The sequence below is a fragment of the Novosphingobium sp. YAF33 genome, from assembly GCF_052113265.1.
Classification (GTDB): Bacteria; Pseudomonadota; Alphaproteobacteria; order Sphingomonadales; family Sphingomonadaceae; genus Novosphingobium.
Genome location: NZ_JBFRCW010000001.1, coordinates 1 through 115,343, shown reverse-complemented (window position 1 = coordinate 115,343; position 115,343 = coordinate 1). Strand labels below are relative to the sequence as shown.

Annotated in this window: 95 protein-coding genes and 5 tRNA genes (1 of these 100 running past the window's edge); 65 read left to right on the top strand and 35 right to left on the bottom strand. The window is 66.0% G+C overall.

All coding sequences use genetic code 11. The annotated features are described in order from the left end of the window. On the top strand, nucleotides 1–953 hold the 3' portion of the coding sequence (locus tag AB4Z00_RS00500) for a prolyl oligopeptidase family serine peptidase (protein WP_442044371.1). 1,198 nt of this gene lie to the left of the window's left edge; 953 of the gene's 2,151 nt are visible here — the last part of the coding sequence; its start codon lies off the left edge, out of view; it ends in the stop codon at nucleotides 951–953. On the opposite strand, the gene AB4Z00_RS00495 is transcribed toward AB4Z00_RS00500, so the two are convergent. The 5 genes from AB4Z00_RS00495 to AB4Z00_RS00475 all read right to left on the bottom strand — a co-directional run bounded on the left by AB4Z00_RS00495 (nucleotide 940) and on the right by AB4Z00_RS00475 (nucleotide 5,343). Beyond that, a complete protein-coding gene (locus AB4Z00_RS00495; RefSeq protein WP_442044369.1) occupies nucleotides 940–1,998 on the bottom strand; it encodes an NAD(P)H-dependent flavin oxidoreductase in 1,059 nt (352 codons plus the stop codon). The genes AB4Z00_RS00500 and AB4Z00_RS00495 overlap by 14 nt on opposite strands. 23 nt (nucleotides 1,999–2,021) lie before the next feature. After that, entirely contained in the window at nucleotides 2,022–2,507 is a 486-nt protein-coding gene (gene bfr, locus AB4Z00_RS00490; protein WP_132262021.1) for a bacterioferritin, read from the bottom strand. 114 nt (nucleotides 2,508–2,621) lie between these two features. After that, complete coding sequence (locus tag AB4Z00_RS00485; RefSeq protein ID WP_442044366.1) at nucleotides 2,622–2,879, bottom strand: (2Fe-2S)-binding protein; 258 nt, start codon at nucleotides 2,877–2,879, stop codon at nucleotides 2,622–2,624. A 7-nt stretch (nucleotides 2,880–2,886) separates the two neighbouring features. Beyond that, entirely contained in the window at nucleotides 2,887–4,104 is a 1,218-nt protein-coding gene (locus tag AB4Z00_RS00480) for a DUF418 domain-containing protein (RefSeq protein WP_442044364.1), read from the bottom strand. Nucleotides 4,105–4,263: 159 nt separating this feature from the next. Beyond that, on the bottom strand, nucleotides 4,264–5,343 hold the full coding sequence (locus tag AB4Z00_RS00475; protein WP_442045058.1) for an SPOR domain-containing protein: 1,080 nt from the start codon (nucleotides 5,341–5,343) through the stop codon (nucleotides 4,264–4,266). A gap of 323 nt (nucleotides 5,344–5,666) precedes the next feature. Between AB4Z00_RS00475 and AB4Z00_RS00470 the strand changes: the two genes are divergently transcribed. Genes AB4Z00_RS00470 through AB4Z00_RS00460 form a run of 3 tightly spaced genes read left to right on the top strand, consistent with a single transcriptional unit; the run spans nucleotide 5,667 to nucleotide 8,167 of the window. Then, nucleotides 5,667–6,392: a ParA family protein gene (locus tag AB4Z00_RS00470; protein WP_132262023.1), complete on the top strand. Its 726-nt coding sequence runs from the start codon at nucleotides 5,667–5,669 to the stop codon at nucleotides 6,390–6,392. A gap of 2 nt (nucleotides 6,393–6,394) precedes the next feature. Continuing rightward, on the top strand, nucleotides 6,395–6,901 hold the full coding sequence (locus AB4Z00_RS00465; protein WP_314463510.1) for a hypothetical protein: 507 nt from the start codon (nucleotides 6,395–6,397) through the stop codon (nucleotides 6,899–6,901). A gap of 15 nt (nucleotides 6,902–6,916) precedes the next feature. Further along, nucleotides 6,917–8,167 (top strand): SPOR domain-containing protein, encoded by a 1,251-nt coding sequence (locus tag AB4Z00_RS00460; RefSeq protein ID WP_442044361.1) that lies wholly within the window; start codon nucleotides 6,917–6,919, stop codon nucleotides 8,165–8,167. Nucleotides 8,168–8,422: 255 nt separating this feature from the next. Here the strand turns inward: AB4Z00_RS00460 and AB4Z00_RS00455 are convergent, their stop codons facing one another. Both AB4Z00_RS00455 and AB4Z00_RS00450 read right to left on the bottom strand, forming a co-directional pair. Continuing rightward, a complete protein-coding gene (locus AB4Z00_RS00455; RefSeq protein ID WP_442044359.1) occupies nucleotides 8,423–9,664 on the bottom strand; it encodes a dihydroorotase in 1,242 nt (413 codons plus the stop codon). After that, nucleotides 9,661–10,656 carry an aspartate carbamoyltransferase catalytic subunit gene (locus AB4Z00_RS00450; RefSeq protein ID WP_442044357.1) on the bottom strand — a complete coding sequence of 332 codons (996 nt, stop codon included), beginning with the start codon at nucleotides 10,654–10,656 and terminating at the stop codon, nucleotides 9,661–9,663. The genes AB4Z00_RS00455 and AB4Z00_RS00450 overlap by 4 nt, the downstream gene beginning before the upstream one ends. A gap of 179 nt (nucleotides 10,657–10,835) precedes the next feature. Between AB4Z00_RS00450 and sppA the strand changes: the two genes are divergently transcribed. From sppA to AB4Z00_RS00420, 6 genes are all read left to right on the top strand, one after another. After that, a complete protein-coding gene (gene sppA / locus AB4Z00_RS00445; RefSeq protein ID WP_442044355.1) occupies nucleotides 10,836–12,719 on the top strand; it encodes a signal peptide peptidase SppA in 1,884 nt (627 codons plus the stop codon). A gap of 455 nt (nucleotides 12,720–13,174) precedes the next feature. Then, a tRNA-Leu gene (locus tag AB4Z00_RS00440) sits at nucleotides 13,175–13,258 on the top strand. A gap of 77 nt (nucleotides 13,259–13,335) precedes the next feature. After that, the gene (tig, locus tag AB4Z00_RS00435; RefSeq protein WP_442044353.1) at nucleotides 13,336–14,913 is read left to right on the top strand and encodes a trigger factor; all 1,578 of its coding nucleotides are present in this window, start codon (nucleotides 13,336–13,338) and stop codon (nucleotides 14,911–14,913) included. Nucleotides 14,914–15,086: 173 nt separating this feature from the next. Beyond that, nucleotides 15,087–15,755: an ATP-dependent Clp endopeptidase proteolytic subunit ClpP gene (gene clpP / locus AB4Z00_RS00430; protein WP_442044351.1), complete on the top strand. Its 669-nt coding sequence runs from the start codon at nucleotides 15,087–15,089 to the stop codon at nucleotides 15,753–15,755. A 151-nt stretch (nucleotides 15,756–15,906) separates the two neighbouring features. Next, nucleotides 15,907–17,169: an ATP-dependent Clp protease ATP-binding subunit ClpX gene (gene clpX / locus AB4Z00_RS00425; RefSeq protein ID WP_132262033.1), complete on the top strand. Its 1,263-nt coding sequence runs from the start codon at nucleotides 15,907–15,909 to the stop codon at nucleotides 17,167–17,169. Nucleotides 17,170–17,268: 99 nt separating this feature from the next. Continuing rightward, nucleotides 17,269–17,535 (top strand): hypothetical protein, encoded by a 267-nt coding sequence (locus AB4Z00_RS00420; protein ID WP_442044349.1) that lies wholly within the window; start codon nucleotides 17,269–17,271, stop codon nucleotides 17,533–17,535. Between the two features lie 38 nt (nucleotides 17,536–17,573). Here the strand turns inward: AB4Z00_RS00420 and AB4Z00_RS00415 are convergent, their stop codons facing one another. After that, entirely contained in the window at nucleotides 17,574–18,161 is a 588-nt protein-coding gene (locus AB4Z00_RS00415) for a nuclear transport factor 2 family protein (RefSeq protein WP_442044347.1), read from the bottom strand. Between the two features lie 181 nt (nucleotides 18,162–18,342). On the opposite strand from AB4Z00_RS00415, the gene AB4Z00_RS00410 reads away from it, so the two are divergent. Next, a complete protein-coding gene (locus AB4Z00_RS00410; RefSeq protein ID WP_442044345.1) occupies nucleotides 18,343–19,200 on the top strand; it encodes a VOC family protein in 858 nt (285 codons plus the stop codon). Here AB4Z00_RS00410 and AB4Z00_RS00405 read toward each other — a convergent pair. After that, nucleotides 19,197–20,063 carry a cation diffusion facilitator family transporter gene (locus AB4Z00_RS00405; protein ID WP_243841095.1) on the bottom strand — a complete coding sequence of 289 codons (867 nt, stop codon included), beginning with the start codon at nucleotides 20,061–20,063 and terminating at the stop codon, nucleotides 19,197–19,199. The two genes, AB4Z00_RS00410 and AB4Z00_RS00405, sit on opposite strands and share 4 nt — an antisense overlap. A 21-nt stretch (nucleotides 20,064–20,084) precedes the next feature. Here AB4Z00_RS00405 and AB4Z00_RS00400 point away from each other — a divergent pair, with 21 nt between their 5' ends. The 3 genes from AB4Z00_RS00400 to AB4Z00_RS00390 all read left to right on the top strand — a co-directional run bounded on the left by AB4Z00_RS00400 (nucleotide 20,085) and on the right by AB4Z00_RS00390 (nucleotide 23,645). After that, nucleotides 20,085–20,219 (top strand): hypothetical protein, encoded by a 135-nt coding sequence (locus AB4Z00_RS00400; RefSeq protein ID WP_442044342.1) that lies wholly within the window; start codon nucleotides 20,085–20,087, stop codon nucleotides 20,217–20,219. A 315-nt stretch (nucleotides 20,220–20,534) separates the two neighbouring features. Then, nucleotides 20,535–23,114: a TonB-dependent receptor gene (locus AB4Z00_RS00395; RefSeq protein WP_442044340.1), complete on the top strand. Its 2,580-nt coding sequence runs from the start codon at nucleotides 20,535–20,537 to the stop codon at nucleotides 23,112–23,114. A 120-nt stretch (nucleotides 23,115–23,234) separates the two neighbouring features. Next, nucleotides 23,235–23,645 carry a DUF1801 domain-containing protein gene (locus AB4Z00_RS00390; RefSeq protein WP_442044338.1) on the top strand — a complete coding sequence of 137 codons (411 nt, stop codon included), beginning with the start codon at nucleotides 23,235–23,237 and terminating at the stop codon, nucleotides 23,643–23,645. A gap of 12 nt (nucleotides 23,646–23,657) precedes the next feature. On the opposite strand, the gene mtgA is transcribed toward AB4Z00_RS00390, so the two are convergent. Both mtgA and AB4Z00_RS00380 read right to left on the bottom strand, forming a co-directional pair. Further along, nucleotides 23,658–24,323, bottom strand: coding sequence for a monofunctional biosynthetic peptidoglycan transglycosylase (mtgA, locus tag AB4Z00_RS00385; protein WP_134095177.1), 666 nt, complete (start codon nucleotides 24,321–24,323; stop codon nucleotides 23,658–23,660). 133 nt (nucleotides 24,324–24,456) lie between these two features. Then, a complete protein-coding gene (locus AB4Z00_RS00380) occupies nucleotides 24,457–24,837 on the bottom strand; it encodes a winged helix-turn-helix transcriptional regulator (protein WP_134095008.1) in 381 nt (126 codons plus the stop codon). A 101-nt stretch (nucleotides 24,838–24,938) separates the two neighbouring features. Here AB4Z00_RS00380 and AB4Z00_RS00375 point away from each other — a divergent pair, with 101 nt between their 5' ends. Further along, a complete protein-coding gene (locus AB4Z00_RS00375; protein ID WP_442044335.1) occupies nucleotides 24,939–25,688 on the top strand; it encodes an SDR family oxidoreductase in 750 nt (249 codons plus the stop codon). Nucleotides 25,689–25,801: 113 nt separating this feature from the next. Next, entirely contained in the window at nucleotides 25,802–26,845 is a 1,044-nt protein-coding gene (locus AB4Z00_RS00370) for a patatin-like phospholipase family protein (RefSeq protein ID WP_442044333.1), read from the top strand. Between the two features lie 25 nt (nucleotides 26,846–26,870). Here the strand turns inward: AB4Z00_RS00370 and hutU are convergent, their stop codons facing one another. From hutU to hutI, 4 genes are all read right to left on the bottom strand, one after another. Continuing rightward, the gene (gene hutU / locus AB4Z00_RS00365; protein WP_442044331.1) at nucleotides 26,871–28,535 is read right to left on the bottom strand and encodes a urocanate hydratase; all 1,665 of its coding nucleotides are present in this window, start codon (nucleotides 28,533–28,535) and stop codon (nucleotides 26,871–26,873) included. Nucleotides 28,536–28,549: 14 nt separating this feature from the next. Next, on the bottom strand, nucleotides 28,550–29,356 hold the full coding sequence (gene hutG, locus AB4Z00_RS00360; protein WP_442044329.1) for an N-formylglutamate deformylase: 807 nt from the start codon (nucleotides 29,354–29,356) through the stop codon (nucleotides 28,550–28,552). 145 nt (nucleotides 29,357–29,501) lie between these two features. Further along, complete coding sequence (hutH, locus tag AB4Z00_RS00355) at nucleotides 29,502–31,100, bottom strand: histidine ammonia-lyase (protein ID WP_442044327.1); 1,599 nt, start codon at nucleotides 31,098–31,100, stop codon at nucleotides 29,502–29,504. Continuing rightward, nucleotides 31,097–32,311 (bottom strand): imidazolonepropionase, encoded by a 1,215-nt coding sequence (hutI, locus tag AB4Z00_RS00350; RefSeq protein ID WP_442044325.1) that lies wholly within the window; start codon nucleotides 32,309–32,311, stop codon nucleotides 31,097–31,099. Before hutI ends, hutH begins: the two co-directional genes overlap by 4 nt. A gap of 86 nt (nucleotides 32,312–32,397) precedes the next feature. On the opposite strand from hutI, the gene AB4Z00_RS00345 reads away from it, so the two are divergent. Both AB4Z00_RS00345 and hutC read left to right on the top strand, forming a co-directional pair. Further along, nucleotides 32,398–33,780, top strand: coding sequence for a formimidoylglutamate deiminase (locus AB4Z00_RS00345; protein ID WP_442044323.1), 1,383 nt, complete (start codon nucleotides 32,398–32,400; stop codon nucleotides 33,778–33,780). Next, nucleotides 33,777–34,505: a histidine utilization repressor gene (gene hutC / locus AB4Z00_RS00340; RefSeq protein ID WP_132262063.1), complete on the top strand. Its 729-nt coding sequence runs from the start codon at nucleotides 33,777–33,779 to the stop codon at nucleotides 34,503–34,505. Before AB4Z00_RS00345 ends, hutC begins: the two co-directional genes overlap by 4 nt. A gap of 34 nt (nucleotides 34,506–34,539) precedes the next feature. Here hutC and AB4Z00_RS00335 read toward each other — a convergent pair whose 3' ends face one another. The 3 genes from AB4Z00_RS00335 to AB4Z00_RS00325 form a co-directional block, all read right to left on the bottom strand. Next, a complete protein-coding gene (locus AB4Z00_RS00335) occupies nucleotides 34,540–35,403 on the bottom strand; it encodes an aldose 1-epimerase (RefSeq protein WP_442044320.1) in 864 nt (287 codons plus the stop codon). Between the two features lie 171 nt (nucleotides 35,404–35,574). Beyond that, nucleotides 35,575–36,687: a ThuA domain-containing protein gene (locus tag AB4Z00_RS00330; protein ID WP_442044318.1), complete on the bottom strand. Its 1,113-nt coding sequence runs from the start codon at nucleotides 36,685–36,687 to the stop codon at nucleotides 35,575–35,577. A gap of 204 nt (nucleotides 36,688–36,891) precedes the next feature. Further along, complete coding sequence (locus AB4Z00_RS00325; RefSeq protein WP_132262068.1) at nucleotides 36,892–37,788, bottom strand: LysR family transcriptional regulator; 897 nt, start codon at nucleotides 37,786–37,788, stop codon at nucleotides 36,892–36,894. A 249-nt stretch (nucleotides 37,789–38,037) separates the two neighbouring features. On the opposite strand from AB4Z00_RS00325, the gene AB4Z00_RS00320 reads away from it, so the two are divergent. The 19 genes from AB4Z00_RS00320 to AB4Z00_RS00230 all read left to right on the top strand — a co-directional run bounded on the left by AB4Z00_RS00320 (nucleotide 38,038) and on the right by AB4Z00_RS00230 (nucleotide 65,202). Beyond that, entirely contained in the window at nucleotides 38,038–39,519 is a 1,482-nt protein-coding gene (locus AB4Z00_RS00320) for an efflux transporter outer membrane subunit (RefSeq protein ID WP_442044316.1), read from the top strand. Nucleotide 39,520: 1 nt separating this feature from the next. Then, a complete protein-coding gene (locus tag AB4Z00_RS00315) occupies nucleotides 39,521–40,852 on the top strand; it encodes an efflux RND transporter periplasmic adaptor subunit (protein ID WP_132262072.1) in 1,332 nt (443 codons plus the stop codon). Between the two features lie 11 nt (nucleotides 40,853–40,863). Next, entirely contained in the window at nucleotides 40,864–41,625 is a 762-nt protein-coding gene (locus tag AB4Z00_RS00310) for an ABC transporter ATP-binding protein (RefSeq protein ID WP_442044313.1), read from the top strand. Beyond that, entirely contained in the window at nucleotides 41,625–42,833 is a 1,209-nt protein-coding gene (locus tag AB4Z00_RS00305) for an ABC transporter permease (RefSeq protein WP_132262076.1), read from the top strand. Before AB4Z00_RS00310 ends, AB4Z00_RS00305 begins: the two co-directional genes overlap by 1 nt. 12 nt (nucleotides 42,834–42,845) lie before the next feature. Continuing rightward, nucleotides 42,846–43,610 carry an enoyl-ACP reductase FabI gene (gene fabI, locus AB4Z00_RS00300; RefSeq protein WP_132262078.1) on the top strand — a complete coding sequence of 255 codons (765 nt, stop codon included), beginning with the start codon at nucleotides 42,846–42,848 and terminating at the stop codon, nucleotides 43,608–43,610. A 282-nt stretch (nucleotides 43,611–43,892) separates the two neighbouring features. Continuing rightward, nucleotides 43,893–44,156: a GlsB/YeaQ/YmgE family stress response membrane protein gene (locus AB4Z00_RS00295; protein ID WP_132262080.1), complete on the top strand. Its 264-nt coding sequence runs from the start codon at nucleotides 43,893–43,895 to the stop codon at nucleotides 44,154–44,156. A gap of 86 nt (nucleotides 44,157–44,242) precedes the next feature. Continuing rightward, nucleotides 44,243–45,250 carry a L,D-transpeptidase family protein gene (locus AB4Z00_RS00290; RefSeq protein WP_442044310.1) on the top strand — a complete coding sequence of 336 codons (1,008 nt, stop codon included), beginning with the start codon at nucleotides 44,243–44,245 and terminating at the stop codon, nucleotides 45,248–45,250. Between the two features lie 149 nt (nucleotides 45,251–45,399). Beyond that, nucleotides 45,400–46,446, top strand: a complete 1,047-nt coding sequence (locus AB4Z00_RS00285; protein ID WP_442044308.1) for a 2-hydroxyacid dehydrogenase — start codon at nucleotides 45,400–45,402, stop codon at nucleotides 46,444–46,446. 8 nt (nucleotides 46,447–46,454) lie between these two features. After that, nucleotides 46,455–47,957 (top strand): L-lactate permease, encoded by a 1,503-nt coding sequence (locus tag AB4Z00_RS00280; RefSeq protein ID WP_132262085.1) that lies wholly within the window; start codon nucleotides 46,455–46,457, stop codon nucleotides 47,955–47,957. A gap of 736 nt (nucleotides 47,958–48,693) precedes the next feature. Continuing rightward, nucleotides 48,694–50,910, top strand: a complete 2,217-nt coding sequence (katG, locus tag AB4Z00_RS00275; RefSeq protein ID WP_442044306.1) for a catalase/peroxidase HPI — start codon at nucleotides 48,694–48,696, stop codon at nucleotides 50,908–50,910. A gap of 211 nt (nucleotides 50,911–51,121) precedes the next feature. Then, complete coding sequence (gene ahcY, locus AB4Z00_RS00270; RefSeq protein ID WP_207912788.1) at nucleotides 51,122–52,540, top strand: adenosylhomocysteinase; 1,419 nt, start codon at nucleotides 51,122–51,124, stop codon at nucleotides 52,538–52,540. A 209-nt stretch (nucleotides 52,541–52,749) separates the two neighbouring features. Then, nucleotides 52,750–55,104, top strand: a complete 2,355-nt coding sequence (locus AB4Z00_RS00265; RefSeq protein WP_132262090.1) for a sensor histidine kinase — start codon at nucleotides 52,750–52,752, stop codon at nucleotides 55,102–55,104. Next, entirely contained in the window at nucleotides 55,101–55,592 is a 492-nt protein-coding gene (tsaE, locus tag AB4Z00_RS00260; protein ID WP_132262091.1) for a tRNA (adenosine(37)-N6)-threonylcarbamoyltransferase complex ATPase subunit type 1 TsaE, read from the top strand. Before AB4Z00_RS00265 ends, tsaE begins: the two co-directional genes overlap by 4 nt. A gap of 98 nt (nucleotides 55,593–55,690) precedes the next feature. Beyond that, entirely contained in the window at nucleotides 55,691–56,689 is a 999-nt protein-coding gene (locus AB4Z00_RS00255; protein ID WP_442044302.1) for an aminoglycoside phosphotransferase family protein, read from the top strand. After that, the gene (locus tag AB4Z00_RS00250; RefSeq protein ID WP_442044300.1) at nucleotides 56,686–57,411 is read left to right on the top strand and encodes a nucleotidyltransferase family protein; all 726 of its coding nucleotides are present in this window, start codon (nucleotides 56,686–56,688) and stop codon (nucleotides 57,409–57,411) included. Before AB4Z00_RS00255 ends, AB4Z00_RS00250 begins: the two co-directional genes overlap by 4 nt. Next, nucleotides 57,404–60,439 (top strand): PD-(D/E)XK nuclease family protein, encoded by a 3,036-nt coding sequence (locus tag AB4Z00_RS00245; protein ID WP_442044298.1) that lies wholly within the window; start codon nucleotides 57,404–57,406, stop codon nucleotides 60,437–60,439. The genes AB4Z00_RS00250 and AB4Z00_RS00245 overlap by 8 nt, the downstream gene beginning before the upstream one ends. Beyond that, nucleotides 60,436–63,990, top strand: a complete 3,555-nt coding sequence (addA, locus tag AB4Z00_RS00240; protein ID WP_442044296.1) for a double-strand break repair helicase AddA — start codon at nucleotides 60,436–60,438, stop codon at nucleotides 63,988–63,990. Before AB4Z00_RS00245 ends, addA begins: the two co-directional genes overlap by 4 nt. An 81-nt stretch (nucleotides 63,991–64,071) precedes the next feature. Further along, on the top strand, nucleotides 64,072–64,392 hold the full coding sequence (trxA, locus tag AB4Z00_RS00235) for a thioredoxin (protein ID WP_021235408.1): 321 nt from the start codon (nucleotides 64,072–64,074) through the stop codon (nucleotides 64,390–64,392). Between the two features lie 207 nt (nucleotides 64,393–64,599). Next, the gene (locus AB4Z00_RS00230) at nucleotides 64,600–65,202 is read left to right on the top strand and encodes a hypothetical protein (RefSeq protein WP_442044294.1); all 603 of its coding nucleotides are present in this window, start codon (nucleotides 64,600–64,602) and stop codon (nucleotides 65,200–65,202) included. 13 nt (nucleotides 65,203–65,215) lie between these two features. Here AB4Z00_RS00230 and AB4Z00_RS00225 read toward each other — a convergent pair whose 3' ends face one another. From AB4Z00_RS00225 to argJ, 3 genes are read right to left on the bottom strand one after another with little or no spacing between them, the layout of a single operon-like run. Beyond that, nucleotides 65,216–66,028 carry an inositol monophosphatase family protein gene (locus AB4Z00_RS00225; RefSeq protein ID WP_442044292.1) on the bottom strand — a complete coding sequence of 271 codons (813 nt, stop codon included), beginning with the start codon at nucleotides 66,026–66,028 and terminating at the stop codon, nucleotides 65,216–65,218. Between the two features lie 23 nt (nucleotides 66,029–66,051). After that, a complete protein-coding gene (locus tag AB4Z00_RS00220) occupies nucleotides 66,052–66,690 on the bottom strand; it encodes a glutathione S-transferase family protein (RefSeq protein WP_442044290.1) in 639 nt (212 codons plus the stop codon). Between the two features lie 2 nt (nucleotides 66,691–66,692). Beyond that, nucleotides 66,693–67,919, bottom strand: coding sequence for a bifunctional glutamate N-acetyltransferase/amino-acid acetyltransferase ArgJ (gene argJ, locus AB4Z00_RS00215; protein ID WP_442044288.1), 1,227 nt, complete (start codon nucleotides 67,917–67,919; stop codon nucleotides 66,693–66,695). Nucleotides 67,920–68,069: 150 nt separating this feature from the next. Here argJ and AB4Z00_RS00210 point away from each other — a divergent pair, with 150 nt between their 5' ends. After that, the gene (locus AB4Z00_RS00210; RefSeq protein WP_132262108.1) at nucleotides 68,070–68,348 is read left to right on the top strand and encodes a hypothetical protein; all 279 of its coding nucleotides are present in this window, start codon (nucleotides 68,070–68,072) and stop codon (nucleotides 68,346–68,348) included. A gap of 103 nt (nucleotides 68,349–68,451) precedes the next feature. After that, nucleotides 68,452–71,190, top strand: a complete 2,739-nt coding sequence (gene secA / locus AB4Z00_RS00205) for a preprotein translocase subunit SecA (RefSeq protein ID WP_442044286.1) — start codon at nucleotides 68,452–68,454, stop codon at nucleotides 71,188–71,190. 319 nt (nucleotides 71,191–71,509) lie between these two features. Here secA and AB4Z00_RS00200 read toward each other — a convergent pair whose 3' ends face one another. After that, nucleotides 71,510–72,871: an EAL domain-containing protein gene (locus AB4Z00_RS00200; RefSeq protein WP_442044284.1), complete on the bottom strand. Its 1,362-nt coding sequence runs from the start codon at nucleotides 72,869–72,871 to the stop codon at nucleotides 71,510–71,512. 133 nt (nucleotides 72,872–73,004) lie between these two features. On the opposite strand from AB4Z00_RS00200, the gene AB4Z00_RS00195 reads away from it, so the two are divergent. The 3 genes from AB4Z00_RS00195 to AB4Z00_RS00185 all read left to right on the top strand — a co-directional run bounded on the left by AB4Z00_RS00195 (nucleotide 73,005) and on the right by AB4Z00_RS00185 (nucleotide 75,479). Beyond that, entirely contained in the window at nucleotides 73,005–73,784 is a 780-nt protein-coding gene (locus AB4Z00_RS00195; protein ID WP_134094980.1) for an NAD kinase, read from the top strand. A gap of 120 nt (nucleotides 73,785–73,904) precedes the next feature. Beyond that, nucleotides 73,905–73,979, top strand: a tRNA-Asn gene (locus tag AB4Z00_RS00190). 207 nt (nucleotides 73,980–74,186) lie between these two features. After that, on the top strand, nucleotides 74,187–75,479 hold the full coding sequence (locus AB4Z00_RS00185; RefSeq protein ID WP_243654035.1) for a sensor histidine kinase: 1,293 nt from the start codon (nucleotides 74,187–74,189) through the stop codon (nucleotides 75,477–75,479). A 104-nt stretch (nucleotides 75,480–75,583) separates the two neighbouring features. Here AB4Z00_RS00185 and mfd read toward each other — a convergent pair whose 3' ends face one another. The 3 genes from mfd to AB4Z00_RS00170 form a co-directional block, all read right to left on the bottom strand. Beyond that, nucleotides 75,584–79,069, bottom strand: coding sequence for a transcription-repair coupling factor (mfd, locus tag AB4Z00_RS00180; RefSeq protein WP_442044281.1), 3,486 nt, complete (start codon nucleotides 79,067–79,069; stop codon nucleotides 75,584–75,586). 103 nt (nucleotides 79,070–79,172) lie between these two features. Continuing rightward, nucleotides 79,173–79,454, bottom strand: coding sequence for an FAD assembly factor SdhE (locus AB4Z00_RS00175; protein WP_132262116.1), 282 nt, complete (start codon nucleotides 79,452–79,454; stop codon nucleotides 79,173–79,175). Nucleotides 79,455–79,589: 135 nt separating this feature from the next. Further along, the gene (locus AB4Z00_RS00170) at nucleotides 79,590–80,012 is read right to left on the bottom strand and encodes a host attachment protein (protein WP_132262118.1); all 423 of its coding nucleotides are present in this window, start codon (nucleotides 80,010–80,012) and stop codon (nucleotides 79,590–79,592) included. 109 nt (nucleotides 80,013–80,121) lie between these two features. On the opposite strand from AB4Z00_RS00170, the gene recG reads away from it, so the two are divergent. Next, nucleotides 80,122–82,179 (top strand): ATP-dependent DNA helicase RecG, encoded by a 2,058-nt coding sequence (gene recG / locus AB4Z00_RS00165; RefSeq protein ID WP_442044278.1) that lies wholly within the window; start codon nucleotides 80,122–80,124, stop codon nucleotides 82,177–82,179. Nucleotides 82,180–82,245: 66 nt separating this feature from the next. Here the strand turns inward: recG and AB4Z00_RS00160 are convergent, their stop codons facing one another. After that, entirely contained in the window at nucleotides 82,246–82,836 is a 591-nt protein-coding gene (locus tag AB4Z00_RS00160; RefSeq protein ID WP_442044276.1) for a hypothetical protein, read from the bottom strand. A gap of 354 nt (nucleotides 82,837–83,190) precedes the next feature. Between AB4Z00_RS00160 and AB4Z00_RS00155 the strand changes: the two genes are divergently transcribed. The 6 genes from AB4Z00_RS00155 (at nucleotide 83,191) to AB4Z00_RS00130 (ending at nucleotide 91,787) form a co-directional block, all read left to right on the top strand. Beyond that, nucleotides 83,191–83,267: transfer RNA gene (locus tag AB4Z00_RS00155), tRNA-Pro, on the top strand. 272 nt (nucleotides 83,268–83,539) lie between these two features. Then, a complete protein-coding gene (locus tag AB4Z00_RS00150) occupies nucleotides 83,540–85,729 on the top strand; it encodes a TonB-dependent receptor (RefSeq protein ID WP_442044274.1) in 2,190 nt (729 codons plus the stop codon). Nucleotides 85,730–85,841: 112 nt separating this feature from the next. Further along, nucleotides 85,842–87,041: a TetR family transcriptional regulator gene (locus AB4Z00_RS00145; RefSeq protein WP_442044272.1), complete on the top strand. Its 1,200-nt coding sequence runs from the start codon at nucleotides 85,842–85,844 to the stop codon at nucleotides 87,039–87,041. 101 nt (nucleotides 87,042–87,142) lie between these two features. Further along, on the top strand, nucleotides 87,143–89,431 hold the full coding sequence (locus tag AB4Z00_RS00140; protein ID WP_442044270.1) for a TonB-dependent receptor: 2,289 nt from the start codon (nucleotides 87,143–87,145) through the stop codon (nucleotides 89,429–89,431). Between the two features lie 82 nt (nucleotides 89,432–89,513). Continuing rightward, complete coding sequence (locus AB4Z00_RS00135; protein WP_442044268.1) at nucleotides 89,514–90,308, top strand: hypothetical protein; 795 nt, start codon at nucleotides 89,514–89,516, stop codon at nucleotides 90,306–90,308. A gap of 591 nt (nucleotides 90,309–90,899) precedes the next feature. Then, entirely contained in the window at nucleotides 90,900–91,787 is an 888-nt protein-coding gene (locus AB4Z00_RS00130; protein WP_442044266.1) for an OmpA family protein, read from the top strand. Nucleotides 91,788–91,931: 144 nt separating this feature from the next. On the opposite strand, the gene AB4Z00_RS00125 is transcribed toward AB4Z00_RS00130, so the two are convergent. Beyond that, nucleotides 91,932–94,064 (bottom strand): TonB-dependent siderophore receptor, encoded by a 2,133-nt coding sequence (locus AB4Z00_RS00125; protein ID WP_442044264.1) that lies wholly within the window; start codon nucleotides 94,062–94,064, stop codon nucleotides 91,932–91,934. A gap of 199 nt (nucleotides 94,065–94,263) precedes the next feature. Between AB4Z00_RS00125 and thyA the strand changes: the two genes are divergently transcribed. The 7 genes from thyA (at nucleotide 94,264) to AB4Z00_RS00090 (ending at nucleotide 100,370) form a co-directional block, all read left to right on the top strand. Then, entirely contained in the window at nucleotides 94,264–95,268 is a 1,005-nt protein-coding gene (gene thyA / locus AB4Z00_RS00120; RefSeq protein ID WP_442044262.1) for a thymidylate synthase, read from the top strand. A gap of 154 nt (nucleotides 95,269–95,422) precedes the next feature. Beyond that, entirely contained in the window at nucleotides 95,423–96,721 is a 1,299-nt protein-coding gene (locus AB4Z00_RS00115) for a thiamine pyrophosphate-dependent enzyme (RefSeq protein WP_132262135.1), read from the top strand. A gap of 5 nt (nucleotides 96,722–96,726) precedes the next feature. Further along, nucleotides 96,727–97,779: an alpha-ketoacid dehydrogenase subunit beta gene (locus tag AB4Z00_RS00110; RefSeq protein WP_134094932.1), complete on the top strand. Its 1,053-nt coding sequence runs from the start codon at nucleotides 96,727–96,729 to the stop codon at nucleotides 97,777–97,779. Between the two features lie 4 nt (nucleotides 97,780–97,783). Beyond that, nucleotides 97,784–99,127: a dihydrolipoamide acetyltransferase family protein gene (locus tag AB4Z00_RS00105; RefSeq protein WP_442044259.1), complete on the top strand. Its 1,344-nt coding sequence runs from the start codon at nucleotides 97,784–97,786 to the stop codon at nucleotides 99,125–99,127. Nucleotides 99,128–99,150: 23 nt separating this feature from the next. After that, entirely contained in the window at nucleotides 99,151–99,735 is a 585-nt protein-coding gene (locus tag AB4Z00_RS00100; protein ID WP_442044257.1) for a YdeI/OmpD-associated family protein, read from the top strand. 393 nt (nucleotides 99,736–100,128) lie between these two features. Further along, nucleotides 100,129–100,205 (top strand) — tRNA-Asp (locus AB4Z00_RS00095). 88 nt (nucleotides 100,206–100,293) lie between these two features. Further along, a tRNA-Asp gene (locus AB4Z00_RS00090) sits at nucleotides 100,294–100,370 on the top strand. Nucleotides 100,371–100,489: 119 nt separating this feature from the next. Here the strand turns inward: AB4Z00_RS00090 and AB4Z00_RS00085 are convergent. The 4 genes from AB4Z00_RS00085 to AB4Z00_RS00070 form a co-directional block, all read right to left on the bottom strand. Next, on the bottom strand, nucleotides 100,490–100,705 hold the full coding sequence (locus AB4Z00_RS00085) for a DUF2842 domain-containing protein (protein ID WP_132262141.1): 216 nt from the start codon (nucleotides 100,703–100,705) through the stop codon (nucleotides 100,490–100,492). 1 nt (nucleotide 100,706) lies between these two features. Then, entirely contained in the window at nucleotides 100,707–101,309 is a 603-nt protein-coding gene (locus AB4Z00_RS00080) for a 5-formyltetrahydrofolate cyclo-ligase (protein WP_243654036.1), read from the bottom strand. A 316-nt stretch (nucleotides 101,310–101,625) separates the two neighbouring features. Continuing rightward, complete coding sequence (locus tag AB4Z00_RS00075; protein ID WP_132262145.1) at nucleotides 101,626–101,982, bottom strand: cell division protein ZapA; 357 nt, start codon at nucleotides 101,980–101,982, stop codon at nucleotides 101,626–101,628. A 4-nt stretch (nucleotides 101,983–101,986) separates the two neighbouring features. Continuing rightward, nucleotides 101,987–102,202, bottom strand: a complete 216-nt coding sequence (locus tag AB4Z00_RS00070; protein WP_132262146.1) for a hypothetical protein — start codon at nucleotides 102,200–102,202, stop codon at nucleotides 101,987–101,989. 236 nt (nucleotides 102,203–102,438) lie between these two features. Between AB4Z00_RS00070 and tkt the strand changes: the two genes are divergently transcribed. From tkt to AB4Z00_RS00040, 6 genes are all read left to right on the top strand, one after another. Then, complete coding sequence (gene tkt, locus AB4Z00_RS00065) at nucleotides 102,439–104,427, top strand: transketolase (protein WP_442044253.1); 1,989 nt, start codon at nucleotides 102,439–102,441, stop codon at nucleotides 104,425–104,427. A 16-nt stretch (nucleotides 104,428–104,443) separates the two neighbouring features. Then, nucleotides 104,444–105,451 (top strand): type I glyceraldehyde-3-phosphate dehydrogenase, encoded by a 1,008-nt coding sequence (gene gap / locus AB4Z00_RS00060; RefSeq protein ID WP_132262150.1) that lies wholly within the window; start codon nucleotides 104,444–104,446, stop codon nucleotides 105,449–105,451. A gap of 75 nt (nucleotides 105,452–105,526) precedes the next feature. Next, nucleotides 105,527–105,961, top strand: a complete 435-nt coding sequence (locus AB4Z00_RS00055; protein WP_442045057.1) for an MOSC domain-containing protein — start codon at nucleotides 105,527–105,529, stop codon at nucleotides 105,959–105,961. Continuing rightward, on the top strand, nucleotides 105,958–107,157 hold the full coding sequence (locus AB4Z00_RS00050) for a phosphoglycerate kinase (protein WP_442044251.1): 1,200 nt from the start codon (nucleotides 105,958–105,960) through the stop codon (nucleotides 107,155–107,157). The genes AB4Z00_RS00055 and AB4Z00_RS00050 overlap by 4 nt, the downstream gene beginning before the upstream one ends. Nucleotides 107,158–107,305: 148 nt before the next feature. Next, complete coding sequence (locus AB4Z00_RS00045; RefSeq protein ID WP_431568435.1) at nucleotides 107,306–108,397, top strand: acyltransferase family protein; 1,092 nt, start codon at nucleotides 107,306–107,308, stop codon at nucleotides 108,395–108,397. 79 nt (nucleotides 108,398–108,476) lie between these two features. Then, nucleotides 108,477–109,388, top strand: a complete 912-nt coding sequence (locus tag AB4Z00_RS00040) for a fructose bisphosphate aldolase (protein WP_442044248.1) — start codon at nucleotides 108,477–108,479, stop codon at nucleotides 109,386–109,388. A gap of 99 nt (nucleotides 109,389–109,487) precedes the next feature. On the opposite strand, the gene AB4Z00_RS00035 is transcribed toward AB4Z00_RS00040, so the two are convergent. Continuing rightward, nucleotides 109,488–109,892, bottom strand: coding sequence for a hypothetical protein (locus AB4Z00_RS00035; protein ID WP_207912790.1), 405 nt, complete (start codon nucleotides 109,890–109,892; stop codon nucleotides 109,488–109,490). A 325-nt stretch (nucleotides 109,893–110,217) separates the two neighbouring features. Between AB4Z00_RS00035 and thiE the strand changes: the two genes are divergently transcribed. Then, nucleotides 110,218–110,853, top strand: coding sequence for a thiamine phosphate synthase (gene thiE, locus AB4Z00_RS00030; RefSeq protein WP_134092680.1), 636 nt, complete (start codon nucleotides 110,218–110,220; stop codon nucleotides 110,851–110,853). Between the two features lie 142 nt (nucleotides 110,854–110,995). Further along, a complete protein-coding gene (locus AB4Z00_RS00025; RefSeq protein WP_442044245.1) occupies nucleotides 110,996–111,838 on the top strand; it encodes an arylamine N-acetyltransferase family protein in 843 nt (280 codons plus the stop codon). A gap of 74 nt (nucleotides 111,839–111,912) precedes the next feature. Here the strand turns inward: AB4Z00_RS00025 and moaB are convergent, their stop codons facing one another. From moaB to AB4Z00_RS00010, 3 genes are all read right to left on the bottom strand, one after another. Further along, nucleotides 111,913–112,440: a molybdenum cofactor biosynthesis protein B gene (gene moaB / locus AB4Z00_RS00020; protein ID WP_134092682.1), complete on the bottom strand. Its 528-nt coding sequence runs from the start codon at nucleotides 112,438–112,440 to the stop codon at nucleotides 111,913–111,915. Continuing rightward, entirely contained in the window at nucleotides 112,430–114,238 is a 1,809-nt protein-coding gene (locus tag AB4Z00_RS00015; protein ID WP_132262162.1) for a lytic transglycosylase domain-containing protein, read from the bottom strand. Before AB4Z00_RS00015 ends, moaB begins: the two co-directional genes overlap by 11 nt. A gap of 64 nt (nucleotides 114,239–114,302) precedes the next feature. Further along, nucleotides 114,303–115,103 (bottom strand): uracil-DNA glycosylase family protein, encoded by an 801-nt coding sequence (locus tag AB4Z00_RS00010; RefSeq protein ID WP_442044242.1) that lies wholly within the window; start codon nucleotides 115,101–115,103, stop codon nucleotides 114,303–114,305. A gap of 92 nt (nucleotides 115,104–115,195) precedes the next feature. On the opposite strand from AB4Z00_RS00010, the gene AB4Z00_RS00005 reads away from it, so the two are divergent. Continuing rightward, nucleotides 115,196–115,343, top strand: a 148-nt coding sequence (locus AB4Z00_RS00005; RefSeq protein ID WP_442045056.1) for an FAD-dependent oxidoreductase, incomplete at its 3' end; no start/stop codon positions are given.

The window sequence follows — 115,343 nt, the reverse complement described above, 5'->3', positions numbered from 1 at the left end:
TCTCCGCCAATGGCCGCGTGGCCTATACCTCCGGCACAACCCAGCGCCCGGCCGACCTTTGGGTCAGCAATGGCGGGACCGGCCGCAAGCTGACCGACCTCAACGGCACCTGGATGGACGCCAAGGCCCTGGCGCCCGTGCGCAAGCTGGCGGTGACCGCGCCGGACGGCCGCGCGATCGACGCCTGGCTGGTGACACCGCCGGGCCTGTCGGCGGGGCAGAAGGCGCCGCTGATCCTGGAAATCCATGGCGGCCCCAACACCGCTTATGCGCCGGGCTTCTCCACCGACTACCAGCTCTACGCCGCGCACGGCTACGCGGTGCTCTATACGAATCCGCGCGGCAGCACGTCCTACGGCGAGGCCTTCGCCAACCTGATCGACCGGGCCTATCCCGGAACCGATTATGACGACCTCATGGCCTCGGTCGACGCGGCGATTGCCGACGGGGTGGCCGATCCGAATAACCTCTTCGTCACCGGCGGATCGGGCGGCGGCGTGCTGACGGCCTGGATCGTCGGCAAGACGGATCGGTTCAAGGCGGCGGTGACGCAGAAGCCGGTCATCAACTGGATCAGCGAGGCACTGACGATGGACGCCACGCCGTTCACCTCGCGCTACTGGTTCGACAAGAAGCCCTGGGAAGACCCCATGGAGTACTGGCGCCGCTCGCCGCTGAGCCTGGTGGGTAACGTCAAGACGCCGACGATGGTGGTGGTGGGCTCGGAAGATTTCCGGACCCCGGTGAGCGAGGCGGAGCAGTATTACGCCGCCTTGCAGATCCGCGGGGTGCCGACCGCGCTCGTCAAGGTGCCGGGCGCCAGCCATGGCGGCATTGCCGCGCGGCCTTCGCAATCGGCCGCCAAGGCTTCGGCGATCCTGGCCTGGTTCGACAAGTATCGGACCGACGGGCAGTCGGCCGCGCCGGAAGCCGGCGCGCCTAAGGGCGAGTAGCGGAAAGTTCGGCGGCGAGCTGGGCGACCAGCTCCGCTGCCGGCATCGAGCGGGATAGCGGCGCGCCCTGTCCCGCCCATTGCGCGCCGAACAGGGGCTCTCCCTGGGCCTTGGCGGCAGCGTTGAGCGCTTTACCGGTGTGATAGGTGCGCGGATAGGCAGGGACGGGCGGCAGGTCCGCGCGCTCCCCGAGTTCCGTGAAGCGGTTGGCAAGGCACCGGGCCGGGCGGCCGGAGATCGCCCGCGTCATCACCGTATGCCGGGCCGCGTCGGAAGCAAGCAGGGCGCGATAACCGGCATCGGCGTTGCTCTCCGGACAGCCGACGAAGGCCGTGCCGAGCTGCGCGGCCACCGCGCCGAGATCGAGCGCGGCACGTATGCCCGCTCCGTCCATGATGCCGCCAGCCGCGACCACGGGCAGCTTGCCCCAAGCGGCCAGCAGGCGGACCAGTGCGAAAGTGCCGAGCCGATCGTCGGGCGCGGCGGGGTCGAACATGCCGCGATGGCCACCGGCCTCCCAGCCTTGCGCCACGAGCACGTCGATGCCCGCGCTGCGCGACAGTTCGGCTTCCGCCAGGCTGGTGGCGCTGCCGACGAGCAGGCAGCCAGCCTGCTTGAGCGCCTGGATCGTTGCGGCGTCCGGCAGGCCGAAATGGAAGCTGACCACGGCGGGCTTCGCTTCCAGCACGACTTCGAGCATCGCGGCATTACCGGCGAAGCTCTCGTAGATGGTCTCCAGTCCCGCGGGCGGCGCTGCGCCAAAGGCGGCAAAGCTGGGCGCGAGCGCCTCCAGCCATGCCGCTTCCACCGCCGGTTCGGCGGCGGGCGTTTCGTGAACGAAGAGATTGAGATTGAAAGGCCGCTGCGTGCGGCTGCGCAAGTCCGCGATCTGGCGGCGGGCCTCGTCGGGGCCGATGGCGCCTAGGGCGAGCGAGCCGAGTGCCCCGGCGTTGCAGACGTCGGCGGCGAGAGCGGGCGTGGAAGTGCCCGCCATCGGCGCCTGTATCAGGGGAAGGGAGAGACCGAGGCGCGCGAGAAAATCCATGTCTGCTCGCGCGCCGTCCGGGCTTACTCTTCTTCGCCCGCCGGCTTGCTCTGCAGCTGGCAGTAGTTCTGGATGCCCATGCGGGCGATCATGTCGAACTGCTTTTCGAGGAAGTCGACGTGCTCTTCCTCGCTTTCGAGGATGCGGGCGAAGATTTCGCGGCTGACGAAGTCACGCACGGTCTCGCAGTGGGCGATGGCGTCCTTGAGCAGCGGAATCGCGTCGTATTCCAAGGCGAGGTCGGCCTTGAGCACTTCCTCGACGCTTTCGCCGATGCGCAGCTTGCCCAGCGCCTGGAAGTTCGGGAGACCTTCGAGATAGAGGATACGATCGGCCAGCACGTCGGCGTGCTTCATTTCGTCGATCGATTCGTGGCGTTCGTATTCCGCGAGCTTCTTGATGCCCCAGTTGTCCAGCATGCGGTAATGCAGCCAGTACTGGTTGATCGCGGTCAGCTCGTTGAAGAGCGCCTTGTTGAGAAAATCGATGACCTGCTGGTCGCCCTTCATGGGAGATGCTCCTGAATCTGTTCGGGCGGGTTTATGGCCCTTTCAGACCTGTAAGGCAAGCAGGCACGCGAAAACACCCGGCCGAGGCCAGGTGTAACCCGCCTTGTTGCAGGGTCAGGCTGCCGCGCTCAGGGGCGCGTCGGCGCTTGCCGTTTCCTCGGCGATAATGTCTTCGGCTTCGTCCAGGCACTGTCCGCACTGCGGCGCATGTCCGAGAGCACCGTAAAGCGCGGTGGCATCGCCGCGGCAGCAGCGGGCTACGGTGCGCAGGTCGGTCTCACGAATGGCATTGCAGATGCAAACGTACATGGTGCGAATCCTCTTGAGGACCATCATATGCAACTGCAAATGGATCGCAATAGCGTTCTTCAACTTCCTATCAAGCCATTGCCTTACGGCGATTTTTAAGGCGTTTTTGCTCTACCAGGGATCGCCAGAGCAGTTCCAGAGGCCCTCTGCGATAGCGACTCAGCCAGGGTTCGCTCCACGCCAGCATCATCATCCAGCCGATCAGAACCAGCGCCCACTGGTCCGCTGGGCCGAGCTTTCCGAACAGGCCCAGGCCCCATCCGTAGAACAGCGCACACATGAGCAGGCTGGTGCCGATGTAATTGGTGAAGGCCACTTGCCCGGCCGCGATGATCCGCAGGCCCACGCGGGTTTCGAGCAGGCGCGGCGTCGCCCATACGATCGCCGCGGCGTAACCAAGGGCCGTCAGCAGGTGGGCGGGCCAGAGTCCCTCGCCCAGCAGCATGGCCATCGCGATCGGCGGAAAATGGCGCGGCCAGGCCCAGGCGAGCACCAGCACGGTAAGCGCCAGGCCCGCCGCCGTCGCGCCGATCCGAAGCCGCCGCATCCACGCCTCCGGCCAATCGCCGCTGAAGAAACCGCTGCGCATCAAAACGACGCCGACCAGCATCAGCGGCAGGACTTCGCTCCAGGCGTGGGCCGTCATGGTGAAAAGCCAGAACGGGTCGCCGCGCAGCTTGCCGAGTGCGATGTCCAGGAAACCGCCGTGGTAAAGCTGCGCCTGGGCGAAGTCGTTGGCATTGTAGAGGTCCAGGCGCGCCAGCACCTCGCGGTGCTGGCCGGCCGTAGCCGTGCCGATTCGCAAGGCTTCTTCCGCGCGCACCAGCGGAAGCATGGACCATAAGTCGATCACGGTGGCCGTGACGATCACGCCCGCCGCCAGGCCCAGCAACAAAGGGCAGGGCAAGCGGCGCACGAACAGCACGGCTATGCCGCAGCAGCCGTAGACGAACAGGATGTCTCCCCACCACAGCAGCCAGTAATGCAATGTGCCGAACACCATGAGCCAGGCCAGACGGCGGACCTGCAGCACGTCACCCTCGCGCCCGGCTGCGTCCATGCGCTCACACTGGAGGGCGATGCCCGCGCCGAACAGCATGGCGAAGAGCGCGCGCATCTTGCCCTCGAAAAACAGGAAGCCGACGGCCCATGCGGCTTCGTCGGCCATGCTGGCGTGGCCGGGAAAATCGGGCGTCAGCGCGCCGAGGCTGGGTCCGGCGAAACCGGATATGTTGATGGTGAGGATCCCCATGACGGCAATGCCGCGCACCAGGTCGAGCGAGGCCAATCGTCCGCCTGTCCCGGACGGCGGCCGTGGCATCGACGCGCGTGCACCTGCCCGGGCACTCCGGCCCGCGATGGCTTTCAGCATTCCTGGTCTCCCTGAGAGGAAGACTAGGCGATCAGCCGTGGCGCGTCCACGACGACCTGCAGGGCAGGGGTATGACTACGAGGTGACGATGCATTCGTGACCGGAGGCTTTGAGCGCGCCGCAGGCGCGGTCGGCCTGCGCCTTGCTGGCGAAGCCGGCGGCATAGAGCTTGGTGAGCTTTCCGGCCGGTACGAGCTGGCGCTTGCTTCCCGCCATTTCCGGGCGCTTCGACAAGGAGGCCCAGAGCTTCTCCGCATTCCCGGGAACGCCGAAAGCGCCGAGCTGGAGGCGCCAGATGCCGCCGCTCGCCGCTGCCGGAGCAGGGCGCGGCGCGGCTTTCGGTTCGACAGGTTTCGGCGCAGGCGGGAGAGCGGGGCGGGCGACCGGCTGGGCGGCCGCGACTTTTGGCGGCGCCTTCGCGGCAGGCAAGGGCGCGCGGTCGGCCGGGCGGGCGATGGCGGGCAGGGTATAGTCGGCACCGGCGCGGGCAGGGCTGTCCGGGGCGTTGGCGATTCTCGTCGGCGTGGGGGCGCGCGGACCCGTTCCCAGCTCGGCCCCTGCGGTTTCGCGGGTGCGGGTCGCATCGGCCTGCGCTGTAAGCTGGGCGGCGAGCCCTACGCTTTTCTGACGGTCTGCCAGCGGAATATGCTCGTCCATCTGGGCAAGGGCATTGGCGGCCTGGGGCAGCCCCGCGCGCTGGGCCATGCTCACCAGGGCATAGGCCCTGACCCAGTCCTTCTCGACGATGTCGCCGTTGAAGTGCGCGACCCCCAGGATATATTCGGCCCGCGCGTCTCCGCGTGCGGCGGAACTGCGCAGATAGGGCATGGCTTTCTGGCGCTCTCCACGCTGGAACAGCATGAGGCCATAAGTGTCGGAAGCCTGGACATGGCCTTGCGCGGCGGCCTTGCCGTAAAGTTCTTCCGCCTTGCCGAGGTCTTCGGGAACGCCGCGCCCCATCTTGTAGGCCTGCGCCAGGTTGAACTGGGCGTCGGCATCGCCCTTGTCGGCCAGCGGGCGCCATTGCTGGACGGCGGCGGCGTAGTTTCCGGCGGACCAGGCCTCGACTCCTGCCTTCACGCTCCCGGCCTTTACGTCAGCCAAGGCAGGAGCAGCGGCAAGACTCGCAAGCGCGGCGACCAGCCCGAGGTGCAGGGAGAGACATGAAAGGGTGCTTCGATTTTTCCGCACGTCTGCTGGCCTCGATTTCCTGACTAAGGTCCGGACATGGTAAGCGAAGGCACTCACCGGATCATCCGGATATCCCGAAAGATGCCCATGGAAGGGCGAAATTCGCGTTAACTCCGATGGTAAACGAAAAATCCCGGACCTGGCGGAGGCGACCATGCGGCAAGTGCCTGAAACGGCGGCGGGGTTAACTCTAAATTAGGAACGATCTGCGATCCAGCCCTCTGTGAGAAACTGAATTTTCCGAGCCGCCGATCTTTCGGCGCGGGGTTCCTCAGGGGGTAACGGCTTTGCGCGTACTGGCATTGGCATCGCAGAAGGGTGGTTCGGGCAAGACCACGCTTTCCGGGCACCTCGCCGTGCAGGCGCAGCGCGCCGGCGCCGGGCCGGTAGTCCTGATCGACATCGATCCGCAAGGTTCGCTCGCCGATTGGTGGAACGAGCGCGAGGCCGACTATCCTGCTTTCGCCCAGACCACCGTGGCCCGCCTCTCCAGCGACCTTCAGGTCCTGCGCCAGCAAGGCTTCAAGCTGGCCGTGATCGATACGCCGCCCGCCATCACCATGGCGATCCAGAGCGTCATCTCGGTCTCGGAACTGATCGTGGTGCCGACGCGCCCCAGCCCGCACGACTTGCGCGCGGTGGGGGCCACCGTCGACCTTTGCGAACGCTCGGGCAAGCCGCTGATCTTCGTGGTCAACGCCGCCACCCCGAAAGCGCGCATTACGGCCGAGGCCGCCGTCGCGCTTTCCCAGCACGGGACCGTCGCTCCCGTCACGCTGCACCAGCGCACCGATTTCGCGGCGTCGATGATCGACGGCCGCACCGTCATGGAAGTCGATCCCAACGGCCGTTCCGCGCAGGAAGTGACCGCGCTGTGGAACTACGTTTCGGACCGTCTCGAACGCAATTTCCGCCGCACCGTCTTCTCCGCTCCGCAGTTGACCGGCCAGCCGATCATGCCCGGCGCGGCACGACCGATCGGTGGCTTCGGCCGCCGCGTGGCAGGATCCTGATCGTGACCGGCTTGAGCGAACACGGCTTTGCCTCGCTGACGGCCGGGCTGCTGGCCCGCAAGGGGCGCGCCCGCCCGGCGATGCGGCGCCAGGATGCCGTCAACCTCGGCGCCACGAGCCTTTCCGTCGCCGGTGCGCGGATGGAAGACCTTGGCTGGAACGACTGGGGCCAGAACGATGAGGTCCAGACCGATGGGGGCCAAAACGATGTGGTCGAGCTGGTCGGACCGAGTGCCGAACTGCCCGCTTCGGCGCCCGCGCCCGACGTGCTGCGCCAGATCGACGAGCTTGCCCAGCGCCTCGGCCGCATGACCGTCCAGAGCCGCTCGGCCGCCGTCGAGGGTCGCCGTGCCGCCTTCACCCTGCGCCTCGATGCAGATCGTCACTTCCGGCTGAAGATGGCCGGCGTGCTGCTGAACCGCAGCGCGCAAGTGCTGGTTACCGAGGCGCTCGACAAATTCCTTTCCGAAATGCCGGAAATCGCCATGCCCGTCGGCGGGCGCAGCTGAGCCAGGGCCCGATCGATGCAACCCCTCAACTTCCGTGCCCGCAGCGCCGCTCTCGCGATCTGCACCGCGATGGCCGCGACGCTCCTGGTGAGCTGCGCAGGACAAGCGCCTTTCGCCCGCGCCGGTGCTTCGGCCGCCCCGGGTGAGCCGGGGGACAAGGACCTTGCCCGCGCGGAGCAGCGTGTCACCCGCTCGCCGCGCGATGCTTCGGCCCGCGCTGCGCTGGCCCAGACCTACCTCTCTGCCGGACGCTTCGATTCGGCCGCCACCACTTTCGAGGATGCCATTGCGCTGGGCGACCAGAGCCCGCGCACCGGCCTTGGCGCCGTGCTGGCCTATGTCGGCGCGGGTCGCGGGGCTGAGGCCATGGCCGTGCTCCAGCGCTTCCAGAACAAGCTGCCGGCCAGCGACTACGGTCTTGCCGTCGCTCTTGCCGGTCGTCCCGCCACTGGCGTGGATATCCTGACCGGCGTCGTTCGCGGCGGTGACAATACGCCCAAGGCGCGCCAGAACCTGGCCTATGCCTATGCCCTTGACGGCCGGTGGCGCGAGGCCCGCCTGATCGCCTCGCAGGACGTTCCGGCCGACCAGCTCGACGCCCGTCTTGGTGAATGGGCGCGTGCAGCCCGCCCGGACCAGTCGCAGGCGCGGATCGCCGGCCTGATCGGTGCTCCGCTGCGCGCCGATCCGGGGCAGCCTGCGATGCTTGCGCTCAACGCTCCTGCCGCTGCGCCGCGGATGGCCATGGCCGAAGCGTCCGCAGCGGCTTCGCCCGAAGCGGAACTTCCGCCCGTTCAAACCGGCGAAACTTTCTGGGGTGCGAACCAGCCCGAAGAGATCCAGCCGGTTTCTCCGCCTGCGCCCATGCCGGCTGCCCGAGTCGCCGCGCCTGTGCGTGTGGCCACCGCGCGTCCGGTTCGTCCGGTGGCGGCGGCCAAGCCGCAGGTCGCTCCGGCCAAGGCCTTGATTTCGGCTACGCATCTCGTCCAGCTCGGCTCGTTCCGAACCATGGACGGCGCCAAGCGGGCCTGGGGAATTTTTCAGTCGCGCAACCCGGCCCTTCGGGGGCATGATTTGCGGATTACCGAGGCGAAAGTGAACGGCCAGACTTACTACCGCGTCGCGGCGGGCGGTTTCGACCAGCGTGCGGCCCAGTCCGTCTGCGCCAGCGTCCGGCAGGGCGGCAATCCTTGCCTTGCCTATGCGCAGCAACGGCCGCTACCCGGCGGCGTCGGTGCGAATCAGATGCGCCGCGCCGAGCTTTAGAGTTTCCGCGGGGGCTTTGCCTCTCGCACTTGAGTTCCATGTGAACCTAAACGGCTCCTGTCTTTGGACAGGGGCCGTCTTTTTTGGTTTCAGGGAAGTTAAAAAAGTGAAAGCGGCGGCCGGTCAGGCACTCTTCGCGATGACACCAGAACGCCTGCCGGGGCCACAAAGGGGCGGCAGACGGACAAAATCCACGAGAAATGGAGGGTCGGCGAAGGGGGCAGGGGTCATCTGCCCCTGCCATCACGCGCGTGCTTACCTGGCCTTTACGGCGACCCCGCCCTTGAACAGCGCCAGCACGCGGCCCTGGACGGGCTGCTTGTCGAACGGCGTGTTGCCGGCGGCAGCGGCCATCTTGTCCGAATCGACGATCCACGGCCGGTCGGCGTCGATCACGGCAATGTCCGCCTCGGCGCCCACTTCGAGCTTGCCCGCATTGACGCCGAGCAGCTTCGCCGGGTTGGTCGCGATCAGTTCGAAGGCGCGGGAGAGCGAGATCACGCCGTCGCGCACGAGGTTCATCGTCAGCGGCAGCAAGGTCTCGGCGCCGGCCATGCCCGGCGCGGAATCCGCGAAGGGCAGGCGCTTGTCCTCGGGGCCGCGCGGATCGTGACCCGAGGCGACGACGTCGATCGTGCCGTCCCCGATCGCCGCGATCACGGCCTTGCGGTCGTCTTCCGAGCGCAGCGGAGGCGAAAGATGCGCGAAAGTGCGGAAGCCCGCCAGCGCGAGGTCGGAGAGCATGAAGTAGGCAGGCGTGACACCGGCCGTGACCTTGAGCCCTCGGTCCTTGGCGCGGCGCACGAGGTCCAGTCCTCTTGCGGTCGTCACCTTACGGAAGTGGATGGCCGCGCCGGCCAGTTCGGCCAGGGCGATATCGCGCGAGATGGCGAGGGCTTCGGCTTCGGCAGGCGCGGACGGCAGGCCCAGGCGGGTGGCCATTTCGCCGGAAGTGGCGACGGCCTTGCCGGTGATTCCCGCATCTTCCGGATGGGCCAGCACGACCATGCCGAGCATCCCGGTATATTGGAGCAGGCGTAGCATGGTGCCCGAATCGGCGATCCACTGGCGCCCGGTGGTCACGGCCTTGGCGCCCGCGTCGCGCATGAGCGCGATCTCGGCGAGTGCCTTGCCTTCGAGGTTCTGGGTCGCCGCGGCGAGCGGATGGACCCAGAGGTCCGGCTTGCCCGATTGCGCCGCGAAGCGCACGCGCGCCGGCACGTCGAGCGGCGGGTTCTGGTCGGGCATGAGCGCCGCGCGGGTGATGCCGCCGAAGTGGAAGGCGGGCTTGTCGATGGCGAAGACGCCGATGTCGACGAGGCCGGGGGCGATCAGCCGGCCGCGGGCGTCGTGAACTTCGTCGCCCGGCTGGGGCGTGACGTCAGCGCCGACGGCGGTGATGAAGCCGCCTTCGCTGCGCAGGGCGCCCGGGGCGATGGTGCCATCGGGCAGTACCAGCTGGCCGCCGGTCACGGTGAGGGGGGTATTGTTGCTCATGCCCGGGCCTCCCCAGCCCATCCGGGCATTCCGCGCCCTCGTCGGGTCAGGACATCGAGGCAGGCCATGCGCATGGCCACGCCCATTTCGACCTGGGTGGTGATCTGCGAGCGGCCGACGAGATCGGCGACATTGCTGTCGATCTCGATGCCGCGGTTCATCGGGCCGGGATGCATGACGAGGGCATTGCCTTCCGCCTTGGCAAGACGGTCGAGCGAGAGGCCGTAGAGATGGCGATATTCGCGCGGCGAGGGGATGAACTGGCCTTCCATGCGTTCGAGCTGGAGGCGCAGCATCATCACCACGTCGGCGCCTTTCAGCGCGGCATCGAAATCGTGGAAGACCTTCACGCTCATGYGCTCGATATCGRCGGGCAGCAGGGCCGGCGGTGCGCAGACGCGGACTTCGGCACCCAGCGAATTGAGCGCCAGGATGTTGGAGCGGGCGACGCGGCTGTGCAGGATGTCGCCGCAGATCGTCACGCGCAGGCCGTTGAAGGCGCGCTTGGCCTGGCGGATCGTGAGCGCGTCGAGCAGGGCCTGCGTCGGGTGCTCGTGCTGACCGTCACCGGCATTGAGCACCGGGCAGTCGACGAGGTTCGAGATCAAGTGCACGGCGCCCGAGCTGGCGTGGCGAATGACGATGGCGTCCGCGCGCATGGCGTTGAGCGTCATCGCCGTGTCGATCAGGGTTTCGCCCTTCTTCACGCTCGAATTCGCCACCGCCATGTTGACGACGTCGGCGCCGAGGCGCTTGCCCGCGATCTCGAAGCTCAGCAGCGTGCGCGTCGAATTCTCGAAGAAGGCGTTGATGATCGTCAGGCCGGAGAGCAGGTCGCGCCGCTTCTGCGTGCCGCGGTTGAGGTCGACCCATTGCTGGGCCTCGTCGAGCAGGAACATGATCTCGTGCGGGGCCAGGCCGCCGATGCCCACGAGGCTGCGGTGCGGGAAGGCTGCGGAGCCTTCCGGATATGTGAATTCTGGAGCTGTCATCGAAGACAAGGCCTTAGGCTCGGCTCGGAGTCGGCTCAAGGTGTTTTTAGCGCCAAGGCGGATCTTATGGGCACCCACCCTTTCGCATGGGCAGGAGACCGGATTGGCCGATGGTGCCCTCGCTATGGCCGCGCCCGGATAAGGGCGTTATGGCAGGGGATCGAAAGGCTGGTGAATTCATGACGTTCGCGCGCAAGATCTGGAAGCTGCTGGTGGGCGTGAAAGATGCCCTGGCCTTGATTTTCCTGCTGTTGTTCTTCGCGCTGCTCTATGCCGCGCTTTCATCGCGCCCTTCGCCGGGCAAGATCGTGGACGGGGCCTTGCTGCTCGAACTCGATGGCAACATTGTCGAGGAGAAGAGCAACGTCGATCCGCTCAGCCTGCTGATGAGCACGGAATCCACCTCGAGCGAGTTCCAGGCCCGCGATCTCGAACGCGCCCTGCGTCTGGCCGCCAGGGATTCGCGGATCAAGGCCGTGGTGCTGGACATGTCGCGCTTCCTGGGCGGCGGCATGGTGCATATCGAGGAAATCGGCAAGGCGCTCGACGAAGTGCGCAAGGCGGGCAAGCCGGTGCTGACGTTCGCGAACGCCTACGCCGATGACGGCGTGCAGCTGGCTTCCCACGCCAGCGAGGTCTGGGTCGATCCGATGGGCGGCGCCTTCGTGGCGGGGCCGGGCGGCAACCAGGTCTATTTCAAGGGATTGCTCGACCGCTTCAAGGTCAATGCCCACGTCTATCGCGCCGGCACCTACAAGAGCTTCGTCGAACCCTATCTCCGCAACGACATGTCGCCAGCCGCACGCGAGGCCTATCAGGACATCTACGGCGCGCTGTGGAGCGGCTACAAGGCCGACATCCAGCGGGCCCGACCCAAGGCCCGGCTCGACCAGATGACCGGCGATCCGATGGCCTGGTCGCAGGCGTCGGGCGGCGACTTCGCGCAGGGCGCCAAGGCCGCCGGCCTGGTGGACCGCATCGGCGACATCACCGAATTCCGCAATCGCGTGGCCGAGGTCGCCGGGAAGGACGAGAACGGCGACCTGCCGTTCAAGGCGAATCGCCTGGCCGCATGGCTTGCCGCCAATCCCGAGAAGGGTGAGGGCGCGAAGATCGGCGTCATCACCGTGGCCGGGGAGATCGTCGACGGCGATGCCGGTCCCGGACAGGCGGGGGGCGATCGGATTGCCGACCTGCTGGACGACAATATCGACGAAGGCTTCAAGGCCCTGGTCGTCCGCGTCGATTCGCCGGGCGGTTCGGCCATGGCGGCCGAACGCATCCGCCGCGCCATAGACCGCTACAAGGCGCGCAAGATCCCCATCGTCGTATCGATGGGCAACATGGCGGCAAGCGGCGGCTACTGGGTATCCACCCCCGGCCAGCAGGTCTTCGCGCAGCCCGAGACGATCACCGGTTCGATCGGCGTCTTTGCGGTTGTCCCCAGTTTCGAGAAGACACTGGCCGACTACGGCGTCACCAGCGACGGGGTGAAGACCACGGCGCTTTCCGGCCAGCCTGACATTCTCGGCGGCTTCACGCCTGAAGTGGAAGGCATGCTCCAGGCCTCTGTCGAGAATACCTACCGCAAGTTCGTGGGCATTTCAGCCGCGGCGCGAAAGATGACGCCCGAGAAGCTCGATTCGATCGCTCAGGGCCGGGTCTGGCCAGGGCAGGAAGCGCTGCGCATCGGTCTGGTGGACAAGATCGGCAATCTCGACGCGGCGCTGGCAGAAGCGGCCCGTCTCGGCGGCGTCGGGAATGGCAAGTATCAGGCGGTCTACCTGAAGGACGAGACGGATTCGTTCTCGAAATTCCTGGGCGGGCTGACCTCGGATTCCGAAGGACAATCCGCCGCCGCCCTCGATTTCGCCAGCTTTACGGCGCTGCGCCGCCAGCAGCAGTTCGCTCGCGTGACGGAGCAGGTCAGCGCGATGTTCACGGCGCGCGGAACCCAGGCCTATTGCATGGAATGCCCGATCGTTCCGGGCCGGACCAGGCCGAACGACTTGCGCGAACTCTCGGCTCTGGAAGGCCTGGCGCACTGGCTGGGCAAGGACTGAGCAGCAAAAAAGGCGCCGCGTTCCTTCCCGGGGATGGAGCGCGGCGCCTGAATTTCCTGAATGAAATCAGTCAGGTGGTGGAAGTTCGACCGGGCCTCTCTCAGGGCGGTCGAAATCGGGTCCGGTCTCGGGAATTTCCGTGGGGGCCGTGGGTTCGTTCGGGTCGCTCGGGGGTACCGGAGTCTCGGGGGGAGTGTCGCCGGGATTGTCGGCAGGCTGGGTTGCCATGTTCGCCTCTCTCTTGCTGATGCTGTTGCAACCCGTGGCGGAGAGGCTTGGTTGCATGGCCGGTGCAGGCCGACTGGCGCTTGGGTTCTTCGCATGCGATGCCGTCGGGGCGGGCCGGAACGCCGCAGCGGATCCGCGACCGACTTGCTCCGGTGCGACTCGCGGCGCTTGCCCTTTTCCGCGTGTCCTTATAAGGGCACGTCCCTTGAGTTTCAGGCTTGATCTTTGCGGGCGTGGCGGAATGGTAGACGCGCTGGTTTTAGGTACCAGTATCGAAAGATGTGGGGGTTCGAGTCCCTTCGCCCGCACCATTACGCCGCCCTGGGGGAGATGAGTCGCGAGAATTGGCCCCGTAAGGCCCGTTGAATTGCACAGGAAGGCATTTGAAATGCAGATCGTCGAAACCACCAACGAAGGCCTGAAGCGCGCCTACACGGTGACCATTCCCGCCAAGACCATCACGGCCCGCGTCGAAGGCGAAATCAAGAAGATCGCGCCGCAGGTGAAGATGCCCGGCTTCCGCGCCGGCAAGGTTCCCGCCAATCTCGTCAAGAAGATGCACGGCGAAGCGATCCACCAGGACGCGCTGAACGCCACCATCCGCGAAGCCATGGACAAGCTGGTCGCCGACCACGCCCTGCGCCCCGCGATGAACCCCGACGTCGCTCTCGGCGAAGGTTACGAGCAGGGCAAGGACGCCGAGCTGACCGTCAGCCTGGAAGTGCTGCCGACGATCGCTGCGCCCTCGCTGGACGGCCTCAAGCTTGAGAAGCTGGTCGTGCCCGTCGCAGAAGACGCCGTGACCGAAGCGGTCGAGCGCATTGCCTCGCAGCAGCAGCGTTTCGAGACCAAGGACGGTGCGGCCGAAGACGGCGACCAGGTTATCATCGACTTCACCGGCAAGCTCGACGGCGTCGAGTTCGAAGGCGGCAAGGCCGAGAAGGCTCCGCTGGTGATCGGTGCCGGTCGCTTCATCCCCGGTTTCGAAGAGCAGCTCGGCGGCATCAAGGCCGGTGAAGAGCGTACCATCACCGTGACCTTCCCCGAGGACTACCAGGCCGCGAACCTCGCCGGCAAGGAAACCACCTTCGACATCGTCGCGCACGAAGTGAAGGCGCCTGCCGAATCGAAGATCGACGACGATTTCGCCAAGGAACTGGGCCTCGAGAGCCTCGAACAGCTCCAGGGCCTGCTCAAGGGCCAGCTCGAGCAGGAAACTGCTGGCCTGACCCGCACCGCGATGAAGCGCCAGCTGCTCGACCAGCTTGCCGCCGGTCATGACTTCGACGTGCCGCCGACCATGGTGGAAGCCGAATTCTCGCAGATCTGGCAGCAGCTCACACACGAAGCCAGCCACGAGGAAGACCCCGCGGCCGCTCTCGCCGAGATCGAAGCCGAGAAGGACGACTACCGCAAGATCGCCGAGCGCCGCGTGCGTCTGGGCCTGCTCCTGTCGGAAATCGGCCAGGCCAACAGCGTCGAAGTGACCGCCCAGGAAATGCAGATGCTGGTCTCGCAGGCCGCTCAGCAGTACCGTCCGGAAGATCGCCAGCGCTTCTTCGAATATGTCCAGCAGGACCCGATGATGGCCGCCCAGCTGCGCGCCCCGCTGTACGAAGACAAGGTCGTCGACTTCCTGATCGAGAAGGCTGACGTCACCGAGCGTGAAGTGACCCGCGACGAACTGCAGGCCGCTATCGAAGCCGACACCGACGGCGACAAGCCGGCGGAAGCCAAGAAGGCTCCGGCCAAGAAGGCCCCGGCCAAGAAGGCTGCCGCCAAGAAGGAAGACGCTGCGGAAGACGCCGCTGCCGACGCCGACGAAGCCGCTGCCGAGGAAAAGCCGAAGAAGGCTCCAGCCAAGAAGGCTGCCGTCAAGAAGACCGAGGAAGCCGCTGAAGGCGAGGCGGAAGCCAAGCCTGCCAAGAAGGCTCCCGCCAAGAAGGCAGCTGCCAAGAAGGACTGATCCTTCTTTCAGGCTGATGCGCGAAGCGGCCCGGTGCAGAGATTGCGCCGGGCCGTTTTCTTATCGAGGATGGAGAATGTTATCCCACATCCCATCCGCGTTAGATCGTTAAAGCCCTTGAACATCGGCGAAGGGCACGCGACATAGGCGGTCCAAACCAGAAGAGGACTCCCATGCTCGACCTGTTTGGCGCCGCGGGCGCCCAAGGAAAGTTCACTACCGATCCCGTGACCGGCGCGCTGGTGCCGATGGTCGTCGAGCAGACCAGCCGCGGTGAGCGCAGCTTCGACATCTACTCGCGCCTCCTGCGCGAGCGCATCGTATTCATCACCGGCCAGGTCGAAGACCACATGGCCTCGCTGATCGTTGCGCAGCTTTTGTTCCTCGAGTCGGAAAATCCCTCGAAGGACATCTCGATGTACATCAACTCGCCGGGCGGCGTGGTGACGGCCGGCATGGCCATCCACGACACCATGCAGTACATCAAGCCGCGCGTCTCCACGGTCTGCATCGGCCAGGCCGCCTCGATGGGCAGCTTCCTGCTCGCCGCCGGTGAGCCGGGCATGCGCATCGCGCTGCCGAACGCCCRCATCATGGTGCACCAGCCTTCGGGCGGCGCGCAGGGCATGGCGTCCGACATCGAGATCCAGGCGCGCGAGATCCTGCGGATGCGCAAGCGCCTCAACGATCTCTACGTGAAGTACACCGGCAAGTCGCTCGACGAGATCGAGAAGGCGATGGACCGCGACACCTTCCTCGAAGCCGAGGAAGCGCTGGCGTTCGGCCTCGTCGACAAGGTCTTCGAAACGCGGCCCGACGGCGACAAGCCGACCGAAGCCTGAGCATGACCGCAAGGTCGGGGCTCCAACGGAGTCCCGACCTTCAGTCCTTTGCAACGGTTGCGGGGATACCCATATCGGTCTCAGGATTGCAAAACCGGCCCCGTCCAAGGTAGACTCGACGAGTCGCCTCGAATGGGCCTAAAGACGGAAAATGACGAAATTGAGCGGATCTGACGCGAAAAGCACCCTCTACTGCAGCTTCTGCGGCAAGTCGCAGCACGAAGTGCGCAAGCTGATCGCGGGACCCACGGTCTTCATCTGCGACGAATGCGTCGAGCTTTGCAACGACATCATTCGCGAAGAGACCAAGGCCGGGATCGCGGGCAAAAAGGACGGCGGCGTGCCGTCTCCCCGCGAAATCTGCGAGACGCTGAACGACTACGTGATCGGGCAGGAACGCGCGAAGCGTGTTCTGTCAGTGGCGGTGCACAACCACTACAAGCGGCTGAAGCACAGCGGCAAGCAGGGCGACGTGGAACTGTCCAAGTCGAACATCCTGCTCGTGGGTCCCACGGGTTCGGGCAAGACGCTGCTCGCGCAGACGCTCGCCAAGACCTTCGACGTGCCGTTCACCATGGCCGACGCCACCACGCTGACCGAAGCCGGTTACGTGGGCGAGGACGTGGAGAACATCATCCTCAAGCTGCTCCAGGCTTCCGACTACAATGTCGAGAAGGCGCAGCACGGCATCGTCTACATCGACGAAATCGACAAGATCAGCCGCAAGGCCGAGAACCCGTCGATCACGCGCGATGTTTCGGGCGAGGGCGTGCAGCAGGCGCTGCTGAAGCTGATGGAAGGCACGACTGCTTCGGTTCCGCCGCAGGGCGGCCGCAAGCACCCGCAGCAGGAATTCCTGCAGGTGGACACGACCAACATCCTGTTCATCTGCGGCGGTGCCTTTGCAGGTCTTGAGAAGATCATTGCCGACCGCCTTCAGAAGCGCTCCATCGGTTTTGGCGCGCATGTCGCCGATCCGGACAAGCGCCGCGTGGGCGAACTGCTCCAGAAGGCGGAGCCGGAAGATCTGCTCAAGTTCGGCCTGATCCCCGAGTTCGTCGGCCGTCTGCCGGTGATCGCGACCCTGAACGACCTCGACATCGAGGCGCTGGTCAAGATCCTGAAGGAGCCGCGCAACGCGCTGATCAAGCAGTATGCGAAGCTGTTCGACCTCGAAGACGTGGAACTGACGTTCACCGACGAGGCGCTCGAAGCGATTGCCCAGAAGGCCATCGACCGCAAGACCGGCGCACGCGGCCTGCGCTCGATCGTGGAAGGGCTGCTGCTCGACACCATGTTCGACCTGCCGACCGAAGGCGATATCGCCGAAGTCGTCGTCGACAAGGACGTGGTCGAAGGCCGCAAGGAGCCGGTTCGCGTGCTCAAGGGCGACAAGGCCGAGGCCGCAGCCTGATCCCTGCGAAGCAGGTGCCGACGAAAAAGGCCCGTCCGGTTCTTCCGGGCGGGCCTTTTCGTTGCCCGGAACGTGCCGGTCAGGTCTGACCATGCTCCGGTGTGGGGCGATGACGCGATACCTGTTCGTCTGCAGCCGCAACAAGTTGCAAGGGAACTCGCCGATTGGGCCGATGTGATCGTGGTCATGGAAAAGGTTCATCGGCGTAAAGTGCAGCAGGCCTTCCGGCGCCACCTCAACCGGCAGCGCATGATCAGCCTCGACATTCCCGACGACTATGCCTTCATGGATCCCGACCTGGCCCTCTTGCTGGAAACCAGGATGGCGCGCCATCTTTCTCACCTGCCGATGCATCACGACGAGTGAGGCTCGGAAGGACCGGGGCCGAAAGCCGGACCTAAGGCTCAGTCCTCGCCCACGGGACGCGGCGGCCCCATCGTACCGCGGGCGCCCGGACCCATCCGTCCGCGCCGACCTTGCGGAACCGGATCGCCCTTCTTGATCGTGCGCAAGGCAACGCCGTCGCGGGTAATTGTCGTCGATTGGGCATCCGTGGCCTTGAGTAGCCAGCCCTTGTCGCTCTGCACCCAGGTGTCGCGTGAGAGCGACGTGGTGCCGAACGTATGCATTTCTCCGTCGCGCCCCTGGCGCTTGTCGCTGGCGACTTGCTGCTGGACGACCTCAACGGTCTTGCCGTTGACGGTCACCGACTGGATGGTCGTCTTCGAGGTGCGATCCGGATCGACGGGGATTTTCGCGAGCCCTGCGATCAGTTCGTCCACGCTCATCTTGTTCTCGCCCAGGTCCGTGCGCACGAAATCGCTGGCGAGCAGGGGCTTGATGCGGTCTGCCTCGCGGCTGTCCATCGCGGCGCGAAGCTGCTCGTAGCGAGCCTCGATATCGCTCCTGGTGTCGGCCTGGGCCAGTCCCGGGACGAAAGCCCAGCCGAGGGTCAGGGAGAGCAGGAGGCGGGTAGAGGGTTTGCGGGTCATGTCGATCGTGTCCCCATGTCGCGGGTGGAGCAGTGGCTGGTGCAAAGTCCTAGCGGCAGGCTGCGATGCCGCAATCACGATATTGTACCCGATTGTCGCGCTCATACTTGGCAGTTCGGCGCGCCTTGCCCACGCTGCGGCCCGACGGGCAGTCGGATCGACGCCGGGCAGGGGAGAGCACATGGGCGGACCTATCGCCGTTTCGCGGATCATCCACACGATCCACGCCACCACCGATATTCATCGCAGCCGCGCGCTCTATCAGGATGCGCTGGGCGGGCTGGTTTTCGCCGAGAACTTCTTCCCCGCCGAAGATCGCGAAGCGGCGCTGCTCTATGTGACCGATCATATGGTCGAGCCGATGGCCGCCCGCCATCCGGAGGACCTGACGAAGCCTTTTGCACGCCAGGCCGCGCGGATCGGCCCGGGCTTTCATTCGTTCGAGATCAAGGTGGCGGACGGCAAGGCGGCCAGCGCGGCCTTCCGCGAGGCGGGCTGCACGGTCGCCAGCGACTATGGGGTGTTCTTCTTCGTCCGGCCCGAATCGACCGGCGGCGTCCTGCTGGAAGTCTGCGAGCTGCCGATGCCCAACGATCCGTGGGAGCGGGGCAACTGGGACCCCAGGCTCGGAGCCGGGCACCCCTGCCGGGTCACGGGCCTCGATCATATCGCCTGCGTCACGCGCGACATGGCTGGGGCTTTGCGGTTTTTCACCGAAGTGGTGGACGGCGAAGTCCTCAGCGACGAGCGCATTGTATCGCCGCAAAGGGCGCGCCGCGTGCTCTTGCGGCTGGGCGATACCCAAGTGGCGTTCCTGGAACCTGAAGAACCCAATGCCGGGGTCTTCGGGGCTTTTCTCGCGAAGGCGCAGAACGGCATTTATGCGCTCGTCTGGAAGGTGGACGATCTTGCGCAGGCCCAGGCGCACTTCGCCGGGAAGCTGAAATTCCGCGTGGGCCAGGCCCATTGCGTGCCCGCAGGCCTGGCAATCGAGCCGGACGACTTCCTGGGCGCCCGGCACGAGTTCACCGAGGCCTAGACGACGGTTTCGCTCTCCAGGGCGCAGGGCGATTCGGCATCCGTTTCGATCTGCACGGTCGGGTGGCCGATGCCGAAGCGGTGCTCGAGGTCGTGGGCCAGGGTGTGAAGGAAGGCGTCGCCGCGTTCGGCGCCGGGCATGACGAGATGGGCGGTGAGCGCCGTTTCGGTGGTGCTCATCGGCCAGATGTGAAGGTCGTGCACGCGGGTGACGCCTGGCAGCGCCGCCAAGAACTGGCGGACGGCGGCGATGTCGATGCTCTCGGGCACGCCCATCATGCCCATGCGCAGCGATTCGCGCAGCAGGCCCCAGCTGGACCAGGCGATGACGGCGGTGATCACCAGCGAGGCGATCGGATCGACCACTTGCCAGCCCGTGAACATGATGACGATGCCCGCGATCACCACCCCGGCCGAGACTGCCGCGTCCGCCATGAGATGCACGAAGGCGGCGCGCAGGTTGAGGTCGGACTTGCTCCCCTTGGCGAAGAGCAGCGCCGACAGCGCGTTCACCGCGATGCCGAGGGCCGCGACGACGATCATGGTGGTTCCGGCCACCGGCGCCGGTTCCGTGAAGCGCCGGATCGTCTCCACCAGGATCGCCCCGATCGCCACCCATAGCAAAGCGGCATTGGCGATGGCGGCGAGGATCGAGGAACTCTTGAGGCCGTAAGTGAAGCGCTCCGAGGGCGGACGCGCCGCGAGCACGCTGGCAGCCCAGGCGAGGAGCAGCGACAGCACGTCGGAAAGGTTGTGTCCGGCATCCGCCAGAAGCGCCATCGAGCCACTGAAGAAGCCCGCCGCGCCCTCGGCAATGACGAAGGCGACGTTCAGTCCTACCGCAACTGCGAATGCCTTGCCCACGTCGCCAGGAGCGGGCGGACCATGGTGATGATGCCCGTGACCGTGTGCATGTCCGTGACCATGCGAATGGCCATGACCATGCCCCTTAACGGTCTGATCGTGATGATGCTGATGTGCGACGCCCATGACAATTTCATCGCATGCGCCGGACCTTAACAGCAAGCTATGACGTATCATCACATGCCGAAACGCAATTGGGGCGCCGAACATGGATGCCGCGCCGCGTGACATTTATGCCGCACCAAAGATTGTCATATTGGCGCATAAAACCCGGAATTCTCAGGAAAAATAGGCGATCTCTGCAATCGAACGCAATTTGAGTCAGAAAATTGCGCAACAAAGATCGGAAATGAATCCCGTGCGTCAGAAGATTGTCATATTGCGCTGCTCTTAGCAGCCGCAGCAAATTTTGCGGCAGGGCAACTCTTCCGCATTTGGCGAAAACACTCTGAAGGTTTCCAGGGGGCTAAGATGAAGTTTCAATCCATTCTCTCCACCGCGACCAGCTCGCTCGCCGTCGGCGCAGCGTTCCTCGCCGTTCCCGCTTTCGCACAGTCGACCGGTTCGGCCGATTTCGACGACGCGATCGTCGTAACCGGCGCGCGTTCGAACGACATCGTCGGTATCCGTACGCCGGATTCGCCCAAGGCGAAGGTTGTGATCAACAAGGAGTTCATCGAGAACCAGCGCGCTGGTCAGACGGTGAACGAAATCATCAACCTCGTTCCGGGCGTGAGCTTCACCAACAACGATCCCTGGGGTTCCAGCGGCGGCTCGTTCTCTATCCGCGGCTTCGATTCGAGCCGTATCTCGCAGACCTTCGACGGTATTCCGCTGAACGACTCGGGCAACTACGCCATCTACTCGAACCAGCAGGTCGACGCCGAGCTGATCGAGACCGTCAACGTCAACCTGGGTTCGACCGACGTCGATAGCCCGACTGCATCGGCAGTCGGTGGCACCGTCAACATCAACACCAAGGTTCCCGACGACAAGTTCGGCGTGATGACCAGCCTGTCCTACGGCGACGTGGTGGCAGACGGTTCGGGCGGATCCGATCGTTCGTATCAGCGCATGTTCGGCAAGATCGAAACCGGCGAGTTCACCTCGTTCGGCACCAAGGCATGGGTTTCGGGTTCGTATGCCCGTAACGGCGCTGCATTTGCCAACTACGGCAAGGTCGAAAAGCAGCAGTACAACGCCAAGATCTACCAGCCGATTGGTGGTGACGACTTCATCTCGCTCGCAGGTCACTACAACGAAAACCGTAATAACTTCGGTGGTTCGCCCTTCCGGGCGAGCGCGTTCACCGGCGACAAGACGGATCGCTTCTACGACATCGCCGGCGGCGCGCCTTGCACCGTGGCAGCGGCTCGTCCGGGCGTAGTGGACACCCCCAACGGTTGTGGCGCTGACTTCGAACGTCGCTACAACCCGTCGAACACCGGCAACGTTCGTCTCGCGTCGCTGTTCCATCTGACCGAGAAGCTGACCCTCTCGGTCGATGCCGCGTATCAGTACACCAAGGCTAACGGCGGCGGCACGACCACCAATCCTGGCGGCGGCGCCACCACCGGCGCCTATGAGCGTGCATACACCAGCGGCGGCTTCACCGGCACCGGCAACTATGGCGGTACGTTCTACTTCGGACGCGACCTGAACGGCGACGGCGATATCCTTGATCGCGTCACTCTGCTCCAGCCGAGCCAGACCAAGACGAACCGTTACGTGGCGATCACCAACCTCGCCTACGAGATCAACGAGAACAATCGCGTCCGACTGTCCTACTCGTTCGATCGCGCGCATCACCGTCAGACCGGTGCTGCCGGCCTGGTCAAAGCTAACGGCGAACCGTTCGACGTGTTTGCGGTCAATGATCCGCTCACCGACACGGCCGGCAACGTGCTTCAAAAGCGCGACCGTGACTCCTACGCCACGCTGCACAAGATCGCCGGCGAATATCGCGGCACGTTCTTCGAGGACAAGCTGACCGTCCTCCTCGGCCTGGCCGCGCCGTTCTACAAGCGCGACCTGACCCAGAACTGCTTCACCACCAGCTCCGGCGGGTTCGTGGACTGCGTTCCGGACAGCCAACAGGCTGCCTACATCGCTGCCAAGCCGTATTCGTTCAACGCCACGACTGGCAAGGCAACCGGTTCGGCCGTGCCGCAGTCGCGCAAGCTCGACTACGACAAGCTGCTTCCTAACGTTGGCCTGACCTTCAACATCACGCCTGAAGTCAGCATCAGCGGCAGCTACTCGAAGAACATCTCGGTTCCCAGCACTGACACGCTGTACAACGCCTTCTACTTCCCGGCGGACAGCGACGCGGCTTACCGCGTGCCGGAAACCGCTGACAGCTTCGATGCTTCGCTGCGCTACTCGACCCCGATGGTTCAGGCAGTGTTGACCGGTTGGTACACCAAGTACAAGAACCGCCTCGTCACCGCCTATGACATCGACGGCAACGCTACCGACACCAACCTCGGCCCCGTCAAGAAGTACGGTATCGATGCCAGCGTCTCGGTTCGTCCGGTCCAGCAGCTGTCGCTCTATGCCTTCGGTTCGTGGATCAAGTCGGAAATCGAGCAGGACGCCGTCACCGGCAGCTGCACCGGCGTGATCGCAACCGCTGGCCTGTGCTACACCACGGGCGGCGTGAGCTACCTGCGCACCGGTGGAAAGCGTGAGCGCGCAACCCCTGAATGGCTGTTCGGCGGCCGCGCCCAAGTCGACATCGACGACTTCAGCGTCGGCGCCCAGGCCAAGTACACGGGTTCGCGCTACCTGAACGACATCAACGGTACGGTTGCAGACCTGACCGGTGCGAAGTTCAAGAGCTTCACCACGGTGGACCTCAACGTGCGCTACAAGCTGGAAAAGCTTGGTCTCGAAAAGAGCGAGATCCAGCTGAACGTTTCCAACCTGTTCGACGACTACTATGTCGGCTCGTTCTCGGGCGGTCTGGACACGCTCCCGACTTCCAGCTCGGCCTTCGTCAACTTCGGTGCACCGCGCGCAATCAGCGCAACGTTCATCATGGGCTTCTGATAGAAGCTTCACGCGAAAGCGGACGAGAATTGAGGGGGGAAGCGCAAGCTTCCCCCCTTTTTCTTTGTGTGCCTTGGGCGGGAAGCTTATTCTTTCCTACGAGAAGTCATGGAGTACCCCGTGCGCGAAGACCAGGCGACCGCGTCACACTCGCAGCAGATCGATGCCCGCATCGCGGAGCTGGGCGATTGGCGGGGGGCTCTGTTGGCTCGGCTGCGTGAGGTTGTCCTGGCGGCCGATGCCGGTGTTGCCGAGGACTGGAAATGGCGGGGGGTGCCGGTCTGGTATTGCGGCGGCATGATCTGCACCGGGGAAACCTACAAGGCAGCGGTGAAGATGACGTTCGCCAAGGGCGCCGCGCTCGACGATCCGGCGGGGCTCTTCAATGCCAGCCTCGACGGCAACCAGCGCCGGGCCATCGATTTCCATGAAGGCGACACGGTAGACGAGCCTGCGCTGACGGCGCTTGTCCGCAGCGCCATAGCGCTCAATCTGGCGAAGAAGCCTGTGCGGTCGAAGACACCCCGCTAGGGGCGAGGTGCCTCAGTCGTAGACGCAGGCATCGAGGCCCTGGGTCTTCACCGTGCCGATGCGGGCGGCGATGGTGTTGCCATAGCGCCGGGTGAAGCCGGAGGGGCTCTTCACGCTGCGGGTCTTGGGGCTGGGCAGGGCGGCCGCCATGCGGCCGGCCTCCGTGGTCGTGAGGTTCGAGGCGGACTTGCCCCAGTAGCGCTGTGCCCCGGCTTCCACGCCGTAAGTGCCGATGCCCGTTTCCGCGACGTTGAGATAGATCTCCATGATCCGCCGCTTGTCCCACAGGTTCTCGATCAGGAACGTGAACCAGACTTCCAGACCCTTGCGCAGATAGCGCGTCCAGCCATCGCCCTGCCAGAGGAAGACGTTCTTGGCAGTCTGCTGGCTGATCGTCGATCCGCCGCGCAGGCGGCCGCCGGCGGCATTGCGCTCGAAGGCCTTTTCGATGGCGTTGGTATCGAAGCCGTTGTGCGTGCAGAACTTGCCATCCTCGGCGGCGATGGCGCCGGCGACCATGTTGCGGTCGATCCGGCTGAGCGGCTGCCAGTCCTTGGTGATGCCGTTGCCGTCCACCAGCATCGTCACCGTCACGGGCGGCGGAACGAAGCGGTAGAGCACGGTCAGCCCCACGCTGATCGCAACGAACCAGAACACGATCTTGGCAAGGATGCGCAGCAAAGGAAGGGAGCCCCATATGACCGGCGCGCGGGAATGCCGCCGTCCGGGGCCATGCCTAGCGATATCGCGCGCGGCGGAAAAGGTGCCTGCGTTCGGGTTCCCCCGTCGAGATGCGGATCGTGATCGGGAATCAGTCTCGCGCGTCGAAATCGGCGCGGGCGTCGGCCACCGTTTGCAGATTGGCTTCGGCCCAGAGCCAGACGCTGCAGAACGCCTCTCCCAGGCCATGACCCAGCGGGGTCAGCCGGTAATCGACGTGAGGAGGGATGACGGGATGAACCGTGCGATGGACGAAACCGTCCCGCTCCATCTGCCGCAGTGTCTGCGTGAGCATCTTCTGGCTGATGCCCGGCACGGCGCGGGCAAGGGCGCTGAAGCGGGTTTCGCCGTTTTCTTCCAGCGCTTCCAGCACCAGGAGCGTCCACTTGTCTGCCACGCGGCCGATCAGCTCATTGACGAGCGCATCGACGCCCGGCACGGTCGAATAGCTGGTGATCGGCGGATTTTCCATTTCTTACCTTTGGGTGGCTACAGCACTTTCAGGTGCCTACTTTCCAAAAGAGAGTATAGATCTACATTCCGCTTCGCAATCTTTCTCACAGGAGCGTTCCCATGAAGACCAGCGGCAACATTATCCTTCTGACAGGCGGCGGCACCGGCATCGGGCGCGAACTGGCGCAGCGGTGGCACGATGCCGGCAATCAGGTGATTGTCACCGGGCGGACGCTCGCCAGCCTGGAAGAGACCGCGAAGGGGCGGCCGGGCATTCATCCCGTGGCGCTCGACGTTACCGATGCGGGCGCGATCGCGGCTTTCGCGAAGGACATTCTCGCGCGGTTTCCGGCACTCAACGTGCTTGTCAACAATGCCGGGGTCATGCCGCTGGAAGACATTTCCGTGCCCCGCGACCTTGCGCGCGCGGAAGCTTGCGTGGTGACCAACCTGCTTGGCCCGATCCGCATGACCGATGCCCTGGTGGCGCATTTGCGCGAGCAGGAGGGCGCGGCGATCATCAATGTCAGCTCCGGTCTCGCTTTCGTTCCGCTGGTCGGCGCGGCGGTCTACTCGGCCACCAAGGCGGCGATCCATTCGTGGACCGATTCGCTGCGCTTTGCCCTGAAGGGTTCGGTCGAGGTGATCGAGCTGGCGCCGCCGGCCGTGCAGACCGAATTGACGCCAGGCCAGTCGACTCGCGAAGGCTACATGCCGCTGGACGCGTTCATCGACGAGGTCATGGGGCTCATCGGGCAGCAGCCGACGCCGGAACTGATTGGCGTCGAGCGCCTCGGTTTCCTGCGCAATGCCGAAGCCGAAGGGCGCTATGCGCAGACCTTCGCCGCGCTGAACGCGGCGCCGCACTGATCGTCGCTCCGCCCGGGGCCCTGGAGGTCTCGGGCGGAGCACCGCCGCTGGTCAGGGCGCGGCGCGACTGCTATGGCTTTTGATGTTGCATTGCAGCATGAGTGAGCAGTGACATGGCCCGCAAGGACAATTCACCCCACAGGCTGGACCTCGCGCTTCAGGGCGGAGGCGCGCATGGCGCCTTCACCTGGGGCGTGCTGGACGGTTTGCTGCAGGACCCCCGAATCTCGATAGGCGCGCTCAGCGGTGCCAGCGCGGGGGCCATGAATGCGGCGGTCCTCGTCTCGGGCCTGGTGGCGGGCGGCCGGGAAGAGGCGCGGGAACGCCTGCGCTCGTTCTGGAAGGCGTTGAACCGTTCGGGGCGCGAGGCCGGGCCCTTGATCCCGATGATCGAGGCGTTCCCGGAAGCCACGCGCGCGATGAGTTCATGGTGGAGCACCGTGTTCGGTGATCTCGGCATGGCGCATGCGTCGCCGGAAATGGGCCGGGACATGCAGGAGATCCTGCGCAAGGTCATCGAGGATCACGTCGATTTCGCAGCCATCGCCAGCGAGGATGCGCCGCCGGTGTTCATCTCGGCCACCAATGCGCAGAGCGGCGCGGTGCGCATCTTCCGCAAGCATGACCTGACGGCCGACGCCTTGCTCGCCTCGGCCTGTCTGCCGCTTTATTTTCCGCCGGTCACGATCGACGGGAAGGACTATTGGGACGGCGGCTACAGCGCCAATCCCCCGCTCGTGCCCCTGGTGCTGGAAAGTCCGAACGACGATCTGCTGCTCATCACGGTCAATCCGCAGTTGCGGAGCGAAACGCCGCGCAATGCTGCCGGTATTGCGGACCGGATCACCGAGATCGGCTTCAACCAGTCGATGCGCAAGGAAATGCAGGGTCTGTTCCTGCTGCAATCGTCGATCGGGCGGCACCGCGAAACGGAAGGACTGATCGCCCGGGTCGACCGGCTGCGTTTCCACGAGATCCACGACGAGGCTGCGCTTTCCGCCATGCCTGCGCAAAGCAAACTCCTGCCGGTGCGACAGATCCTGCTGACCTTGCGCGACGTGGGAGAGGCGGCGGCGAAGCGCTGGTGCGAGGTTTCGATCGAGAGCCTTGGCCAGGAGAGCACTGTCGACCTGGCGAGCCGGTTCGGACCGGGTTAGGGCTCGAGGTCTCTCGATCGGATCGTCAGAGAATACCCGGCAGGTCCAACCCCTTCTCCCGCGCACAATCCAGCGCGATCTCATAGCCGGCATCGGCATGGCGCATCACGCCCGTCGCCGGGTCGTTCCACAGCACGCGCTCCAGACGCCGCGCTGCCGCTTCGGTGCCATCGGCGACGATCACCATGCCCGAATGCTGCGAATAGCCCATGCCGACGCCGCCGCCATGGTGGAGCGAAACCCAGGTCGCGCCGCTGGCGGTGTTGAGCAGGGCATTGAGCAGCGGCCAGTCCGAAACCGCGTCCGAACCGTCGCGCATGGCCTCGGTCTCGCGGTTGGGAGAGGCGACCGAGCCGCTATCGAGATGGTCGCGGCCGATCACGACCGGGGCCTTCAGCTCGCCCTTCGCGACCATCTCGTTGAAGGCGAGGCCAAGCCGGTGGCGGTCACCCAGGCCGACCCAGCAGATGCGTGCGGGCAGGCCCTGGAACTGGATCTTCTCGCGCGCCATGTCGAGCCAGTTGTGCAGGTGCGCGTGGTCGGGCAGCAGTTCCTTCACCTTCGCGTCGGTCTTGTAGATATCCTCGGGATCGCCCGACAGCGCGGCCCAACGGAACGGTCCGATGCCGCGGCAGAACAGCGGGCGGATATAGGCGGGCACGAAGCCGGGGAAGTCGAACGCGTTCTCCACGCCCTCGTTCTTCGCCATCTGGCGGATGTTGTTGCCGTAGTCGGTGGTGGGCACGCCCGCCGCTTGGAAGTCCAGCATGGCCTGCACGTGGACCGCCATCGATGCCTTGGCCGCCTTGGCGACCGCTTCCGGCTCCCGCTCGCGCTTCTCGATCCATTCGGCRACGGTCCAGCCGGCGGGGAGGTAGCCGTTGATGGGATCGTGGGCGGAAGTCTGGTCGGTCAGCAAGTCGGGCCGGATACCGCGCGCGAACATCTCCGGCAGCAGTTCCGCCGCGTTGCCGAGCAGGCCGACCGAGACCGGCTTCTTCTCGGCATTGGCTTTCTCGATGATGGCCATGGCTTCTTCGATGGAGCTGGCGGCAACGTCGAGGTAGCCGGTGCGCAGGCGCATTTCGATGCGGCTGGGCTGGCACTCGATGGCAAGGCACGATGCGCCCGCCATCACTGCCGCCAGCGGCTGCGCGCCGCCCATGCCGCCAAGGCCCGCTGTCAACAGCCACTTGCCCGAAAGGTCGCCATTGTAGTGCTGGCGGCCCATCTCCACGAACGTCTCGTAAGTGCCCTGAACGATGCCTTGCGTGCCGATGTAGATCCAGGAACCGGCGGTCATCTGGCCGTACATGGCAAGGCCGCGCTTATCGAGTTCGTTGAAATGCTCCCAGTTCGCCCATTCCGGCACGAGGTTGGAATTGGCGATCAGCACGCGCGGCGCATCGGCATGGGTGCGGAACACGCCGACCGGCTTGCCGGACTGGACGAGCAGCGTCTCGTCTTCATTCAGGCGGCGCAGGGTCTCGACGATCTTGTCGTAGCTTTCCCAATCGCGCGCAGCGCGGCCGATGCCGCCGTAGACAACCAGTTCCTCCGGCCGCTCCGCCACGTCGGGATGGAGGTTGTTCATCAGCATGCGCAGCGGGGCTTCGGTGAGCCACGATTTCGCGGAAAGTTCGGTGCCGGTCGCAGGCTTGATGACGCGGCTGTTGTCGAGGCGGGTCATTGTGTTTCCTCAGGTCAGGATTGCGCGAAGGCGATTGCGGCCTTCAGCACGTCTTGCAGGATCGGGGTGAGGGCGGCGGCGCGCGCGGCCGAGAAGGGGCGGGGCCAGTTGGCTTCGTCCGGCGCTTCGGGCTCATCCATGTAGCCGCGAATGGCGAGTTCCATCTGGATCGCGTGAACGCCGTTTTCCGGGTGGCCGTAGTGGCGCGTGGTCCAGCCGCCACGGAAACGGCCGTCCAGAACGAAGCTCAGCCCGCTCGCGGCGCAGACTTCGATGACAGCAGCGGAAAGCGCCGGATCGCACGTCTGGCTGAGGTTGGTGCCGACGTTGAACTGCGGCAATTCCCCGTCGAACAGGCGCGGCACATGGCTGCGGATCGAGTGGGCGTCGTAGACCACGACTTTGCCGTGAATGGCGCGCAGCCGATCGATCTCGGCGGCGAGGGCGGCGTGGTAAGGATCGAACCAGAGCGCGCGGCGGCGGGCGATCTCGGCCGCATCCGGCGCGTCGCCTTGGTAGAGCGGTTCGCCGTCGAAAGTCGTCGTCGGGCAGAGTTCCGTCGTCGCCTGCCCCGGATAGAGCGAGGCGCCCGAAGGATCGCGGTTGAGATCGATCACGCTGCGCGAGACGCGCCCGGCAATCGTCGTTGCGCCCATGTCGCGCGCGAAGGCGTAGAGTTCGTCCACCCACCAGTCCGTATCGCGCCGGGCGAGCCATTCGGAGCGGAACGCGGGCGCGACATCGGCCAGGGCAGTGCCGACATGGGGGAAGGCGACGATGAGCGGTGCTTCGCCGCGATGGAGAGTGAAGCTTGGGCTCATGTGCGTTGCTCCAGGTATCGGCCGTTACCCATCACTTCGTCATTGCGAGCGTAGCGAAGCAATCCAGGTCGGTTCTGCGCCGCTCTGGATTGCCACGTCGGCTTCGCCGCCTCGCAATGACGAAAGTGAGAGAGAGTGGCCGCCCTCATGCGATGCCCGGAAGCAGGTCCGCAGCCGTATCGGCCAGCGCGCCGGAGCGGACCAGCAGGTTGGCCGCTTCCATGTCGGGGTGGAAATGGCGGTCGTCGTCCAGTGCGGGAACTTGGGCCCGCAGAACGGCGCGCGCGGCATCGAGCCAGGTGGTGGAGGCCAGCGGCGCGTGGAATTCGATCCCCTGCGCGGCGGCAAGCAGTTCGATGCCGATGACGGCAGTCGCGTTCTCGACCATCGACAGCAGGCGGCGCGCGCCGTGAGCGGCCATCGAAACGTGGTCTTCCTGATTGGCGGAGGTCGGGATCGAGTCCACCGAGGCGGGATAGGCCTTCTGCTTGTTCTCGGAAACCAGCGCAGCAGCGGTCACTTGCGGGATCATGAAGCCCGAATTGAGGCCGGGACGCGGCGTCAGGAAAGCGGGCAGGCCGGAAAGCGCCGGGTCCACCAGCATGGCGATGCGGCGCTCGGAGATCGAGCCGATCTCGCAGACGGCGAGCGCGATCATGTCAGCGGCGAAGGCCACCGGCTCGGCGTGGAAGTTGCCGCCGGACAGCGCCTCGTCGGCCCCGTCCCCATCGGCATCGACGAAGATCAGGGGATTGTCGGAAACGCCGTTCGCCTCGATCTCCAGCGTCGTCGCGGCCTGGCGCAGCACGTCGAGCGCGGCGCCCATCACTTGCGGCTGGCAGCGCAGGCAATAAGGGTCCTGCACGCGGGCGTCGTTCTCGACGTGGCTGGCGCGGATCGCGGAACCGGCCATCAGCCCGCGCAGGGCGTCGGCCACCTCGATCTGGCCGCGATGGCGGCGCAGGGCGTGGATGCGGTGGTCGAACGGTGTGTCGGAGCCCTTGGCAGCTTCGGTCGAGAGCGCGCCGGTCACCAGGGCGGAGCGGAACAGCAGTTCCGCCTCGAACAGTCCGGCAAGCGCATTGGCGGTGGAGAACTGGGTGCCGTTGAGGAGGGCGAGGCCTTCCTTCGGGCCGAGTTCGAGCGCCGAGAGTCCCGCGCGTGCCAGCGCATCGGCGGCAGGCATGCGCTGGCCGTCCAGGATGATTTCGCCCACGCCGATCATCGTTGCAGCCATGTGCGAAAGCGGTGCCAGGTCGCCGCTGGCGCCGACCGAGCCTTGCGAGGGGACCACCGGCGTCAGGCCCTTGTTCAGCATCGCTTCGAGCAGGGCCACGGTTTCAGGGCGGACGCCGGAAGCGCCTTGCGCAAGGCTGGTGAGTTTGAGCGCCATCATCAGCCGGATGACCGGCACCGGCGAAGGCTCTCCCGTGCCCGCTGCGTGGCTGAGCACGATGTTGCGCTGGAGCGTGGCGAGATCCTCGTCGCCAATGCGCACGCTGGCGAGCTTACCGAAACCGGTGTTGATGCCGTAGATCGGCTCGCCCCTGGCCAGGATGCGCGCGACGGCAGCGGCACTTTCGGCCACGCGCGGGGCGCAGGCCGGGTCGAGCTTCACATCCGCGCCGCGGTAGATCGCGCGCCACTGGGCCAGGGTTACCTCGCCGGGTGTAAGCGTGTCGCTCACGGTGCCAGGAGTGAGCGTGTCGCTCACGGGTGTCGGCGTGAGCAGGTTGTCGGTCATTGTCCACTCCAGATGCGTGCATGGAGCGGGTTGAACCCCATGCGGTAAACGAGGTCGGCCGGGCGCTCGATGTTCCAGATCGCAAGGTCGCAAGCCTTGCCCTGTTCAAGCGTGCCGAGCCGATGAGAGAGGCCGAGCGCCTGTGCCGCGTTGCGCGTCACGCCCGCCAGGCATTCGGGCACGGTGAGGCGGAACAGCGTGGCGCCCATGTTCATCGTCAGCAGCAGCGAGGTCAGCGGCGATGTGCCGGGGTTGCAGTCCGTGGCGAGCGCGATGGGCACGCGGGCCAGGCGCAGCGCTTCGATCGGGGGCAGCACCGTCTCGCGGCAGAAATAGTAGGCGCCGGGCAGCAGGGTGGCGACCGTGCCGGAAACGGCCATCGCGGCGATGCCAGCTTCGTCGAGATGTTCGAGGTGATCTGCCGAAAGCGCCCCGTGGCGTGCGGCCAGGGCGGCGCCGTGAAGGTTGGAAAGCTGCTCGGCATGGAGCTTGACCGGCAGGCCCAGCGCCGTGGCGGCGCGGAACAGGCGCTCGGTCTGGTCGGGCGAAAAGCCGATCCCCTCGCAGAAGGCGTCCACCGCATCGGCAAGGCCGGCCTGCGCGGCGGCGGGGAGCATGACGGTGCAGAGATGATCGATATAGGCGTCGGCATCGCCTGCGAATTCCGGGGGAAGCGCATGGGCGCCGAGGAAGGAAGTGACGATCCGCACCGGCCGAACCTCGCCGAGGCGGCGGGCGGCGCGCAGCATCTTGAGTTCGCTGGCAAGGTCGAGGCCATAGCCCGACTTCACTTCGAGTGTCGTGACGCCCTCGGCCAGCAGGGCGTCGAGACGGGGAAGGGCGGCAGCGACCAGTTCGTCCTCGCCGGCGGCGCGGGTGGCTTTCATGGTGGAGACGATCCCGCCGCCGGCGCGCGCGATCTCCTCGTAGGAAGCGCCTTCCAGCCGCAGTTCGAACTCACGCGAGCGATCGCCGCCGAAAATGAGGTGGGTGTGGCAGTCGATCAGCCCCGGCGTGATCCAGCGGCCTTCGCAATCGATCACTTCGGCGGCATCGAATGCGGGAGCATCGGCCTCGGGACCGGCGTACAAGATCACGCCGTCCTGCGCCGCGATCACGCCCTGCTCGACAATGCCCAGCGGCTCCTGGGCCGACCCGGCACTGGCCATCGTGGCCAAACGGGCGTGTTTCCAGAGCCTGTCGCAGCGCATGACGAGTCGATCCTTGTTGCTTTTCCCGGTTATTGCATCGGTCGTTTTTAATGTATAGACAAAATAGCGAAGGAGCCCCGAAAGCGATGTCCGCCATTTCGCCCGAAGCCATGTCCTCCGCGATATTTGCCGACCTTGCCTTGCTGGAGCAGGGCTGGGCCAGCGACGTGCGATTCATACTCCGGGACGGGCGGATCGCCGCCATCGAGCGCGATACGGCGGTGCGCGCGGGCGACGAGCGCCATGGCTGCGTGCTCCCGGCGCTGGGCAACCTGCATAGCCATGCCTTCCAGCGCGGCATGGCCGGCCTGGCCGAGCGCCGCGGGGCGACCGACGACAGCTTCTGGACCTGGCGGGACGTGATGTACCGCTTCCTCGATCGCATGGACCCGGACGACCTCCAGGCCGTGGCCGCGATGGCCTACGTGGAGATGCTGGAGAGCGGCTTCGCGCGGGTGGGCGAGTTTCACTACCTCCACCATGCCCCGGACGGCCGGGCTTACGACGATCCGGCGGAAATGAGCGCCGCCATTGCCCGCGCTTCGGCGGAAACCGGCATCGGGTTGACCTTGCTGCCGGTTTTCTACGCCCATTCCGGCTTTGGCGGGCAGGCTCCGAGCGAAGGACAGCGGCGTTTCCTCCACGACCTCGACGGCTTCGCGCGCCTGCTGGAACGCGCCCGATCGGCGGTCAAGGGACTGGATGAGCCGGTGGTCGGCCTTGCCCCGCACAGCCTGCGCGCGGTGTCGCCGCAGCAGCTTGGCGCGCTCGAAAGCATGGCAGGCGGCCTCCCTATCCACATCCACATTGCCGAGCAGGTCCGCGAAGTGGAGGACTGCCTTGCCTGGAGCGGGAGCCGTCCGGTCGCCTGGCTTCTGGACAATGCCGCGGTGGACCATCGCTGGTGCCTCGTCCACGCCACGCACATGACCCCGGAGGAAACGCGGCGGATGGCCCGCACCGGCGCCGTGGCGGGGCTCTGCCCGGTGACCGAGGCCAATCTGGGTGACGGCCTCTTTCCGGCGCGGGACTTCCTTGCCGCTGGCGGCTGCTGGGGCGCCGGTAGCGACTCGAACGTGATGATCGATGCGACCGAGGAACTGCGCCTTTTCGAATATGGCCAGCGGCTGCATCATCGCGGGCGCAATATCCTCTCCAGCCCCGCCATGCCCTCCACGGGCGAGGCGCTCTGGGGCCAGGCACTCCGCGGCGCAGCGCGGGCGCTGGGGGTAAAGGGCGGGCTTTCCATCGGCTTGCCGTTCGATGCCCTGTCGCTGGACCTCGACCATCCCTCGCTCACGGCGCGCGGCGCGGATCGGCTGCTCGACGGGTTGGTCTTCGCGGCCGGGCGCGGGGCCGTGGATTGCGTATGGCGCTTCGGCGCGCAGGTGGTAAGCGGTGGCCGGCACCGCGCGCGACGAGAGGTCGTCCGGCGTTACAGGGACAGGTTGGGCAGGCTGATCGGGTGAATAGACCGCTCCACGAACGCATCCGTCAGGATTTCGAGACGCGGATTCTCGCGGGCGCGCTGGCGCCCGGCGAACGGCTGCCGACCGAGCAGGCGCTTATGGCGCATTACGACTGCGCGCGCATGACGGTGAACAAGGCGCTTTCGGCGCTGGCCACGGCTGGCCTGGTGGACCGCCGCAAGAAGGCCGGCACTTTCGTCGCCCGCCCGCGCGTGCATTCCATGGCCATGGATATTCCCGACCTCGGCGCGCAAGTGGCCGAGCGCGGCCAGGCCTATCGCTTCGATCTGGCGCTGCGGCGCGAAATGCACGCGGCAACGGGCCGGGCGCAGGCCCCGATGGAATGGAAGGTCGATGGTTCCGTGCCGCTGCTGGAACTGGAGGGCATTCACTTCGCGGACGGCGCGCCTTTTGCGCTGGAGCATCGCTTCGTGAACCTGACCGCCGTGCCGGAGATCCTCGACGCCGATTTCACGGGTTCCTCGCCCGGAACCTGGCTCCTGGAGCATGTGCCCTGGACCGAGGCCGACGCCCGCATCACCGCGACGGGTGCCGGTGCGACGGAGGCGCGCCTGCTGGCGGTCGAACCCGGCGCGCCGTGTCTTTGCGTGGAGCGCAAGACGTGGCGCGGCTCAGAGCCGATCACTTATGTGCGGCAGCTCTTCGTCGCCGGGGCTTACGAACTGACCGCGCATTTCGGACCCGGCGCGCGCCGCGACACCTGACGCGGCACTCTGACCTTGCCGTGGCCCGACAGGCTTATGCGGCAGGGGGCAGGGTTCGGGCGGAAAGGGTCATGCTGACGGTGGCGGTGTGGCCGGGTTCGAGCCAGGCCAGTGTTTCCGGGGCGCGGTTGATGGCGTCAGTGGCGTGGCTGACGGGCTCCACGCAGAAGTAGTCCTGACCCTCCGGCGTGAAGACGACCGTCGTCGTCAATTCCTCGGAAGGCGCGATCGTCAGGCCGAGGCCGCGTGCCGGCCAGTCGATTTCGAGCATGCCCTCGCGGCCGGTATAGGCGGTGTCGACGGCGCGGGTGTCCACGGGTTCGCCCTGCCACCAGTCGATCGCTTCCTCATGCTCGTCAAGCGAACTCGGCAGGCAGTCAGGCGTGTTGTACCATTCTCCGCGATGCAGTCCGCGATAGACGGTTTCGGCGTCCCGGGGGAAATAGGGGTGGAAGCCCAGCCCCGCCGGCATCGGCGCATCGCCCAGGTTGGTGATGCTGAGCCTGTTGGTCAGCCCTTGCGCACCGAGTTCGAAGGTTTGCCGCGCGCGGTAGGGCCAGGGCCATTCGCCGCCGGGGTAAGTGTGCTCGAGCAAGGCGTGGTTGTCGTCTTGTTCGATTACCGACCAGGCCGTGAGCCAACCGAAGCCGTGTAGCGGATGGGGGTGGTCGGACCCCGGGAAGTTCGGCGCAATCGTGCCTTTGCGCGCGCCGGTGTTGAAGCGGCCTTTGGCGATGCGGTTGGAGAAGGGGACCAGCGGAAAGCTCCCGACATCGAAGATCGTGCTGCCGCAGGCGGGGCGCATCAGGGGTTCGCCATGCCAGTCCAGCCGCAGCACGGCGCCGCCGCGTTCCGGTGCCAGTTCGAGTCGATAGCCTTGCGCTTCGAGGATGATCATCGCTTCCGGTCCACTCCCATGGGACGCGCCTACCTTGTGTTTCGGGCCTGAACGTCCAGGTCTGAACTTAGAGGCCCGATCTGCCTGCAAGATCGCGCGGCGGGTTTTCGGCGGGGTGGAGGTAGCGCTAACAAAGGGGACGTGGCAAGACCCTGCCATGATCGGCAGCGATCATTCTCCCGCTACGCACGCCTTCCGCTGCGAAACCCAGGCCAGGGCGTTCTTCACCATCGTGCGGTATTCCGGGGTGCTGTACGTTTCCGGCCGGTGCCCGATCGCTGAGTAGAACATCCGGCCTTTGCCCAGGCACTTGCTCCAGGCGATCGGGTGGTCGCCCATGCGCAGGTCCTGCCCGCCCACGCCCTTGGGAGCGTAAGTGTTTTCGTCCAGAGTGGCCAGGACCTTGGCGCCGGCTTTGCGCGGATTGGTGGTGAACGAGTACCACTCGTCGTTCATCGTCCATTGCGCGGGAAGCCCCTTTGCGAGCGGCGAGGAAGGCGTTTCCAGCCGGACTTTCGCGTCCTGGAACTGGGGCGACATCGGATGGCCGGCGAAACGCGCGCCGATCAGGGTATCGGCGTACCAGTCCCAGAAATAGGCCGGATCCCCCGCTGAGCCATGGACGGCCAGGAAACCGCCGCCATTTTCGAGATAGGCCTGCAGGGCTTTGCGCTGGGTGAGGGTGAGCACGTCGCCGCTGACGTTGTTCCAGATCACCGCGTCGAAATTGCGCAGGGTCTCGGCGCGGATGGCCCCGCCCTTTTCGGTGGAAGTCACGCTCCAGCCGTTCTCCCGCGCGAGGTCAACGAAGAGGGCATGCGCGGCTTCCACGCCGGGGGTGTCCTTGAAGCCGTTGATCTTTTCGAAGATCAGCAGGCGCGGTGCCCTGGCTGCGGATTTGCCTTCGGCGGATTTGCCTTCGGCGGATTTGCCGTCTGCGGATTTCCTGGCGGCGGGAATCTCCAGACGGTCGTCGTCGTAGCGCGCGCAGCGGGCCCTGCGATCGGCGTCGGTGACCGCCAGCTTGCGCAATTCGCTGTCGGCGCGGTCCACCGCATCGGCGGGCATGCCGAAGAACCCGGCGGCCTTGCGCAAAGTGAGAATGGCGGCGAAGCTGGGCGTCTGTGTGCCCATGAACCGCGGCGGGGCACGGCCCAGCGCGGCACCCATGTCACGCGAGACGATGGCTTTGGCCTCCGGGCTGAGCAGCAGGTCTATCAGCGGGGAATCCGCGGAGAACGGAGCATCGCGAAGCGGACAATCGAGCACGGCGGTGCCGGCCATCGCGGCTGGGGCAGCTTGGGCCGGCCCTGCCAATATCGAGACTGTAAATATCGACGCAGCAAAAAAGGAAGCGGCCAGCGCAGCGCAGGCTTTCAGGGTCCGTCTCATCATGGTTTCCAGCTCTCCCGGTCTGGTCCGTCCTGCCTAAAGCAGGGCCATGATTTGGCAAGTGCCACGAAGAGACCGATAGATCCGTTTCCGCCGCTATTCTCCGCGGTAGCGCAAGGCGTCCACCACCAGCCGGAACGCCGCCGAAGGCTGGCGGCGGCTGGGGTAATAGAGGTGGTAACCGGAGAAGGGCTGGCACCATTCGTCCAGCAGCGGCACGAGGTGCCCGGATTCGATGTGCGGCCTGGCGTAAGTGTCCATCATCATGGCGATCCCCGCTCCGTCGAGCGCAGCGCGCAGGATCATCGCCATGCTGTCGAAGGTCAGCTGGCCGTCGACGCGAACGGTCAATTCGCGCCCGTCCTTCTCGAACTCCCAGGCATAGAGATTGCCGCGCGAGCGGAAGCGCAAGTTGATGCACTGATGGCCGGCGAGGTCGTGCGGCGTTTCGGGGATGCCGTGCCGTGCGACATAGTCCGGGGAGGCGACCGGAACCAGCCGCGCATGCGGGCCGATGCGGACGGCGATCATGTCGCGCGCGATGGATTCGCCCAGCCGTACACCGGCATCGAAGCGCTCGGCGACGATGTCCACGAAGCCTGCGTCGATATTCAGTTCCACGTTGATGTCGGGATAAAGCGGCAGGAATCCCCGTAGCGCCGGCCAGATCACCGAATTGGCCGCGTGTTCCGAGGCTGTCAGGCGGACGGTGCCGGCCGGCTTGTCGCGCAGCTCGCTCACGGTGGCCAGCCCCATCGCGATCTCGTCCATGGCGGGGCGCAGGGTGCCGAGCAGCCGCTCGCCCGCTTCGGTGGGGGATACCGCGCGGGTCGTGCGCGACAGCAGGCGCACGCCCAGTCGCGATTCCAGGCGGCGGATCGTATGGCTCAAGGCCGATTGCGAGGAACCGAGCTTGGCGGCGGCGCGCGTGAAGCTGCCTTCGTCGGCGACGGCGATGAAAGCGGTGAGATCGGCGAGGTGTTCGCGTTGCATTGATGAGCGCTTATCATGACTGTCATGCGCTTGGCGACGGATAACGCACGGGCGCCGGGGATGGCGACAGCCGATGAAATTCCGTCGGAAAGCCGCGTCCCGTCGGAACGACGGTCGGGCTGCGGCGCCAGTGGCGATAGTCGGGAACCGCGGGCGATGACAAGACTTTGTAATTGCCGAAGCTTCTTCTTGACCTTTGTTCCCGAAACAGATCATCTTCGCCCTGGTCGAGGGATCACCTGGAGCCCGATGATTTTGCGAGCTGGATTCGATCGTTTCCTAATCGTCCCGCTCGCGGCAAGCCTGCTTGCCTCTTGCGCGGTCGGTCCCGATTACAAGGTCCATGGCGCGCCGGAACTTGGCGTGCCGGAACAGTGGTCCGTGACGGCGCCCCCGCAGGCCGAAGACCTGACGCGCTGGTGGCGCAACTTCGACGATCCCATCCTGACGCAACTGGTGGAGCAGGCGGCCGCCGCCAATCTCGATCTCGAACAGGCTTTGGCGCGCCTGCGCCAGGCGCGGGAATCGCTGGTGGTGAGCCGGGCCGCGCTGTTTCCATCAGCGAGCGGATCGGCCGGTGTCAGCCGGACCGAGGCGCTGCGCGGCGGCGGCACCGTCATCACCCTGCCGGACGGCACGGTCACGCAGACCGGCGGTGGGGGCAGTTCCAGCTTCTCGCTCGGGCTGGATGCCAGCTATCAGCTCGACCTGTTCGGCGGCAATCGCCGGGCGGTGGAAGCCAGCAAGGCCCAGTTCGAAGCCTCCGGGTTCGACTATGCCACCACTCTGCTGACGGTGGAGAGCGAAGTGGCGCGCAACTATGTGCTGGCGCGTGCCTATCAGGCCCAGCTTGCCAATTCGCGGGCCAGCCTTGCCATTCAGGACGACAATCTGCAGATCGCCGGCTGGCGCGTCATGGCCGGACTGGTGTCCTCGCTCGATCAGGAACAGGCCCGCGCCAGCCGCGCGCAGACCGCGGCGGGCATTCCGCAGATCGAGCAGCAGTATAACGCCGCCGTCTCGCGCATTTCGGTGCTGACCGGGCAGGCGCCGGGGGCGGTGAAGCCGCTGCTGCAGACCGTCCAGCCGATCCCCAAGGGCCCCGGCCAGGTCGGCGCCGGCATTCCCGCCAACGTCCTGCGCCAGCGGCCCGACGTTCGCTCGGCGGAGCGCCAGCTTGCCGCCACCACGGCCCAGATCGGCGTCGCCAAGGCGCAGCTGCTGCCCCAGCTCAACATCAGCGGCAGTCTCGACACCAATGCGTCGAGTTTCAGCAACTTGTTTGACACGATCACCGGCGGCCTGTTCGGCGGCATCAGCCAGGCGATCTTCAACGCCGGCCGGTTAAACGCACAAGTCCGCTCCAGCCGGGCGGCGGCCGACGGTGCCTTTGCCGCCTACCGTTCTTCGGTGCTGACGGCGCTGGAGGATATCGAGAACGCCGTGGTCGCCCTGAGATCGGCCGAGGAGCGGGAGCGGCAATTCGCCATCGCGCTCGATGCCTCGACCAATTCCGCCCTGCTGGCCCGTGCGCAGTATCGCAGCGGACTGACCGACTTTACCACGCTCAACACGCAGGAAAGCGCGCTGATCTCCGCCCGCAACGGGTTGGTGCAGGCGCATTCCGACCGGGCGACCGCCCTGATCGCGCTTTACGATGCGCTCGGCGGCGGCTGGGATCCGACATCCGACTACACCGTGCTGGCAACCGAGCCCCGGGGAACCAACTGAGATGGCCGACGAAAAACTCGATGAATTCCTGGGTGCGGAAAAGAAGCCGGTATGGCGCCGCAAATGGGTGTTCTGGACTGGCCTGGTGGTGCTCGTCCTGTTCTCGCTCCTGCTGGTGCGCTGCTTCGGGACGACCGAGAAACAGAACTACGCCACCACCAAGGCCGAGAAGGGCCGTCTCGTCACCAGCGTCTCTGCCACCGGCAAGCTGGCGCCGACCACGCAAGTGACGGTGGGCTCGCAGCTTTCCGGCCTCGTCGTGAAAGTGCTGGTGGACGTCAATGACCGGGTGAAGGCCGGGCAAGTGCTGGCCGAGATCGACCCCGAGCAGATCGAGGACCAGATTCGCCAGGGCCAGGCCCAGTTGAACGCCAATCGCGCGCAAGTGGACCAGGCCAAGGCGACGCTGGCTGAATCGCAGGCCCAGCTGGCGCGGCTCGAGGAAGTCTCGCGCCTGTCCGGCGGGAAGGTGCCGTCGAAGACCGAGCTTCAGGCCGGACGCGCCGACATGCAGCGCGCTGCCGCAGCGGTGAAGACGGCGCAGGCCAATGTCGTGGCGGCCGAGGCCTCGCTGGCGCAGAACCAGACGCAGCGGGCGCGGGCGCGGATCATCTCGCCGGTATCGGGCGTGGTGCTGGCACGGCAGGTCGATCCCGGCCAGACCGTGGCCTCCTCGTTCAACACGCCGACCCTGTTCGTGATCGCCGAGGACCTCAGCGAGATGAAGCTGGAAGTGGCGATCGACGAGGCCGACGTCGGCACCGTGGCCGAGGGGCAGAGCGCCAATTTCACCGTGGACGCCTTCCCCGGCCAGACGTTCCCGGCGAAGATCACCCGGGTGGAAATCGCTTCCAACCTCACGGCATCTTCGGCCAGTTCCTCCAGCTCTTCCAGCAGTTCCACCACCAGCACGAGCGGCCAGGTGGTGTCCTATGCGGCCGATCTTTCCGTGGCCAACCCGGATTTCAAGCTGCGCCCGGGCATGACCGCCACGGCCGATATCGTCACTTCGGACAAAAAGGACGTCATGCTGATCCCGAACGCGGCTCTGTCCTATAGCCCGCAGGCGACGGGCAATGCCAAGAAGAAGGGCGGCGGCGTGACCGACGCGATCGGGTTCCGCCCGCCCCGCCGCGGCCAGCGCGCGGCCAAGAGCGCCACGCTCGACCGGGGGACGCGCCAGACGATCTACGTGCTGACGGCCGAGGGCAAGCCGCAGGCGATCGAGATCGTCACCGGCAGCACCAATGGCCAGCAGACCGAAGTGGTTTCGGGCGATCTCAAGCCGGGCATGCCGGTCATCACCGGCGAGCTTGCCGGGACCGGGAGCTGAGGGCAGGGCACATGGCCGGCAGCGCTCCCGTCGCCACCCCGATCATCTCGCTGCGCGGGATCACCAAGGTGTTCGGCACCGGGGCCACCGCGTTCCGGGCATTAAAGGGCGTCGACCTCGACATCGCGGCGGGAGACTTCGTGGCCGTCATGGGGCCGTCCGGTTCGGGCAAGTCGACGATGATGAACATTCTCGGCTGTCTCGACGTATCGACCACCGGCGAATTCCTCTTCCATGGCCATCACGTCGAGAGCCTCGACCGGGACCAGCGCGCCCTGCTGCGGCGCCGCTATCTCGGTTTCGTGTTCCAGGGCTTCAACCTCCTGGCGCGCACTTCCGCACTGGAAAACGTCGAACTGCCGCTGCTCTACCGGGGCGATGTCAAGCAGGACCGCCGCAAGGAGGCCATGGCCGCGCTCGACAAAGTGGGGCTTGCCGACTGGGCAGGGCATACGCCGGGCGAGCTTTCCGGCGGGCAGCAGCAGCGCGTGGCGATCGCGCGCGCCATCGTCACCAATCCCGAGGTCCTGCTGGCCGATGAGCCGACCGGCAACCTCGACAGCCAGCGCTCGGTAGAGATCATGGAGTTCCTTTCGGTGCTCAACCGCGATTCCGGGATCACCGTGCTGATGGTCACCCATGAGCCGGACATGGCCGAATATGCGCGGCGGATCGTCCACTTCAAGGACGGCCTGATCGACCGGATCGAGCAGGGGAACGGAGCGCCGGCGGCCGGGCCATCGGCCGCAACACCCGATGGCGTGCCGGGCTGATGCTGGGCACGATCTTCCTTCTCGCGCTGCGTTCGATCCGGCGGCACATGTTGCGCTCGCTGCTGACCATGCTGGGCATCGTCATCGGCGTGGGTGCGGTGGTTTCGATGGTGACCCTGGGCAAGGCGACGACGGCGGCGGTGACGCAGCAGATCGCCGCGCTGGGCACGAACATCCTCCAGGTGCGTCCCGGCCAGGGCTTCGGCCGCGGCGGCGGCGGTCCTTCCCCGCGCGATTTCGACCCTTCGGATATCGTGGCCATCCGCCAGCAGGTGGGCGGGGTCATGGCCGTGGCGCCGCAGGCTTCCTCCAGCGGAACCGCCATCTACGAAGGCGCGAACTGGTCCACCACGATCAACGGGACGACCTCGGACTATTTCAAGATCCAGCCCTGGCCCTTGCAGGAGGGCCGCCTGTTCAACGAGGACGAGGAAACCGCCGGCAAGTCGGTGTGCATCATCGGCTCGACAGTGAGCACCAACCTGTTTCGGAATGCCGACCCGATCGGCAAGCGCTTCCGCATCGGCAACGTGTCCTGCGACGTGATCGGGCTGCTGACCACCAAGGGACAGGCCGGCTTCGGCGGCGACCAGGACGACATCGTCATCATGCCGATCAAGACGGTGCAGCGCCGTTTCCTGGGCACGACGTCCATCCGCACGATCCTCGTCGGCGTCGATGACAACTATTCCACCGAGCAGGTCCAGCAGACCCTCACCAGGCTGCTGCGCGAGCGCCGCCACCTGACCGAAGGCAAGGACGACGATTTCAATATCTTCGACACCAAGCAGATTTCCGACACGCTGACCCAGACGACGACGATGCTCACCCAGATCGTTGCCGCCGTCGCTGCCATCAGCCTGGTCGTGGGCGGGATCGGCATCATGAACATCATGCTGGTCTCGGTGACCGAGCGCACGCGCGAAATCGGCATTCGCCTCGCGATCGGCGCGGTGGCCAACGAGGTGCTGCTGCAGTTCCTCGTGGAGGCGGTGGTACTCTCATGCCTCGGCGGGGTCATCGGTCTGCTGCTGGCGCAGCTCGTGGTGGGCGTGGCCACGCCCCTGATGGGCCTGCCCTGGATATTCGATCCGGTCGTCAACCTGGGCGCCTTCGCGGTTTCGGCGGTGATCGGCGTGGTCTTCGGCTATTTCCCGGCGCAGCGCGCGGCCAGCCTCAACCCGATCGACGCACTTCGTCACGAATAAGGAGAGCGGCGCATGGCCGGATTGCCTTTACGCGGACTGATCGTGGGCATGGCGAACGACCAGTCTCTGGCCTGGGGCTGCGCCGAGGCGCTGCGCGCGGACGGTGCGGAGCTGGCCGTGACTTTCCAGGGCGACAAGGCGCGGTCCCATGTCGAGCCGCTGGCACAGGCCCTTGGCGCGCCCATCTTCCTGCCGCTCGACGTGACCGCGCCGGAGCAGATGGAGGCGCTGTTCACCGAGATCGCCGCCCGCTGGGGACGGCTGGACTTCCTGCTCCACTCGGTGGCCTTCGCGCCCAAGCAGGACCTGCACGGCCGGGTCGTGGACAGCTCAGTGGAGGGCTTCACCAAGGCCATGGACGTGTCCTGCCACTCGCTGATCCGGCTTGCGCGCTTTGCCGAACCGCTCATGGCCGAAGGAGGCTCGATCCTGACGATGAGCTTCTACGGTTCGGAGAAAGTCGTGCCCGGCTACGGCCTGATGGGGCCGGTAAAGGCGGCGCTGGAGGCCAGCGTGCGCTACCTGGCCGACGAACTGGGGCCGACGGGCATTCGCGTCAATGCGCTGTCGACCGGGCCTGTTCGCACCCGCGCCGCGTCCGGCCTGTCGCATCTGGACGAACTGATCCGGCTGGCGGCGGAAAAGGCGCCGCTCCACCAGTTGGTGACGATCGAGCAGATCGGTCACATGGCGGCCTTTCTGCTCGGCCCGAAGGCCCGTTTCGTGACGGGCCAGACGATCTACGTCGACAGCGGCTACAACAGCGTAAGCGGTTAGGCGGCCTTTCGAGGATGCCGCCGTGAAACTGAAGCGATGAAATTCGTGCGTCGTGAAATCTCGCCCAGGTTCCGAATGCGCCGCGATCGCGGCGCATTCGGTAGAAACGCCTATGTATCTGTTGACGTTTTGAACAGACGGGCGCAGCTTCCTGTCTGACGGGTTCAAGGTTCGGATAAGTCGCCGATTTCATTCTCTTGGGCCCGGTATTTAAGATCTTCGCAGTCATTTCTACAGAGCAGTCGTCCCCGCGCGTCGCGAGGAATTGGTCGGGAGAACGTCATGGGCTGGATTATCGCATTGATCGTTGGCGGCATCGCCGGCTGGCTTGCCAGCCTGGTCATGAACCGCGATGCCTCGATGGGCATCTTCTGGAATATCGTTGTGGGCTGCGTGGGCTCGGTGATCGGCAACCTCATCGCCAACCAGTTCGGCATTGGCGGATCGGTGAAGGAATTCTCGATCGTGGGCCTCCTGGTCGCTTTCCTGGGGGCAGTGGTCCTTCTGGCAATAGTGAACCTGGTCCAGCGCGGCCGCGTGCGCTGATCGAATGCCGACCTGCTCCGGGCCGCGGCGCGGAGCAGGTCGGCACCGGTCCGGGCGGCGCGAACTCATCTGCTACAGGGATTTCGATGCGACTATTGAAGGTGCCGGTGCTTTGCGCATCGGCGGTCTGTTGGATGGCCCTGGCGGCGGCACCTGCCCATGCGCAGGGCGCCAAGGCGACGTCCCCGCCTGAATTCGCGCGGCGCATGGAGCACCTCAAGCCCGGTGAATGGGTCTGGGCGCCGGACGTTTCGCCAACCGGGCCGATCATGGTCTATGTGGACCTCTCAAGGCAGATCGGCATCGTCTACCGCAACGGCGTGCGGATCGCCGCGACCACGGTCTCCAGCGGCAAGGCGGGCCATGCCACGCCCACCGGCGTGTTCACGATCCTCCAGAAGGACGCGAAGCACCGGTCCAGCACTTACAACAACGCACCGATGCCCTATCAGCAGCGCCTGACCTGGGACGGTGTGGCGCTCCATGCCGGGGGACTTCCGGGCTATCCCGAAAGCCATGGCTGCGTGCACATGCCCTATGGCTTCGCGAAGGAGCTTTTCGCCATCACCAAGCTGGGCGTGACGGTCGTGGTGGAAGGCGATGCCGAGAAGCACGTCCGCACCAGCGACAACAGCCTGCTCGTCCCCTTCGACGACAAGGGCCGGCCGGTCGACCGCACCCCGCTGTCCGGCGGGGAGCAATATCGCTGGCGCCCGCAACTCGCGCCCAGCGGGCCGCTGTCGATCATCGTCTCCAAACTGGACCAGCGGGTGGTCGTGCTGCGCAACGGCATCGAGATCGGCCGCAGCGTGGCCGAAGTGAACGATGACGATCCGGGCTCCCACGTCATCACGATGATCCTGCGGGACGGCAAGCCGCGCTGGGTCTATGTCGGCCTGCCCGGACACGGCGACGACGAAGGGCGCGAAGTGGACGAGGCGATCGTCAATCGCCTGCGCCTGCCGCGGCCCTTCTACGAGAAGGTCAAGGCGCAGCTCGCGCCCGGCACGACGATCCTGGTCACCAATTCGCGCGTGGCCGAAGGACCGCCCGAGCACCTGACGGTGATTGACGCGGTCATGCCCAAACCCTGAACCTTACTGGTCTCGCTCCAAGCCTCGGGATGGGGTGTGCATGCACCGGGCTGACCGGAGCGGCGCGGTCTGCCGAACCCGGCTCTTCCGGTTGTGCGGACCGATTGCAGTGGTAATATGAAAATTGTCCTGATGACAGGAGGACTTCCTTGAAAGTTGCGGTCTTCAGCACGCGTCCCTACGATCGCGAATTCCTTGACAAGGCCAATGACGAGGCCGGTGCCGGTCACACGTTGTTCTATCTGGAGCCGCGCCTGAATTCGCACACCGCCCATCTGGCGCGGGGCCATGACTGTATCTGCGCTTTCGTGAACGATCAGCTTGGGCGCGAGGAACTGAAAATCCTGGTCGCCGGCGGAACGCGCATGATCGCGCTGCGCAGTGCCGGGTTCAACAATGTCGATCTCGACGCCGCTCGCGAACTGGGCCTGCGCATAGGCCGCGTTCCCGCCTATTCACCCGACGCCATCGCCGAGCACGCCGCGGCGCTGATCCTTTCGCTCAACCGCAAGATCCACAAGGCCTATGCCCGCGTGCGCGAGGGCAACTTCGCCCTCGAAGGCCTGCTCGGTTTCGATCTCAGGGGCAAAGTGGCCGGCGTGATCGGCACCGGCAAGATCGGCATCAACCTGGCCCGCATCCTCAAGGGCTTCGGCTGCGAGGTGCTGGCCAGCGATCCTTTCGAAACCCCGGAACTCCCAGCCATCGGCGGCCGCTATGTCCCGCTGGACGAACTGCTGGCCCGCTGCGACGTGATCAGCCTCCATTGCCCGCTGACGCCGGACACCCATCACCTGATCGGCCGGGAGGCGATCGGCCGGATGAAGCGCGGGGTCATGCTCATCAACACCAGCCGCGGCGCAGTGATGGATGCCCGCGCGGTGATCGCCGGGCTGAAGAGCGGGCAGGTCGGCTATGTCGGGCTGGACGTCTACGAGGAAGAGGAGGACCTGTTCTTCGAGAACCTGTCCGACCAGGTGATCCGCGACGACGTGTTCGTGCGGCTGATGACGTTTCCCAACGTGCTCATCACCGGCCATCAGGGCTTCTTCACGCGCGAGGCGATGACCGCCATCGCCGGCACCACGATCGACAATATCAGCACGTTCGAGCGCAGCGGCGCGCCGCGCCATCCCGTGCCGCCCGAGCCGGACCTCGTGCCGCAGGAGCCGCTGGCCGCCGGGCAGGGGGACTAGCCCCGCCGATGGCCGCGCTGGCGCTCGTTCCGATCCTGGCGCTCGTGTTCCTGATGACGGGGCTGCGCTGGTCGGCGGCGGCAGCCGGTACGGCCTCGGCCGTGATCGCGGCGATCGTCTCGGTCGCGGCCTTCCAGTTCGGAGACACGCCCGCCGATCTGGCCGGGCCCGTGCTGGAGGCCGGCTTCACGGCAGCGACGATCCTGTGGATCGTGTTTCCCGCGCTCTCCATCCACGAATACCAGATGCGGACCGGCGCCACCGGGGTGATCGGGGAGTGGCTGTCGTCGATATCGTCCGATCCGGCGGCCACGGCGCTGCTGGTGGGCTATTTCTTCGCGATGTTCCTGGAAGGCGCCTCGGGCTTCGGCACGCCGGTGGCCATCGTCGCGCCGATGCTCGTCGCGCTGGGCGTGGCGCCGGAGCGGGCGTTGCTGGTCGCCCTGATCGGCCATGTCGTGGGCGTTTCCTTCGGGGCGGTGGGCGCGCCGATGGTGCCGCTGGTGGAGGCCGGGCCGGTCGACGAGCGGCGGCTATCGCTGGCCATCCTGCTGCTCCATGCCTGCATCGGCTGGAGCTTGGCGCTCATCGTCGTGAGGCTCGGCAGTGTGACGCTGCGGCACGGCGGCGCCGCTTCGTGGCAGGTGGCGGCAATGGCGGCGGCCTGCTTCTTCCCGGCGGCCGCCTTGATCGCGGGGCTGGCGGGACCGGAACTGCCGACGCTGGGCGGTGCGCTGCTGGGCGGGGCCCTGTTCATCGTCTGGCTGCGCCGCGGAGCGCCGCCGACAGCGCGGGCGCAAGGGCCGGAGACGAAAGCCCTGCTGCGTGCCGGATTGCCCTATCTTCTGCTGGTCGCGCTCATCCTTGCCAGCCGCCTGATCGATCCGCTGCGCACGGCCCTGCGGTCCTATCATGTCGAGTGGACCTACCGGCAGGGCTTCGGCGACCAGATGCTGCCGTTCTACCACCCCGGCACGATGCTCTTGCTGGCCTTCCTGCTGACGGCGCTGATCAACGGCTTTCGCCCGCGTCTCGTCGCCGGGTCGATGCTCGCCGCGCTCCGCCGCCTGCCGCAAGTGGCGATTGCGCTCGTCTCCGTGCTGACCCTGGCGCGTTTCATGGTTCACGGCGGGCTGATCGATGCGCTGGCCGTTGGCGCGACCGGCCTGTTCGGTCAGGCCTGGCCGCTCGCCGTGCCCCTGGTGGGGGCGCTGGGGTCGTTCGTGACAGGATCGGGAACGGCCTCCAACATCATCTTCGCGAACTTCCAGGTGGCCGCGGCCGATGCCGTGACCCTGCCGCACTGGCTCGCGCTAGCGGGGCAGAGCCTCGGTTCGGCTATCGGCAACATCATGGCGCCGCACAACATCGTGGCGGGCACGGCGACGGTCGGATTGGTCGGGCACGAGGGGAGGGCACTCGCCCGCACGGCGCCGATCTGCCTTGCCTATGCGCTGGCGGGCGGGGTGATCGTGCTGATCGTGCGCTGGGCCTTGGGCCTGCTCACCTAGAATTGTTCGGGGAATTTCAGTCATGTTGCAGTGATATCTTGGTATGCTGCAGTCATGTCATTTTCTGATGTCTTGGTTAATTCAGTAATTCTTCACCGATATCGCCTGAGGCGATGTTGAGTATTATGTCTTGCGGGTGTAATAATCCCGGCTGATAGCGAGCGCGACATGATCACGAACCTCTCTTCCTCCGGCATTGCCACGCGGGCTTCCCGCCGCAGCAGGGCGGCAGGCCGGGGTTGGGAGCAGCGACGTGATCGTCCCAGAGATGCGGGAGGGCCGCGGCCTTCCCCCCAGGCGTGCAACGGCGGGCCCTGACCTGCCTTTGCCACTTCCGCCTCCTGTCCACATGTCCACCGAGAGCGACAGGAGGCGGAAAAACGCCCGGCCCGGCATCTCGTTCGATCGGTGCCGCGAACTTCGCGGGTCACGATCTTTCGAACGGACTCTCATCACTTTCCCCCCGATCGATGATCGGAATTTTGCGTGAGCCGGCAGGCGTGCGGCGCTTGATCGCGGCTGCATATCTGGCAAGCTGCAGGCGATGCCGAAGGGCGCCGGGAGAGTGGCCTTGCCGGGTTTCAGGCCCGGTTGGAGACGACAAGGGTATTCAGGATCGGTCTGGAGCGGGCGCGCCCGTGGCCAGTCGATAGCGCGCCGGATGATGCGACGCGGACAGTTCCAAACCGTTCGATGACAGGACGGAATCGACAGACCCGACCGGAAGGAGAATGACATGGACGCGAAGACCAGCGGCTGCCCGATGCACGGCGAGCCGGTAAGATCGCTGCTTGGCCGCACCAACCGTGACTGGTGGCCCAACCAGCTTTCCCTCGACATCCTCAGCACCAGCGGCGCCAGCGCCAATCCGCTCGGCGACGACTTCGACTATGCCGCCGCCTTCAAGTCGCTCGACTATGCGGCGCTCAAGGCAGACCTCACCGCGCTGATGACCGACAGCCAGCCCTGGTGGCCGGCGGATTACGGGCACTACGGACCCTTCTTCATCCGCATGGCCTGGCACAGCGCGGGCACTTATCGCACCGGCGACGGGCGCGGCGGCGCCTCTTCCGGCAACCAGCGCTTCGCCCCGCTCAATTCCTGGCCGGACAACGCCAATCTCGACAAGGCGCGGCGTTTGCTCTGGCCAATCAAGCAGAAGTACGGGGCCAAGCTGTCCTGGGCGGACCTGCTGATCCTCACCGGCAATGTCGCCATCGAATCGATGGGCGGCCCGACTTTCGGCTTCGGCGGCGGGCGAGAGGACATCTTCGAGCCTGAAAAGGACGTCTACTGGGGCACCGAGGAAGAATGGGTGGGCCAGGGCGCCGAGACCCGCATCCAGCCCGAAAAGGAGATGGCGCTCGAAAACCCGTTGGCCGCGATCCAGATGGGCCTCATCTACGTCAATCCCGAAGGTCCCGGCGGCGATCCCGACCCGGTCGGCTCGGCTCGCGACATCCGGGAGACGTTCGCGCGCATGGGCATGAACGATGAGGAGACCGCGGCGCTCACGGCGGGCGGCCATACTTTCGGCAAATGCCATGGCGCCGGCGATGCGGCGAAAGTGGGCGCCGAACCGGAAGGCGCGGACATCGCGCAGCAGGGTCTCGGCTGGCAGAGCGGACACGAAAGCGGCTTCGGCGATCACACGATCACGTCGGGTCTCGAAGGCTCGTGGACGCCTACGCCGATCCAGTGGGACATGAGCTTCCTGCACATGCTGCTGGACTACGAATACGAACTCGTGCGCAGCCCTGCCGGCGCGCAGCAATGGCAGCCTGTCGCCCAGAAGCCCGAGGACATGGCGCCCGGCGCACATAGCCCCGAACGCCGCGTGCCGACGATGATGACCACGGCCGACATGGCCTTCAAGGTCGACCCCGAATATCGCAGGATCCTGGAAGGCTTCCGTGCCGACCCGAACCACTTCGCGGATGCTTTTGCGCGCGCCTGGTTCAAGCTCTGCCACCGCGACATGGGCCCCAAGGCGCGTTACCTCGGGCCGGAAGTTCCGGCGGAAGACCTGCTCTGGCAGGATCCGATCCCGGCCGCCGACCATGCTGCGATCGGAACGGCGGACGTGGCCGCGCTCAAGCAGAAGATCCTCGCTTCGGGCCTGACCGTGGGCGAACTGGTCTCCACCGCCTGGGCTTCGGCGTCGACATATCGCGGGTCGGACCACCGCGGCGGCGCCAATGGCGGCCGTATCCGCCTTGCCCCGCAGAAGGACTGGGAGGTCAACGAACCCGAGAAGCTCGCGAAAGTCCTCAAGGTCTACGAAGGCATCAAGGCTGAATTCGACGGTTCGGCCGGAGGCAGGAAAGTCAGCGTGGCCGACCTCGTCGTGCTGGGCGGCAACGCCGCGATCGAGAAGGCCGCGGCCGATGCGGGAACGCCCGTGGACGTGCCGTTCCTGCCCGGTCGCACCGATGCCACGCAGGAGCAGACCGATGTGGAAGGCTTCGCGGTGCTGGAACCCCGCGTCGACGGCTTCCGCAATTACCTGCAGGTGGCCTTCACCGTTCCGACCGAGGAACTGCTGATCGACCGGGCGCAGCTCCTTGGCCTCAGCGCGCCGGAAATGACGGTTCTGGTCGGCGGCCTGCGGGTGCTGGGCGCCAACCACGGCGGCTCGAAGGACGGGGTCTTCACCGATCGCGAAGGTCAGCTCACCAACGACTTCTTCGTCGGCCTGCTGGATATGGGCACGGCGTGGAAGCAGGTGGACGACCAGGCCGACGAGACGTTCGTCGGTACTGACCGCGCCAGCAACACGCAGAAGTGGACGGCAACGCGGACGGACCTGGTGTTCGGCTCCAACTCCCAGCTCCGCGCGCTCAGCGAAGTCTATGCCTGCGCCGATGCAGGACCGAAGTTCCTCAAGGACTTCGTCTCGGCCTGGACCAAGGTGATGAACGCGGATCGGTTCGATCTGGCCGGAAAGGCGTAAGATAGCGGAGCCCTCGCGAAGGCGGGGGCTCCCCTGCCTTCTGCGAGCGAATTTGCCCCCTCGGGCGGATTTGGCGAACAGGCGGGAAGCCATATAAAGATATCTTTATATTTGCGTCGCGAAAGCTGACGGGGTAGGGACGATGCATTCGAGGCGCCGGGCTTTGCCGTTCGGCGTCTCCACGCAACGTCCAACGTACCAGGAGCTTCCCGTGGCCACTGCCCAGATCGCCCACGACTACGCCATTACCGATATCTCGCTTGCCGATTTCGGCCGCACCGAGATCAACATCGCCGAAACCGAAATGCCGGGCCTGATGGCGCTGCGCGAGGAATTCGGCGCTTCGCAGCCGCTCAAGGGCGCGCGCATCACCGGCTCGCTGCACATGACGATCCAGACCGCCGTGCTGATCGAGACGCTGGTCGCGCTCGGTGCCGACGTGCGCTGGGCCACCTGCAACATCTTCTCGACCCAGGACCACGCTGCCGCCGCCATCGCTGCTGCCGGTATCCCGGTCTACGCGATCAAGGGTGAATCGCTGGCCGATTACTGGGACTACGTCGGCAAGATCTTCGACTGGTCGACCGAAGAGAACCCTGACCTCACTGCCAACCTCATCCTCGACGATGGCGGCGATGCCACCATGTTCGCGCTCTGGGGCGCCCGCGTCGAAGCCGGTGAGCCGCTGTTCGAGCCCACCAACGCCGAAGAAATCGAATTCGTCCGCGCGCTGAACGCCTTCCTCAAGGCGAAGCCGGGCTACCTGACCGCCTCGGTCAAGGCCATCAAGGGCGTTTCGGAAGAAACCACCACCGGCGTTCACCGCCTTTACCACCTCGCCAAGGACGGCAAGCTGCCGTTCCCCGCGATCAACGTGAACGATTCGGTCACCAAGTCGAAGTTCGACAACCTCTATGGCTGCAAGGAATCGCTGGTCGACGCGATCCGCCGCGCCACCGACGTGATGCTGGCCGGCAAAGTCGCTTGCGTCGCCGGCTTCGGCGACGTCGGCAAGGGTTCGGCTGCCTCGCTCCGCAACGGCGGCGCCCGCGTGATGGTCACCGAAATCGACCCGATCTGCGCCCTTCAGGCCGCCATGGAAGGCTATGAAGTCGTCACCATGGAAGACGCCGTGAAGCGCTGCGACATCTTCGTGACCGCCACCGGCAACGAAGCCGTCATCACCGGCGAGCACATGGAAGCGATGCGCGACAAGGCGATCGTCTGCAACATCGGCCACTTCGACAGCGAGATCCAGATCTCGGCGCTCGACAACTATGACTGGAAGGAAGTCAAGCCGGGCACCGACCTGGTCACTTTCCCGGACGGCAAGCAGATCATCGTGCTCGCCAAGGGCCGCCTGGTGAACCTGGGCTGCGCCACCGGCCACCCCAGCTTCGTCATGTCGTCGAGCTTCACCAACCAGACGCTCGCGCAGATCGAACTCTTCGTCAAAAACGACGAATACAAGAACGAAGTCTATGTGCTGCCCAAGCACCTCGACGAGAAGGTCGCCGCGCTGCACCTCGAAAAGCTGGGCGTGAAGCTCACCAAGCTTTCGAAGAAGCAGGCCGACTACATCGGCGTGCCGGAAGCCGGTCCGTTCAAGCCGGACCACTACCGTTATTGAGTAATGCTAGTCGGGAATGCCCATAGAGGCATTCCCGATGCGGCACCGGCCCACGCCCCCACCCGACCTCCCATCAAGGATACACTAGTGGGAGGTCGGGTGGGGGCGTGGGCCGGTGCCGCAAGCTCGTCACGGATGTGACGAGCGCTCTAAACAGAAACGTTCTCCCCATTGTGTTTAGGGCTTCCCCGCATCATAGCCGTTGGTGAATGGACCAGGATCGCCTCGTACCCCTCCTGATCGGTCTCCTGCTCGCTGCCTGGATGCTGGCGGCGGCCTGGGCCGTGCTTACGGCGCGCAGCCGACAGAAGCGGGCTGAAAACCAGCTTCGCTCCGCGCGGCGGCTTGGCCGCATGGTCGAGGAATCGCCCGCATCTCCGCTGCTCGTCCGCTCCGACGGGCGAATCGAAGCCAGTCCGCGCCTGGCGCAGTGGCTGGGGCTGGACGAAGTGCCGCAGTTCCTGTCCGAACTCGACACGGGCGAGCGGGGCTTGCCGGCAGAGAAGCTGGAAGAGCTGACCGAGGCCGTACGCCGCACCCAGAAGACCGCGACGCCCTTTCGCATGGTGCTGACCCCGCGCGGGTCCACCCGGTCGCTGGCGCTGCGGGGGCATCTGGCCGACCCGCAAGTCTCGCCCGGCGGCGCCGCGCTGGTCTGGGTCTTCGACTTTTCCGACAGCGAGACCGAACTTACCCGCCTGCGCGACGAAGCTTCGCGGGCGAGGGGGGATTTCACCGCGCTGGTCTCGTTGATCGAGGCGGCGCCGATGCCGATGTGGTTCCGCCGTCCGGACGGCGAACTGCAACTGGTCAATTCGGCCTATGTCGCCGCGGTCGGCGGCGACAGCGCGCAAGGCGTCGTGGCCAGCGGGACCGAACTGGTCGAGAACGTCGACGGTCTCACTCCGGCGCAAGTCGCGCGCGTCGCGGCCGACAAGGGCTCGCCGATCCAGCGCATCGTCTCGACCACGATCAACGGCCAGCGCCGCGCGATGCGCGTCAGCGACCTGCCTCTGGGCGAGGACGGGGTCGCGGGATACGCGGTCGATATCGAGGACCTTGAGGAAATGTCGCGCTCGTTCCGCGCTTTCCGCGAGGCGCAGCGCGGGTTGCTCGATCAGCTTTCGGCAGGCGTGGCCCAGTTCGACGCCAAGAAACGCCTGACGTTCGCCAACCAGCCGTTCCAGCGCCTGTTCAAGCTCTCGGCGCAGGCCATGCAGGATCTTCCTGCCTTCGAGCGCCTGCTCGATGCCGCGCGCGATGCCGGGCGCGTGCCCGAAGCGCGCGATTTCCCCGCATGGCGCCGTGAGAAGGCGGCCTGGTTCGCTTCGGGCGAAGCGAGCGAGGAAGCCTGGACCCTGGCGGACGGCACGCATCTGCGCATCGTCGCCCAGCCGGTGCCGGACGGCGGGCTGATGCTGATCGCCGAGGACCGCACCGAGCAGCTGCGCTTGTCGGCCGTGCGCGATACCCTGCTGCGCACCCGCACGGCCACGTTCGACAGTCTGTTCGAATCGATTGCGGTCTTCGCGCCGGACGGGCGCATGCAGATATGGAACCGCCGCTTCGCCGCCGACTGGGGGCTCGACAGCGACTTTCTCGACACCCATCCGCATATGCAGGACCTGCTCAAGAAGATCGCGCCGCGCCTCAAGCGGCCGGCCGAAGCGGAGACGGTGGGCAGCGTCATGCGCACCGCCACGCTGGACCGGGCGCAGAAGGGCGGCCGCATCGCGCTGGCCGACGGGCGCATGCTGGAGTTCGCGGGCGTGCCGCTGCCAGATGGCAACGGGCTGCTGGCCGTGCTCGACATTACCGATTCGCAGAAGGCCGAGGCCGCGCTGCGCGAGAGCAATGCGGCGCTGATCGAGGCGGATACGATCAAGACGCGGTTCCTTGCCAAGATGAGCTACGAACTGCGCACGCCGCTCACCTCGATCGGCGGATTCGCCGAACTGCTGGAGGCGGGCGTCGGCGGCGAGCTTTCGGACAGCGGGCGCGAATATATCGAGGCGATCCTCACTTCCGTGGAAGCGCTGGGCGATCATATCGACAGCCTGCTGGACCTTTCGCAGGGCGAAGCGGGGCTGCTGCCACTGAAGAAGGAAGAGATCGACCCGATGCCCTTCATCCGCTCCGTGGTGGAGGAGCGCGCGTCGCGGCTCCAGAAGGCGGGGCTGGTGCTGGATCTTCAGGCGAGCGGCCTGCTGCGGCCGATTTCCGGCGATCGCAAGCGGCTTGCGCGGGCCGTCGGCCATCTCGTCGACAATGCCATTGCCGCCTCCCGGCAGGGCCAGCGCATCCTGGTGCAGCTCGGCCGCCGCAAGTCGGGTGACGGGGAATGGCTCCAGATCCTGGTCCAGGACCAGGGGGCGGGGATGGACAGCCGCAGCGTGGCCCTGGCGCTTGACGGCATGAAGGCCAGCGCCGATGGCAAGTCGGTGGAGCGCAGCCAGGGCCTCGGCCTGCCGCTCGCGCGCCAACTGGTCGAGGCGCATGGCGGCGCGCTGCGCCTAGCTTCGGAGCCCGGCCAAGGTACCAGCGCGCTGGTGGAGCTTCCGTGAAGATTGCATTGCCCGACCTTGCCGCGATGGAACGCTTCGGCCGCGCCATTGCCGATCGGCTGCGCCCCGATGACGTCGTCGCCCTCACCGGTGGTCTCGGCGCTGGCAAGACAACGCTCGCCCGCGCCATCATCGCCGCCCTCGGGCACGAAGGCGAAGTGCCGTCGCCGAGCTTCGCCATCATCGAGGTCTACGATCCGCCGCAGGGCGACGTGTCTCCTGCAGGCCAGCCCGATTCCGGCCGTCCGGGCGTGCGACTGCCGCTGGTCCATGCCGATTTCTACCGGCTCCAGGATCCGTCCGAGGCCGATGAGATCGGGTTGGACGACTATCGGCAGGGCGCCGTGCTGCTCGCCGAGTGGCCCGATCACGCGGGCGGTTTCGCCCATGAGCCGGCCTGTCTCTCGATCACGCTGGAAGTTGCGGGCGACGGGCGGACCGCCATTGTCGAGCCGGGGCCCGATTGGCGGGATCGCCTTGGGTTCTGATTTTATCGGAACAGCGATCACCGTTGTTTGTTTGTCGCATTTTCCGAGTCGTCAGGTGTTTCCACCCGACTTGAAAATGCTCTAGGGCGAATCCCGAAATGAGCACGAACCCAGCGAACCTTCCCGAGGACCTCGAACCCTTCCTGGCCGACGCCGGATGGGCAGGCGCCGCCGTCGAACCGCTTGCCGGGGACGCTTCGTTCCGGCGCTATTTCCGCGTTACCCGCGCGGATGGCGAAACGGCGATGCTGATGGATGCGCCGCCGCCCAACGAGGATCCCACGCCGTTCCTGCGCGCCGCGCGCTGGCTCGATGCCAATGGGCTGCGTGCGCCGCGCATCATGGCGGACTGGGCGGAACGCGGGCTCGTGCTGATCGAGGACTTCGGCCACGCACGGATGCGCGACTATCTCGACCAGTGGCAGGACGACGAAGTGGCCGTCTACCGCGGCGCCGTGGACGTGCTGGCGCAGCTCCGCCAGCTGCCGCCGGGGCCTTTCCTCGACTATTCGATGAGCGAGTATCAGCGCGAGGTGCGCCTGTTCATCGACTGGTACTGCACGGCGCAGAACCTCTACGTCGATTCCGCGGGCTTCACCGCCGCCTGGGAAGCGGTGATGGGCGAACTGCTGCCTCGCCAGCGCCCGGGCGTGACCGTGCTGCGCGATTACCATGCCGAAAACATCATGCTGCTCGGCGCGCTGGAAAAGCAGGGCCTGCTCGATTTCCAGGACGCGCTGATCGGCCATCCCGCCTACGATCTGGTCTCGCTGCTGCAGGACGCGCGCCGCGATGTCTCGCCCGAACTGGAGGCCGAGATGTTCGACCATTACATCCAGGCCACCGATGCCGATCCCGAGACGTTCCTGGCGGACTATGCCCGCCTCGGCGCGCAGCGGAACACCAAGATCATCGGCATTTTCGTGCGTCTCTGGCGGCGTGACGGCAAGTCGCGTTATCTGGAACTGATCCCCCGCGTCTGGGCGATGCTCGAACGCGACCTGGCGCATCCGGCACTGGAGCCGGTCGCGCGCTGGTTCGATGCCAATATCCCCGCCCATTTGCGCGACGCCAATGGCGGGAGCTACGCGGCATGAACGAAGTGAAGCTGGCCAGYGATACGGCCATGGTACTCTCCGCCGGCCTCGGCAAGCGGATGCGGCCGCTGACCGCTACCCAGCCCAAGCCGCTGGTGCGCGTCGCCGGCAAGTCGCTGATCGACCATGCGCTCGACAAACTCGATGCGGCCGGGGTCGAGAAGGCGGTGGTCAATGTCCATTACCTTGCCGACGCGCTGGAAGGCCACTTCAAGGCGCGCCACAAGGGGCCGCAGGTCACCGTGTCGGACGAGCGCGAACGCCTGCTGGAAACAGGCGGCGGCATGGTCAAGGCTGCGCCGCTGCTGCCCGAGACGTTCTTCTGCCTCAACAGCGACAATATCTGGCTGGACGGACCGGAAGACGTGTTCCACGAGCTTTCGCGGGCCTGGAACCCGGAAATCATGGATGCACTGCTCTTGCTGGTCTCGCATCCGCGCGCGGTGAATTATCGGGGCGAGGGCGACTTTCACCTCGATCCCGCAGGGCGCATCGCCCGCCGCAAGCAGGGCCGCATCGCGCCCTTCATCTATTCGGGCATCCAGATCGTGTCGAAGCGTCTCCTGCGCGATGCGCCGGAAGGACCGTTCTCGACCAACGTGTTGTGGAACCGCGCCATCGAGGAAGGGCGCCTCTACGGCATTTCCCATACCGGCCTCTGGTTCGAAGTGGGCGAGCCGACCGCGATCAAGCCCACCGAGGAATGGCTGACCCGTGCCTGACAGGGCGGGGCCCGACAAGAGAGGGCCGCGCGTATTCTCGATTGCCGCTCACCGCGGCTTCGCAGACGCCCTGGTGGCGGGATTGGTGCCGCGTTACGCCGAAGGTGAACTGGGCCTGGCGCGGCTGACGCTGCTGCTGCCAAGCCGCCGCACGGTCCGCACGGTGACCGAGGCTTTCGTGCGCTTTTCCGGCACGACCGACAAGCCGGGCCTGCTGCTGCCGCGCATGGTGGTGGTAGGCGATCTCGATCTGGACGAGACGCTGGGGCCCTTGCTCGATCCGCTGGGTGCCTCGGACATCCCGCCCGCGGCCGATCCGACCCGGCGCTGGCTCCGCATCGCTCACTTCCTGCGCGAGGTAGAGGGCGCCGAGGCCGGAAAGGGCGCCGCCCTGCTGCGCCGCGCCTGGGAACTGGGGCGCACGATGGACCGCCTGCTGGTGGAAGGCATCGCCCCGATCGACCTGATGAGCGAGCGGGTGATCGGCATCGTCGGCGATCTGGCCGGCCACTGGACCGACAATACGCGCACGTTCCTGAAAGTGCAGCAGCACTGGATCGCGGAACTGGCCGAGCGCGGCGAGATCGACGCGCCGGAGCGCCGCAACCTCCTGTTCGAGCACGCCGCCCGCGAATGGCAGGCCTCGCCGCCGGCCTATCCCATCGTTGCGGCCGGTGTGACCAGTGCCTCGCCTTCGCTGGCAAGATTGCTGCGCGTGGTCAGCGAATTGCCCGGCGGCAGCGTGGTCCTGCCCGATTTTGATCTTTCCCTGCCGCCGGAAGTCTGGGACGAACTCGGCACGGCGGGGCGTCCCGACAGTCCGGACGATCCGCCGTTCGGCCGGGGCGATGCCGTCACCCATCCGCAATATCACCTCAAGCTGCTGCTCAATCGCATGGGCATTTCGCGCGAGGAAGTAGCGCATTGGCACCGTTCGGGGCTGGGCGCCTCGCCGGCCGAGCGCAGCACCGTGATTTCCAACTTGTTCCTGCCCCCCCGCGCATCGGCGGCCTGGGTCGCGCTTGGTCCCGAAAAGCGACGGCTGGCCGGGGTGCGGCTGATGGAAAGCACTCATCCCGAGCAGGAAGCCCAGGCCATCGCGGTGCTGGTGCGCCAGGCGCTGGAAGTCCCGGAACGCCGCGTGGCGCTGATTACGCCCGACCGCGGGCTTGCGGGGCGGGTCGTCGCCCATCTCACCCGCTGGGGCATCGAGGCGGACGACACCGCAGGACGCCCGCTCGCGCAGACCGCCTCTGGCCGCCTGCTGCTGCTGCTGGCCGAAGTGATGGCGGAGCAGGCCGCGCCCGTGCCGCTGATCGCCTTGCTGGTCCATCCGCTGGCAGGGGGCGGCGAAGGCCGTGCCCGCTGGCTCGAGAATGCCCGCCGACTGGACCTGGCACTGCGCGGGCCGCGCCCCGGGGCCGGTCTTGCCGCCCTGGCCGAACTGGCGGTGCAGGAAAAGCTGGAAGGCTGGTGGGGCGAGGTCGAGGCGATGCTCGCGCCGCTCTTCGCGCTGAGCGAAGGCGATCCGCTGGACTTCATGCTGGGAAGGCTTGCCGACGCGGCCGAGGCGATGTGCGGCGAAGCGATCTGGGGCGGTCCCGACGGCCGGGCACTGAGCGCCCTGGTCGAGGAACTGCGCGCGGCGGCCGGTTCTGCGGGAACGCTGTTCGATCCGCGCGAACTTCACGCCATGCTGCGCGATGCGATGGACCGCGTCTCGGTGCGCCCGCCCTGGGGCGGCCATCCGCGCGTGGCGATCTACGGCCTGCTGGAAGCGCGGATGAGCCGCGCCGACCTGGTCATTTGCGGCGGGCTGGTGGAAGGCGTCTGGCCTGCTTCCCCCTCGCAGGATGCCCTGTTGCCGCCTGCCGTGCTGCGCGCGCTCGGCGTGCCGGGGGCCGATTTCCGCATCGGCCTTGCCGCGCACGATCTGGCCGCCGCGCTGGGAGCGCCGGACGTGGTGCTGAGCTGGGCCCTGCGCGATGCCGGGGGGCCGGTGATCCCCTCGCGCTTCGTGCTGCGGGTCAAGGCGCTGCTCGGCGAGCAGGGCGAGCGTCATATCGAAGCCGAGGCGCTGCGCCTGGCACGCATGCTGGACGATGCCGCACCGGTGCCGCCGCACCCACGGCCGCAGCCCATGCCGGCGCCCGAGCAGCGCCGCGTGGACCTGGCGGTCACCGGGCTGGACCGCCTGCGGGGCGATCCCTACGAGTTTTACGCCAATGCGATCCTGCGCCTCCGCAAGCTCGACGCACTCGATGCCGAGCCGAGCGCGGCGTGGAAGGGCGAAGTGGCGCACAAGATCCTGGAGGACTGGCACAAGGCGGGCGAGCCGGTCGACGGGCTGCACACGATTGCCCAGTCCGTGCTGACCGAGAAGAACGCCCATCCGCTGATGCGCGCGCTGTGGTGGCCGCGTCTCTCGGCCGCGCTCGACACCTTTCGCGACCTCGTGCTGCGGCACAAGACCGAGGGGCGGCGCGTGGTGGCGAGCGAGGCCTGGGGCGACATGCGCCACCGCGACATCCGTATCCACGGCCGCGCCGACCGCATCGACCGCCAGGCCGACGGGACGCTGGCCGTGGTCGACTACAAGACGGGCTCGCCGCCCACTCCGCGGCGAGTGGAGGAAGGTTTCGCGCTCCAGCTTGGCCTGATCGCGCTGATCGCCGAAGCCGGCGGCTTCAAGGACATGCAGGGCCGCGAGATCGAAGGCGAGGCGGGGGGCTTCGAATACTGGTCGATGGCCAAGGCCAAGAACCAGTTCGGCTACGCCGCCACCCCGCTCAAGGTCGGCAAGCGCCGCTCCGGGATCGAACCGGACGATTTCCTGCCGGAAACCGAGCGCTACCTGAACGATGCACTGGACCGCTGGATCCTCGGCAACGAGCCTTTCACCGCGCGTCTCAACCCCGAACTCGGGTCCTATGCCGATTACGACCAGCTGATGCGTCTCGATGAATGGATCACCTCGCTCGGCAGCCGTGAACGCGTGCAGGGCAGTGCCACGGAGGAGGGGGCATGAGCGGTCCTGCCGCCGTCCATCCGCTGCACGGCAACCAGATGCTGGCGGTCAATCCGCGCGATACCGTCTGGCTCTCGGCCTCGGCGGGCACGGGCAAGACGCAAGTGCTGTCTTCCCGCGTGCTGCGCCTCCTGCTGCAGGAGGGGGTGGAGCCGTCCCAGGTATTGTGCCTTACGTTCACCAAGGCCGGCGCCACCGAAATGGCCGCGCGCATCAACGGCACCCTGGCCGAATGGGTGCGGCTGGAAGATACCCAGCTGTTCCAGCGGCTCGACGCGATCGGCGCGCCGACCGATCCGGACACGCGCGCCCGTGCGCGCACGCTGTTCACCGCGGTGCTCGACAGTCCGGGCGGGGGGCTTCGGATCGACACCATCCACGCCTTCTCGCAGTGGCTGCTGGCGACGTTCCCGCTGGAGGCGGAGCTGGTGCCGGGCGCCCGGCCGATGGAGGACCGCGAGCGCGCCCTGCTGGCACGGCAGGTCCTGGCCGATCTGCTGGTCGCGGCGGAGAACGATCCTTTCGACGGTGCGCCGCTGCTGGAAGCCATCGCCCAGCTCTCGCTGCGGCACGGGCCGGATTCGGTCGTCGAGTTCCTGCTGCGCTGCGCCGGTGCGCGCGAGGCCTGGTTCGGCCCGGGATCGTGGCAGGCGGGCGACATCCGCAGCCATGTCCTGCGCCTGCTCGGCCTGCCCGCCGACGCCGGGGACGACCTGCTCGCGGAAATGTGTGCGGACGACGGCTTCGATGTCCGCTCGCTGCGCCGGTGCTGCGAAGTCCTGGCCGATTGGAACACCGCCACCGCGCACAAGGCAACCGACGTGCTGGTGCCCTGGCTCACCCAGTCTCCGGCGCGCCGGGCGGAGGGTATCGACGATGTCCACGCCGCGCTGTTCACCAAGGACGATTCGGTTCGCAGCCTCAACCACTTGTCCAAGCGCGAACCCGACTACGAGGGTTATGCCTTGCGCGTCGGTGAGGGCCTTGCCCGCATTCGCGAGGTCAAGGCGCTGCTCGGCCTGGCCGAGCGGCTCGTGCCGGCATTGCGGCTCGGCCGGGCTTTCGCGCTTGCCTGGGACGAGGCCAAGCAGCGCGAGGGCCTGATCGACTTCGACGACCAGATCCGGCGCGCCGCCGATCTTCTGCGCGGTCAGGCTTCGGCGGACTGGATCCGCTACAAGCTGGATCGCCGTTTCGATCACATCCTGGTCGATGAGGCGCAGGACACCAATGCCGCGCAGTGGGACATCGTCTTCGCCATGGCGGAGGAGTTCTGGGCCGGGCTGGGCCAGCACGAGCGTCAACATGCCGTGGAACACGGGGAACGTCACGGGCAGCCCCCCTTGCTCCGCACCCTGTTCGTCGTGGGCGATTACAAGCAGGCGATCTTCCGGTTCCAGGGCACCAGCCCCGAGAACTTCCGCCGCGCGGCCGACCGCGTGCGGGGCAAGATGCGCGAGGCGGCTGAAAATGCCGATATGCTGCGCAGCAACCTGTCCGCGCGGCCGCTGGTGGAACTCGGGCTGGACCGCAGCTTCCGCACGGCGCAGCGCGTGCTCGACTTCGTGGACGAGGCCATTGCCGGCATCGGCCATGCCAGCTTCGGCCTCGATCGTCCGGCCGAGCCCCATGTCGGGCAGGAGCGTCCGGGCTATGTCGCCTTGTGGCAGCCTGTCTCGGAGCAGGTCGGCGAAGACGACGACGCGCCGCTGGCAGATGACGAGGGCGCGGAGGAGCACGACGGGCAGCAGCCCAACTGGCTCTCCCGCCCGGACCGGCAGATGGCGGAACGCATCGCGCAGCAGGTCCGCGAATGGCTCGATCCCTCGGGGCCGGGCTTCACGCTGAACAAGGGCAAGCCGCGCCGTGCGGGTGCGGGCGACGTGATGGTGCTGGTGCGCCAGCGCAAGGAACTTGCGGGCCTGATCGTTGCGCGGCTTCACGCGGCCGGCGTGCCGGTGGCCGGCGTCGACCGTCTGCGCCTGGGTGCGCCGCTGGCCGTGAAGGACCTGATTGCGGCACTGCGTTTCGCGGTGCAGCCGCTCGATGATCTCAACCTCGCCGCGCTGCTGGTATCCCCGCTTGTCGGTTGGAGCCAGGAGCAATTGCTGCGCCACGCCTATCGCGACCGGCACAGGCATCTCTGGGAACACTTGCGCGCCGGTTCCGGTCCCGAGATCGCGGCGGTGCTGCAGCAACTCGGCGATCTGCTGGCCCTGGCCGACTTCGCGCCGCCGCAGGCCATGTTGCACTGGCTGCTCGTCGGGCCGTGGCAGGGGCGGCGCAAGCTGGTCGCCCGGCTCGGCAGCGAGGCCAACGATCCCATCGACGAACTCGTCAATGCCGCCCAGGCCTACGTCGCCACCGATACGCCCAGCCTTGCCGGGTTCCTGGCCTGGTTCGATGCCGGCGACGGAGAACTGAAGCGCGAGGCCGATGCCGCCTCGGGCCTGGTGCGCGTGATGACCGTCCACGGCTCGAAGGGCCTGCAGGCGCCCATCGTCATCCTGGCCGACGCGACCGGCAACCCCGAAGCTGCGCGCGAACGCGGTTTCGACCTGGCCGATCCGCGCGACGAGCGGCGCAAGGTGCCGCTGCCGCCCTTGTCCAAGGATGAGAAGGTCGGCCGTATCGCCGCCCGGATCGCGGAGAATCGCGAGGGCGACGAGCAGGAGCATTGGCGCCTGCTCTACGTCGCCATGACCCGCGCCGAGGAGGCGTTGTTCATCGGCGGCGCGCTGGGGCGGCGCGACAAGGACGGCCCGGCCGACAAGAGCTGGTACGCCCGGCTGCGCGCCCTGTTCCCGGCCGAGGCGGACGTCGAGGACGCGATCTGGGGCACGCGGTGCGAGAACGGGCAGCCGCCGGAGCCGCTCCCGGCGGCAGTTCGCGCGGTCGAACTGCCCTTGCGCGAACCCCTGCCGCGCTGGCTGGAGCGCGCGCCACCTGCGGAGCCGCGCCCGCCCCGTCCGCTGGCACCGTCTTCGCTGGGCGAGGACGACGCACCCGATCCGCCGTTCCCGCCGGGGGCCGGGCGCGATGCCTTGCGGCGTGGCACTCTGGTGCACAAGCTGCTCGAACGCCTGCCGCAAGTCGCTGCCGACTTGCGCGAGAAAGCGGGCTGGCAATGGCTCGCGCGCAACGCTGCCGATTTGGCCGAAGACGCCCGCGAGGCCATGTTGGCCAGCGCCATGGCGGTGCTTGGCAATGCCGAGTGGGCCGAGATATTCGGCCCGGCCAGTCTTGCGGAAGTTCCGGTGGCCGCCGTGGTCGGCGGGCAGGTGGTGGCGGGCACGATCGATCGCCTGGTGGTCGAGCCAGACCGCGTCCGGCTGGTCGACTACAAGACCGCGCGCCGCCCGCCCGAGAGTCTGGAACAAGTGCCGCGCGGGGTGCTGCGCCAGATGGGCGCCTATGCCGCCGCGCTGGAAGTGGCCTTCCCGGGAAAGCGCGTGGAAGTGGCCTTGCTCTACACCGCCGTGCCGCGCCTGATCGCGGTTCCGGCGGACGTTCTGGCCGCTCACAAGCCGGACTTTTCCCCGCCGCAGTAAACCTATGGCCGTGCAAGCGTTGCCTCATGGCAATTCGTCCCTAGATTGCGTTCAACCGAGATACCCGAGGAGTTTCAATTCATGGCGACCATCGCTGTTACCGACGCCAGCTTCGAACAAGACGTTCTCAAGTCCGACAAGCCCGTGCTCGTCGATTTCTGGGCGGACTGGTGCGGCCCGTGCAAGATGATCGGCCCCGCTCTGGAAGAGATCAGCGAAGAGCTTTCCGAGCAGGTGACCATCGCCAAGATGGACATCATGGCCAACACCGGCATCCCTGCCGAGATCGGCGTGAAGTCGATCCCGCTGATGGTGCTGTTCAAGGACGGCAAGCCCGTCGCCCAGAAGCTCGGCGCCGCTCCCAAGAGCGCGCTGAAGGGCTGGATCGAAGGCGAACTCTAAGCGTTCGCTGCGGCTTCGGCCGGTTCCAAGACGGATAGAAAAACCCCTTTCGCCGCGAGGCGGGAGGGGTTTTTCTTTGGGCGGGACACGTCGATGGCGCGCCAGTCCCAAGCTATTGTGTTCTAGAGATTATCGGCCATGATCGGCATCTTCACGCGTGTCGGAAACCGGCCGGACCTGTCCCGGTGGCGACACTGGAGATGCCGAATGGGCCAGCGAACGAAATGGGCGATATTCGCCTTTGCCCTGAGCGCGGTGTCTTGGGCGGACCTGGCGCAAGGCGGTGACGATCCGGGCGATATCGTCGTGGAAGGCGCCCGCGAGAAGACGGTCTTGGCGGGCGGGGAATGGGCGGTCTCGCTGACCCGCACGTATCGCTTCGGCAAAAGTCTCGATAAGGATACGTCCTTCGGCGCGGGCAAGGATCGGGAATGGCACTTCTGTCTTGCCGATACCCAGGTGGAATCGTTCGTTCGGCTGCTGGTGGGGCAGGGCCGTTCGCAAGCTGCGGGGACCACGATCTGTCGGCCCTTGCAGATGCGTCTTGGCGGGGGCCGCTTGCGGGCGCGGCAAACATGTCAGGGCGGATCGGTGCCCATCAAGGACGCGATCACTGGCCGTGTGAGCACGCAGCAGACACGGCTGACCATGTATGTCACGGGTGAATATGGCGCTTCCGAACTGACATTGGACTTCGAGAATCAGCGAGAACTTCTCGCCGGCCCGTCGCCTGGAGCGGCGCCGGACCTCATGCGCTGGTCGGTCCGCGGCGCGCGCATCGGCGATTGCTCGCCGGACCGGAAGCGGTAACGGCGAGTGTCCCTCAGTCTTCCAGTGCGGACAAGCGGTTGGCGAGCGCTTCGAACAGGCCGGGGGAGGCGGCGCCGATCACACCTTTGCGGTTGAACTGGTCGACGCGGTAGAGGGTGCCGTCGGGGCGGGCGCATTTGCCGCCGGCTTCGTTGAGGAAGAGGGCGCCTGCCGCGTGGTCCCAGGGCAGGGTGCGTTCGAACACCGCCACGTCGTTCTGGCCGAGAGCGAGGCGGGGGTATTGTTCGGCGGCGCAGCGGGGGATGTCGACCATGCGGTAATGCGGGGCGACTTCGGTGCGCAGGCGCTCGCGGCGCGCTTCCTCGGTGAAGATCAGCGAGATCGCGGCCACGGGCGGCTGCTCTCCGGTGGCGCGGGCGGTGAGGCGTTCCTCGTTGACCCAGGCGCCGCCGTTCAGCGATGCGCGGCAGAAGCGCCCGGTGAGGCAATCGAGAATCCAGCCGCCCAGCGTCTCGCCCCGGTCGGCCAGTGCGATCAGCATGCCGAAGGGCGGCTTGCCGGAGGCGAAGTTGTTGGTGCCGTCGAGCGGATCGACGATCCAGCAGAGCCGGTCCTTCAGCTTCAGCAGCTCGTTCTCGTCTGCGAAAGTGGCTTCCTCGCCCACTACCGAGGCGTCGGGGAGCAGGGCGGTGAGGCGCTCGGTGAGGATCGCCTCGCTCTCCTGGTCGGCCACGGTGACGACGTCGTTCACCGCCTTGCTGACGATCTGCGCGGCCGTAAGCGACTGGTAATGCGGCAGGATAATGTCGCGCGAAACCTCACGCATGATCGTTTCGACGGCGGCGTTGAGCGTGGGCGTGATCATGCGGGAGGCTTTCGAAGAGAGGATCAGGTGAGCGGGATCATGACCTGCTGGGCATAGCCCGTGCGCGCGCGGATGCGGGCGTACCATTCGGTCAGGGCCGGAAACTCGGGCCGGTCCAGCCCGAACTGGTCGAGCGGCAGGCTGAACCAGGTATAAGCGTAGACGCCCATGGGAATGTCGCCCAGGCCGAACTGTCCGCCGGAGAGCCAGGGCTTTTCGCTCAGGGCACGCTCCAGCACGGCAAGGTGGGCGATGCAGGCCTGCACGTCGCGCGCGATGGCGGGCATGTCCCACTGTTCGCGCGGGGTGCGGGCCATGGCCAGGAAGGGCACGCGCTGGGCGTCGGCATACGTGATCTGCCAATCCATCCAGCGGTCGGCCAGTGCCCGGTCGATGGGATCGCGCGGGAACCAGCGCTCGCCGCCATATTCGGCCGCCATGTAGCGCAGGATCGCGTTCGATTCCCAGAGCGAGAGCTTGCCGTCCTCGATCATCGGCACCAGCCGGTTCGGGTTCTTGGCGAGGTACTCCTCGGTATAGCCGAACTGGCCGCCGATATCGTGGCGCACGTAGTTCAGGCCCAGTTCCTCGGCGAACCAGGCGACTTTCTTGACGTTGTGGGAGTTGAGGCGACCCCAGATCGTGAACTGCGGAGCGGCCATCGTCAGCTCCTGTAGTCGGCGTTGATCGAGATGTAGCCGTGCGTCAGGTCGCAGGTCCACACGGTGGCGGCGCCTTCGCCAAGGCCGAGATCGACCTCGATGGTGACGTCCTGCCCCTTGAGGTGGGCGGCGACGGGAGCCTCGTCGTAGTCGGCCAGCGGCAGGCCCTCGCGCGCGGCCCAGGTGCCGCCGAAGCCGATCGAGAGCTTGTCGCGATCAGCCGGTTCGCCTGCCTTGCCCACGGCCATGACGACGCGGCCCCAGTTGGCGTCTTCACCGGCGATGGCGGTCTTCACCAGCGGCGAGTTGGCGATGGCCATGCCGACCTTCCGCGCGCTTTCGTCCGAGACGGCGCCGGAGACGGCCACTTCGATGAACTTCTGCGCGCCTTCGCCGTCGCGCACGACAAGGTGCGCAAGCTGGCGGCAGACGTCATGGATCGCGGCGGCAAAGGCATGGGCGCCGGGCGAGGCGATGGTCGAGAGCGGCGCATTCCCGGCCTTGCCGGTGGCGAAGGCGAGCACGGTGTCGCTGGTGGACGTATCCGAATCGACGGTGATGCACGAGAACGTGCGGAAGTTCGCGGCGGAGAGGCATTCCTGAAGGAAGGCGGGCTCCACGGCGGCGTCGGTGAAGACATAGCCCAGCATCGTCGCCATGTCCGGCGCGATCATGCCCGAACCCTTGATGACGGCGGCGAGCGCGACTTTGGTCTCGCCGATCATCGCAGTGGCCGTCGCGCCCTTGGCGAACGTGTCGGTGGTGGAGATCGTGTTGGCCACCTCTTCCCACGAGCAAGGCCCGGCGGTGAGGGCCTTCTCCACGCCTTCGCGCGCCTTGTCCTTGGGCAGGGGCACGCCGATCACGCCGGTGGAGGAGACGAAGACCTGTTCGCGCGGGCAGCCGATATGGGCGGCGACCTGGTCCATGATCTGCTCCACCGCCTCGCGTCCGCGATAGCCGGTGAAGGCATTGGAATTGCCGGCATTGACGACGAGCGCGCGGGCCTGGCCCTGTTTCACGTTGTCACGGCCGAGTTCCACTTCGCTGGAGCAGCAGAGGTTCTTCGTGAACACCCCGGCGACGGCCGTGCCTTCGTCCAGTTCCACATAAGTCAGGTCGCATCGGCCCCAGTCCTTGTACCCGGCGCGCACGACGTGCGGCGTGACGCCGGCGATCGGCGGCATGGCGGGGAAGGGCGAGGCGAGCGGGGAAGTGGGATAGGCCATGGCGGGTGGGTAGCGCGTGGGTGTGACAGGTCAAGAGTCGCTGCATCAGGGAAGTAACGGAGAAGTCCTGCGGCGATCTTCCGTGCGTAATTTGGGGCGCGGCGCTCTCTTGTGTGGACACGGGGACAAGCGCCCCCTATCTGGTCCGCCATGGCAAATCGCCTGCTCTTGACCCTGCTGGCCCTGTTAACGGGTTTTGCCGCGCAGATCGGCCCTGCCGAGGCGCGCGCTTCGCAGGTGGCGAGCCTGCAGGTCGTGCTGACCGAAGCCGCCGTCGCCGCCAAGGCGCCGCGTGCCCCGGTGGCCCTTGCCCAGCTTCCCGAACCCGGATTGCGCAATACCCGCCGTCATGCGCCGCCGCTGGTGGCCGCGCCGGTTTCGCGCATGATTCCTGCGGTTCTCACCGGGATAGACCGCGCGCGCGAATAAGCGCGCTGCCCATTCGCTCTTTTGCGAAACCTTTCCCGTGCCTGCGCGCTACGCAGGCGCGCTCATCCGACATACGCATTCACGAAAAACAGGGATCTCCGCCATGTTCGGCGCCATCGCCAAGTCCATTTTCGGCTCGTCCAACGAGCGTTACGTCAAGTCGCTCGACAAGATCGTCGCCCAGATCAATGCCTTCGAACCCGCTTTCGAGGCCATGAGCGACGAGGAACTGGCCGGCCAGACCGCCAAGTTCCGCGAAATGCTGGCCAGCGGCAGCACGCTCGACCAGATCATGCCCGAAGCTTTCGCCACCGTGCGCGAAGCTTCGAAGCGCGTGTTCGGCATGCGCCATTTCGACGTGCAGATGATCGGCGGCATGGTGCTCCATCGCGGCGAAATCGCGGAAATGCGCACCGGTGAGGGCAAGACCCTGGTGGCCACCACCGCCACCTACCTCAACGCGCTTGAGGGCAAGGGCGTCCACATCGTCACCGTCAACGACTACCTGGCCCGCCGCGACGCCGAGCAGATGGGCAAGCTGCACAATTTCCTCGGCCTCACCATCGGCGTGATCGTGCCGAACCTCAACGAGTACGAACGCCGCGAAGCCTATGGCGCCGACATCACTTACGGCACCAACAACGAATTCGGCTTCGACTACTTGCGCGACAACATGAAGCACGAGCGCAGCCAGATGGTGCAGCGCCCCTTCAACTTCGCGATCGTCGACGAAGTGGACTCCATCCTCATCGACGAGGCGCGCACCCCGCTCATCATCTCGGGTCCGACCGACGACAAGTCGGAACTCTACATGCAGGTCGACGCGGTCGTTAAGCAGTTCGTCCCCGAAGACTACGAGATGGACGAGAAGACCAAGAACATCAATCTGACCGAGGACGGCGTCGAGAAGGCAGAGCGCATGCTCGAAGCCGCCGGCCTGCTGGTGGGATCGAACCTCTACGACGTCGAGAATACCCAGGTGGTCCACCACCTCGACCAGAGCCTCAAGGGCGTGGTCATGTTCAAGCGCGACATCGACTACATCGTCAAGGACGGCAAGGTCGTCATCATCGACGAGTTCACCGGCCGCATGATGGACGGCCGCCGCTGGTCGAACGGCCTGCACCAGGCGGTGGAAGCCAAGGAAGGCGTCCGCATCGAGCCCGAGAACCAGACGCTCGCCTCGATCACCTTCCAGAACTACTTCCGCATGTATCCCAAGCTCTCGGGCATGACCGGCACGGCCGCCACCGAAGCCCCGGAATTCTACGACATCTACAAGATGAACGTCGTCACCATCCCGACCAACGTGCCAGTGCAGCGCGTCGACGAGGAAGACGAGTTCTACAAGAACACGCACGACAAGTTCGGCGCCATCGCCAAGCTGATCCGCGAGCGCTACGAAACCGGCCAGCCAGTGCTCGTCGGCACTGTGTCGATCGAGAAGTCGGAACTGCTGTCGGACTTCCTCAACAAGGAAGGCGTCAAGCACTCGGTGCTGAACGCGCGTTTCCACGAGATGGAAGCGCATATCGTCGCACAGGCGGGTTCGCTGGGCGCCGTGACGATCGCCACCAACATGGCGGGTCGCGGCACCGACATTCAGCTCGGCGGCAACGTCGAGTTCCGCGTCGAGGACGAACTGCGCGACATGCCCGAGGGGCCGGAGCGCAACGAGGCCATCGCCCGCATCAAGCTGGAAGTGGCCGAGCAGAAGCGCCTGGTGCTCGAAGCCGGCGGCCTTTGCGTGATCGGCACCGAGCGCCACGAAAGCCGCCGCATCGACAACCAGCTGCGCGGCCGTTCGGGCCGTCAGGGCGATCCGGGCCTTTCGAAGTTCTACCTCTGCCTGGAGGACGACCTCCTGCGCATCTTCGGCCCGGACACGCTCTTCGCCAAGATGATGAACAGCAACCTGGCCGATGGCGAGGCGATCGGTTCGAAGTGGCTGTCCAAGGCCATCGAGACTGCGCAGAAGAAGGTCGAGGCGCGCAACTACGAAGTCCGCAAGCAGGTCGTCGAATACGATGACGTGATGAACGACCAGCGCAAGGTCATCTACGAGCAGCGCGCCGACATCATGGATTCGGAAACGGTCGACGAAGTCGTGGTCGACATGCGCAACGACACCGTCAACGCCATCGTCGCCGACACCTGCCCGGCCGGCTCCTATCCCGAGCACTGGAACCTGCCGGAACTCAAGGCGCGGGCGCTGGACATCCTGGCGGTGGACGTGCCGATCGAGGATTGGATCGAGGAAAACGGCATCGATCCCGAAGTGGTCGAAGAGCGCATCGCCGCCATGGCCAACGAGCACATGGCCGCCAAGATGTCGCAGGACGATCCCGCGATCTGGCGCCAGGTCGAGAAGTCGATCCTGCTCGACCGGCTCGATCACTACTGGAAGGAGCACCTTTCCACCCTCGACGCGCTGCGCCAGGTGGTGTTCCTGCGCGCCTATGCGCAGAAGACCCCGATCAACGAGTACAAGACCGAGGCCTTCAGCCTGTTCGAACGCCTGCTCGACCAGATCCGCGAAGACGTGACGCGCATTCTCTCGGTGAGCGAACTGCGCATTCCGGAACCTGCCGGGCTGCCGGAACTTCCGGACTTCCTGACCGGCCACATCGATCCGCTGACCGGCCTCGACAATTCGAACGATGGCGATGGCTCGGCCTTCATGCCGGAACTGTTCGGCTCACTGGCAGGCAGCCCGCAGGCCAATGTCGGTGCGGGGGCCGCGGGAGAAAACCCCTATGCGGACCTGCCGATCAGCCGCAACGCCCCATGCCCCTGCGGTTCGGGCCAGAAGTACAAGCACTGCCACGGCGCCTTGGCGTAACGGGTAGAGTTAAAGAAAACCGTCGTCCCGGACTTGATCCGGGACCGCGGGCAAAGCCACGCGCGCTTTCAGAAAGGCTGAAAGCGCGCGTCTTGCTTTATTGCTGGCTGGAGTGCGCCGATCCGCGCGCGCCAGACGTCACATCCAACCCGTTGGCATCGCGCGCCCACCCTCCCTCGTCATTGCGAGCGTAGCGAAGCAACCCAGGGCGGCTCTGCGCGGCTCTGGATTGCTTCGCTACGCTCGCAATGACGAAAGGAGGGGAAGGCGGCTAACGAACGAGAGGGGACGGAATGCCGAACTCGCCCCCGCGCCCCCGTCAGTCCTTCGGCTTCTCGCCGCCAACCCGCGCCAGCTTGGCGAACATCGCCACCGACATCGGCTGGGCGCGCAGGAAACCCTGGTAATAGGCGCAGCCCTCGCGCGCGGCGACGACGCGCTGTTCTTCTTCCTCGATGCCCTCGGCAATGACTTCCAGGTCCAGCGCCCGCGCCATGGCGACGATCGCGCGCAGCACCGCCACGTCGCGGCGGTCGGTGGCGACGCCCTCGATCATCGTGCGGTCCAGCTTGAGATAGTGGATCGGCAGGACCTTGAGATAGCGGAAGTTGCAGAACCCCGCGCCGAAGTCGTCCAGGGCGATGCGAATGCCCTGCGAGGAGAATTCCGCCATCATCTGCGCGGTCTGGGTAATGTCGCTGATGAGCGATTGCTCGGTGATCTCCAGCGTCAGTCGGCGCGGCGGAAAACCGCTCTCGCGCACGAGGTCCAGCATCTGGCGCACATATGTGCCGAAGGCGAGGTCGGCCGGGGTGACGTTGATCGAAAGGCGCAAGTCGCCCGGCCACTGCCCCGCCGCCGCCATCGCCTTGGCGGCGATGTGGCGCGAGAGCGGGCCGATGTGGTCGGCGCGCTCGGCAATCGCGAAGAGGGCGCCCGCGCCGATGCGGCCGAGGACGGGGTGATTCCAGCGGGCGAGGGCCTCGGCGCCGGTGAGCGATTCGTCCACCAGGCTGAACTGCGGCTGGAACAGGATCTCGATCTCGTCACCGTCGATGGCGCCCAGGAGGTCCGCTTCGAGCTGCGCGGCCGAGCGGCCCGGCACGGTGACTTCGCCGTCCGCCCAGCCCAGCCGCGTGGCAGACTGGTCCTGCAGGGCTGTCAGCGCATGGCCGAGCCGGTCCAGCATCGAATCGACGCTTTCCCCGGTGAGGGCGCGAATCAGGGCGATGCGCGGCGAAAGGCGCAGCACGCCGGTGGGCAGCGCGATCGGGCGGGCAATCGCGTCGGCCAGCTGGTCCGCCACGAGGTGCCAGCGCTCGCGGCTGCAGGCCTCGTTGGCGACGAGCACGAAGGAGCCGCCGCCGGCGCGGGCCACCAGCCAGGGACCGTCGAGTTCCTCGCCCGCGAAATGGGCAATGCGGCCGGCAACTTCCTCAAGGGCGCCGTCGCCCGCTTCGGCGCCGTAGGCCATGTTGATCGTGTCGAGCCGCCGCAGCGCCACCAGCATGGCATGGACATGGGCATGCTGCGGCGCGCTTTCGGCGTCGCTGCGCCACCCGGCGATGCGTTCGCGCACGGCTTCGAGGCCGGGAATCCCGGTCAGTCTGTCTTCAAGCCGGCGGGCATGGCCTCGCGGCAGCCCCTTGCGTCGTTCGCCCATCGCGAGTGCTATAGCCAAAGGCCTTGCCAAACGATGCAAAATTCGAAAGGTCCGCGGCATGAAAAGGGCTTCAAAATGAGACGGGCGCTGATGCATTCTTCGGAACGGGCCTCCCTTTCGGTGCGAGCGCCGCTTTACGCCGGGGATTTCAATGGCTGACGTACCCACGCTGGGACTGATCGTGTCGGACAGCGCCAAGGCCCAATATGGCGCGGCGGAGCTTCGTCGCGCGCACGCCTGGGTCGATCCGGCGGAGGCCGAGGTGCTGGTGGTGGTGGGCGGCGACGGCTTCCTGCTGCATGTCCTGCACGAAATGCTCGACCGCGATGTGATAAAGCCCGTCTACGGCATGAACCTCGGGACGGTGGGCTTCCTGATGAACGGCCCGCACGACGGGGTGCCGATCGCCGATCGCATTGCCGAGGCGCATGCCGTGCCGGTGCGGCCGCTGCAGATGCATGCCACCAGCCACGATGGCCGCAGCTTCGTCTATTACGCGATCAACGAGGTCTCGCTGCTGCGCGAGACGCGCCAGACGGCGAAGCTGGAAGTGACGATCAACGGCAAAGTGCGGATGGAGGAACTTGTCGGCGACGGCGTGCTCGTGGCCACGCCGGTCGGGTCCACGGCTTACAACCTGTCGGCCAATGGGCCGATCCTGCCGCTGGGTTCGCGGATGCTGGCGTTGACCCCGCTCAGCCCCTTCCGCCCCCGCCGCTGGAAAGGCGCGATCCTTCCCGAGAGCGCCGAAGTCGAATTCCGTATCCGCGAGCCCGGCAAGCGGCCCGTCGCCGCCGTGGCCGACCAGAAGGAAGTGCGCGACGTGAAGACCGTGCGCATCGTTGCCAATGCGGAGAAGGAGCTGACCCTGCTGTTCGACCCGGGCTTCACGCTGGAAGAACGCATCTTCGCGGAGCAGTTCCAGGTCTGACCGCGGGTATCGGCCTGTGGAAAAGTTTTCTCGACATTTTCATTACAGAGTGCTTGCCAACCCCGAATACCCCTTTTATAGGCGCACTCCTGCCCGGCGGTGGTAACACTGACAGGCTGCTCCCCGATAGCTCAGCGGTAGAGCATTCGACTGTTAATCGAATGGCCGTAGGTTCGAATCCTACTCGGGGAGCCACTTCTTTCTTCCCTCCGGACCGGAGGAAGAAAGCAAGTCGCTCTGCACCTTACATGCATTTGAGCAAGCGTTTGCGGCAAGGCCGCAAGTGTCAAAACGTTTCCCAACTCCACTTCGCATTGACGAACGGCGCATCCGGTGAGAGCGCTGGTTATGGGCGCCCCCGCTAGATCGCGAATGACAATCGGGCATCCTGCGAGAGGAAACGTGGTCCGAATCAGCATCCCGCGCCTGGCGGTCCTAGCTGCCGTCGTCTTTCTGGGGCTTGGCATCGTCCAGCTGATCGGCAGCCTGCTGTTCTACCAGGCGATCGACCGGCAGACCCTGCGCGCCGACCATGCGCGGCGAATTGCGGAACTCATCGTCGTCAGCGACCGCATTCATTCGCTCGAACCGAATCTGGCGGCGCCGATCATGACGACCGGACATCTCAAGGCGGAGTTCTCGCCCGAACCGGCGGTTCGCGCGATGATGGATTCGGATACGCTGCACAAGATCGCCGGGCAGGTGATCGAATGGGAGCCCTCACTCGCCTCGCGTCCGCTCAATCTCGCCACGGCCGATGCCAGCGGCGGCAAGAGCGACCTGATCGGGTCGATCCGCCTCGACGACGGCAAGTGGCTGAATTTCCGCTCGCGCGACATCACTTCGATGTGGCCCATAGCGCTGCGGGCCAGCGCGCTGATGTTCTGCACGGCGCTGGCCTGCATCGCCATCGGCCTGATCGCACTCAGGCTCCTGACCAATCCGCTGCGCCGCCTGACGCAGGCCGCCGACGCCATCGGCCACGGCCAGCGGGTGGAGATCCGCGAGAGCGGGCCGGAGGACCTTCGCAATCTCGCCCATTCGATGAATGTCATGCAGGAGCGGATCGCCCGCCTGCTCGAAGACCAGGCGCGGTCGTTCGAAGCGATCAGCCACGACTTGCGCACGCCGCTCTCACGCCAGCAGATCGCCACCGATCTCATCGACGATCCCGAGATCTCCGAGATCATGCAGGCCAGCATCGACGAGATGGAAGGCCTTCTGGCCTCGCTCCAAGGATACCTGAGGGCGCAGCACATGTCCGCCGAGGCCGAACCGGTCGATCTGGGCGAACTGGTGCGGGCGGTGATCGCGCCTTATGAAGATCGTGCGCGACTGTCCGGCGCGGACAAAGTCGTGGTCGAGAGCTTCCCCCAGCCGCTGGCCCTGGCGACAGGCGCGCTGGTCGAGAACGCGATCCACTTCGGGGGCCGGGCGGAGGTGGCGATCCGCCGCGAAGGCGCGGACTGGCTCATCGAAGTGGAGGACACCGGCCCCGGCATTCCGCCCGGTCATTTCCAGGACGTGCTGACGCCGTTCTTCCGGCTCGACGAGGCGCGTACCCGCGATACGCCGGGCTTCGGCCTGGGCATCCCCACCGCGCACCGGCTGATGATGCGTTTCGGGGGAGACCTGTCCTTCGCTACGTCGCCCTGCGGCGGCCTGATCGCGCGGATCAGGGTGCCGTTGATGTAGTTCGGCGCGTCAGCGGCCTCGGCTTGTCCGGGGGATCCGCGCGCATCCGTCATCCCGAACTGGTTTCAGGATGACGGGCGTGGAGGCGCGGCGTCCTTTTCGGTTCAGCCCTTGCGGGCGACCGAGGCCAGGCCCTTGGTCAGTTGCAGCAGGCCGTTGAGGCGGCTTTTCGGATCGCCCCAGGCGCGTTGCAGGACCAGCTTGTTGTCCGGACGGAGCTTGACGGTGCCCTGAAGGCGCTCGGCATAGGCGATGAGGCCAGCCGGGTTCGGGAAGCTGTCGTTGTGGAAGCTGACGAGAGTGCCGCGCGGGCCGACGTCGATCTTGGCGATGTGCGCCTCGATCGCCTGACGCTTGATCTGAATGAGCTTGATGAGGTTCGAGGTCGCCGAGGGCAGGGGGCCGAAGCGGTCGATCATCTCGGCCGAGAGCGATTCGATCTCGTCCTTGCTGTCCGCATCGTTGAGGCGGCGATAGAGCGCCATGCGGACGGCCAGATCGGGCACGTATTCCTCGGGGATCATGATCGGCGCTTCCACCGTGATCTGCGGGGACAGGCCGGAGGTATCCTTCTCCAGGCCCACCCCGCCTGCGCGGGCGGCCAGGATCGCGTCTTCCAGCATCGACTGGTAGAGTTCGAAGCCCACCTCGCGGATATGGCCCGACTGCTCGTCGCCCAGCAAGTTGCCGGCGCCGCGAATGTCCAGGTCGTGGCTGGCCAGCTGGAAGCCGGCGCCCAGGGAATCGAGGTCGCTCAGGACCTTGAGCCGCTTTTCGGCCACTTCGGAAAGGGCATTGCCGGCAGGGGTCGTCAGGTAGGCATAAGCGCGGAGCTTGGAGCGTCCGACGCGGCCGCGCAGCTGGTAGAGCTGGGCCAGGCCGAAGCGGTCGGCGCGGTGGATGATGATCGTATTGGCGCGCGGAATGTCGATGCCGCTCTCGACGATGGTGGTCGAGAGCAGGACCTCGTACTTGCCTTCGTAGAAGGCGCTCATGCGTTCTTCCACTTCACTCGCGCTCATCTGGCCGTGGGCGGAGATGACCTTTACCTCGGGAACGTTCTTGGCCAGCCATTCCTCGACTTCGGCCATGTCGGTGATGCGGGGCACGACGATGAAGCTCTGGCCGCCGCGATGGTGTTCGCGCAGCAGGGCCTCGCGCATCACCATCTCGTCCCATTCCATCACGTAAGTGCGGACCGCCAGGCGGTCGACCGGCGGGGTCTGGATGGTCGAGAGTTCGCGCAGGCCGCTCATCGCCATCTGCAAGGTGCGCGGGATCGGCGTGGCGGTGAGCGTCAGGACGTGAACGTCGGTGCGAAGCTGCTTCAGCCGCTCCTTGTGGTTCACGCCGAAGCGCTGTTCCTCGTCGACGATGACGAGGCCGAGGCGCTTGAAATTGACCGTTTTCGACAGGATCGCATGCGTGCCGCAGACGACATCCATGGTGCCGGCGGAGAGCCCGTCGCGCGTGGCCTTGGCTTCCTTTTCAGGAACGAGGCGCGAGAGGCGCCCCACTTCCAGCGGGAAGCCGTTGAAGCGCTCGGCAAAGCTTGAATAGTGCTGGCGCGCGAGCAGGGTGGTCGGCGCGACCACGGCGACCTGCTGGCCGGCCATGGCCGCGACGAAAGCGGCGCGCAGGGCCACTTCGGTCTTGCCGAAGCCGACGTCGCCGCAGACCAGGCGGTCCATCGGCTTGCCTTCGGCAAGGTCGCCCAGCACGTCGTCGATGGCGTGTTCCTGGTCCTCGGTTTCCTGCCAGGGGAACCGGTCCACGAACTGATCGTAGGAGGACTTTTCGGGCAGCAGCGCGGGCGCGACGCGAAGGGCGCGCTCGGCGGCGGTCTTCATCAGTTCGCCCGCGATCTCGCGGATGCGTTCCTTCAGCTTGGCGCGGCGCTTCTGCCATGCCTCGCCGCCCAGCTTGTCCAGCGCGACGCCTTCCGCCTCGCTGCCGTAGCGTGAGAGGACGTCGAGGTTTTCGACCGGGATGTAGAGCTTGTCGCCGCCTGCGTAAGTCAGCATCACGCAGTCGTGAGGCGACTGGCCGACCGGGATCGACTGGAGGCCTTCGTAGCGGCCGATGCCATGGTCCATGTGGACGATCAGGTCGCCCGGCGTCAGGGCCGCCAGTTCGGCGAGGAAGGCGTCGGAATCCTTCTTCTTTTTCTTCCGGCGGACCAGGCGGTCGCCGAGAATGTCCTGTTCGGTGACGACTTCGACGGTATCGTTGGAAAAGCCGGTTTCCAGCGGCAGCACCAGCGCGGCGCTGCGCCCTTGGACCGCCAGGCCGAGCGCTTCCTGCCAGGTATCGGCGAGCCGCGGTTCCGGGCCTTGCGCTTCGCCCAGGATCGAGACGAGGCGGGCGCGGCTGCCGGTGGAATAGGCGGCCAGGATCGCCTTGCGGCCGGTCTTGGCGACGGCGTGCAAGTGCTTGGCGGCGGCTTCGTAGGCATTGTCGCCGCGCGCCCGTTCGGGCGTGAAGTCGCGGGCATTGCCGAAGCCGAAGTCGATGACCGTCTTCGATTCGGGCTGCGCGAAAGGATCGGCGCGGTGAACCGGGAAGGCAGCGACGGCCTGCTCGAATTCCTCGCGCGCCAGATAGAGTGCGTCGGTTGCCAGCGGGCGGTAGGATCCCGCCTTCTGCCCCGAGGTTTCGAGGCGGGCCTTGTGATAGTCCGCGATGTCGTTGAAGCGCTCGTCCGTGGCGCCCAGGGCGGAGCTGTCGATCACCAGCAGATCATCGTCCGCAAGGTGATCGAACACCGTGACCAGGCGATCCTCGAACAGCGGCAGCCAGTGCTCCATGCCGGCAAGGCGGCGGCCGTCGCTGACGGCCTGGTAGAGCGGGTCGGCCGTGGCATTGGCGCCGAACATCTCGCGGTAGCGGGCGCGGAACCGCTTGACGCTGTCGTCGTCGATCAGCGCCTCGCTCGCGGGGAGAAGGAGGTGTTCCTGCACCGATCCGGTCGTGCGCTGGGTGCCGGTGTCGAACAGGCGCAGCGTTTCCAGCTCGTCACCGAAGAAGTCGAGGCGCAGGCCGCCATCCAGACCCGAAGGGACGATGTCGAAGATCGAGCCACGCACGGCGAATTCGCCGGCGTCGATGGCGGTGTCGCTGCGCTGGTAGCCCTGGCGGCGCAGCAACGCGATCAGGCTCTCGTGGCCGATGTCGAGATTGGGCTTGAGCAGGCGCACCGATTCGCGGATGCGGAACGGCGTGAGCACCCGCTGCAGCACGGCATTGGCGGTCGTGACCAGAAGCTGCGGGCCGGAGCGCTTCTGCTGAAGCCGGTGCAGCGCGGCCAGGCGACGCGCGCTGACCGAGAGCGCAGGGCTGGCGCGGTCGTAGGGCAGGCAGTCCCAGGCCGGGAATTCGACGACGTCCAGTTCCGGCGCGAAGAACTGCGCGGCATCGGCCACGGCGCGCATGGCGCTTTCGTTGTCGGCGATGAAGACCGCGCGGCCGTTTCCGGCCTTGCTTGCCGCGGCGCGGGCAAGATCCGCCATGACCAGCGGCTGTGCCCCCCGCGTCACCGAGGCGAGGGTCAGGGGCGAAGTCGCCGCGAGAATACGTTGGAAGTCGGTCATCTGGTCGTTGTTGGGCCTTCGACAAGCTCAGGCTGAGCGGGTCCGAGAGTTTGCGTCATTCTCTGCTCATGCCGCGTTCCGAGCGTGCCGAGGGGGCACGGCATCAACGCGGAATGTCGACGTAATCGAGCTTCATCATGCGGTCCATCAGCGGACCGCGATATTCTTCGGGAATCGACAGGGTGCCGAGGGCCCAGGCCATGATGTCCACGTCCTCTTCCTCGATCATCTTCTCGAAGAGGTCGAGATCGCTTCCAGACCATTCGGCGTGAAACCGGTCGAAGTAGCAGCCGATCATGTAGTCGGCCTCGCGCGTGCCGCGATGCCAGGCGCGAAACTTCAGTTTGGCGAGACGCGCTGCGGCTTGAGGCGAAAGTTCGGTCATATCCGCGCCGTTACCGCGCCGCGCCGGTTGGGGCAAGGTTCGGCGGGGCAACCCTGGCCTTGAGGACGAACGAGCGGCGCCCGCCGGGATCTCTTTCGATCTTCCCGGCAGGCGCCGTCGGGTCTGCCGGCGCGCTTAGCGCTGGAACACCTTGATGATCTCTTCGCTCGGGCGGCCGGTCATCGTCTTGGGCACTTCGGTCAGCAGGGCGCCCTTCAGTTCCTTGTGATAATGGCGCCGCATCTCGCCCAGCGAGCGGGGATCGGCGACGATCACCAGTTGATCGATCTCCCGGTCCAGCACCTGCTGGTTGAGCCAGCCGGCCACGGCGGCGGCATGGGCGCTTTCGTCCAGGGCGTCGTTGCTGCCGTCGCCGGTACGCGCCTGATGACGCTTCTGGGCATCATGGCGGCGAAACCCCGCGCTGAAGTTGGTCGGTTCGAGGTCCGGGGTCTCCAGCGAGGTGAGCCTGGGTGCGGCTTCGCGCCCCGAGTTGCGATAAAGTTCGAAGTTTTCACCGTCGACGATCGCGAACACGGTTCCGTGCGGAAGAAGCATGCATTTCTCCTATGCTGGTGGGGGGGACATCGAAAGCAACGTGGCTGTCCGCAAATCCGTTCCCCATCGGTCTGGCGAACGGAGCCGTTCTCGCGCTAAGAGGCTGACCATGCGGCCCGAAGCACTGAATTGCCTTTTTACCGAGACCGATGCCCTCGACGGCGTGGGACCCAAGCTCAAGCGTCCGCTCGAAAAGCTCGGGCTCACGCGTATTCGCGACCTGATCTACCATCTGCCCGACCGTTTCGTGGAGCGGCGCGCGGTCACCAATCTCGACGACGCGAGCGTGGGCGAGAACGTGATCGTCCAGCTGACGGTGCGCGAGCATCGCTCCCCCGCCGGACGCGGGCCGTTCCGGGTCCTGGCCGAGGATGCCGCGGGAAATGTCTGCACCATCACTTATTTCGGCCGCGCGTCCTTCACCGCCCGCAAGCAATTGCCGGTGGGCGAGACGCGCTGGGTGGCCGGCCGGCTCGACCAGTATGGCCAGATGCTCCAGATGGTGCATCCCGAACATGTCTCGGAAGACAGTGCCGCGCCGGTGGGCCAGCTTTGCGAGGCGGTCTATCCGCTGTCGGAAGGGCTGACCCAGGGGCGCGTCGCCGGTCTTGTCCAGCAGGCGCTCAAGGTCTTGCCCGAGCTGCCCGAGTGGATCGAGACCAGCCTCTACGACAAGATGAAGTGGCCGGCCTGGCACGACGCCGCGCGCGAAGTGCACCGCGGGGTCCATGCCTCGGCCCGCGATCGCCTGGCCTATGACGAACTGCTGGCCAATGCGCTGGCGCTGATGCTGGTGCGCGAGAGCAATCGGAAGCAGTCCGGCACACCGCTGAAGGGCGACGGCTCGCTGCGCGCCAGGCTGAAGCTGCCTTTCGCGCTGACCGGCGCGCAGAAGCGCTCGATCGACGAGATCGAGGGCGATATCGCCCAGAACGCGCCGATGCTGCGCCTGCTTCAGGGGGACGTTGGCGCGGGCAAGACGGTGGTGGCGCTCAACGCCATGCTGATCGCGGTGGAAGCGGGCGCGCAGGCGGCCCTGCTGGCGCCGACCGAGATTCTGGCGCGGCAGCATTACGAGACTCTGGCGCGGATGCTCCAGGGCACCGGCGTCGAGATCGCGCTGCTCACCGGGCGCGACAAGGGCAAGGCGCGCGAGGCGATCCTCATGGGCCTGGTCGGCGGCTCCATCGACATTATCGTCGGCACTCATGCGATCTTCCAGGACACGGTGTCCTACCGCAATCTCGCCTTGGTGGTGATCGACGAGCAGCACCGCTTCGGGGTCGGCCAGCGGCTCATGCTCGCGCGCAAGGGCCGCCGCACGCCGCATACGCTGGCGATGACGGCCACGCCGATCCCCCGCACGCTGACCCTGGCGCAATATGGCGAGATGGAAGTCTCCAAGCTCGACGAACTGCCGCCCGGGCGCCAGGCCATCGATACCCGGGTCGTCTCCGTAGAACGGATGGACGACGTGGCCGGGGCCATCGCCCGTCATATCGAAACCGGGCAGCAGGCCTACTGGGTCTGCCCCATGGTCAGCGAAAGCGAGAACGACGACCTGGCCGCGGCCGAGGCCCGCTACGCCGTGCTCAAGGAGCGCTTCGGCGAACAGGTGGTGCTGGTCCACGGCCAGCTCAAGCCCGATGTGAAGGACGCGGGCATGGAACGCTTCGCCAGCGGCGCGGCATCGGTGCTGGTGGCGACGACCGTGATCGAGGTGGGCGTCGACGTGCCGAATGCGACGCTCATGGTCATCGAGCAGGCCGAGCGCTTCGGTCTTGCGCAGCTGCACCAGCTGCGCGGACGGGTAGGGCGCGGCAGCGAGAAATCGACCTGCCTGCTGCTGCGCGGGCAGCAACTCAGCGAAACCGCGCGCCAGCGCCTGGCGCTGATGCGCGAGACTCAGGACGGCTTCCGGCTGGCGGAGGAAGACCTCGAACTGCGCGGTGGCGGCGAACTGCTCGGCACGCGGCAGTCGGGCGATACTCCGTTCCGCATCGCCAGTCTGGAGCAGATCACCAAGCTGCTGCCGCTGGCGCATGACGACGCGCGCCTGCTGATCGAGCGGGATGGCGGGCTGGCCGGGCCGCGCGGGGAAGCGGCGCGCCTGTTGCTTTACCTGTTCGAACGCGACTGGGGCGTGCAACTGCTTCGCGGCGGCTGAATGCCCGCCGCCGCGGGCCTCGTGCAAGGCCGCTGGCGGGGTTCGGCTTTCGCTCGGCGCCTGACCTCAGCATCCCGTCGGCGTCACGCGCCCGGCGTAAATGGGCGAGAGCGGGAAGTTCAGCTCCGCCAGGAGCGCCGCGTCGGCATGGCAATACTTCTGCGCGGCCACGAAACTGCGCACCGGCGCGAAGTCGAAAGCCGCATGATCCTGCACCAGAGCGAAGGACTGTATGTGCGTGGTCGCCGCCTCGTAAGGCGAAGTGCCGACATCGCGGCTGGCGATCAGCATATAAAGCGTGGACTTGCCGCGAAAATTCCCGCGCGCGAAGCGGACGGACCGGATCACGTCGTCACCCACATGGGGCATGTCGATGATCTGCTCGCGGCCTTCCAGCGTGGCGGCGATCTCGCCGACCTTTACCAGGAAGATGTGCTGGCCGCGCACTTTGTTGTTCTGCCGCCAGAGCTGCGCGATCGAGCCTTCCTGTCCGGTGCCGGCAATGTCAGGCACGGCGTTGAGGCCGGGGGAGAGTGCAAGGGGCGTCAGCGCGGCCTCCTGTCCGGATGCGGCGGCCGGGCCAGACAGCGCCGAGCAGATGGCGGCGCAGACGGCGACGCAGACTAGCGGGATAAGGCGGAAAGGCAGGTTTCGCATCGTCACTCCTGGCGACCGCGCATCCTCACCGCCGTTCTGCCCGAGCGCCGGAGGTGCGACAAGAGGGCTGGCCGAAAGAGGTATCCGGCCGTGCGAACCACACGATTCGTGCCCTTTCACCGAGAGCAGGACCCGCAAGCGCATGGCTTCGGCAGGGTAGGATCAAGAAAAACGAGCCTGTGGAAATTTCTGTTTTTGCTGGAATTTCCTTGGTTTTCGGGTGGCGGGCAGGGGTGTTTGCGGGCTCTTTCGGGGTCATGGCGCACAAAAATCGGATTGGGCCCTTGCCACCCCCGGAGTCGCCCTATATAGGCGCGCTCCTGCCCCGGGCGCTCTTCGGAACGCCCACCCGGTCGGGGAATAGCTCAGCCTGGTAGAGCACTGTCTTCGGGAGGCAGGGGCCGGAGGTTCGAATCCTCTTTCCCCGACCATTTCACCTTCGGGTGAGGCTTAGAAACCCAGCGGAAACGCTGGGTTTTTTGCTGTCTGGAGTTCGCGTCGGACCCAGGTCTCCCGCAGCGGCGGAGGTCGGGTTCCTCGAAGGAAAACCCGCAAGAGCCTGTCCTCATTATCGAGATTGCCGGTCAATGCTGCACTGCGGGGCAGGCATCCGGGCGCGCTTCGTGTGACCGCCATATTTCAGTTATTGCAACTCATTCGCACATGCGTCATGCACCCCGGAACAAGATTCAGGGTGGAATTCATGACAATCAACAATCGCGAGACCTTTCGTTTTTCCGCGCTTCTCCTGGCAGGCGTGAGCGCCCTGGCGCCGATGGCGGTGCTGGCGCAGGAGGCCGATCCCGCGCCGGAAAGCGCTGCGGAAATTCTCGTTTCCGCGCAGCGCATGAACCAGACCCAGGTCAGCGGCAGCGGCAGCCTCGGCGCGCTGGGGAACAAGGGGGCGGAAGACATTCCGTTCAACTTGCGCGCCTATAACGAGGCACTGATCCTGAATCAGCAGCCCGACACCCTGGGCGAAGTGCTGGAGAACGATCCGACGATCCGCACCACTCTGGGCTTCGGCATTGCCGGGGAAGTGTTCGTCATCCGCGGTTTCGAACTCAATTCGGACGACATCGGTTTCGATGGCCTCTACGGCATCACCCCGCGCCAGCTCGTCGCGCCGGAGCTGTTCTCTTCGGTGCAGGTCATCAATGGTGCCAGCGCCTTCCTGAACGGTGCGGCTCCCGGCGGCAGCGGCATCGGCGGCAGCGTCAACCTGATGCCCAAGAAGGCCGAGCGGGACATGATCCGCGCGACGGTGGGCTATACTTCCGATTCCCACTTCTCGGGCGCCGTGGATGTCGCGCGCCGCTTCGGTGAGAACGGCGAGTGGGGCATTCGCGTCAACGGATCGGCGCGCCGCGGCGACATCGCGATCAAGGACGAGTTCCATTCGAGCTATGTCGTGGGCGCCACGGTCGATTACGACAGCGGCCCGCTGCGTGCCATGTTCAACGTCAACTACCAGCGCCTGCGCCAGTCCAACTGGCGCCCCAAAGTCGCGATCGGCAACGTGATTCCGCGCGTACCGGGCGCCGATGCCAATTATTCCCAGCCCTGGAGCCTCATCCAGACGACGGACTTCTTCGGCACTTTCAGCGCGGAATACGACTTGTCCGACAATGCCATGGTCTACGCCAAGTTCGGCGCGCGCGACGGCAAGGAAGACCAGATCACGGCCGGGATCACCCTGCTTGATCCGGCCACCGGCGCCGCTACGGGCAGTGGTTTCCACGCTCCACGGACGGACAACAACGAGTCGGCCACGAGTGGTTTGCGCGTCAAACTGAACGGCTCCGGCATCAGTCACGAGGTCAATGTAGGCATTGCCGCAAGCTGGCAGGTCAACCGCAACGCTTACGACTCGCTCATGTCCTACAGCACCAATCTTTACGATACGCCGGTTGTGGCCCGTCCGGCATCAGCCTCTTCCGGTGGCGATCTGGACGATCCGTTTCCGATCAGCAGGACCCGCGTGTCCAGCGTCTTTGCATCGGATACGGTTGGATTCTGGGAAGACCGCATTCTGGTCATCGGAGGCCTGCGGCTTCAGCAGATCAAGACGACATCCTACGCCTACAGTGATGGCGCCAAGTCGGGCGGGTATAACAAGGATGCCATCACGCCCGTCGTCGGCATTGTCATCAAGCCTACCGAAGGCCTGTCGCTCTACGGCAACCGCATCGAAGGCCTCGCTCAGGGCGCTGCGGCTGCGAGCCTGATTAACATCAACGGCGTCGATGTGGCCGTGTCCAACGGCGGGCAGGTCCTCCCGCCGGTCAAGTCTGTCCAGTACGAAGTGGGCGGCAAGGTGAACCTGGGCGGCTTCAATGCCGGGCTGGCGGTGTTCCAGATCGACAAGCCGAACAGTTTCTACCGTCCCGATGCGGACAACCTCGGCCTCTATGAATTCGGCAACTTCGGCACGCAGCGGAACCGCGGCATCGAATTCACCATGGACGGCGAGCCGACCGACGGCCTGCGCGTCATAGGCGGCATCACGTACAACGATGCCAAGCTGCGCCGCACCGATGGCGGCGTGGATGAGGGCAATGACGCGGTGGGCGTGCCGGACCTGCTGGCGAACGCCAACGTGGAATGGGACATGCCCTTCCTTCCCGCGCTCACCCTGACCGGACGCGTGGTCTACACCGGCAAGCAGGCGGTGAACCGGGCCAATACGCTGGAGCTGAACGATTGGACGCGCTTCGACCTCGGCGCGCGCTATGTCGCGCTGCTGGGCGGTGACAGGCCGCTGACGCTGCGTTTCAACGTCGATAACGTGGCCAACAAGCGGTACTGGGCCTCCGCCTTTGCCGTGTTCGGCACCCAGCTGCTCCAGGGCGGACCGCGTACCTTCAAGGCCTCGGCCTCGATCGAGTTCTGATCCGCTTCGCGAAGGCGGCCGGACATCGCGACCGGCCGCCTTCGCACCGGCGCCATGCGGAAATACGCGGCGCCGTCTGGACTGCGCCGCCACGGGCGATATGCACGGTGGGATGACATCCCCAGGCGACCGCAAAACCCGCTCCAACCCGCGTGACATCACCAGCCTCGTCGATGCCGCCCGCAGCGTGGCGGCGGCGCGGGGGATCTCGGGCATGAGCCTGCGCACCGTTGCCGAGGAAGCCGAGACTTCGGTCGGTTCGATCAGCTATCGCATCGGCGATCGTGCCGCGCTGATCGCGGCCGTGCTTGACCGGGAGATCGAACTCATGGCCCGCGCGCGGCGGGAATGGGGTGCGCGCGTGGAGGGGCACGATGTGCTCGGCTCGGGGCTGCTGGCCGATCTCGTCTGCGAATGGCTGGACGAGGGCGCGCATGGTCGCCGCACTTCCGCGATCGTCACTTGCGAACTGGCCCTGTTGGCGGCTCGGGAGCCGAGCGCGCTGCCGGCCATCGCCTTGCTGTTCGAAGAGGCCGAGGGGCTCTGGCGCGACATTCTGCCGTCCACTCCGGAGGGCGAGCGGGTGGCGCGCTTCATCGCCTGCTATTGCCTGGATGAGCAGGTCTTCTCGATCGTCCTGTCCGACGAGACCGATTACCGGCTGCTGCGCCATTCCACGGTGCGCGGCATGTTGCGCGGCGGGCAGGGCAGCGGCGACCCGGCCGGGTCGCGGTGGCACATGGCCCTCGTGGAGCGGCTGGCCGTGCCCGCTGCCGCCGCGCTCGACGAGAGCGCGCTGCCGCAGCAGGGAACCAAGAGCACCATCGCCGAGCATATCGCGGACCTGATCGTGGGGCAGGGCGTGGGCGTGCTTTCCCACCGTGCGGTGGCGCAAGTCGCGGGCGTGGCGACGTCAAGCGTGGCCCACCATTTCCCTACCCATCGCGACATTCTCTTCGCGGGGGTCGAGGCGGTCTACTTGCGGCTGCGCGGCCAGATCCGGGACACCGGTGCCAGGCTGGGCAGCGGCGACATCATCCGCCTGACGCATGAGTGCGCGCTTGCGGCGCTGACCGATCCGGGATTTCGGCCCTTCGCCATCGATATGCGCCGTCGCCGCGCCGAAAACGTCCATGCCCAATATGCCGGGTGGCTGGGTGTTCCGGTGGATTCGGACCGTGCGCGGGTCCAGGCGCTGGTCGTGGCCTCGATCGGCAACGGCCTGCGCAGCCTGGCCACGGAAGCGGATTGGTTGCCGGGGCCGGATATGGTCCAGCTTCTCACGAAGGGCGGTACGGGTGTTTTGATATGACGTAAAATATCGAAAAAAAGACAATACGGCTGTCCTGAAAGAGTCATGATGCCGTTCTAGAGGCGCGTCCTGAGACCCACGGTCAACAGGACGGAGCCCCCATGTCTGCTTTCCCGCGCAAGCGTACCATCCACCTTCTCTCGACGATTCTCGCCGGCGCGCTGGCGCCCTGCTGGTCCCTGGCCGCGCATGCCGAAGAGGCGAGCCCGAACGCGGACGATGCCCTTCCCGAAATCACCGTGACGGCCGAGCGCCGCGCCGAAAGCAGCCAGAAAGTGCCACTGGCGATCCAGTCGATCGACGGCGAGGCCTTGGCCAGGACCGGCTACACGTCGGTCACCGATCTTCAGTACACGATGCCCGGCGTGCAGTATGACCCGACCCAGGGTGCGGCTTTCCAGATCCGCGGCGTGGGCAGCACCTCGTTCGACTTCTCGAACGCCAAGTCGGTCAGTGTGGTCGTCGACGACGTGGTGATGGACGGGCAGCGCGCCAACGGCCTGACCGGCCTGGTGGACATCGCCCGCGTCGACGTGCTGATGGGCCCGCAGGGCACGCTGTTCGGCAAGAACGCCACTTCGGGCGTGATCGCGGTGACGACCACCAAGCCGCAGATCGGGGAATGGTCTCTGCGCGGCAGCGCCAGCTTCGGCGAGCATGACGAACGCATCCTCAACAGCACGGTCAACGTCCCGCTCGGCCCGATCGCGGCGCTGCGCGTCTCGGGCTTCGACCAGGCCTTCGACGGCTTCGGCCGCAACGTGACGCTGAACCGCAAGGTCGGCTCGCAGCACGAATATGGCGGCCGCGCACGCCTTTACCTGGAGCCTTCGGACAGCTTCAACCTGACGGTCTCCGGCGACTATGCCTATCACTGGGACAGCAGCGTGCGTACTCCGGTCTCGGGCCAGCCGGCCGAAGTCACGGCGATCCTCAACGAACTGGGCGTTTACCCCGGCCCCCGGAGCGCGGACACGGCGGACTCCTCGTTCGGTGAGATCACCACGGAGGAATGGGGCGCTTCGCTGCGCGCCAATGCCAAGATCGGCGATCACGACCTGACCTCGATCACGGCCTACCGCGTCACCGGCTACGACAATTCGACCCCGGCCAGCCTGACGCCTTACGACCGCTACGCCTATATTCCCTTCAACCTGGGCCAGCTCGATACCGACAAGTTCAGCCAGGAGATCCACCTCGCCTCGCCGACCGGCGGCTTCGTGGAATATCTCGTCGGCGCCTTCTACAACCGCCTTCATGCCCGCCAGACCCAGCTCCAGTGGTCGACCGGCGGCCAGCCGCTCTACAATGCCGCCGGCACGCCGCTGCCCACGCTGATCGCGCTGACCGGCGCCATTGGCGAGGACGGCAATGCCTCGCTGTTCGATGCCGTGAACGAGACCATGGCGGCCTTCGGCCAGCTAAAGTTCAACTTCACGCCGCGCCTCAGCCTGGCGCTGGGCGCGCGCTACACGCATGACAACAATTCGCAGAGCCTGGACTACGTCACCATCAACCCGGTATCGGTCGCGGGCTATACGCCCAACTTCGTGGCCTCCAGCGCCGCGCCGGCCTTCGACTTCGGCCGCGTGAAGGGTGACAACTTCTCGTTCCGCATCGCGCCGCAGTACCAGCTTGCCGACAATGTCATGGTCTATGCCAGCTATTCCACCGGCTACAAGCCGGCCGGCATCGCCTTCGTCGGCAACAAGTACGCGCCTTATGCGGACGAGACGGTCAAGGCCTGGGAAGCGGGTATCAAGTCCGAATGGTTCGGCCGCCGGCTGCGCTTCAACCTCGATGCCTTCCGGTCCGATTTCAAGGACTTCCAGGCGACGATCCTGACGCAGATCCCGGACGGTTCGGGGGGCCTGATCAACGCCACGGTGATCGGCAATGCCGGTGGCCTGCGCACCCAGGGCATCGAAGGCAGCCTGGTCGTGCAGCCCATGCGCGGCCTGCAGCTTTCCGGCGCGGTGACGTATACCGACGCCAAGTTCACCGACTACGTCTACAACGCGACGACCAACTACACCGGCACGCGCCTGACCAACTCGCCCGAATGGTCGGGCACCGCTTCGATCGACTACGACCACGAATTCGGCTCGGGCATGGGGCTGCGCGCTCACGCGGACTATGCCTATCGCAGCGAGTACTGGACCGTCGTCGGCCAGCCTGCCTATTCGAACGTGCCGGGATATGGCCTCGTCAATGGCCGGGTCAGCGTCACCCTGCCGAACAGCCGCGTGGAAGTGGGCGTCTATGCCCGGAACCTCTTCGACAAGTACTTCTCCACCGGCTGGCAGCAGTACGGCGTGCTGGGCCTGCTCCACTACACCTCTCCCAATGCCCGGCGCACGGTGGGCGGCTTCGTCAACTTCGACTTCTGACGCCAACCCGGCAAGCAGACCTGTCCCGCCGCCACTCACATGGCGGCGGGAATTCCTTGCACCTTCCATCACGGACCATGCCATGACTACACGGCGAATGCTTCTTGTCGGTGCGCCGACGACTCTCCTGGCCGCGCCATCCGCATTGGCGCAGGCGCTCGATCCCGGCAGGGCACGGGGGGCGGATCTCGGCTCCCTCGAACAGCTGATGGCGCAGACCCTGCAGGGCGAGCTGGGCGACGAGGCCACCGCGCGCCAGCTCGCATCGCATATTGCCGACGCCGGATTTCGCTGGGAATATCCGAGCTTTCCCGTGCGCGAGGCAGAGAGCGTCGTCGCTTACAGCTTCGGCTACCGCTCGGCCACGGGCAAGGTCGATCCCAGGACCGGCCTTTCGGACGGCGAGGAAACGCCCGAGCCGGGTCCGATCAACGCCATGCTGGCCGATGCCGTTCATGCCATCAGGCAAGTGCGGGACGTGCCTGTCTACGCGCAGTGGGAGATCGCGCAGATCCTGGCCGAGAAGTACCGGATGAAGGATGTCTTCGCGATCTTTCCGGTGAAGGGCGCGGATGGGCGCAAGACCTACCTCAGCACGGACGGAGTGGCCCAGGCCGCCGTCGCCCGGGCGGGTACGGCGCAGGCTCTGGGCAAAGTGGCCGTCGTGGGCCACCGCGACCATGTGAAGCGCTGCATCCTGGTGTCGCGCAAGAACGGCATGACCGCCGCCGCCGCCGCGCGCGAAGTGCCGCTGCCCGTGCACTACGATCCCCGCTCCGTGCAGCCCTGGACACGCGGCCGCGAAGTCTATCTGCTGAGCGACGTGATCGCCCAGCTGACGATGGCGCAGGCCCGGCTCATCACCGAAGCCTCGTGAACTCCCGCTACCGAACGCACCCGATGACCGGCAGCATTTTCGCTGCTCCGGTCATCGGGCGTTGGTCTCTTGAAAAACCACGCCTATTCAACGGCATGTGTGCCATAGCTGAAAACCGACGGCAGAGGAGGCCGCTCGGGCTCGAAGTCGTCGCAGACAGCGCCGCAACAGATTCGCAGGCCCGGACGAACAGCTAAGGCCGCTCCCTCGCAGCGCTGCGGCAAATTTGCCCGTGAACTCAGCCGATTGCTTTGTGTATTGACGGCGAGGGATCACCACCGCGCCGGGTTCTATATTGCGCGCCTTCAACAAGACATGATGCCCCGAGCCACCCTGTAGACAACGGTTCGTCGCACGGCGCGCCCGAATTACCTGCACAACCACCCGGCATGCCGGGGGTGTTCATGCGCCCGCAAGGTTAATCTGAACACCCAGAAGATCCATAGCGTTCAGGTGAGGCTCCGTGCCGCATATCATACGAAGCTAAAGGGACGGGCTTCGACAGCCGAGGGCGCATTTTGGCCCCGCCGGCAGTCGGACGAAAAGCTGCTGTACGCAGGCCCGATTGGTCGAGTTTGAAGGAGTAGCGCGATGTCTATCATGTCCAAAAGCCCCAAAGTTCTCTTGCTGCTCGCCACGCTGACCGGCGCTGCCTCGGTCAGCCTGTCTGTCCAGGCGCAGGAACAGGAACCGCCTGCGGCCGACGTTTCGGCAACCGTTTACGGCGATCGCCCGGTTGACGTGGGCGAAATGACCGAAGGCCCCGAAGTAAAGGGCATCATTTCCGCGCGCAGCGGCGCCCGCATGCAGGTGACCAGCGCGGATGGCGCCAATTCGGTCATCACCATCAACGATGCCACCAAGATCAAGGCCAGCGGCGGCTTCCTCGGCATGGCGAGCAACAAGCTGCCCGCCACCCAGCTGCTCAACGGCCTGCCGGTGACGGTGAAGACGATGCAGTCGGGCGCGGGTCTGGTCGCCAGCCAGATCAATCTTCAGAACAAGGATCTGAAGACCGCCTCGATGATCCATAACGGCACCGACCAGCGCTTTGCCGAGCAGACGGCTGCCACCGAAGCCCTGCGCGGCCGCATGGGCGATATCGACCAGTACAACGTCAAGAGCACGACCAACGTGAACTTCGACACCGGCAAGGCCGTCCTGTCGCCCCAGGCGCAGCAGGAGCTTTGCGCAGCCGCCAGCTCGGCCGAGGGCATGGATAACGCGCTGCTGCTGGTCGTCGGCTACACCGACTCCACGGGCAGCCCCGATTTCAACCAGGCTCTCAGCGAGAAGCGCGCGGGCAAGGTCGTCAACTACCTGCAGCAGGCTTGCGGCTGGAAGCCCTATCGCATGCTGACGCCGACCGGCATGTCCGAAGCCGATCCCCTGGCGGACAACACCACTGCCGAAGGCAAGGCCCAGAACCGCCGCGTTGCGGTGAACATCCTGGTCAGCAAGGGCCTCGACGGCCTGTAAGGAAAACGGGGCGGGCATGTCCCGCCCCGCTGGTCCAGGTTCGGCGAACGGCATGTTCGACTCTCAAGTCGCAGCCACTCGCCGGATCCTGCAAGCCCCGTGCTTCCGATCATGCGGAAGCACGGGTTTTTTGCGCTCAGCCTATCAGAAACGATAGCCCAGGGTCGCCATGACGTTGCGCGGCGCGCCCACGAAGCAGTCGCCACGCGCCAGGCAGGAGGCGAAGTACTTGTTGTTGAGCAGGTTCGTCGCGTTGAGCGCGAGGCGCCAGCTATCCCAGTTGATCTCCGCCAGAGCGTCGACGGTGGTGCGCGAAGGCGTGACGACCGAATAGAGCGAACCGGCAGGAATGACGCTGGGGTTCAGGCCGTAAGGGTCCATCAGTCCGGTCGAAATGCTCTTGCCGCTGTAGACCACGCCGGCGCCGAGGCGCAGCTGGGCGTCGTCGGTGACGCCGAAGGTCTTGGTTGACCATACCGATGCCGTGTGGCGGGGCATATAGTCGAGGCTGCTGTTCACTTCGGATTTGAGCTGGTTGTAACCGTAGTTCACCAGCAGTTCGAAGTTGCCCGGCAGGGTATGGCTGGCTTCGAATTCCACGCCCTTCGTGGTCAGTTCGCCGGACTGGTCGATGGCCGAGCCGGGGCCATAGATGACGCGGTTGCGCTGCTTGATGTGGAAGGCCGTGATCGTCACGAGCGTGCTCGGCTCCGGCTGCCATTTCACGCCCGCTTCGAACTGCTTGCCGGTCTGGGGCTTGAAGGGCGCGCCGGGCGTGCCGGTGCTGTCGGCCAGCGTCCCGGCCAGCGGCAGGAAGCTTTCCGTATAGCTGAAGAAGGGTGAGAAACCGGCGCCGATCTCGCCGATGATCCCGGCGCGGAATGTCGTGGCGTTGTCTTCGGTTCCTGCGGACGACGTCACGTGGTCGCGGCGGGCGCCCACCACGACGGAGACGCGGTCGTAGAAGCGGATCTGATCCTGAACGTAGACGCCAAGCTGCTTCTGGCTGACATTGGCGAAGGGCCCGGTGGGCTCGTAGGTCAGCAAGGCATCGTAGTCGATGTCGTAGAGATCGACCACTTCGTTGCCGCCGGCATTGCGCTTGCCGACCTTGTTCCAGCTGTAGTCGAGGCCGACCAGCAGCTTGTGTTCGATGTTGGCGCCGGTGTTGAAGGTGAACTGCAGGTTGTTGTCGGTCGAGAAGACGTTCATCCGCGCGTCGCTGGCATCGGCGGTCAGGCCGATGGTGCGGCCATCAGTGCCATAGACCGAGTACGGATCGAGCGGATAGGAATAGCTGTCGGCGTAGTGCGTCTTGTATTCGAGGTCGCTGTCGATGTAGCGGGCCTTGACGCTGAGGCGGACAGCGTCGGAAAACTTGTGAGTGATCGCGCCGCCGCCCTGCAGCGTGCGGCCAGCGTAGCGATCCCAGCCCGCCTTGCCCACGAAAGTATATCGACCCAGGCGGCCGGTGGGGTTCGCCGGGTTGGGGCTGAACGTGCCGACGATGGGCAGGAACTGCGAAGTCGATCCGGTATCGTCCTCCTGGTAGAGGCCGGTCAGCACGATGTCCGTGTCGGGGGTGGGCTGCCAGCGGATCGACGGGGCGAACATCACGCGGTCGTCGGGGACGTGATCGACGTAAGTATCGGCATCGCGCACACGGCCGACGGCGCGGATCGCCAGGTTGTCCGCCAGGGCCAGGTTGATGTCGCCCATGGCTTCCTTGCGGTCGAAGCTGCCGTAGACGAGGTTCACTTCACCGCCGGTCTTGAACTCAGGGGTCTTGGAGACCAGGTTCACGAGGCCGCCGATCGAGCCCTGGCCGAACAGCACCGATGCCGGGCCGCGCACGATTTCCACGCGGGAGAAGTTGTAGGGATCGGCGGTGATGCTGGCGTAATAGCTGAAGATGTCGCGCATGCCGTCGCGGAACTGCAGCGCATCGATGCCGCGGATGTTGAAGCCGTCCACGCGGGTATCGCGGCCGTAGGGATTGGCCAGGACGCCGGCGGCATATTTCACCGTGTCGCTGATCGAGATGGCGCCCTGCGAGGTGAACGTGTCGGACGTGATGACGGTCAGCGGCTGCGGGACCTGGATCAGCGGCGTTTCCGTCTTGGTACCGGTAACGCCGGCCGTGACGACTATGCTGCCATCTTCCACGCCGGTTTCGCCAGCAACGCTCGGGGCCTGATCCTCTGCACGGGCAGTGGCGGCGGTCGATACGGCAAGGAGCGCAACGCCACAAAGGGCGAGCGAGCGGGCGGATTTCATAGACTTTCCCTCATGCAAGTCATTCTCAATAACTGCGCCGTTAACGCTAATAGGAATGACTATCAATGCGCGAGGATCATTCGCCGGAAACTGTGTCCCGGATGCAACAGTGGAGGGAAGGCCGCCTTGTTCCTTTCCTTCTTTCCGCAAGCCTCGCCGCTATTTTCCTTGGCGTCGGCATTGGGCTAGGCTCCCCGGCATGACCGAGACACTGACCGCCGATTCTGCCTCTCACTCCGGCCCTGACTCCGGCCCCGATACTGGCGCCGCCCCGAAGGCCGCGCGCCACTGGGAGTGGCAATACCTCGATCTCATGCGCCGCATCTGGGAGGAGGGCGACGAGCGCGTGGATCGCACCGGCGTCGGCACGCGCTCGGTTTTCGGCGCGACCGTGCGGTTCGACTTGTCCGGCGGGGCGATGCCGCTGCTCACCACCAAGCGGGTCTACTGGAAGACGGCCACCCGCGAACTGCTCTGGTTCCTGACCGGAGAGACCAATATCCGCCCGCTCTGCGCACAAGGCGTGGAAATCTGGACCGACTGGCCCTTGGACCGCTATCGCCGCGAAACCGGCGAGGCGATCGCGCGCGCCGATTTCTCGCGCCGCATCGTCGAGGATGCGGCCTTTGCCGCGGAATGGGGCGATCTCGGCCCGGTCTATGGCAAACAATGGGTCGACTGGCCGGTCTACGAGGATGCGGGCGAGGGCCTGTTCCGCAAGCGTGCGGACGGCGTGAACCAGGTGGCGCAAGTGGTGGAGAGCCTGACGGCCAATCCCGGCAGCCGCCGCCACATCATCGAGGGCTGGAACGTCGCCGAACTCGATGCCATGGCCCTGCCGCCCTGCCACAAGACCTACCAGTTCCACGTAGCCAATGGCCGGCTCTCCTGCGCGCTCTACCAGCGAAGCTGCGACCTGGGCCTGGGCTTCGCCTTCAACATGTGGTCCCTGGCGCTCCTGACGCGGATGTTCGCACAGCAATGCAACCTTGAGCCGGGCGAAGCCGTTTGGATGGGCGGCGATGTCCATCTCTACCTCAATCACGCGGCGCTGGTCGAAGAGCAGCTTTCGCGGGTCCCGCAAGGAGAGGCCCATTTGGAGATCGCCCGCAAGCCCGATTCGATCTTCGATTACCGCATCGAGGATTTCGTGGTTTCGGGCTACGCGCCGCAGGCCCACATCGCCGCTCCCGTGGCGGTTTGAGGCTGGTTTCGATGCCTCTCACTATGGATTGACATTGCTGGAGGTTGAAATAATATGACCTGACCGTGGAATTTTGAAACGCGCCAGGTTCGTCCCTTTTTCCTTGCGCAGTTCAGGTTTTCGCGGCCCGTAACATCGGGAGAGGATAACCAGAATGGCCGAAGGCCCGGTTCGCACAGGCAAGCCACGCGGCAATTTGCCGCCACTCGATCTCTATGTCCCCGAGCCGAAGTATCGGCCCGGCGATACGGTAGATTATACGCACCTGGAAATCCCCGAACCGGGCCTTCTGGCCCGGCCGGACGAGGCCTGCGAGGCACAGGATACCTGGCCCCTGACGCTGGACATGATCCGCGTGCTGGGCGACGACGACCGCGCGGTCGGTCCGTGGAATCCCGGTCTCGATGCCGAGACATTGCGCCGCATGCTCGCGACGATGGCGCTTACCCGCGCCTTCGACGATCGCATGTATCGCGGCCAGCGGCAGGGCAAGACCAGCTTCTACATGAAGTGCACTGGAGAGGAGGCGATCTCGATCGCCTGCGCCCATGCGCTTGCGGCGGATGACATGGTGTTTCCCAGCTACCGCCAGCAGGGCATCCTCATCGCCCGCGGCTATCCGCTGGTGGAGATGATCAACCAGATCTACTCCAACCGCGCCGATCCGCTGAAGGGCCGCCAGTTGCCGATCATGTATTCGGCCAAGGACTACGGCTTCTTCACGATCTCCGGCAATCTCGCCACGCAGTTCCCGCAGGCGGTGGGCTGGGCCATGGCCAGCGCGATCAAGGGCGACACCCGCATCGCCACCAGCTTCGTGGGCGAAGGCTCCAGCGCGGAAGGCGACTTCCACGCGGCGATGACCTTCGCGGCGGTCTACAACGCACCGGTCGTGCTCAACGTGGTCAACAACCAGTGGGCGATCTCCAGCTTCTCCGGCTTCGCCGGCGCGGAGCGCACGACCTTCGCGGCACGGGCGGCGGGCTATGGCATCGCCGGGCTGCGCGTGGACGGCAACGACATCCTGGCGGTCTACGCGGCGATGGAATGGGCCGCCAACCGGGCCCGCGCGAACAAGGGCCCGACGCTGATCGAGCACTTCACGTACCGCGCGGAAGGCCACTCCACTTCGGACGATCCCAGCGCCTACCGCTCCGCGCGCGAGGCGGAGGACTGGCCGCTGGGCGATCCGATCATGCGCCTCAAGCGCCATCTGATCGCGCTGGGCGAATGGTCCGAGGAACAGCATCAGGCGATGGACCGCGAATTGGCCGAGCAGGTCAAGGCGGCCACCAAGGAGGCCGAGAAGAACGGTATCCTCGGCCACGGTCTGCACCATCCGTTCCACACCATGTTCGAAGACGTGTTCGAGGATTTGCCATGGCATCTCCAGGAACAGGCCGAGCAGGCCATTCGCGAGCGACAGATCAAATGGCCGGAGTGGAAGGAGTGAGGACCATGATCGAGGAAAACCCCGTCAGCCTCCACGACGCGCCGAGCCGTTCGATGAACATGATCGAGGCAATCAACGACGCGCTCGACATCATGATGGCGCGCGATCCCGATGTCGTCGTCATGGGCGAGGATGTCGGCTACTTCGGCGGCGTATTCCGCGCGACGGCAGGGCTGCAGAAGAAGTTCGGCAGGAACCGCGTGTTCGATACACCGATCAACGAATGCGGCATCATCGGCGCCGCCGTGGGCATGGCCGCCTATGGCCTGCGCCCGGTGCCGGAAATCCAGTTCGCGGACTATATCTATCCGGGGCTCGACCAGCTCGTCTCCGAAGCGGCGCGCCTGCGTTATCGCTCCGCCGGCGAATTCGTCGCGCCGATCACCGTGCGCTCTCCGTTCGGCGGCGGCATCTTCGGCGGCCAGACCCACAGCCAGAGCCCGGAGGCGCTGTTCACGCATGTCGCCGGTCTCAAGACGGTGATCCCGGCAACCCCGCATGACGCCAAGGGTCTGCTGATCGCGGCGATCGAGGACAATGACCCGGTCATCTTCTTCGAGCCCAAGCGGATCTACAACGGCCCGTTCGACGGCTACTACGACCGCCCTTCGCGTCCGTGGAAGGGGCTGCCGGGAAGCCAGGTGCCGGAGGGCTATTACCGCATTCCGCTCGGCAAGGCGCGCGTGGTTCGCGAGGGCGCGGCGCTGACCGTCGTGACTTATGGCACCATGGTCCATGTGGCCGAGGCAGTCCTGGCCGAGAAGGGCATCGATGCCGAGATCATCGACTTGCGCAGCCTTGTCCCGCTCGACATCGACACTGTGGAAAAGTCGGTGGAGAAGACGGGCAAATGTCTGGTGATACATGAGGCCACCCGCACGTCCGGCTTCGGCGCGGAACTGGTGACGCTCGTGCAGGAACGCTGCTTCTATCATCTCGAGGCGCCGGTGGAGCGCGTGACGGGTTTCGACACGCCTTATCCGCATAGCCTCGAGTGGGCCTATTTCCCCGGTCCCGTCCGCATTGGCGAGGCGGTCGATCGGCTCATGAAGGATTGATCCGATGGGTCGTTTCACATTCCGCCTGCCGGACATCGGCGAAGGCATCGCAGAAGCCGAGATCGTCGCCTGGCACGTCAAGGTTGGCGACACGGTCGAGGAAGACGGCCGCCTGGCCGACATGATGACGGACAAGGCCACGGTCGAGATGGAAAGCCCGGTTTCGGGCACCGTGATCGAAGTGGCAGGCGAGGCGGGCGACGTGATCGCAATCGGCTCGCCGCTGGTGGTGATCGAGGTCGAAGGCGCCGGCAACGAGGTCGACCGTGCGCCTGCGCCGAAGGCTGCTGTGGTCGAGCAGCGGATCGCGGCGGAAACGCCCGATGCCGATGATGTCGCGCGCGTCGAGCAGGCGGCGGCGCCGGCTCCCGAGCCGAAGCGCGAACCGGCTCCGGCGCCTGCTCCGGAACCTGCTCCTTCTGCCGCTGGTGCCAAGGCCCCGCAGCCGCGCCCGGCCGCTCATTCGAAAGTCATGGCCAGCCCGGCGGTCCGCAAGCGGGCGGCCGATCTCGGCATCGACCTTGGCGAAGTGCGCCCCGCCGAGGATGGCCGCCTGCGTCATGCGGACCTCGACGCCTTCCTGTCCTATAACGCCGCGGGCGGTTTCCAGCCGGCCGGGCGAAAGGGCCAGGACGAACAGGTCCGCGTGATCGGATTGCGCCGCCGCATCGCCGAGAACATGGCGGCGTCCAAGCGCCAGATCCCGCATTTCGCCTATGTCGAGGAATTCGACGTGACGGCGCTGGAGGAAACGCGTGCGCAGCTCAATGCGGGGAGGGGCGCCAATGTGGACGGGCGCCCCAAGCTGACGATGCTGCCGTTCCTCATCGCTGCGATCTGCAAGCTGCTGCCGACGTATCCGATGCTCAACGCCCATTACGATGACGAGGCAGGCGTGGTGACGCGCTATGGCTCGGTCCACCTGGGCATGGCGGCGCAGACCCCCGCGGGCCTGATGGTCCCGGTGATCCGCGACGCACAGGATCGCAACCTCTGGCAACTCGCCGCCGAGATCGGCCGTCTCGCCAATGCGGCGCGGGACGGGTCTGCGAAGTCTTCCGAGCTTTCGGGATCGACCATCACCGTCACCTCGCTCGGGCCGATGGGCGGCGTGGCGACCACGCCGGTCATCAATCGCCCCGAAGTGGCGATCATCGGTCCGAACCGCATCGTCGAGCGGCCGATGTTCGTGAAGGGCGCGGACGGCGCGGAGCGCATCGAAAAGCGCAAGATCATGAATATCTCGATGTCCTGCGATCACCGCGTGGTAGACGGGTGGGATGCGGCCAGCTTCGCGCAGGACCTCAAGAAGCTGATCGAGGCGCCGGCGCTTATTCTGGCGGGTTAGGCTGAGGGGCTGGAGCAGCGAATATGGGCAGGGATCCGCGTGTCGATGACTATATCGCCCGGTCTGCCGAGCCGCTGCGCCCCTTGCTCGAACAACTCCGCGACATGGCGCACAGGGCGCTCCCGGAGGCCGAGGAGGCCATCAAGTGGAGCGTCCCCCACTTTACCGTGCGGGGCAAGAACGTCGCCGGGATGAGCGCGTTCAAGGCGCATTGCGCTTTCGGTATCCACGGCGATGCCATGTCGCGCCGTTTCATCCGTGTGACATCCGAGGCTGACATGCCCCGCGAAGCCGAATTGTCGGCACTGCTGCACGAAGCGGCGGATCGTATTCTTGGCGGCCGCCCTCCTGCCGGGGCGCGAGCCGAACGAAAGCCTCGGCCGGAAATCCCCATGCCCGCAGAATTCGCCGCCTTGCTCGCAGCGGTGCCGCAGGCGCAGGCGGCGTTCGAGCGATTCGCGCCCTCGCACAGGCGCGACTATCTCGAATGGATCACCGAGGCGAAGACGGCGGCAACGCGGGACAAGCGCATGGYCCAGGCTGCCGAATGGATCGCCGAAGGCAAGACGCGCAACTGGAAGTACGAGAAGCCGCGCAAGGGGGCTTGAGGCCTCAGGGCGAGGGGTGCATCGGCAGGCGTGCCTCTCCAGGCAGCGGTGCCATATCACGTCCGACAGGGTTCGTGGGCCCGATTGCCGAAGTGCGGGGCTCAAGGATGCGGAATCGCCCCTCGGCCAACTCGGCCTTCCGCTCCTTTCGTGCCTGATCCGGGGTTACCGGAAAGATTTTTTCCTGCCATTTTGTTCGGGCGAAGGCACCGGACTTTGCCGTCGGGCCATGAAACCGGCCGAAACCCGACGAAAATCCGCGGGCTGTCGAAACTGTCCACAGGCTAGTCGCGGCGTCGTCGCAAAAATCTTCCCTGGCCTGGAATAGTGCGTTGACAGGCACCCGGTGCTGACATAGAGGGCGGCCTCCCAAGCGGACGCAACCGCAAGAACGCGGGTGTAGCTCAGTTGGTTAGAGTGCCGGCCTGTCACGCCGGAGGTCGCGGGTTCGAGCCCCGTCACTCGCGCCACTTGGGAATTTCCTGCCTGTGACAGGCAGGGGAAATGCTGGTAAACCAGCGACGTGAGGTAGTCTAAAAACCTCACTTACATTGCTGCGCGGGTGTAGCTCAGTTGGTTAGAGTGCCGGCCTGTCACGCCGGAGGTCGCGGGTTCGAGCCCCGTCACTCGCGCCATTTCCTTCACGGGAAGTGGTAAAGCAATGATACGAAACAGGCCGGGTTCACACCCGGCCTTTTCTTTTGCCTGCTCCGTTTCAGGGCCGTGCGCGGGGCAAGAAAAAAGCGCCGGGGAATCATCCCCAGCGCCCGGTCTCCATCCAGATCAGGAACCGCTTCAGCGGCAATATCCATACGATGCCGAGGGCTAGGTATACCGGCGTCTGCAGCAGCACATGCCAGTTGCCGATCACCGGCGGCAGGTATCGCGCCAGCAGCAGGCCGTAGACGCAGAGCGCCGCAAACAGCGCGAGCACCCCGATGGGGATTCGCCAGGTCGGGGTTTCGCGCAAGTCAGATCTCTCCCTCGTAGATTCTGGTCGGCGTCACGATCGCGTCGAGAATGCGGTCGTGCGGCTCCAGGGGGAGAGTTTCGGCCAACTGGCAGTCCCAGGCAAGGCCGATCGCGGGAACGTCGGGATTGGCTTCGAGCCAGCGGTCGTAATGGCCGCCGCCCTGGCCGAGGCGATGGCCCTGGGCCGTGAAGGCGAGCAGCGGCACCACGACGATGGCCGGGACCACCGGCTTTGCGTCGGGCAGGGGCTGAAGAGCGCCCCAGGGGCCGATCGTCAGCTGTTCCTCGTCGAAGGGATTGGCCCATTCCCGAAACTCCATCGCGCTTTCGCGCTCCGAGAACCAGGGCAGGGCGATGCGCCGGTCGTGTTCGGACAGCCATCGCGCCCAACCGAAGGCCGGGGCTTCGTCACGCACGGGGGCGTAGAGGCCGATCGTCAGCCCCTCGGGCATCATTTCCGCGACCGGCGCGGGCGGGCGATTGAGGACGAGCGCCCGCATGCCCTGCGGCAGCGAGGCGACATGCTCCGCACGCGCGGCGCGATGCGCCTTGCGCAAGGCGCTTTTCTCGATCGTGGGGGAGAGAGGAGGCGACGAATCCACCGTGAGTCCCATTCTAGAATATCAGGCCAGAAAGTTCGGAACCGCGACAATACCACCGAAGCGCCTTCGCGGCACGGCGGAATTCGGGCATCTCGCGTGCCGAAAGGATAAGGCCGGAAGCGGGCCTTCGGGGCCTGTGCGGAGTGGGTGACGGGTCCACCTTGGGTCGTTGCCTAGAAATCCTCTGACGCCTCGACGTCAGGTGGGGACCATGTGCGTCGGACCACGGTCCGGGCAGGGACAGACCCCATTGGATTGCTTATAGCCTCAGGGATGTTCGAACGGCTCGTGCCGGGCAGATCCCGTCATCCCCTAGTTAGGCGTTCGGAGCGCTCTGCTCAAGGAGGTCCGCAAGTTTTTCGACATGATCGGCGATCCGCGCCAGTTCCTCGACCAGCACCTCGGGAATTTCCGGTACCGGCGCGGGAGCGGGCGGCGGGGTGGGGGCCGGCGCCGCCGCGGGTTGCTGGGCGCGCTGGCGCAGCTCGTGCAGTTCGTCGGCCAGCATCAGCGAGGCGAAGAGCAGCATGCGCGGCTCGGTCTGCCCCACCGCGCCGGCCTGCGCCAGCTTTTCGTCGATCATCTCGGCCAGGCGGGTGAGGTGAGCCTCTTCGCCGTCCGCGCAGGCGAGCATGAATTCGCGCCCGCCGATCATCAGGGAGATGTTTGCCATCGGCTCAGGGCTTCTGCTGCGGGGGGAGATGCTGGGGCTGGCGGTGCTGCGCCAGCAGCGCGTCGATCTCGCCCAGCGTGTCCTCGACTGTGCCGCGCAGGCGGCCGTGGCGGTCCTGCAAGTCGCGGCTATGCGATACCGCGCTTTCCAGCCGTGCGAGTGCGGCCCGGATCCTGTCGATTGCCTGCTCTGTAGCGGCCTCGTTCGTCACCTTTTCCATTGCCGCCTGCGCTACCGTGAAAACGCCAAAAGGCAATCAATTGCCCCGCCTTGTTCACAGTGCATTCGATCAGACGAGACGAATGTGCCACCATATGATTGGCGCATCCCTGTACAAGTCCTCATGTAGGCGGCAGGCCAATCCTCCTTAGGTGAACTTGACGGGAGACGGCCTCGCCCTAAAGGGGGTCGGCAAGTTCGAATCGTCCCATTCTTTCCGTTTCCGGAGCCTTCACGATGACCCTTGCTGCTGACCGTCTCGCGCCGATGGCCAATGCCATCCGGGCGCTGTCGATGGACGCGGTCCAGGCGGCCAACAGCGGCCACCCTGGTATGCCCATGGGCATGGCCGACGTCGCGACCGTCCTGTTCTCGAAGTTCCTCAAGTTCGACCCCGCACAGCCCAAGTGGGCCGACCGCGACCGCTTCGTGCTGTCGGCCGGCCATGGCTCGATGCTGGTCTACTCGCTGCTCCACCTGACCGGCTATGCCAGCCCGACGATGGACGACATCCGGAACTTCCGCCAGCTCGGCTCGGTCTGCGCCGGTCATCCGGAAAACTTCCTGATCGAAGGCGTGGAATGCACCACCGGCCCGCTCGGCCAGGGCCTGGCCATGGCCGTGGGCATGGCGATGGCGGAACGTCATCTCAATGCCACGTTCGGCGACGATCTTGTGGACCACAAGACCTGGGTCATCGCGGGTGACGGCTGCCTTATGGAAGGCATCAACCACGAGGCCATCGGCCTCGCCGGAAATCTCAAGCTGGGCCGCCTCAAGGTGCTGTGGGACGATAACCACATCACCATCGACGGCGATACCGCGCTCTCCACCAGCGAAGACATCCCCGCGCGCTTCCGCGCCGCCGGCTGGGAAACGCTGGACTGCGACGGCCACGACTTCGCCGACATCGAACGCGCGCTGGCCGCTGCCGCCGCTTCGGACAAGCCCACGCTCGTCGCCTGCCGCACGGTAATCGGCAAGGGCGCGCCCAACAAGCAGGGCGGTCATGACGTCCACGGCGCCGCTCTGGGCGATGCCGAAGTCGCCGCGGCCCGCGAATACCTTGGCTGGACCTCGGCTCCCTTCGAGATCCCCGCAGAGATCCTGGCCGACTGGCGCGCCACGGGCGAAGCCGGCGCGGCTGCCCATGTCGAATGGTTCGGCCGCCTGGCCGCTTCCGACAAGGGCGAGGAATTCAGCCGCCGCATGGCCGGCGAACTGCCGGAAGCCGACGCGATCCGCGCCAAGCTGRCCGAATGGCTGGAAGGCGAATCCACAGTCGCCACCCGCAAGGCCTCGGAAAACTGGCTGAACGTGCTGGCCCCGGCCATCCCCGAGATGATCGGCGGCTCGGCCGACCTCACCGGCTCGAACAACACCAAGGCCAAGTGCCAGGATCCGTTCAATCCCGAGAACTACGGCGGCCGCTACGTCTATTACGGCATCCGTGAATTCGGCATGGCCGCGGCCATGAACGGCATGGCCCTTCACGGCGGCGTGATCCCCTACGGCGGCACGTTCCTGATCTTCTCGGACTACTGCCGCAATGCGATCCGCCTCTCGGCGCTGCAGCAGACCCGCGTGATCTACGTGCTGACGCACGATTCGATCGGTCTCGGCGAAGACGGTCCGACTCACCAGCCGGTCGAGCATGTCATGTCCATGCGCCTGATTCCGAACCTCTACGTGTTCCGCCCGGCCGACGTGATCGAGACGGCGGAGTGCTGGAACATCGCGCTCGAATCCGAGGAAACGCCTTCGGTCTTGGCGCTTACCCGCCAGAACCTGCCGCAGCTTCGCAGCAGCGGCGACATGCTCTCGGCCCGCGGCGCCTACACGCTCCGCCATGCCGGCGCCGACCGCAAGGTGATCCTGATCGCCACCGGTTCGGAAGTCGAACTGGCCGTGAAGGTGAAGGACGCACTGGAATCGCAGGGCATCGGCGCCGATGTCGTCTCGATGCCGTGCATGGAACTCTTCGCCGCGCAGGACGAAGCCTACCAGCACGAGATCCTTCCCCATGATGCGTCGATCCTGAAGGTCTCGATCGAGGCCGGAACGACCATGGGCTGGGAACGCTATACCGCACAGAGCCGCAACGGCGGCCTGAACATCGGTCTCGACCGCTTCGGCGCCTCGGCCCCGGCCAAGGACCTGTTCGCGCGCTTCGGCTTCACCGTCGAGGCGATCGTTCCGAAGATTCTCAACAAGCTCAGCGTTTAAAGAGGAGATTATTGCAATGGCGACCAAGGTTGCGATCAACGGTTTCGGACGTATCGGGCGCAATGTCGCTCGCGCCATTCTCGAACGCACGGACCATGACCTCGAGCTGGTTTCGATCAACGACCTGGCGGACGCCAAGGCCAATGCTCTCCTGTTCAAGCGCGACAGCGTCCACGGTACTTTCGAAGGTACCGTGGAAGTTGACGGCACCGATCTCGTCATCAACGGCAAGCGCATTCATGTGACGGCCGAGCGCGATCCCGCCAACCTGCCGCATGCCGCGCAGGGCGTGGACATCGTTCTGGAATGCACCGGTTTCTTCACCAACAAGGAATCGGCCTCCAAGCACATCGACGCGGGCGCCAAGCGCGTGCTCGTCTCGGCGCCTGCCAAGGGCGTGGACCTCACCGTCGTTTACGGCGTGAACCACAAGGAACTGACCGCCGATCACGTCGTCGTGTCGAACGCCTCGTGCACCACCAACTGCCTGGCGCCCTTCGCCAAGGTTCTGCATGAGAAGATCGGTATCGAGCGCGGTCTGATGACCACGATCCACTCGTACACCAACGACCAGAAGATCCTCGACCAGATCCACAGCGATCCGCGCCGCGCCCGCGCCGCCGCGATGAACATGATCCCCACCAGCACCGGCGCCGCCGTTGCCGTGGGCCTCGTTCTTCCGGACCTGAAGGGCAAGCTCGACGGTTCGTCGATCCGCGTGCCGACCCCGAACGTCTCGGTCGTCGACCTGACCTTCGTGCCGAAGCGCGACACCACCACCGAGGAAGTCAACGCGCTGCTGAAGGAAGCGGCCGAGGGCGAACTCAAGGGCGTGCTCGCCTTCACCGAAGAACCGCTGGTCTCGATCGACTTCAACCACGACGCCCATTCGTCGACCATCGACAGCCTTGAGACTTCGGTCCTCGAGGGCAAGCTGGTCCGCGTCCTGTCGTGGTACGACAACGAGTGGGGCTTCTCCAACCGCATGGTCGATACGGCCGGCGTGATGGCCAAGTTCCTCTGATGCGCCTGCTCTGAGGCGTTGATGGAGGCGGGCCGCCTCATCGGTATCGCGCGGCGCAAACGGCCGCGCGCGCCGATGGAGGAACTGCGATCCGCCGCCGTAACTGCCGCCGCGGGAGTCCAGGGGGACTTTCGCGGCGCGGTGCGTCCGGGCCGGGTGCCGCGCCGACAGGTCTCGCTGCTGGCAGCCGAAGATTGGCTGGCCGCGCTGCGCGACCTGGGATTGGCGGAGGGCGATTGTCCGCCCTGGCATGCACGGCGCGCCAACTTGCTGGTCGAAGGCCTGCGGGTGAACGGGATGCGCCTTCCGCGCGAGAAAGGCTGCGTCATCGCCATCGGCGAAAGCCTGCGCATCGCAGTGACCATGGAATGCGACCCATGCAGCCGCATGGAAGAAGTGGTGCCGGGGCTCATGGCCGCGCTCCTGCCGGATTGGCGGGGCGGCGTGCTGGGCACGGTGCTGACAGACGGCACGATCGCCGTCGGTGACGAGATAAGGATCGAGCAATGAGCGCTTTCAAGACCCTTGACGACCTTGGTGATGTGACGGGCAAGGTCGCGCTCGTGCGCGTCGACCTCAACCTGCCGATGAACGACGGGCAGGTCACGGATGACACCCGCATCCGCGCCGCGGCGCCGACAGTGCTGGAACTGGCCGAAAAGGGCGCCAAGGTGCTGCTGCTGGCCCACTTCGGCCGCCCCAAGGGTGAGCGCGTCTCGACCATGTCGCTGTCGATGGTGGTCGGCGCGGTCGAAAAGGTGCTCGGCAAGGAAGTGATGTTCGTGCCGGAGATCGCCGGCGACGTCGTCAAGCAGACGGTCGGCATCCTGCGCGCGGGCGACATCGCCATCCTGGAGAACACGCGCTTCTGGAAGGGCGAGGAAAAGAACGACCCCGAGCTGGTCAAGGCCATTGCCGCCAATGCCGACTTCTACGTGAACGACGCCTTCTCCGCCGCCCACCGCGCCCATGCCACGACCGAGGGTCTTGCCCATGTGCTGCCCGCTTATGCCGGCCGCTCGATGCAGGCCGAACTCGAGGCGCTCGACAAGGCGCTCGGCAAGCCCGAGAAGCCCGTTGCGGCCGTCGTCGGCGGCGCGAAGGTTTCCTCCAAGCTGGATGTGCTCAAGCACCTCGTCACCCAGGTCGATCACCTCATCATCGGCGGCGGCATGGCCAACACGTTCCTGGCCGCCAAGGGCGTGGACGTGGGCAAGTCGCTCTGCGAGCACGACCTTACCGGCACGGCCAACGAGATCCTCGACGTGGCCGACAAGTCGGGCTGCACCGTCCACCTCCCTTACGAAGTGGTCGTTTCGAAGGAATTCGCCGCCAATCCGCCCAGCTTGCGCACCTGCAACGTCCATGAAGTGGCCGCGGACGAGATGATCCTCGATGTCGGCCCGGTGGCCGTCGAAGCCCTGGGCGACGTGCTCAAGACCTGCCGCACGCTCGTATGGAACGGGCCGCTGGGTGCGTTCGAGACGGTTCCCTTCGATGCGGCCACCGTGGCCCTGGCAAAAACCGCTGCCGCGCTGACCCGCGAGGGCTCGCTGGTCTCGGTTGCCGGCGGCGGCGATACGGTTGCGGCGCTTCACCACGCCGGCGTGGCGGACGACTTCTCGTACATCTCGACGGCAGGCGGCGCCTTCCTCGAATGGATGGAAGGCAAGGAACTTCCAGGCGTGGCCGCGCTTTCGGCCTGAGTCGATTACACCATCGGTCCCGGACCTGATCCGGGACCGATGACAGGTCTTTGGGCGCGGCGGGGCGAAGCTCGCCGCCGCGAAGGGGCCGTTCAGGGCCGGCGGTCCCGGATCAGGTCCGGGACGGCGAGAGGGGGATGCCGCAGGAATGAGCCACCGTGACCAAGTCGCGCCGCCGTGGCACGGGCGTTACGTCACGTTGGACGGCATGCGCGGGATTGCCGCGCTGGCGGTGGCGCTGTTCCATTTCAACATCTCCCAGGCACCGCACGGCTACGTCGCGGTGGATTTCTTCTTCGCGCTCTCGGGCTTCGTGCTCTGCACCAGCTACCTGCCGCGCTGGCAGGGAGGCATGGGCGCGGGCGACTTCATGACCAAGCGCCTGGTCCGGCTCTATCCGTTGTTTCTCGTCGGCGTGCTGCTGACGACCACGGTGGGCCTGGTACGCCACTATACCGGCGGTGACACTTCGCTGCGCGTGCCGACGATCGTGATCAGCACCGCCATCAATGCGCTGATGCTGCCGTCCCCGCTGACGAACACCCTGTTTCCGCTCAACGTCCCGGCTTGGTCGCTGTTCTACGAGCTTGTCGCCAATCTGGTGATGATCCTGCTGCTGTTTCGCCTGCCGCGGTTCGCCCTGCTGGCGGTCTGCGCGGCTTCGGCATGGTGGTTCGCCCCGGCGGTATTGGAGAACGGCTCAGGCAACATCGGTGCGATCTGGAACGAGTGGTCGGTGGCGCTGGCCCGCACGCTCTACTCCTTCTGCGCCGGCATGCTGATCGCGCGCCTGCGCCAGCCCGCGCACCGGCCGGCGACGCTCGGCGGGCTGGCCTGCCTTGCCGCCATCGCTGCAATGCTGCTGGCCGATCCCCACTGGCTATCGGCCAGCCACTACGACCTTGCCTGCACGCTGTTGCTGTCCCCCTTGCTGGTCTGGCTGGGATCGCGCGTCGAACCCTCGCGAAAGCTGGCGCCCGCGGCCTGGTTCGTCGGCGAGGTGTCGTTCGCGCTCTATGCCGTGCACTGGGCGCTGATAGAGCCGATGCGCTACTTCAAGGACGACCTCCATTACAACGAAGTGCTGATGGCCTTCGCGTTCCTGGGCGCGTGCCTCCTCGTCGCGTGGTTCTGCGTGCGCTGGATCGACGTTCCCGCGCGCATGCTGCTGTCCGACATGCTGCGCCGCCGCAAGCGCGCGCGCGTCTTCGCCGGAACGGATCACCCAACCGACGGATAGCCTTTTGCCGCAGTTGCGAAACGGTGGCTCGGGGAATAAGCCCGTTTCAGGTTGTCGATACAACTAGGAGGAGAAAACCATGCAATATTCGGAAATGGCGGCCAAAATGGCCGGCGGGAACGGCTTTATCGCCGCGCTCGACCAAAGCGGCGGCTCCACGCCCAAGGCCCTGAAGGGCTACGGCATCGAGGAAGGCGCCTGGTCGAGCGAAGAGGAGATGTTCGGCCTGATCCACCAGATGCGCGCCCGCATCATCGCCTCGCCGGCCTTCACCGGTGACAAGGTGATCGGCGCGATCCTGTTCGAGCGGACCATGGATGGCGAAGTCGCCGGCGTGCCCACTCCGCAGGCGCTGATCACCAAGGGCGTGGTTCCCTTCATCAAGGTCGACAAGGGCCTGGAAGACGAAGCCAACGGCGTACAGCTGATGAAGCCGATGCCGACCCTCGATGCCCTGCTGGAGCGTTCAAAGGCGCTCGGCGTGTTCGGCACCAAGGAGCGTTCGGTAATCAATTCGGCCAATGCCGAAGGCATCGCCGCCGTGGTGAAGCAGCAGTTCGAGATCGGCAGCCAAGTGCTCTCGCACGGCATGATGCCGATCATCGAGCCGGAAGTGAACATCAAGAGCGAGACTCGCGCCGAGTGCGATTCGCTGCTCCTGGCCGAGATCCTCAAGAACCTCGATGCCCTGCCGGAAGGCACGCGCGTCATGCTCAAGCTTTCGCTGCCGATCGTGCCGGGCACGTTCGACCCGCTGGTCTCGCACCCCAAGGTGCTGCGCGTGGTGGCGCTTTCGGGCGGTTACAAGCGCACCGAAGCCTGCGCCGAACTGGTAAAGAACAAGGGCATCATCGCCAGCTTCAGCCGCGCGCTGCTGGAAGACCTGCGCTCGCAGATGAGCGACGCGGAATTCGACGCCGCGCTGAGCGAGGCGATCGACGAAATCTTCGCGGGTTCTACCGAAAAGGTCGACGCGGCCACCGCCGCCTGATCCTGCCCGGGGATTTTCGCTTGAAGGAAGGGCGGTGCCGCAAGGCGCCGCCTTTTTCCGTTACGGCCTTTCGTCAGGTCCTTGGCTGCTTTGCAGCGGTCAGAGGCCGCCCATGAAGCGGAAGCCGAACTGGTAGGCGAAGGGCGCCGGTTTCCTGCCGGCAGTGGGCCGGGGCAGGGCATCCAGCAAGTCGAGCTGTCCATCCGCGATCTGCACGGGCTGTCCCAGCGTCATCTCCACTTCGCGCGGCCCCGAACCCAGGTCCACGCGAACGCGAACTCTCAGGCGGCCGGCCCAGACGCATTGGGTGCCTTCGGCGCAGCGGCTGTCCTCCAGCAGGGCGAGCGGGGTCACCTTGGGGCCGTCGACGAAGACCGTCTCGCCGATGCGGGTATAAGCGAGCGGCGGTCCCTCGTAGGGCGCGCGCGGCGGGGGGGATTGCGGGGTGTAGAAATCGGTGGCCGGTGGGCCGCCCGCATGGACATCCGGTTCGGGGGCCAGCACTTCCGGCTCCGGGGCGGTCGGCGGCGGGAGCGGGGCAGGGGCCGATGCTGGTGCCGGAGTCGAGGCGGGCGCATGGGGCCGCACAGGGGAGGCTGGAATGATCCGGCAGGCAGACAGCGCGACCAACGCGGTCGCGAGCGAAAGGGCAGTCGTCAGGGCGCGGCTTCTCATGATCCTCACACGGTAGGGGGAGAGGGACTTGGGGCGGCTCCTCGCCGAGAAACCGCATCGCGCCTGAACCTTGCCCGAACTGAAGCCCTTGCGCCAATGCCTCATCGGACGAGGAAGCCTTTTCCTGAGCCCGAGGACGCGCTAGGGCCGCGGCATGGACGAAAACGAACGCGAACCGACGCAGCTTTACCTTATCTCGCCGCTCGAAGTGGGCGGCGGCTTTCCCGATCGCCTGGCACGTGCGCTGGATGCGGCGCCGGTCGCGGCGTTCCAGTTCCGGGTCAAGGACCTCGACCAGCACGAGGCCGCGCGGCTGGCGGAACCGCTGCAGAAAATCTGCGGGGAACGGGACGTGGCGTTCATCGTCAACGATTCGATCAGCCTGGCCAAGCGTCTCGGCGCCGATGGCGTGCACATCGGCCAGGAAGACGGCACGGTGGAAGAGGCGCGCAATGCGCTCGGCCGCGATGCGCAAGTCGGCGTGACTTGCCACGACAGCCGCCACCTGGCCATGGATGCGGGTGAGGCCGGCGCGGACTACGTGGCGTTCGGGGCCTTCTTCCCTACGACGACCAAGCAGGTGAAGCACATGGCGGGCGTCGACCTGCTCGAATGGTGGCAGGCGATCTTCGAGATCCCTTGCGTGGCCATCGGCGGGATCACGCCTGAAAACTGTGCTCCTCTGGTGAAGGCCGGCGCGGACTTCCTGGCCGTATCGGGGGCGGTCTGGAACGGCGACGAAGCCGCCGCGATCAAGGCTTTCCACGAAGCGCTGACCGCAGCGAACTGATCCTGCCGGAGGGGGCGGGGCGAAGCGGGAAACCCACAGGGTTTCCACTGTCGCTCCACCGACTTTCCACGGCCAGTCCCCAGTCTTTGCACAGCTTATCCACAGGCTTGCCCCGCGGGGGCGAGCGGTGCAGAAGCGGCACATGGACATCGATCGTTACTTCGCCCGTATCGGCCTTTCCGAGATGCCGGCCCGCTCTTCGGAAGGGCTGGGCGCAGTGCAGACGGCGCATCGCCGGTCGATCGGTTTCGAAAACCTCGCGATACCGCTGGGACAGGGCATCCGCATCGACAGTGCCAGCGTCTTCGAAAAGCTCGTGACGCGCGGTCGCGGGGGCTATTGCTTCGAACAGAACCGCCTCTACGCCGACGCGCTTTCGGCCATGGGGCTGGTCAATCGGCCCCTGCTGGCCCGCGTGCTGCTGGGGCTGGGTGAGGGCGTGGTTCCGCCCCGTACCCATACCCTGCTGTTGGTCAATCTGGACGGCGAGGCATGGATTGCCGATGCCGGCTTCGGCGGCAGCTACGTTCCGCCGCTCCCGCTAGAAGACGGCGCGCAAGTGCAGACCGGCGACGGCGCCTGGCACAGGCTTCTGCGCGGCGGAGAACGCGGATCGCTGGGCGGTGAATGGCGGCTCGAACGCGCCGGTCCGGCAGGCGCCACCGATGGACGCGGCGCTCCCCACGGCGACTGGCAGCCGCAATATGTGTTCGATCTCGATGATGTCGCGCAGGACGACCTGGAGATGAGCAACCACTGGACCTCGACCCGGCCCGGCACGCGCTTCACCACGCTCTGCGTCGCCAGCGTGGTGCTGGAAGGCGGCTTCGCGTCCCTGAGCGACCGGCAGTTCACGATCGGCCGTCACGGCAAGAGCGAAGTTCGCCAGATCGAAACCGCTGCCGAATATGCCAGCCTTCTGGGCGAGACGTTCGGCATCACGCTCAGCGAGGAAGACGCTGCAAAACTGCCGATTTTCGCCTGAGCAAGCAGTGCCTTACGAAGGGCTCATTTTGTCCGCCAAGCGGTGATGCGCCGGGCGGCTGAGAGCCGCCCAGCTTACTTCTCTCGCAGCCTCGGCATCAGTTCCACGAAGTTGCAGGGCCGGTTCCGGCTGTCGAGCTGCTCGGCCAGAATGCCGTCCCAACCGTCCTTCACTGCCCCGTTCGAGCCGGGGAGGGCGAAGAGGTATGTGCCGCGCGAAACGGCGGCGCAGGCGCGGGACTGGACGGTGGACGTGCCGATGGTCTTGTACGAAAGCCAGCGAAACAGCTCTCCGAACCCCGGAATGTCGCGCTCCTTCACCCGGTCGATGGCCTCGGGCGTGACGTCGCGCCCGGTGAGCCCGGTCCCGCCGGTGGAGACGATGGCGTCCACGTTCGGATCGTCGATCCAGGCGTTCAACCTTGCGGCGATTACGTCGGCATCGTCGCGCTCGATCGCGCGGTCGGCCAGGGCATGGCCGGCGTCGCGAATGCGCTGGACGAGGATGTCGCCCGAAGTGTCGTTTTCGGGGCCGCGCGTGTCGGAGACGGTCAGGACGGCGATATTGATGGGTTTGAAGACACGCTCGGGATCAATGGCCACGCACGATAGCCCCGTTGGCCGTCATGCGGACGGCCTGCGAGCCCGAGAGGCCGGGGAACGTCGGCCACATATCCTGCGCCAGCGCCATGCGGCTTTCGGACTGGCCGCCGGCCTGACGCTCGTACATCCAGTAATTGCGCAGCACGATGTTCACGTAACCGCGCGTCTCCCAGTACGGCAGGGATTCGATCCACAGCAGCGGATCGCCCTGGCAGTTCACTTCGGAGTTCCAGCGGCGAACCGGCAGCGGTCCGGCATTGTAGGCGGCCATGACCTTGGGCAGCAGGCCCTGCGTTCCCGGATCGTTGCGCAGCATCTCCAGATGGCGCTGGCCGAAGGCAAGGTTCACTTCCGGCTTGTTGAGATCGGAAGCATTGCCGGTGTAGCCGAGCGAATTGGCATGATCGCGCGCGGCCGCGGGCATGATCTGCATCAGGCCGCGCGCGCCCGCCGGGCTGACGACGCTGGTCTGGAAAATCGATTCCTGAAGGGCATGGGCATAGACCAGTGCCGGATCGACCTTCCAGCCGCCGACCGGGTTCCACTTGGGCGTGGGGAACCGGCTTGCCGGCTCGGGCTTGCCGCCGAAGGGCGCGTTATAGGCCATCCAGAGCTGGGTGGAGGGCAGGCCGAGATCGCGGGCAAGGCGCGTGATCGAGGCATATTGGTCCGGCGTGCCGATGCGGGCCTGGTGGCGCAGCACTTCGTCGGCCAGGCTGTCCTCGCCGATCTCGGCGAGTTCCACGGCCGTGCGGATGTTGGTGTTGGTGCGCAGCACCTGCCAGTCGTTCTGGGTGAAGTCCGCCGCGGCATGCTGTTCCGGCAGCTTCATGCCCAGCTGCTCGGCGGCCAGCATGCCGTAAAGCGTCTCGTCGCGGGCGGCGGCGAGGCGCAGGGCTGCCGAAGCCTGTTCCGGCTTGCGGCAACGCACGAGGGCGCGCCCGCGCCAGTAGTGTGCCGCGCTGGTCAGTTCGGCGTTCTCGGACGACTTGGCGGTCTTGTCGAACGCGTCGGCCGCGCCGTCGCAGTCGCCCAGACGCCAGGCGGCCAGACCGGCGGTCCACCACGCTTCGCCGACCCAGGGGCCGGTGCCCATCGCGGCAAGCTGTGCCAGCTGATAGGCCTGCGCATCCTGGTTCTCGATATAGAAGCTCCAGGCCACCTTCTGGCGCCATTCGGCCCGTGTCGAGGGGCTGAGGCCTGCGTCGATGCCGTCCAGCAGCATGCGGGCGCCGGTGGGATCGTCGGCCTTGATACGGTCGTTGATGCCGCTTGCGATCATGGCGGGCATCGTGCCGTCGTCGATCGAGGAGGGACGCACGCGCTTCACCATGGTCGGCAGGCGGGCGAATTGCTGCTCGGCGGGAAGCGAGGGCACGTTGAGCGCGCCGCGCTTCAGGGCCAGGCGGCTGATCTGGTCTGCGCCGGGCAGGTCGGTGCCTTCGGCCAGCCAGGATTGCAGCGCGGGAAGCTCGATCTTGGGAGAGCCGGACGCAAGATAGTAAGCGGCGCGCAGCTGCTGGTGGAGCGGGCCCTCGGGACGGTCTGCCAGCAAGCGCTGGACGGTGGACCAATCCTTGGAGTCCACGGCGTCGAAAGCCTGCTTGTAATAAGCGCGGTCATCCTGGCTCAGCAGCGAGGGAACCGCGGTATTGTCCGCGCGCGAGCGAAAATATTCCACGGCCGCGCTGTTGGCGATGGCCGGGCTTGCGCCCAGGGCGGACATGACGGTGAGAACGGCAAAAGTGACGCCTGTGGCTGCGCTGGCGCGCCAGGGTCCCTTGCGGTTTCTCTCCATGCCGGATCTTTTCAAATTCATTCCCCGCATCGTGCGACCTAATCGCCGGCGGAAATCGGTCCTTTCAGGACTTCTGATCCTCCGGCGCGGTTGATACCGACTTGTCAGTTTCAGACTTTGACCACTCTAGCCAGGCGCTCCAGAAGCTCGCCTTCGCGCGCGGTTGTTGCATCAGCGCGGCGAGCCCCCACCCGGCCAGAAGCGGTATAACACATCCTTCATGATGAAATTGTCTTAAAACGGCAGCGCGTTGCGGCGATTCGTGGCCAATGAGCGACAGGACGTTTCCGCCCAGCACCATGAGTCGCTGCGGGGCCACAAGGTTAACGTGCCGCGCCAGCGCATCGCCAAGGCCGCGAGTCTCGGCGGCGCGCCAGTCGGGCAGGGCGTCGTGGCGGGGCAGGGCGCTGGCGAGGTAAACTTCCTCGCGCCGGGTGCCGAAGGCGGCCAGCATCGCGTCCAGCAGCTTGCCCTGGGGTCCGGTCAGCAGCGTTTCGCGGTCCTGCGGCTCGGGAGTCTCGACGACGATCATGAGCGGCGCGCTGCTTTGCCCCGAGGGCAGGATGCGCCCGGCAGATCCGCCGTCGTCCAGCAGCGATTCGCGCATCCACCAGTCGCGGAAGGCCGGAAGGTCGGCCGGTAGCAGCGCCGGATCGATCCGCGAAGGGAGGGCCGGCGGCGCGTCGACTTGCACCGGGGGCCGCCGCCGCGGGGGAATCCGGCCGCCGTTTTCGTCGCGTTCCTCCTCGGGCACGATCCACTGGCGCGGCGTGTCCAGGAAGTCGAAATCGACCCCGGCCTCGCGCCACCAGTCCAGCGCACCTGTGATATCGTCCAGAAATTGCCGATTTGAGGCCTGATCCATCGGCTGGGTCTTGACCTCTTGGCTTCCACCAATCAAGGCAATTCGAGAAAATTAATCGAGCGACTAAATTAGGGGCAGGCTCAGTGGACGCAATGATTGAACGCGAAGAGATGCCGTATGACGTCGTCATCGTCGGCGGTGGGCCTGCCGGTCTTGCCACGGCGATCCGGCTGAAGCAGGTCGATCCGGCGCTGTCGGTCTGCGTGCTGGAGAAGGGCTCGGAGATCGGCGCGCACATTC

What these genes read in the sequence shown, in the direction of transcription:
- AB4Z00_RS00055 (WP_442045057.1), top strand. Translation starts at nt 105,527, where the DNA reads ATGGAGGAACTGCGATCCGCCGCCGTAACTGCCGCCGCGGGAGTCCAG.
- hutI (WP_442044325.1), bottom strand. Translation starts at nt 32,311, where the DNA reads ATGCGCTGCGACAGGCTCTGGAAACACGCCCGTTTGGCCACGATGGCC.
- AB4Z00_RS00105 (WP_442044259.1), top strand. Translation starts at nt 97,784, where the DNA reads ATGGGTCGTTTCACATTCCGCCTGCCGGACATCGGCGAAGGCATCGCA.
- AB4Z00_RS00305 (WP_132262076.1), top strand. Translation starts at nt 41,625, where the DNA reads ATGCTGGGCACGATCTTCCTTCTCGCGCTGCGTTCGATCCGGCGGCAC.
- AB4Z00_RS00225 (WP_442044292.1), bottom strand. Translation starts at nt 66,028, where the DNA reads ATGATCACGCCCACGCTCAACGCCGCCGTCGAAACGATCATGCGTGAG.
- AB4Z00_RS00265 (WP_132262090.1), top strand. Translation starts at nt 52,750, where the DNA reads ATGGACCAGGATCGCCTCGTACCCCTCCTGATCGGTCTCCTGCTCGCT.
- AB4Z00_RS00400 (WP_442044342.1), top strand. Translation starts at nt 20,085, where the DNA reads ATGGTGATGATGCCCGTGACCGTGTGCATGTCCGTGACCATGCGAATG.
- AB4Z00_RS00115 (WP_132262135.1), top strand. Translation starts at nt 95,423, where the DNA reads ATGGCCGAAGGCCCGGTTCGCACAGGCAAGCCACGCGGCAATTTGCCG.
- AB4Z00_RS00220 (WP_442044290.1), bottom strand. Translation starts at nt 66,690, where the DNA reads ATGGCCGCTCCGCAGTTCACGATCTGGGGTCGCCTCAACTCCCACAAC.
- AB4Z00_RS00455 (WP_442044359.1), bottom strand. Translation starts at nt 9,664, where the DNA reads ATGAGCAACAATACCCCCCTCACCGTGACCGGCGGCCAGCTGGTACTG.
- AB4Z00_RS00380 (WP_134095008.1), bottom strand. Translation starts at nt 24,837, where the DNA reads ATGGAAAATCCGCCGATCACCAGCTATTCGACCGTGCCGGGCGTCGAT.
- AB4Z00_RS00375 (WP_442044335.1), top strand. Translation starts at nt 24,939, where the DNA reads ATGAAGACCAGCGGCAACATTATCCTTCTGACAGGCGGCGGCACCGGC.
- AB4Z00_RS00175 (WP_132262116.1), bottom strand. Translation starts at nt 79,454, where the DNA reads ATGACCGAACTTTCGCCTCAAGCCGCAGCGCGTCTCGCCAAACTGAAG.
- AB4Z00_RS00410 (WP_442044345.1), top strand. Translation starts at nt 18,343, where the DNA reads ATGGGCGGACCTATCGCCGTTTCGCGGATCATCCACACGATCCACGCC.
- AB4Z00_RS00315 (WP_132262072.1), top strand. Translation starts at nt 39,521, where the DNA reads ATGGCCGACGAAAAACTCGATGAATTCCTGGGTGCGGAAAAGAAGCCG.
- AB4Z00_RS00195 (WP_134094980.1), top strand. Translation starts at nt 73,005, where the DNA reads ATGGCTGACGTACCCACGCTGGGACTGATCGTGTCGGACAGCGCCAAG.
- AB4Z00_RS00460 (WP_442044361.1), top strand. Translation starts at nt 6,917, where the DNA reads ATGCAACCCCTCAACTTCCGTGCCCGCAGCGCCGCTCTCGCGATCTGC.
- AB4Z00_RS00025 (WP_442044245.1), top strand. Translation starts at nt 110,996, where the DNA reads ATGGACATCGATCGTTACTTCGCCCGTATCGGCCTTTCCGAGATGCCG.
- gap (WP_132262150.1), top strand. Translation starts at nt 104,444, where the DNA reads ATGGCGACCAAGGTTGCGATCAACGGTTTCGGACGTATCGGGCGCAAT.
- AB4Z00_RS00295 (WP_132262080.1), top strand. Translation starts at nt 43,893, where the DNA reads ATGGGCTGGATTATCGCATTGATCGTTGGCGGCATCGCCGGCTGGCTT.
- AB4Z00_RS00160 (WP_442044276.1), bottom strand. Translation starts at nt 82,836, where the DNA reads ATGCGAAACCTGCCTTTCCGCCTTATCCCGCTAGTCTGCGTCGCCGTC.
- AB4Z00_RS00310 (WP_442044313.1), top strand. Translation starts at nt 40,864, where the DNA reads ATGGCCGGCAGCGCTCCCGTCGCCACCCCGATCATCTCGCTGCGCGGG.
- AB4Z00_RS00370 (WP_442044333.1), top strand. Translation starts at nt 25,802, where the DNA reads ATGGCCCGCAAGGACAATTCACCCCACAGGCTGGACCTCGCGCTTCAG.
- AB4Z00_RS00230 (WP_442044294.1), top strand. Translation starts at nt 64,600, where the DNA reads ATGGGCCAGCGAACGAAATGGGCGATATTCGCCTTTGCCCTGAGCGCG.
- AB4Z00_RS00280 (WP_132262085.1), top strand. Translation starts at nt 46,455, where the DNA reads ATGGCCGCGCTGGCGCTCGTTCCGATCCTGGCGCTCGTGTTCCTGATG.
- clpX (WP_132262033.1), top strand. Translation starts at nt 15,907, where the DNA reads ATGACGAAATTGAGCGGATCTGACGCGAAAAGCACCCTCTACTGCAGC.
- AB4Z00_RS00335 (WP_442044320.1), bottom strand. Translation starts at nt 35,403, where the DNA reads ATGATCATCCTCGAAGCGCAAGGCTATCGACTCGAACTGGCACCGGAA.
- hutH (WP_442044327.1), bottom strand. Translation starts at nt 31,100, where the DNA reads ATGACCGACAACCTGCTCACGCCGACACCCGTGAGCGACACGCTCACT.
- AB4Z00_RS00070 (WP_132262146.1), bottom strand. Translation starts at nt 102,202, where the DNA reads ATGGAAAAGGTGACGAACGAGGCCGCTACAGAGCAGGCAATCGACAGG.
- recG (WP_442044278.1), top strand. Translation starts at nt 80,122, where the DNA reads ATGCGGCCCGAAGCACTGAATTGCCTTTTTACCGAGACCGATGCCCTC.
- fabI (WP_132262078.1), top strand. Translation starts at nt 42,846, where the DNA reads ATGGCCGGATTGCCTTTACGCGGACTGATCGTGGGCATGGCGAACGAC.
- hutG (WP_442044329.1), bottom strand. Translation starts at nt 29,356, where the DNA reads ATGAGCCCAAGCTTCACTCTCCATCGCGGCGAAGCACCGCTCATCGTC.
- secA (WP_442044286.1), top strand. Translation starts at nt 68,452, where the DNA reads ATGTTCGGCGCCATCGCCAAGTCCATTTTCGGCTCGTCCAACGAGCGT.
- AB4Z00_RS00290 (WP_442044310.1), top strand. Translation starts at nt 44,243, where the DNA reads ATGCGACTATTGAAGGTGCCGGTGCTTTGCGCATCGGCGGTCTGTTGG.
- AB4Z00_RS00415 (WP_442044347.1), bottom strand. Translation starts at nt 18,161, where the DNA reads ATGACCCGCAAACCCTCTACCCGCCTCCTGCTCTCCCTGACCCTCGGC.
- AB4Z00_RS00170 (WP_132262118.1), bottom strand. Translation starts at nt 80,012, where the DNA reads ATGCTTCTTCCGCACGGAACCGTGTTCGCGATCGTCGACGGTGAAAAC.
- AB4Z00_RS00015 (WP_132262162.1), bottom strand. Translation starts at nt 114,238, where the DNA reads ATGGAGAGAAACCGCAAGGGACCCTGGCGCGCCAGCGCAGCCACAGGC.
- katG (WP_442044306.1), top strand. Translation starts at nt 48,694, where the DNA reads ATGGACGCGAAGACCAGCGGCTGCCCGATGCACGGCGAGCCGGTAAGA.
- AB4Z00_RS00150 (WP_442044274.1), top strand. Translation starts at nt 83,540, where the DNA reads ATGACAATCAACAATCGCGAGACCTTTCGTTTTTCCGCGCTTCTCCTG.
- AB4Z00_RS00010 (WP_442044242.1), bottom strand. Translation starts at nt 115,103, where the DNA reads ATGGATCAGGCCTCAAATCGGCAATTTCTGGACGATATCACAGGTGCG.
- AB4Z00_RS00145 (WP_442044272.1), top strand. Translation starts at nt 85,842, where the DNA reads ATGACATCCCCAGGCGACCGCAAAACCCGCTCCAACCCGCGTGACATC.
- AB4Z00_RS00125 (WP_442044264.1), bottom strand. Translation starts at nt 94,064, where the DNA reads ATGAAATCCGCCCGCTCGCTCGCCCTTTGTGGCGTTGCGCTCCTTGCC.
- trxA (WP_021235408.1), top strand. Translation starts at nt 64,072, where the DNA reads ATGGCGACCATCGCTGTTACCGACGCCAGCTTCGAACAAGACGTTCTC.
- addA (WP_442044296.1), top strand. Translation starts at nt 60,436, where the DNA reads ATGAGCGGTCCTGCCGCCGTCCATCCGCTGCACGGCAACCAGATGCTG.
- AB4Z00_RS00045 (WP_431568435.1), top strand. Translation starts at nt 107,306, where the DNA reads ATGAGCCACCGTGACCAAGTCGCGCCGCCGTGGCACGGGCGTTACGTC.
- AB4Z00_RS00040 (WP_442044248.1), top strand. Translation starts at nt 108,477, where the DNA reads ATGCAATATTCGGAAATGGCGGCCAAAATGGCCGGCGGGAACGGCTTT.
- AB4Z00_RS00130 (WP_442044266.1), top strand. Translation starts at nt 90,900, where the DNA reads ATGTCTATCATGTCCAAAAGCCCCAAAGTTCTCTTGCTGCTCGCCACG.
- AB4Z00_RS00320 (WP_442044316.1), top strand. Translation starts at nt 38,038, where the DNA reads ATGATTTTGCGAGCTGGATTCGATCGTTTCCTAATCGTCCCGCTCGCG.
- AB4Z00_RS00110 (WP_134094932.1), top strand. Translation starts at nt 96,727, where the DNA reads ATGATCGAGGAAAACCCCGTCAGCCTCCACGACGCGCCGAGCCGTTCG.
- thyA (WP_442044262.1), top strand. Translation starts at nt 94,264, where the DNA reads ATGACCGAGACACTGACCGCCGATTCTGCCTCTCACTCCGGCCCTGAC.
- AB4Z00_RS00255 (WP_442044302.1), top strand. Translation starts at nt 55,691, where the DNA reads ATGAGCACGAACCCAGCGAACCTTCCCGAGGACCTCGAACCCTTCCTG.
- mfd (WP_442044281.1), bottom strand. Translation starts at nt 79,069, where the DNA reads ATGACCGACTTCCAACGTATTCTCGCGGCGACTTCGCCCCTGACCCTC.
- AB4Z00_RS00345 (WP_442044323.1), top strand. Translation starts at nt 32,398, where the DNA reads ATGTCCGCCATTTCGCCCGAAGCCATGTCCTCCGCGATATTTGCCGAC.
- AB4Z00_RS00050 (WP_442044251.1), top strand. Translation starts at nt 105,958, where the DNA reads ATGAGCGCTTTCAAGACCCTTGACGACCTTGGTGATGTGACGGGCAAG.
- AB4Z00_RS00140 (WP_442044270.1), top strand. Translation starts at nt 87,143, where the DNA reads ATGTCTGCTTTCCCGCGCAAGCGTACCATCCACCTTCTCTCGACGATT.
- AB4Z00_RS00210 (WP_132262108.1), top strand. Translation starts at nt 68,070, where the DNA reads ATGGCAAATCGCCTGCTCTTGACCCTGCTGGCCCTGTTAACGGGTTTT.
- AB4Z00_RS00395 (WP_442044340.1), top strand. Translation starts at nt 20,535, where the DNA reads ATGAAGTTTCAATCCATTCTCTCCACCGCGACCAGCTCGCTCGCCGTC.
- sppA (WP_442044355.1), top strand. Translation starts at nt 10,836, where the DNA reads ATGACGTTCGCGCGCAAGATCTGGAAGCTGCTGGTGGGCGTGAAAGAT.
- AB4Z00_RS00135 (WP_442044268.1), top strand. Translation starts at nt 89,514, where the DNA reads ATGACTACACGGCGAATGCTTCTTGTCGGTGCGCCGACGACTCTCCTG.
- argJ (WP_442044288.1), bottom strand. Translation starts at nt 67,919, where the DNA reads ATGGCCTATCCCACTTCCCCGCTCGCCTCGCCCTTCCCCGCCATGCCG.
- AB4Z00_RS00330 (WP_442044318.1), bottom strand. Translation starts at nt 36,687, where the DNA reads ATGGCCGGCACCGCCGTGCTCGATTGTCCGCTTCGCGATGCTCCGTTC.
- tig (WP_442044353.1), top strand. Translation starts at nt 13,336, where the DNA reads ATGCAGATCGTCGAAACCACCAACGAAGGCCTGAAGCGCGCCTACACG.
- AB4Z00_RS00495 (WP_442044369.1), bottom strand. Translation starts at nt 1,998, where the DNA reads ATGGATTTTCTCGCGCGCCTCGGTCTCTCCCTTCCCCTGATACAGGCG.
- AB4Z00_RS00075 (WP_132262145.1), bottom strand. Translation starts at nt 101,982, where the DNA reads ATGGCAAACATCTCCCTGATGATCGGCGGGCGCGAATTCATGCTCGCC.
- thiE (WP_134092680.1), top strand. Translation starts at nt 110,218, where the DNA reads ATGGACGAAAACGAACGCGAACCGACGCAGCTTTACCTTATCTCGCCG.
- AB4Z00_RS00325 (WP_132262068.1), bottom strand. Translation starts at nt 37,788, where the DNA reads ATGCAACGCGAACACCTCGCCGATCTCACCGCTTTCATCGCCGTCGCC.
- bfr (WP_132262021.1), bottom strand. Translation starts at nt 2,507, where the DNA reads ATGAAGGGCGACCAGCAGGTCATCGATTTTCTCAACAAGGCGCTCTTC.